Genomic DNA, 111,367 nt, shown 5'->3' on the forward strand with positions numbered 1-111,367 from the left:
TGTGTTGCGGCCGTTTCCCCGCCCCGTCTTCCTTCTCCTCCCGTGATCCTGTTGGTAGCGTGCCATCATGCGTGCTTATACAGCCGGGGACACTGACGTCCCGCTCCTGGAGGAAACCATTGGTGCGAACTTCGAGCGCGTGGCCGCGCAGTTTCCGCTCCATGACGCCCTGATCGAGGCCGCTCCGGTGCCCGGGGCTGATGCGCGCCGCTGGAGCTATACCAAAATGAACGACGACGTCGACCGGCTGGCGCGTGCGCTCCTCGCCTTGGGCATCAGCAAGGGGGAGCGGGTGGGCATCTGGAGCCCCAACTGCGCCGAGTGGACGCTGCTGCAGTACGCCACCGCCAAAGCGGGCGCCATCCTGGTCAACGTCAACCCCGCGTACCGCAGCCACGAACTCGAATTCGTGGTCAAGCAAAACGGCATGCGCACGCTGCTTGCGGCGCCCTCGGACAACAACAGCGACTACGTGGCCATGGCACGCCAGGCACTGCTTACCTGCCCGGACCTTCAGGAGCTCGTCTTCCTCCCGGACCACGGCCTGGACGGCTTGGAAGCCGGCAGCCCGCAAAGCCATGCGGAACTTACCTACGCCGAACTGCTCACCCGGGCGGACGGCGTCGGGCATTCCGTCCTGAAGGCCCGGATGGCCGAGCTTCACCCGCACGATCCCATCAACCTGCAGTACACCTCCGGCACCACGGGATTCCCCAAGGGAGCCACGCTCACGCACCACAACATCCTGAACAACGGCTACGCGATCGGGGAGCTGCTGGGCTACACCGAACGGGACCGGGTGGTCATCCCCGTGCCCTTCTACCACTGCTTCGGGATGGTGATCGGCAACCTCAACGCGCTCAGCCATGGTGCCGCCACCATTATCCCGGGCCGCGGCTTCTCGCCGGCCGCCGCGCTGGAGGCTGTGCAGGACTTCGCCGGGACCTCCCTGTACGGCGTCCCCACCATGTTCATCGCCGAGCTCGCGCTGCCCGACTTCGGCTCCTACGACCTGTCAACGCTCCGCACGGGGGTGATGGCAGGGTCGCTGTGCCCGATCGAGGTGATGAACCGGGTGATTTCGGAGATGAACATGGTGGACGTGGCCATCTGCTACGGCATGACCGAAACCTCGCCCGTGTCCACCATGACGCGCAAGGGGGACACGCTCCAGCAGCGCACCGGGACCGTGGGCACGACCATGCCGCAGCTGGAGAGCCGGATCGTGGACCCGGTCACCGGGGAGGAACTGGAGCGCGGGCAGATCGGTGAGCTCTGCACCCGTGGCTATGCCGTGATGGCTGGGTACTGGAACCAGCCGGACAAGACCGCCGAAGCAATCGATGCCGACGGGTGGATGCACACCGGCGACCTGGCCCGGATGGACGACGACGGATACGTGGTGGTGGAAGGCCGGATCAAGGACATGGTGGTCCGGGGCGGGGAGAACATCTACCCGCGCGAGATCGAGGAGTTCCTCTACACCCATCCCGACATCCAGGACGTGCAGGTGATCGGCGTTCCGGATCCCAGGTACGGAGAGGAGCTGATGGCCTGCATCATCCTCAAGCCGGGTGCCGGGACCTTGGACGCCGACTCACTAGCCGAGTTTTGCCGGGGGCGGCTGGCCCACTACAAGATCCCCCGCTACGTGGAGGTCCGCGAAAGCTTCCCCATGACGGTCTCGGGGAAGATCCGCAAGGTCCAGATGCGGGAGGAAGCGGTGGCCCGGCTGGGACTCTGACTATCCGGGCTGCGCCACCAGGTCGAACAGGACTTCGCCGTCGCAGATTGAGGTGATCCTGATGGTGTAGCCGTTCATTGCCGCTTCGGAGCCCAGCTCAAGATCATTGAAATAGACCGGAGTGGGGTCCGGGGCGTCGGCAGCCAGCGACAGGTTGGCAGTTGCAGGGGTGGCAGAGGCTCTGGTGCCAGCAAGCCCCACCGTCGGTGTGAACTCAACGCCCTGGCCGGAGTCGGGAAGCAGCGGCCAGGACCCGGGTATGGAGGGGACCACCCGGTAAGCGCCTGATCCAGTGCAGCTGGCAGTCATAGTGGGCTCCTTTGTGGGAACGAGCGGCGGATCGGTGGATGGACCGGGCGCGCAGGCGCCTGTGCCCAGTGCCAGGAGTGCGACAACGGCCAGACGGTGAAACCGGTGCACCGGCCCCATCAGCGCGCCACCGATGCATCCTGGTATTTGTCTTCGAATTCCTGCGGCGTGACGGTCAGGACCGGGTAGTGCGAACCCCAAGGGTTCTGCAGGAGAAGATTACCCTCCGGATCCAAACCCGTAACGAAGTAGGCGTGACTGGTGTGGTAACCATTCGGGGGACTCTCGGGCAGATCCACCAGGGTGGTCACCAAAGCGGGGCGTCCCTGCCTGGCAGCCTCCCACAAGTCGTCCGCGGCAGTAGTGCGGGTTATGTCCGGTCCCGCCAGGTACTGGAACACGTCCGGACCCCAGTTGCCCTCGATGGCCCTGTAGTTGCCTGGCTGCCATGCCTGGTCCGGGGGCGTCCCCTCCTTCGTGCCGTCGTTGCTGTCGTCCTCGGTGTAGACCTGGGCCAAGGCTTTCTCCACATACGCAGGCCAATTTCCGCCGAAACCCGCTTTGGCGCCCATCTGTGCGCCCTTGCTGTTCGCCGGCAGATCTGAGGTGACCGTTACCCACTGCTCATGTCCGTTCTTGTCAAACAGCAGGACGGAAACGGTCCCGTTGCCGTTGTCCGTCACGTGCTCCCGCGCCCAGCCGGTATCGGCATTGATCATGGCCCCAGCCGCGGCGAGGACCACGCAGTCCCCGTACTGGCCTTGCCTGATGTCATCCGCACTGGGGCGCTCGCCGATGACCGGGAAGCGGGGCTCCATCCACGATTTTGTGGTGCTTGGGTCCGCACCTTCAGGCCTGGCGGGGTCGCCCATTGCGGTTCCGTCGGGCTGGGCCCACGGGATGAGGTCTTTCAGTCTGTGCACCTGCTCCGTTGAGGCCTTGGACAACAGCTGGTCCAGCAGTTGCTGCCGTTCGAACGGGGTGGTTCCCTCCGAGTTGAACCATCCCTTGCCGTCGCCGGCGGCACCGGCGCCGAGTTGGCGGAGTTCGTCGTCGTTGAGCGATGCCAGCAGCTGGTCCAGCTGCGCGGGCTTGAGGGCAGCCAGCGCTTCACGCAGTCGGTTTACATCAGCATCATTGCCCGCGAGGAAGTTGCCGCCGGACGCAGCAGCACTGACCATGTTGCGGAGCCGGTGGAGTTCTTTGGGCGTCAGATCCGGCCGGCCACGTTCTGGGTGGCGCGGAACGGAATGGTCCGTCCGGTCCGGCAGGTTGCGTGCCGCCGGTCCACTTGCGGCATTGCCCGGAGATCCTGCCGGGCCCGCCGCGGCACTTCCGTGGCAACTGGCGCTGCTGGCCCGCTCCTGTGCATCTGCGTGGAGGGCCGCTGCCCTGCCCGCGTCCGCCAACGCCTGGATGACCTTGGCCAGCAAGGCACTGTGCGTCGACTCCCAATCACTCCGGAACCTCTCGGCGTCGGAGCCTTTCCACCGGCCGCCGGCGTCGCGCACCTCCCTTAAAAGAGTGGTCCTAGTGGACGTCAAGCGCGCGGAGGAGGCGGTCAGCGCCTTTCCCAACTCGCGAAGTTGGGCGACGTCCGCCCCATAAATGCCTGCCAATTGTCCCCCCAAACCAGTCCGGCTTCCAGCCTAAGCGAAAGGAGCTCCGCAGGGGATGGGGAGGACTTCCCGCTAGATCTCCGTGTGAAGCCGGGAAGGCCGGCGGGATACCCGCATCACCACAAGGGCAGCGAGCACTGCTGCTGCCAGCCCTGCTGCCGCCAGGAGCTGCCGGGAGGTGCCCGCCGGTGCCGCCAAGGCACGGAAAGCACCGCGGCGCGCCGGCCCCTGAGCCGTTGTTGTGACCTCGCCAGGGGAAAGCTCCCACTCGGACGGGGCCGGGAATATTCCGGGCGGGAGCTCCTTTTGCTGGAGCTGCCGATGTGAGGCGAGACGCTCCCGGACGTCCTCATTCGGGGCGGGGACAATCGCGTCTGCCGTCACCGCTGCCTCAAGGTCCACAATGTAGGGTTCGCCGTAGAACGCCGAGGAAGCCACCGATTCCACCCAGGTGGCCGGTGGTGTCTCCACTCCGTGCCGGGCAAAGGCAGCGGTCAGCATCTCCCGGATCTCGCCAAGGCTCCTGCCATCGGCTTCCCGGGTGACGTCGAAGATGGCCAGCTGGAGCCGTACTTTCTCATCCGCCATGTAGTTTCCGGCAGTGGGGTCCTGAAGGCCTGGGTCCAAGTTCGCCCGCTCCTCAGGGGCTGGGTTGGTGCTGTCTGGGTTGGTGCTCATGGGATCCCTTCCGTCATGGTGCAACCGTCCGCCCCGCCGGCGGCCTTTACAGGTGGCCGTACCCATTGCTGTGCAGGTCAAGCGTTTGGGTTCCATGGACCGTGCGCGGACCAGACACAAGTCAGTGCGCCCGGTGGTCCTGAATGGTCATCCGGGGGCCGAAGGTGGGCTTGCGGAAGCCGGTGCTCTGGATCATCCGGACCACGCGCTGCCGGTGCCCCCGCCAGGGTTCCAGCAGCCTGAGCATGCCGGCGTCGTCGGTCCTGCGTCCGGTGAGCGCCGCCCCCACGTAGGCCGCGAGGTGGTAGTCGCCCACCGAAATCGAGTCGGGGCAGCCGTGGGTGCGCTGCACCACCTCGGCGGCGGTCCACACCCCGATGCCCGGAATGACCTGCATCTTCTCCGCCGCCTGGGCGGCCGGCAGCGCAGCGAGGCGTTCGAGTGCGACGGCGGAGCGCAGCGCGCGCATGACGGTTGCCGACCGCTGGGGCCCCACCCCGGCCTTGTGCCACTCCCAACTGGGAACCTGCAGCCACTGCGCGGCCGTCGGTGCCACCACCAGGCCTGCCGGAGTGGACATTCCGGCAGGCGGAGCCGGCGTCCCGTAGCGGTGCACCAGGTACCGGTAGGCGCGCCGGGCCTCAATCACCGTCACTTTCTGCTCCAGGACGATCGGCACCAGCTGGTCCACCATGCGGCCGCTCGACGGAAGCCGGAGGGCTATGCTGCGCCGCCGTGCTTCCCGGACCATGCGGGGCAGCGTGGCATGGAAGGACGGGTCGTCGAATTCCCGCCAGTCGTCGTCGGCCCCCAACAGCCGGGGTGCTGCCTTCACGGCGGCTGCGGCGCCCGGGCCCCACGCCTGGATGTCCACCAAGGGGCCGCCTGCTTCGCCGCCCGCCGGGGTGAGGCGCATCGTTGCCGGACCGGCCGGCGTCGTAAACGCATTCCAGATGACGTCTCCCTGGATGCAGAAGGAAGGATCGCTGTTGCCGCGCAGGAGCGGCCCAAGGGTACGGGAAAGGCTGTAGGGTCCCTCCGGATACCACCGCAGGGACACGTCCGCCGCGGCTGCAAGCCGGGGAGGTGCCTCTGCGATCGTCATGCCTTCCATCGTCCCACGGACCACTGACAGCGGCGGGACCATAGGCCCTTCTACGCCCCGGGCCGCGGGATTACGATCACCGCACAGAAAAAGGAGGGCCACCATGGGCGGAGTAGTGCATTTTGAGATCCCCGCGGACGATCAGGCGCGGGCCAGGAAGTTCTACCAGGAGGCGCTGGGCTGGCGGATAGAGCCTGTACCCGGAATGGATTACAGCATGGTCATCACCACGGACATGGACGACGACGGCCAGCCGACAGCACCGGGCGGCATCAACGGCGGCATGATGGCCAGGGAGGGGCAGATCACCCACCCGGTCATCACCGTTGACGTTCCGGACATCAACTCCACGCTCAAGAGCGTGGAGGAGCTTGGCGGGTCTGTGGTGGTGCCCAGGAACGAGATTCCCGGCATGGGCTACACGGCCTACTTCAAGGATCCCGAGGGCAACGTGCTGGGTCTCTGGGAGAATCTTCCGGCCGAAGGCGAAAAACGCGAAGGCGCCTGAGGGCCCTTGGCTGCAGGTGGCGGCTCAGGGCATCCCGGAAACCAGCCACAGCGCCAGGACAGCCAGCGGAACGGTCAACGCCACGGCCACCAGCCCAGCCACGGCGAAGCCGCCCCACCTGATGGGGACGTTCAGCACACGGAGCCGCTCATGCCACAGCAGTGTGGCCAGCGAAGCCCAGGGAGTCACCAGCGGACCGAGGTTGACCCCGATGAGCAGGGCCGCAAGCCTGGCCGGCGATCCGGCCACCGGTTCCAGCGCCAGGTAGGCGGGCAGGTTGTTGGCGGCGTTGGCCGCACCGGCCCCCAGTCCGGCCAGCTGCAGGAGCGCCGGGAGGCTCTCGCCTGACCCGGCCACGCCCGCCAGCAGGGAGGTCAGGCCATGCGCGTGCAGGGCTTCCATGAGCATGAACAGGCCCACCGTCAGCATCAAGGGCCGCCAGGGGACCATGGACCACCGCAGGGCGGAGGGCCGCCGGCGCAGGAAGACCACCAGGAGGACGGCTGCCGCTGCCAGCGCCGGGTACTGGACCGGCACACCGGACACCAGCGCGGGCAACAGGACCAGGAGCGTGGCGGCTGCGGCCTTCAGCAGGGCGGGCTCGCGGACAGGGTGCGCGGGCTGCGGCCCGTAGGTCCCGTGCAGGTCCCGCCGGAACGCCAGCCACAAAAGCGCAAGCGGGACCAGCAGGCCAACCAGGGCAGGAGCCCACAGCAGCCCCGCGAAGCGCCACGGGCTCAGGCCCAGCCGGTCCTGCGCCAGGAGGTTGGTCAGGTTGGAGACGGGCAGCAGCAGCGAGGCGGTATTGGCCAGCCAGATGCTGGTCAGCGCGAACGGCAGCGGCGGAATCCGGGCGTGGACGGCCAGGAGGACGACCACGGGCGTCACCAGCACCGCCGTTGTGTCCAGGGACAGGAACACCGTGGACACCGTGGCCACCGCCACCACCAGCAGCCACAGCAGGAAAACCCGGCCCCGGCCCAGCGCAGCCAGCTTGTCCGTCACCACCCGGAACAGCCCTGCCTCGTCCGCCAGTTCGGTGACAAGGGACATTGCCAGCACGAACGCCAGGATGGGAATGGTGCGGGAAGCCAGTTCCCCGAATGCCGGAAAGGGGAGCACACCCCACGCCAGGGTGGCCACTCCTGCTGCCAGCGTGGCGCCGGGCAGCAGGTAGCTCCGGGCGGCCCTCAGCCATGCGAACTGCTTCACCGGCCTATCGTCGCATTCCCGGCAGGGAAGGGCGCGCAGGAAGCGGTAGCTTTGTACCTATGAAGTACGCCCAGTCCATCCTGGACCTCATCGGCAATACCCCGCTCATCAAACTCAACCACGTGACCGAAGGCATCAAAGCCACTGTCCTGGTCAAACTTGAGTACCTGAACCCGGGCGGATCCATCAAGGACCGCATTGCGGCGCAGATGATTGAGGACGCCGAACGCGAAGGCAAGCTGAAGCCCGGCGGCACCATTGTGGAGCCGACGTCCGGCAACACCGGGGTGGGCCTGGCCCTGGTGGCGCAGCAGAAGGGCTACAAGTGCGTCTTCGTGGTCCCGGACAAGGTGGGCGAGGACAAGCGTGCCGTGCTGCAGGCTTACGGCGCGGAAGTGGTGGTCACGCCCACATCGGTCCCGCCGGACAGCCCGCAAAGCTACTACGGTGTCTCGGACCGGATCACCCGGGAGACGCCGGGCGCCTACAAGCCGGACCAGTTCTCCAACCCGGCCGCGCCGGGCAGCCATTACAAGACCACCGGCCCGGAGATCTGGCGCGATACCGACGGCAAGGTCACCCATTGCGTCATCGGCGCGGGCACGGGCGGCACCATCACCGGCACCGGGCGGTACCTCAAGGAGGTCTCCGCGGACCGGCCGGAGTCCGACGGCGGGGTGGTCCGGATCATCGGGGCGGACCCCGCGGGCTCGGTCTACTCAGGCGGCACCGGGCGCCCCTACTTTGTGGAGGGCGTCGGCGAGGACATGTGGCCGGCGAACTACGACAAGACGGTCCCGGACGAAGTGATCGCCGTCAGCGACGCCGATTCCTTTGCCATGACCCGCCGGCTGGCGCGGGAAGAGGGACTGCTGGTGGGCGGCTCCTCGGGGATGGCCGTAGTAGCCGCACTGCAGGCGGCACGGGACCTGCCGGAAAGCGCCGTCGTCGTCGTGATCCTCCCTGACTCCGGCCGCGGCTACCTGGCCAAGATCTTCAACGACCAGTGGATGCGCTCCTACGGCTTCCTCTCCGGCGGCGAGGAAACCTCCGTGGGGGAGGTCATCAAGTCCAAGAACGGCGAACTGCCGGACCTCGTGCACATCCACCCCAACGAGTCCGTCCGCGACGTCATCAACATCATGAACGAGTTCGGCGTCAGCCACATCCCGGTCCTGTCCCAGGAACCGCCCGTGGTCATGGGCGAGGTCCTCGGCGCCGTGGACGAGCGCACCCTCACCGCCAAGCTGTTCCGCGGCGAAGCCAAGCTGACGGACAAGATCTCCGAGCACATGGGCCCCAAGCTGCCCGTCATCGGATCGCTGGAAACCATCTCCGCCGCCAGGGAACTGCTCTCGGACACGGACACCCTGATGGTCACGTTCGTGGGTGCACCCGTCGGCATCCTCACCCGGCACGACCTGCTGGCCTACCTCAGCAACTGATCTGCGTTACCCGCAAAGGAGCACTCATGCCTGCCTCTGAAAACCAAGGTTTCAACACCCGTGCCGTCCACGCCGGCCAGGACTTCGAGCCGCGCACCGGAGCCGTGGTGCCGCCGCTGCACTTCAGTTCCACCTACGCCCAGGACGGCATCGGCGGCCTGCGCAGCGGCTACGAGTACGGCCGCGGCGGCAACCCCACCAGGGACGCCCTGCAGGAACAACTCGCGGCGCTGGAACTGGGCACCCACGCCTACAGCTTCAGCTCCGGGCTTGCCGCTGAGGACGCCCTCATCCGCGCGCTGACCCGCCCCGGCGACCACATCGTACTGGGCAACGACGCCTACGGCGGCACCTACCGGCTGATCAGCCGGGTGCTGGGAGACTGGGGGATCGGCAACACCCCGGTGGACATGGCCAACCTGGACATGGTCCGCGACGCGGTGGCTGCACACAAGACCCGCTTCCTGTGGGTGGAAACGCCCTCCAATCCGCTGATGAAGATCACCGACATCGCAGCGCTCGCGGATATAGCGCACGACGCCGGCGCCCTCCTGGTGGTTGACAACACCTTTGCGTCCCCCTACCTACAGACCCCGCTCGCCCTGGGTGCCGACGTCGTGGTGCACTCCACCACCAAGTACATCGGCGGGCATTCCGACGTGGTGGGCGGCGCCGTCGTGGTTAACGACGCGGAGCTGGCGGAGAAGATCGGGTTCGTCCAGTTCGCCGTGGGGGCCGTGTCCGGCCCGATGGATGCCTTCCTCACCACCCGCGGGCTGAAGACCCTGGGCGTCCGCATGGACCGGCACAGCGAGAATGGCCAGGCGGTAGCGGAGTGGCTGCTGGAACGCCCGGAAGTGGAGGCTGTCCTGTATCCGGGCCTGCCAACCCACCCGGGCCACGAGCTCGCCAAAAGGCAGATGCGGAAGTTCGGCGGCATGGTCTCGGTGCAGTTCAAAGGCGGCGAGGCGGCGGCCCGGAAAGTGGCCGAGTCCACGTCCGTGTTCATCCTCGCGGAGTCGCTGGGCGGGATCGAGTCGCTCATGAACTACCCCTCCGAGATGACCCATGCGTCCGTGAAGGGCACCGAACTCGCCGTCCCGGTGAACCTGCTCCGGCTCTCGTGCGGCATCGAGGACGTGGAGGACCTGATCGCAGACCTGGACCAGGCGTTCTCCGCGATCCCGTAGGCACCCAGGAACCCTAGCTTTCTTGAAGAAAGTCAGCTAGGGTTCCCGGTATGCCTCTTCGATCTGACTGGTCCCAGCGCACGTGCAGCATCGCCCGCGGCCTGGACATCCTGGGCGACCCCTGGAGCATTCTGGTCCTGCGCGAGGTCTTCTTCGGGAACGGCCGCTTCGACGCCATGAAGGCCCGGCTGGAGGTGGCGGATTCCGTGCTTACCAAGCGCCTGGCAGGCCTGGTGGAATCCGGGCTGCTGGCGAAGAAGGCATACGACGACGGCGGCCGCACCCGCCAGGAGTACGTGCTCACTCCCATGGGTGAGGACGCGCTCCCGGTCCTGAACGCGGTCACCATCTGGTCTGAAAAGCACTTGCGCGCGCCCTCGGACCAGGCCCATCTTTCTGTCATCCACACCAGCTGCGGGAAACCCACCAGTTCGGCGGACACCTGCACTGAGTGCGGTGAACGGCTGACGGCAGCGAACACCAGCTGGCACAGCCGGTCCAGGTCCGAGCAACCCATCCGGTTGTCCACCGCGGCCGGGAAGGGAGCAGCCACGTGAGCACCGTGCCGGGGGAAGCGGCCGAAGTTCCGTCGGAGGCGGCCCTGCAGCCGCCGGAACCACGCCGGCGCCTGCATCCGGCCTGGATTGTCGCCGGCGTGGCATTCCTGGCCCTGGTGGGGGCGGCGGGATTCCGGGCAGCGCCAGGCGTCCTCATGGTCCCGCTGCAGCAGGAGTTCGGCTGGTCCACCACGGTCCTTTCGGGGGCCGTCAGCATCAACCTGGTCCTGTTCGGCCTCACGGCCCCGTTTGCCGCGGCCCTCATGGAACGCTTCGGCATCCGCGCCGTCACGGCAACGGCCCTGGTGTTGATCGGCATGGGCAGCGCACTGACGGTGCTCGTGAACCAGTCCTGGCAGATCCTGCTGACCTGGGGCCTGCTGATCGGGCTCGGCACCGGTTCCATGGCACTGGTCTTCGCCGCCACCATCGCCAACACCTGGTTCGCCAAAAGCCGGGGCCTGGTGATTGGCATCCTGACCGCCGGAAGCGCGGCCGGCCAGCTGGTCTTCCTGCCGTTCATCGCCCTCCTGGCGCAGGACCCCGGCTGGCGGCAGGCTTCCCTGCTGATCGCGGCCGGCGCGCTGGCCGTGGTCCCGCTGGTGTTGAAGTTCCTCAAAAACTCACCGGCCGACGTCGGGGTGCTGCCGTACGGCGCGGTGCCGGTTGAGGTTGAAGATCAAGGGCAGGTGGGTGCCAACGCCGCGGTTCCCGGAAACGGGCCCCGAGCCAACGCCGCCGTCCGGGCCCTCCAGGCACTCCGCCGCGCCAGCAGGGTCCGGACGTTCTGGGCGCTCGCAGCCGGTTTCGCCATCTGCGGCGCCACCACCAACGGACTGATCGGCACCCACTTCATCCCTTCCGCGCACGACCACGGCATGCCGGAAACCACCGCGGCGGGGCTGCTCGCCGTCGTCGGAATTTTCGACATCGCAGGAACCATCGCCTCAGGCTGGCTTACAGACCGCTTCAACCCCCGCGTCCTGCTGGCCGTCTACTATCAATTCCGCGGCATCGGCCTGCTGGTGCTCCCGCTGCTGCTGAATGCCGAGGTGCAGCCCAGCATGATCGTGTTCGTGGTGATCTACGGCCTGGACTGGGTGGCCACCGTTCCGCCCACCGCCGCCATCTGCCGCGAAACGTTCGGTGCTGACGGCAGCGTGGTCTTCGGGTGGGTCTTCGCAGCCCACCAGCTCGGTGCCGCCGCAGCAGCCATCGCCGCCGGGGCCCTGCGCGATGCCACCGGACACTACACCTATGCCTGGCTGGGAGCAGCGGCCATGTGCACCATCGCTGCCGTCATCAGTGCCACCATCCGGCGGCACCAAGCTATGCCTGAAGCGGAGCCGGCGGTGGCCTGAACCCGATTCCGCCGGTAACGGGCGCACCAGGCCACAGCTAGGCTGGTCCGATGGAATCCGTCGCACCCGTCCCTGCCCGCCCCGTTGCCCTGGTTACCGGCGTGGGGCGGCTTGCCAGCATCGGGGCCGGCATCGCCCGGCAGCTGGCCGCTGACGGCTGGGACCTGGTCCTGTCCTACTGGGCCGGCTACGATGCCCGCATGCCGTGGGGGAGCGAACCCGAGGACGTGGGCCGCCTTACCGCCGAGCTGGAAGCCATCGGCGCCAAGGTCCACGTCCTGTCAGCAGATCTCCAGGACGCCGGCGTTCCGGACCGGCTGGTGGTGGAGGCGCGTCAGCTGGCCGGACCGCTGCAGGGGCTGGTGCTCAGCCATGCGGAATCGGTGGATTCGGGCGTGCTGGACACCACGGTTGAGTCCTTTGACCGGCACTTCGCCGTGAACACACGCGCCAGCTGGCAGCTGATCGCCGCCTTCGCACGGCAGGCAACGGACGACGGCGGCGCGATCGTTGCGCTGACCAGTGACCACACAGCGTTCAACCTTCCGTACGGCGCCTCGAAAGGGGCCCTGGACCGGATCGTGATTGCCGCCGCGCGCGAACTGGGTCCGCAGGGCATCTCGGCGAACGTGCTGAACCCCGGCCCGGTGGATACCGGCTGGATGGACGACAGCATCCGCAAAGAGCTCACCGCCCAGCAGCCCACGGGCAGGCTGGGCACCCCCGCCGACGTCGCCGGGACCGTGGCCTTCCTGCTCTCGCCGGCGGGCCGCTGGGTGTCCGGCCAGCTGATCAAGGCCGACGGCGGCTTCTCAGCCTGACTGCCCCCCAACCGTTTCGCGCCGCCCATCCAACTGACTCGCAGTAGATGTCGTTATGGGCCGTGAAAACGCACCTACTGCGAGCTGGTTGGGGACGGCCTCAGTGGAAGGCGTCCAGGCCAGTGATGTGCCGGCCGAGGATCAGGGTGTGCACCTCGTCAGTGCCCTCGTAGGTCCGGACCGACTCCAGGTTGGCGGCGTGCCGCAGCGGTGAGTAATCCGTGGTGATGCCATTGCCGCCCAGGATGGACCGCGCCTCCCGCGCCACGGCAAGGGCCTCGCGGACGTTGTTCAGTTTGCCCAGCGAGATCTGTTCCGGCCGGATGGTCCCGGCGTCCTTCAGCCGGCCCAGGTGCAGCGCCAGCAGGGTGCCTTTCTGGATCTCCACCAGCATGTTCACCAGCTTTTCCTGCGTGAGCTGGTAGCCGGCCAGCGGCCTGCCGAACTGCAGCCGGTCCTGGGAGTATGCCAGCGCGGCCTCGTAGGAATCGCGGGCGGCGCCCATGGCGCCCCAGACGATGCCGTACCGCGCCTCGTTCAGGCAGGTGAACGGGCCGCGCAGCCCGCGCGCTCCCGGAAGCAGGGCCTCGGGGCCCAGCCGGACGTCGTCGAACACCACGTCGCACTGGATGGAGGCGCGCATGGACAGTTTCTGCCGGATGGGCGTGGCGGTCACGCCGGGGGTGCCCGCGGGCACCAGGAAGCCGTGCACGCCGTCGTCCGTCATGGCCCACACCACCATCACGCCCGCCACCGAGGCCAGTCCGATCCAGCGCTTGGCTCCGTTGAGCACCCAGCCGGCGTCATCTCCGCTGCCGTCCCGCTGCGCGAAGGTGGCCATGGAGGCCGGATCTGATCCGGCGGTCGGCTCGGTCAGGGCAAAGCATCCGATGACCTCGCCGGCGGCCATCCGCGGCAGCCATTCCTGCTTCTGCTCCTCGGAGCCCCAGGCATGGATGGCGGTCATGGCCAGCGAGCCCTGGACGGACACGAAGGTGCGGATGCCTGAGTCGCCGGCCTCCAGTTCCATCGCAGCAAGGCCGTACTCGACCGCGGACCGGCCCGGGCAGCCGTAGCCTTCCAGGTGCATCCCGAGGACCCCGAGCTCACCCAGCTCCGGGGCCAGTTCCAGGGGAAAGACCGCGTCCTCGTACCAGCGGCCAATCTCCGGTTTGATGCGCTGGTGGGTGAAGTCGCGGACCTTCTGCCGGAGGTCGAGTTCCTCTGCCGACAGCAGGGAATCGAGGTCCAGGACGTCGGACGGGCCGGCCGTCATGGCTTCACCTGGAAGTAGCCGCGGGTGGCGGGCAGGAAACGGCAGACGACGGCGAGCACCACGCCCAGCGCCAGCAGCACCACCCCGCTCACAAAGGCCCCACCGACGCCGAAGATCTGCGTATCACCGTACGCCGGGTCCCACATCTGCACCGCCGAGATGAAGAACGCGGCGGTCAGGAGCAGCGCCCCGGCCAGGGGCAGGATGCCGCGGAACCAGAGGTTCCGGGCTGACAGCCGGAGTGTTCCGCGGAAGTACCAGAAACACGCGAAACCGGTCAGGGCGTAGTAGAACGCGATGAACAGGCTGATGGCGCTGATGGAGTCCGCCAGCAGGTTCTCGCTCAGGAAACTCATGGCCACGTAATAGGCCGCCGACGCGCCGCCCATGACCTGGGTGGAGAAACCCGGGGTCTGGTTGCGCGGATGCACCTGTGCGAACCTGGCCGGCAGGGCGCCGTGAACCCCCATGGACAGGGTCCCGCGGGCGGTCGGCAGAATGGTGGTCTGCGTGGAGGACAGCACAGACGCCAGAACCGCGACGACGATCAGCCAGCCCCACGGGCCCAGCACCACGTCCTTCATGGCCAGGAACACGTCGTCCTGGTTGGCCTCGTTGCCAAGGCCGATCCCTTCCGAGCCCACGGTGGCGTACATCATCACCAGGAGCGCCACGGAAACGTAGATCGCCACCAGCACGAAGGCGGAGATCACGGCGCCGCGGCCGGGGGTCTTTGACGGGTCCTCGGTCTCCTCATTCACCGCCAGGCAGGTATCCCAGCCCCAGTAGATGAACAGGGCCAGGAGGGCGCCGTGCACCACCGCACCCGGATCAGCGAAGGCTCCGGCCGGGTTGAACCAGCCAAGATCGAAGGCCTGGCCCTCCGGGGCCCCGCCCACGATCCGCACCACGATGGCGAGCGCGAAGATGCCCAGCGCAATGTACTGGACATAGGTCAGCACGCGCTGGACGTGCTCGCCCAGCCGGATCCCGCGGTAGTTCACCAGCGTCATCAGGATGATGAACAACAGCCCCGTGCCGGTGACCAACAGCTTGTTCTCCGCGAGCGACCCGTCGCCCACCAGCAGCCAGAGATACTGCCCGGCCACCTGGGCGAGGTTGGCCAGGACCACGATTCCGGCAAGTGCCACGCCCCAGCCGCCCAGCCAGCCTGCCCAGGGGCCGAACGCCTGGCGGGACCAGGTGAAGGTGGTGCCGCAGTCCGGGATGGCGCTGTTGAGCTCGCGGAAGGCGTAGGCGATGAACAGGACCGGAACGAAGCCCAACAGCAGGATCAGGGGAGTGTAGTTGCCGTTGACCGCAACGATGAGGCCCAGGGTGGCGGCCAGCGAGTACACCGGCGCGGTGGAGGCCAGCCCCAGCATCACCGAATCGCCCAGGTCCAGGATTCCGGCCCGCAGACCTTTGGCGGGCACCGGGGTGCCGGTCCCGCCTCCGGGGCCTCCCGCCGTCGTCATCTCCGTGCTCATAGAACGATTCCTGTCTGGGTGGAGTTGGCCACTGCCGAAAGCGGCGCGGGCGCGTCGATGGTGTTGGGGACGAAGCGGCAGAAGTAGTCCGTGACCGGCCCGTCCGATTCCCGGATGCCGCAGCCCACGGATTCGCCGTCCACCACCCAGAGGCCCAGGACCGGGTGGTTGCCGTCGAAGTCCGGCAGCGGGTGGTACTGCTGGTAGCACCACCCCTCCCGGCCGTAGCCGCCGGGCTGCTCCAGGCTGATCCCGTCCGCGTGGATCCGGATGTTGTCGCCTTCGCGGCCGTGCAGGGGCTTGGCCACCCATTCCTTCAGCGGCCCGGGGTCAGTGAGGTAGGCAGGCAGCAGATTGGGGTGGTTGGGGTAGAGGTGCCACAAGGCGGCGAGCAGGGCCTTGTTGGAGAGCAGCATCTTCCAGGCCGGCTCCACCCAGCGCGGGTTGTGCGCCCGCTCCAGGAGGCGGGGGCCAAATTCCTCCTTCATCATCAGCTCCCAGGGGTAGAGCTTGAAGATGGTGCTGATCATGAAGTTGTCCAGGTCCACGAACCGGTTCAGGTTGGGGTCCCAGCCGATATCGGACATGTTGATGCCGATCGTGGTCCACCCGGCCTGGCTGGCGACGTCCCGCATGTAGGCGGCGGTCATCCAGTCCTCGCCGGATTCCTCCACCTCTGAATGCGCCACGTGCAGGGTGCTCATGCCGGTGCGGTACTGGAACTTCTTCCACTGCCGGATCAGGGCTTCGTGGATGCCGTTCCACTGGTCCTTCTCCGGAAAGACGTCCTGCAGCCAGAACCACTGGGCGACGGCGGCCTCGATCAGCCCGGTGGGCGTGTCAGCGTTGTATTCAAGCATCTTGGCCGGGCCGCCCTGCCCGTCGTAAATGAAGTCGAACCGGCCGTACACATCAACGTCACCGGCTTGCAGTGATTCGGCCGCCAGTTCCAGGGCCTGGGGGCCGATGCCGATGCTGCCCATGGCCCCGGTGGCCAGGAACTTGGCGGCCTCCAGGCACATCCGGTGCATGTCCTCGGCCACCGCTTCAAGGGTCTCCACCTCGTCCATGGTGAACTCGTAGTACGCGGATTCGTTCCAGTACTCGATTTGGCGCCCGTCATCCATCGTGGTGGTGGAGAAGACCAGGCCCTGCTCCTCGATCTTCTGCTTCCAGCCCGGACGGGGCTCAGACGGCATTCTCTTCATCCGTCAGCCCCCCGAAACCTTGCCGCCGCCACCGGAGCCGCTCTTGGCGCTTGAGCCGAAACCGCCGCGGCTGACCGTGCCGCCCTTGCTGCTGTAGCCCGTGGAGGCCTTGGCCCCGCTGGGAATGGTCCGCGTGTAGTTGGGCGCGGTGGACCGGTTCTGCCCCAGCGGCGGGACATAGGCGCCGCGGGAGAAGAAATACCACGCATAGATGCCGCCGCCCCTGCCCGCGGAGCTGTCGCAGCTGGTGTCCGACACGCGCTCGCCGGTTTCGTCGTTGAAGCAGACCTGGGCGTACTCGGGGTCGTCCCCGTTGCTTGCCACCACCGCCGTAATTGTTCCGGCCAGGAGTGCGGTGACGCCGAGGCCCACCACCACCGTCCGCCGCTGCGAACGCTTCTTCCGGGCGGCCGCCTCGTTGAGCTGCTTTTCCCGCTCGCGCGCGAACGGGTCTACAGGGGTGACGGGCTCATTGAGGAGTTCGGGGCGCAGGTCCGGCTTGGGGACCTGCCAGGGCGGCGGCTTGGCGGTGCTTCCGCCGCCGTCTGCCGGAGCCTTCTCCGGATCCTCTTTTGGGTCTTGCTGGTTCGAATCCACGGCGTCCCCTCAGTTTTTAACGCGATTTGGGCGCAGCGCTGCACCCCCAAATGCAAGTCTTAAAATCAGCGTAGCCGCTGCCGGTTCCGCCTGCGAGTAGGAACCCGCCCCGGCCGCAGGGGAGAACTGCCCATCACCGGCGGGCGCGGACGCCGTGCCGGAGAACCCTAGACTGATGCCATGGAATCAGGTTCTGTCCTCGCCGTCTGCCGCGTCTATCAGCTCCTCGGGGACCAAGGCAATATCGGCGTCACCGCAATCGACAAGCGCCCGGCGGACGGTCCCGTGAAGATCCATAAGCTGGGCCTGCGCGGAGACATCCAGGCCAACAGGGTGCACCACGGCGGGGAGGACCAGGCCGTCTACGCGTACTCCCAGGCCGACGCCGACTTCTGGGCAGGGGCTTTGGGGCGCGAGCTGCCGCCGGGCATCTTTGGGGAGAACCTGCGGGTGTCCGGCGTTGAGGCCACGCACGCAGTCATCGGGGAGCGCTGGAAGGTGGGGGCCGACGTCGAACTCGAAGTCACGTCCCCGCGCGTTCCCTGCGCAACATTCCAGCGCCGGATGAAGGAACCGCAGTGGGTGAAGCGCTTCACGGAGGAGGGCCGGGTGGGGGCTTACCTGCGTGTCATCCGCACCGGCAGCATCAAGGCGGGAGACTCCATCCAGCGGACCTTTGTGCCGAGCCACGGCATCACCATCGGCAGATGGTTCAGCGAGCCGGACGCGGAGGTGATCGAGGCCCTCCTCGGTGCAGAGGCCGACGGCGAGATCAGGCTGCAGGACGAATACCACACCAAGTTCAAGGTGCTGCTGCGGCGGCTGGGGCAGTAGCACCGCACGCTTTGGTGCCCTGCCGGTGGGCTCTGTGCGCAAGCTCACCGCCGCCGTCGGGCGTTCAATTGGCGGTCACCGGCGTCCGTGCCTTACACTTGAAATATCCCCCACTCCGGAAATCCCTTATTCCTGCCCAATTCTTGAGGCAGGACTGGCAAGTGTTGGGGCCCGCGCAAGCGATGCGGGCATTTTCATAGGGAGAGCCGGCTAAAGAAAACGCTGTACAGACTGCTGGGATAGCAGCCAAGAGATGCAGCGCGAAGTCCTGCCACGGGATTGCGAAAGCGCCGGACTTCTGTGACCGGCCGGTCAACGTTTGCCCGGCATCATCGGCACGCGTACTGCGGCTCCGCTCACCTCGGGTAGTGCCGCCTGGCCCCCTATGGATGAGGAATATCTCCCTATGCCCGAAAACCAGAACGAAACCCCCACCGAAGCAACCGCCGGCATCGAATTCACCGAGCCCGCTGCCCCCGCAGCAGAGGACGCCGGCGTAACCGCTGAAGCTCCGGCAGAAGCCCCCGCCGCCAAGGCTGAGGAATCCGAAGAAGCCCCCGCCCCCAAGGCTGAGGAAGCCGAAGAAGACGGCGTGCGCTTCGCCGACCTCGGCATCGACGGCCGCGTGCTGGCCGCCCTCCAGGATGTCGGGTACGAAAAGCCTTCCCCCATCCAGGCAGCAACCATCCCGCTGCTGCTTGAAGGCCGCGATGTCGTGGGCCTCGCCCAGACCGGCACCGGTAAGACTGCAGCATTCGCAGTACCGGCACTGTCCCGCCTGGCCGAGCTCCACGACCTCAACGGCCCGTCCCGCAAGACCCAGGCCCTGGTGCTGGCGCCCACCCGCGAGCTCGCGCTCCAGGTTGCCGAAGCCTTCACCTCCTACGCCAAGCACATCGACGACTTCACCGTGCTGCCCGTTTACGGTGGCTCCGCCTACGGTCCCCAGCTGGCCGGCCTGCGCCGCGGCGCCCAGGTTGTTGTTGGCACCCCCGGCCGCGTGATCGACCACATCTCCAAGGGATCCCTGGACCTGTCCGAACTCCAGTACCTGGTGCTGGACGAGGCCGACGAGATGCTGCGCATGGGCTTCGCCGAAGACGTGGAGCAGATCTTCCAGCAGACCCCCTCGGACCGCCAGGTTGCGCTGTTCTCCGCCACCATGCCGAGCCAGATCCGCCGGATGTCCAAGCAGTACCTGAACAACCCGGCCGAGATCTCCGTCAAGTCCAAGACCACCACCGGCGCCAACACCCGCCAGCGGTACCTGCAGGTCATGGGCCCGCACAAGCTCGATGCGCTGACCCGCATCCTCGAGGTTGAAGAGTTCGACGGCGTCATCGCCTTCGTGCGCACCAAGATGGCCACCGAGGACCTGGCTGACAAGCTGAAGTCCCGTGGTTTCCAGGCCGCCGCGATCAACGGCGACATTCCGCAGCAGCAGCGTGAGCGGACTGTCGACGCGCTGAAGGAAGGTCGCATCGACATCCTGGTGGCCACCGACGTCGCGGCCCGTGGCCTTGACGTGGAACGCATCAGCCACGTGGTCAACTACGACATCCCGCACGACACGGAGTCCTACGTCCACCGCATCGGCCGTACCGGCCGTGCAGGCCGTTCCGGTGACGCCATCCTGTTCATGACGCCGCGGGAGAAGTACCTGCTGCGTTCCATCGAGAAGGCTACGCGCCAGCCGGTGGAGCAGATGCACCTGCCGACGGCCGAGACCGTGAATACGCTGCGCCTTGGCAAGTTCGCCGAGAAGATCACGGAGACCCTGGCTTCCGAGGATGTGTCCGCATTCCGCGACCTCATCGCCTCCTACGAGGAAGAGCACAACGTCCCGGCCGCCGAGATCGCTGCCGCCCTTGCCGTGATGGCCCAGGGCGGGCAGCCGCTGCTGGTCAAGGAACTGCCTGCTGCTCCGGAATTCCAGAAGCGTGAGCGCTCCAAGGACGGCTTCGGTTCCCGTGGCCCGACCCGCACCCTGACCGAGGGCAACGCCACCTACCGGATCGCGGTGGGACGCCGCCAGCGCGTGATGCCCGGATCCATCGTTGGCGCCATTGCCAACGAGGGCGGCATCTCCTCGGCCCAGATCGGCGGCATCGACATCCGCTCGGACCACTCCCTGGTGGAGCTGCCCGCGGACCTGAGCCCCGAACAGCTGCGCGCCCTGTCCCGCACCCGGATCGGCGGCGAACTGATCCACCTCGAGCTGGACAACGGCCGCAAGCCGTCCGGCGGCGGCGAGCGTGGCGGTTACCAGGGCAACCGAGGCGGCGACCGCGGCGGTTACTCCGGTGGAGACCGTGGCGGCAACTTCAAGGGCAACGGCGGCTTCAAGAAGGAATTCCGGAAGAACGACGGCGAGCGCAGCTCCGCGGACCGCGGCGGCCGCACGTACAGCGAGCGTTCCGAGCGGTCCTTCAGCGGCCACGGTGACGGCGCCCGCAAGCCCCGTCAGGGCGGCGACAGCGGTCACCGTGACGTCAACCGCAAGGGCAAGTGGTAAAACCTTCCGTACGTTGAGCAATTGACGACGGCGATGGGCCGGCTTTCGAGCCGGCCCATCGGCATTTAATCCCCGGAGTTTTTGGGCAGCTGACGGGAGTTCCGGGGCGTCGAGGACGTGGTATCTGTCCAAAAACTCCGGAGGGGTGTGGGGATGGACACATTCGGTTCCCGAGGAGGTGGTGCGGGGCCCCTGGAAGGTGCTTGCCGCCGTCGGGCAGCATGCCTTCCGGGCCCCCTCCGGGCCCGGAAATCCGCGGAATATCGGGCCTTTTCCCGCCCGACGAATGCATGGCGCGTAGACCCAGCGGCGCCCCGGACACCGATTTGTTGGTGCGTAAATCTTCCGGTAGAGTATTTACTCGTTGCCCCCCTAGCTCAGTGGTAGAGCGCGTTCTTGGTAAGAACGAGGTCACCGGATCGATTCCGGTGGGGGGCTCTGAATGAGAGCCTGCGTCAAGGCGGTTTGACCGGCTTGACGCAGGTTTTTCTCATTCGTGGCGGTGTAGCTCAGTTGGTTAGAGCGCACGACTCATAATCGTGAGGTCGGGAGATCGAGCCTCCCCACCGCTACAGATACTGCAGGTCAGAGGCATGTTGCCTCTGACCTGCTTCTGTTTTAAGGCAGATACTGCGTCATGGGCCACCTGCGGCTTTGGCAGGCGTTCACGAGGTGCGCTCCTGCAACCCACGTTCACCGGTGATTCTGACGGCGGGACGGAAGCCGCGGATGATTAACCAGATGCCGAAGGTCAACTCGAAAAGGCCGCCGGGAACAGCCCCGACGAGGCCGGCACCTTTGAAGCCGGACAGTTCCAGCAGCGATCCTGAAGCAAAGATCGCGTACCCGATAAAGCCCCACACCGCGAGGAATCGTGGAGTCAGGCCGGAGCGGAAGAGCAGCGCGCAGAAGAACAGGCTGCCAATTCCGAGTCCGGCCATGGCGATGTTGTAGGCGATGAAATTGCCGTTAACCGCGGCGGCGCCACTCAGCAGCAGCAGGCAGCCAACGCCTACGGCCAGGCCAAGGCCCTCGAAGACCCTGGCGGCCAGATACCCGAGAGCCACAGCCTTGTTGTGCGGTTGCAGGATCGGGCGCATTAAGACGCCGATGCAGATGACGACTGCTGAATTGATGAGCATGAGCAATGCGCCCAGGACGAGGAAGCCTCGGGAGCCTTGGTCGGCAGACCCTGCAATCGTCGTAGCCATGGCGTTGCCGACTCCATATGTCAGGAAACCCGCAAGGAACAGCGTCCCGATGATCCAGGCTGTCGCCGGCAGGCCTCGCTCAGCCGGGGAACCCGGAGTGGTGTGGGCGTTGGTGGCCATGTCGTGCTCCTTCAAAGATGAGTTGGTCCAGCTGAGAAGTCGTTGCCGATCGATGCGTGGCCAGTGGACAGTGGCGTTGGCTTGAAGCCCTTGACGATCAGATAGATGCCCAGGGACAGTTCGAACACGGCGACGGGCAATGCGGCAAGAACGGCGATCGGGGACACCGCGCCGTAGGCGCCGAAGTAGATCGCGACGTCGGACGCCAGGAGCAGCGGGGCGCCGATGAATGCGATGATCGGCAGGATCCGGGGCACCAGGGCGGAACGGTAGAGCACGTAGCCCAGGAGCAGGTCGCAGGCCACCGGCATCAGGCTTTGGGAGAGCAGGAATGTCCAGTTGTACGTTGCCATAAGGCTATGACTGATTGTGACCAGTGAGGCGGAGTCCGTGCCGGCGGTGCCGGCAACGTCGTTCCGCAGGGTGAGGATCGTTAGCAGGCTGACGACGCCGACGAAGATGAGGCAGGTTTCCACAAGTCGGGCGGCCACGAACCCCAGGGCTGCGGTTTGGCTGACCCGCTTGGCCACCGGGTACAGCACTACGGCAGTGCTGATGCCGGCCAGGCCGACGATGACCTCGGACAGGGCTCCCCACTGCACCCCGGCGGCACTGCCGGCGCCCATGACGAAGGCGCCGGCGTCATCCTTCACCGCTTTGTAGAGCGCGAGGGTGGGGATGGAGACAAACGTGAGCACGTAGAGTATGCCGGCGGCCAGCGAGATCCGCCTCATCGGGTGCATCCGGCGCTGCCGGGCGGGTCCTCCGACCGGCGGGTTGATATTGGTGTTGGCCGTCATGACGTACTCCTTTTAGGTCGTCGGCAGCGGATTCGGCCCGATCAGGATGGGGGAGTCTGCGGTGGGTGGTGGTTCGCTGCCGCCCATATCCAGCCGGAGCGGCGGGTATTGGTCGGTCATCAGCGCTGCGGAGGCGGTCACGCGGAACACCCAGCGGTTCATGCCCATGAGGAGGTCGAACACTCCACGGGGGTAGCGGCCGGCGAACAGCAGGACGAGACCGGCGATGCAGACCAACAGGCCGATCAGTCCACTGCCGTAGGCCCAGGCGTTGCCATCACGTACCTGGTTATAGCCGCCGAAGGCGGCCCCGGTGAACACACCGATGATCAGGTAATGCGGGAGCGCGAGCAGCCACCATTTCACCAGCACCAGTCCGCGTGAAAGCGACTCCGGGTAATCAACCGACAGCCGTGCCGGATAGCCCGGGTCGTCGGCCAGCGTGAACGGCGGATAGTCGTCGGTGCCCAGTGCGCTGTAGGAGTAGAAGCTGACCCGCCACGTCCAGCGCAGCACGCCTACGTTGAAGTCAAAAATCGACCGTGGATAGCGTCCGGTGAACAGGATCGCGAAAAACGCCACCACCGACAGCACCAGGAAAGCGATCCACAGGAAGAACAAAACAATGATGTGAGGGATGATCAGCAGCCATTTGACGAGCCACAGCCAGCGGCTCAGGTGCGGGGATCGCCCGCCGTCGAGAACGAGCGGGTATGAAGCTGGTTGAGCCATGAGAAGTCCTTCCTTGAGCTGTAAACCCTCGCCCTAACGGGGTCGTCGGCGTTACAGCGGCGGGCGGGGTCTCTCTGATTCGGCCAGGTCCGCGAGTCTGTCGGCGGTAGGAGATTCTGCGCCGATACCGGCAACGGTAGGCCGTTACACCAGACAGGTCAATGGGGACATGTCATTAGGGACAGCTATGATGGGACCATGGCTGAATGGGGCTTCCTGACTAACCACCTGCATGCGCTCTACTGCGTCGCACGCCACCCCGGAATCCGGATCCGTGAGATCGCCGAAAGCGTGGGGGTCCAGGAGCGGGCGGCGCACCGTCTCGTTTCGGATCTGGTCGAGGGCGGCTACCTGACCCGCCGTCGGGTTGGGAGCCGCAACTTCTATGAGCTGCATCCCAACCAGCCGATCCGACGGGAGGGCCTGGATGAGGTTGCGGTTGGTGAGATTCTCGACGTCCTCCTTCGGCGGGGGTGAGCCGTTCGCATTCGGCTCCTGCCGTCCTTCAGAAGCAGGCCGACGCAGCACCCGGCCGTCACGGCGGCACTTGAATGAAAGAGGAGCGCCGGCCCGCCAGACCGCATGGAGCCGGGGGCTTTCCTGTTCCCCGCATCCGCAGTAGCTTGGCAGCAATTGGCGTTGGGGGATTCGGTGGACTTTTTGACAGCGGTGATGGAGCCGTTCCGGTGGCTGGTGTCTGCCATCATGGTGGCGTTCCACGACGGCCTGGCCGCAGCAGGCATGCCGGCAGCCGGCGGCTGGACCTGGACGTTGTCCATCATCGGGCTGGTGCTGGTCATCCGTGCAGCCTTGATCCCGGTGTTCCTGGCCCAGGTCCGGACCCAGCGAAGAATGCGGCTCCTGCAACCGGACCTGAAGGAGCTCCAGGAAAGGTACAAGGGCAGGACGGACCCGGCCTCGCGGCAGGCCCTGGCCCAGGAACAGATGGCCCTGTACAAAAAGCACGGCACCAACCCGTTCTCGGCGTGCCTGCCACTGCTGATCCAGGCGCCGTTCTTCCTGGCCCTTTTCCAGGTTCTGTCCGGAATCTCCAACGCCGCGCGGCAGAACGAAGGCATCGGAGCGATGGGCCACGACCAGGTGGTCCAGTTCGACTCGTCCAGCATTTTCGGGGCACCGCTGTCCGCCTCCCTGCTGCACGGCGGAGGCGACCCGACCGCCGTGGCCGTGCTCGCCGTCGTCATGATCCTGCTGATGACCGGCTGCCAGTTCCTCACCCAGAAACTTGCGGCCTTCCGGACCATGAAAGGCCAGGAAACCGACAGTCCCTTGCTGCGCCAGCAGAAGATCCTCCTGTATGTCCTGCCCCTGGTCTTCGGTGCGGGCGGCATCTTTTTTCCCATCGGCGTCCTGGTCTACTGGACGGTTTCGAACCTCTGGACCCTGGGCCAACAATTCCTGGTATCCCGGGAGCCTATGCGGGCCTGACCCCCAGCGGCAGAATGGGCCCATGGCGCAGCTGATCTACTCCGCAATCATGTCCCTCGACGGCTACACGGCAGACGCGGACGGCCACTTCGACTGGTCAGCACCGGACGAGGAAGTCCACGCCTTCATCAACGACCTGGAGCGGGACGTGGGCACCTACCTTCTGGGGCGCCGGATGTATGAGGTGATGTCCGTCTGGGAAACCATGGGCACGTCCGAAGACCACCCGGTGATCCAGGACTATGCCCGTATCTGGCAGGGCGCGGACAAGGTGGTGTACTCGACGTCGCTGGACACCGCCGCCACGCCCCGGACCCGGCTGGAACGGGACTTCCTCCCGGAGGCGGTGCGGGAGCTGAAGACCGCCACGGACAGGAACATCAGCATCGGTGGCCCCACCCTCGCGGCGCACGCCCTCAAAGCCGGCCTGGTGGACGAGTGCCAGCTGTTCATCACACCGGTGGCCGTCGGCGGCGGACTGCGCTTCCTGCCGGACGGGCTGCACGCGCGGCTCGAGCTGCTGGAGGAGCGCCGGTTCGGCAACGGCGTGGTGTACCTGCAGTACGGATGTCTGGCCTAGAAGGCAGAATGGGTGCATGACACGCATCGCCATCATTGGCGGCCACGGGAAAGTGGCCCTCCTCCTGTCCGAACTCCTCACCAGCGAGGGCCACTCCGTCACCTCCTTCATCCGCAATCCGGAACACGCCGAAGACGTCGCTGCCACCGGGGCCACGCCGTCGGTCCTGGACGTGGAGAATTCCACGACGGCGGCCATCGCCGAGGCCCTCGCCGGGCAGGACGCCGTGGTCTGGTCCGCCGGCGCGGGCGGCGGCAACCCCGAGCGCACCTACGCCGTGGACCGGGACGCCGCCATCCGCTCCATGGATGCCGCAGCCCAGGCAGGAGTGGACCGGTACGTCATGGTGTCCTACTTCGGCGCCGGCAAGGACCACGGGGTACCGGAAAGCAACAGCTTCTTCGCGTACGCCGAGGCCAAGGCTGCCGCGGACGAGTACCTGCGCGGCACGGACCTGGCATGGACCATCCTCGGCCCCGGCGCTTTGACGGACAAGCCCGGAAGCGGGCTGATCGACGTCGATCCCTCGCCGGAAGGGGAACGGGACACATCGCGTGCCAACACGGCCATCGTGGCAGCGGCGGTGCTGGACCTGCCCCAAACTGCGGGCCGGACCATCGAGTTCCGCGACGGCAGCCTCCCGGTGGCGGCGGCACTGGAACCGCGCCCGTAGCGGCGGGTGGGGAAGAGGCGTATGGATCAGCTCGCCCTTATCGTCGGACTGCTGCTGGCCACAGTGGTGGCCGTGGGACTGGGGGACAGGCTGCGGCTGCCGTACCCGGTCCTGATGCTCCTCCTGGCGGTGGCCTTGGCGTTCATCCCGGGCTTCCCCGACCTGGAGATTGAACCCGAGCTGATCCTGCCCATCTTCCTGCCGCCGCTGCTGTTTGCCACCGCCCAGCGGAGCTCGTGGGCCGTGTTCCGGGTCCGGTGGCGGACGCTGATCATGATGGCCGTGGCACTGGTGGTCATCAGCACGGCCGCCGTGGCCGGGGCAGCATGGCTGATGATTCCCGGGATCGGGGTGCCCGCGGCCATCGCCCTCGGTGCCATGGTGGCGCCGCCGGATCCTGTGGCCGTGGAATCCGTAGCGGGCCGTGTCCACATGCCCCGCCGCCTGATCACGGTCCTCCAGAGCGAGGGGCTGTTCAATGACGCCGCCGCCATCGTCATCTTCCAGGCAGCCGTGGCCGCCGCCGTGGGTGGCACCAAGGTGGAGCCCGACGTCGTCCTGCAGTTCCTGATGGGCGCGGCACTTGCCGTCCTGGTGGGCATCGCAATGGGCTGGCTGATCGCCCTGGTCACCCGGCTGGTCACGTCCATGGTGGCCCGGAGCGCGGTGACGCTGGTGGTGCCTTTCGCCGCCTACATCCTCGCCGAGGAGGTGCATGCATCCGGCGTCATTGCCGTGGTGGTCACCGCCCTTGAGATGCAGCGCCACGCCCGCCCGCAGGACGCGGCCGAACGCGTCACGAGGACTGCTTTCTGGGATGTTGTGGAGCTGCTGGTCACCGGGCTGGCGTTCGGCCTGGTGGGGCTGGAAATCCGCCACGTCGTCAGGGACGAAGGGACGGAAATCGTCGGCATGATCGGGGTGGCCGTTGTGGTCTGCGTCCTGGTCTTCGCGGTCCGGTTCCTGTGGCTGGGCGTCCTTGCCCTGGGTGCCCGGAACCGCAGGAATCTCCTGCAGCCCACATCCCTGAAGGAAGTCCTCATCCTGACGTGGTGCGGCATGCGCGGGCTGGCCACCCTGGCATTGGCCCTGGCCCTGCCGCTCACCCTTGCAGACGGCACGCCGTTCCCCGGCAGGGATTACCTGCTGGTGATTGCCTGCGCGGTGCTGCTTGCCACGCTGGTCCTGCCCGGCCTGACGCTGCCGTGGCTGATGCGTGTCCTGAAGGCTTCCGAGGACGGATCGGAAGAACGCGACGCCGTCCGGCTGCTCGCCACGCGGGCGCAGGGCGCCGCCGTTGCAGCGCTCAAGCAGCACGACCTGATGGCGGACCTGCCGCCGGAAAAAGTGGCGCTGGTCAAGGACCGGATGCGGCGCCTCCACGCAGAACTCACGGACGGCAGCCTGCAGAACGAACCATTGGCGGAAAAGCGCCAGCGGGGACGCGAGCTTGCCATCGCCGTCCAGACCATTGCCCTCGACGCGGCCCGGCAGGAAGTGGTGGCGGCCCGCAATGAGCCCGACATGGATCCCGAGGTGGCGGACCGGGTACTGCGGCAGCTGGACCTGCGCACCATGGTCATGCCGGAGTGACGGGGGTTATGCGGGAGTGACGGACGCAGCCAACTCCAGGTCCAGGGAGTTCCTCTCCACGTAGTCCAGGGCGCAGCGGATGGCCCCTACGGTCACGATGGAGTCGCCCAGCGGGGAGACAGCCACGCGCGCGGGGGTGGCAGTGAATTCCCTCAGGCGCTCGCTGATGGGCGTGAGGAGTACGCCCGCGGAATCAGCCACGCCGCCGCCGATCACCACCAGTTCGGGGTTAAGCATGGTGGCCACGGTCCCCACCACGCGTGCCATCCTGTCTGCCAGCCGGTCCAGGATGCCGAGTGCCACAGCGTCCCCCTGGGCCGCGGCGGCGAAGACCTGCTCGGCCTCCACCCGCCCGGGCGGGAGGGAGCGGAGGGTGGTTGGCGTTGGGGTGGCCAGTGCTTCGGCGGCCCAGGTACGGGCCAGGTGGGCGATGCCGTAGGTGTCGCCCACGCCATCCACCAGGTCCAGGTACGCAAGCTCCCCGGCGCTGCCGCGGGCCCCGTGCACCAGCCGGCCGCCCTCCACGATGCCCGAACCCAGCCGTTCGCTGGCGAGGATCACCACGACGTCGTCAACGCCGGCCGCTGCCCCCTGCCAGCGGTCACCCAGGGCCGCAAGGTTGGCGTCGTTTTCGAGCAGCACCGTCCATCCCCGGGTTTCCTTGAGCGCCGGCCGCAGTCCCAGGTCGAACAGGCCCCAGAACTTCTGCGTGGCCACCACGTCCCCGTGCCGGTCCACGGGTGCGGCAACTCCGGCGCAGACGGCCAGCACCTGTCCGGGTTCGGTTCCCGCCGAGCGCAGTGCCGCCCCAGCCACGTCGTCGATAAAAGCGATGCGCTCCCGGGAGCCGACCTCCCCGGCCTGGAAGGGGCGGCTGGACCGTCCCAAGGTCTTGCCCCGGAGGTCGGAAACCACCACGGTGACCTTGGCGTAGCCGATGTCCATGCCCAGCACCACGCCGGCCCGCTCGTTGAGCTCGAACCGGCGGGCAGGGCGGCCCTTCCGGTACCCGCCGAACTCGCGCTGGTTTTCCCGCTCCAGGATCCAGCCCCGCCGGACCAGGTCCTCGCAGACGGCGATGGTGGTGGCGCGGGTCAGACCGGTTGCAGCCATGACGTCCGTGACTGTCACAGCCGCCGAGGCACGCATGAACTCCAGGACAGCGCCGGCACTGACCCGCCGCAGCAATTGGGGAGTCGCCGGAACCAGTTCAGGCATCCTGTTGACCTTCCTGTACGAAGCACCAGATAATACTCGGGGAAGTAAATTTAGATTCAATATAAATATACCCGTACAGAAGAAAAGGACCGTTCCTTGTCCACCACCGCCACTCTGGCAACCCTGTCCGACTCCGCCCGCCTGGCCGATCCCAACTGGTGGCGCCAGGCCTCCGTGTACCAGATTTATCCCCGCAGCTTCGCGGACTCCAACGGCGACGGCATCGGCGACCTGAAAGGCATCACTGCCAAGGTTCCGTACCTGAAGTCGCTGGCGATCGACGCCGTCTGGCTGAGCCCGTTCTACCCCTCCGCGCTCGCCGACGGCGGTTACGACGTGGACGACTACCGCGACGTCGATCCCAAGCTCGGCACGCTGGCCGACTTCGACGAAATGGCCAAGGCCCTGCACGACGCCGGCATCAAACTGATTGCCGACATCGTCCCCAACCACTCCTCCAACCGGCACAAGTGGTTCCAGGAAGCGCTGGCCTCGCCGAAGGGCTCGCCCGCCCGGGACCGCTACATCTTCCGGGACGGCAAGGGCCCAAACGGTGAGTTCCCGCCGTCGGACTGGGACTCGGTGTTTGGCGGACCCGCCTGGGAGCGCATCACCGAACCGGACGGCACCCCCGGCCAGTGGTACATGCACATCTTCGCGAAGGAGCAGCCGGACCTTAACTGGTCCAACCGGGAAATCCGGGATGACTTCCTCAAGACCCTGCGCTTCTGGTCCGACCGCGGCGTGGACGGCTTCCGCGTGGACGTGGCGCACGCCCTCACCAAGGACCTCACCGAGCCGTTGCTCTCCAAGCTGGAACTGAGCGCCGCCAACACCGGCGTGGACGGCTTCGACGACGGCACGCACCCGTTCTGGGACCGCGACGAAGTCCACGAGGTCTACGCCGAATGGCGTGAAGTCTTCAACGAATACAACCCGCCGCGCACCGCCGTCGCCGAAGCCTGGGTCCACGCCACCCGTCGTGCCCGCTACGCCAGCCCGCAGGGCCTCGGCCAGGCGTTCAATTTCGACCTGCTGCAGGCCGACTTCGATGCCGCCGAGTACAAGGAGATCATTACCCGCAACCTCGCCGAGGCCGCTGCCACCGGCGCCTCCTCCACGTGGGTGTTTTCCAACCACGACGTCGTGCGGCACGCCACCCGCTACGGCCTGCCCCAGATTGCCAAGGAAAAGGCCGGCGCCAAGGGCCAGGACGGCAAGGACTGGCTGCTCGCCGGCGGCCCCAAGGACCAGCTGGACGTTGAACTGGGCGAGCGCCGCGCGCGGGCCGCTACCCTCTTGATGCTGGCCGTTCCCGGATCCGCGTACCTGTACCAGGGCGAGGAACTGGGCCTTCAGGAAGTGGCAGAGATTCCCGAATCGGAGCGGCAGGATCCGTCCTTCTTCCGCAACAAGGGCGTGGAGATCGGCCGCGACGGCTGCCGGGTGCCGCTGCCCTGGAAGGTGGAAGGCACCTCCTTCGGGTTCGGCGACGGCGGCTCGCACCTGCCGCAGCCGGACTGGTTCAGCAAGTACGCCGTCGAGGCCCAGGACGGCACCGACGGTTCCACCCTGGAGCTCTACCGCAAGGCCCTGAAGCTCCGCCGGGAGCTGCTGACGGACGAGGACCTCGAGTGGGCCGGGAATGACAACCCGGACGTCCTGCACTTCAAGCGGCCCAACGGCTGGCAGTCCGTGACCAACTTCGGGGACACCGCCGTCGACCTTCCCGCCGGCGAGGTGCTGGTCACCAGCGCACCGCTCGTGGACGGCAAACTGCCGGCCAACACCACCGCGTGGCTGCGCTGATGTGCGTGTCCCGCGGAAGCGGGCGGGCCTGATGCAGGAAGTCATTTACGGATGCATGGGACTGGGCGGCAGCTGGTCTGATGAGCCACATGGCAGCCACCATGTGGACCAGGCCGCTGCTGCCGTCCAGGCCGCCCTGGACGCAGGGATCACCCTGTTCGACCATGCGGACATCTACCGGAGCGGCAAGTCGGAGGCCGTGTTTGGTGAGGTGCTGGCCGCCACTCCCGGCCTGCGGGAGCGGATCCGCCTGCAAACCAAGTGCGGCATCCGGCTGAACGAACGCGGCCTGCAGACCCACTACGACCTGAGCCGGGACGCCATTCTGGAGCGGGTCAACGGCAGCCTGGAGCGGCTCCGGACGGACTATGTGGACATCCTCCTGCTGCACCGCCCGGATCCCCTCGCGGATCCGGCGGAGGTGGCATCCGCCGTCGGGCAGCTCATGGCCGAAGGCAAGGTCCGGCAACTGGGTGTGTCCAACATGTCCGCGGCGCAGATCGAGGTGCTGCAGGACCGGCTGGAAACTCCGGTGGTGGCCAACCAGCTGGAGATGAGCCTGCTTAAGCGGGCGTGGCTGGAAAGCCAGGTCCTGGTCAACCACCCGGAGCACCTGGACTACAGCTTCCCGCACGGGACTTTGGAGTACTGCACCCGCAACAGCATCACGCTGCAGGCGTACGGTTCCCTGGCCAAGGGCGTGTACACCGGTGCCGAACCGGACAGTCCCTCCTCAGCCGAAGCGGCAACTGCCGTGCTCGTCGCGGAGCTTGCGGCGGAATATGGCACCTCGGGCGAGGCCGTCCTGCTGGGCTGGCTCATGAAGCACCCGGCCGGGATCGCACCGGTGATCGGGACGGTCAACCCGGACCGTATCCGGGCATGCGCCGACGCCGCCCGGGTGGCGCAGGTCCTCACCCGCGCCGACTGGTACAAACTCTGGGTCACGGCACGCGGGAGCAACATCCCGTAACCCGCCCAAGCGGGCAGCAGCAAGTGCCAAAACGGCGCTTGCTGCTGCCTGCTTTCACCGGGGAACTCACCGGGGAACCAGTCACATGCCGTTTAGTTCGTATTGATCCTCACAAGCGGGCCGTTTTCTTCGCCGTGCCGGTCGCCGGGCGGATACTGTAGAAAGCATGACGTCTACCATCGCCGCCGAAACCGTTAGGCCGGAACGCAATATCCCCGCAGAGATCGCCCGCTCCTGGCTGCTGGTCAATGCCATGAAGCCGGAGCTTTTCGACCAGTCGGCTGTCTCCCGCGCTGACTCGGTCATCCTGGATATTGAAGATGCGGTGGACCCCTCCCAGAAGGACCAGGCCCGCGGCAACGTGATCGACTGGCTGACTGCCGGCGGCAAGGCCTGGGTCCGGATCAACGACGCCACCAGCCCGTTCTGGGCCGATGACCTCGCGGGCCTGCGCGGCACCCCGGGCCTGCTGGGCGTCATGCTCGCCAAGACCGAATCCGCTGACCAGGTCACTGAGAGCTTCCACCGCATGGACGGCAAGACCCCGGTCATCCCGCTGGTGGAATCGGCCCTCGGCATCGAGGAAGCCAACCACATCGCCAAGGCCCAGGGCGCGTTCCGCCTGGCCTTCGGCTCCGGTGACTTCCGCCGCGACACCGGCATGGCCGCCACCCCGGAGGCCATGGCCTACCCGCGCGCCAAGCTCGTGGTCGCCAGCCGCGTGGGCAACCTGCCCGGCCCCATCGACGGCCCCACGGTCGGCACCAACCACCCCATCCTTCGCGAGCAGACCGGCATCACCGTGATGATGGGCATGACCGGCAAGCTGTGCCTGGCCATCGACCAGACCCCGGTCATCAACGAGGTCATCAGCCCCACCCCGTCGGACGTCGCCTGGGCCACCGACTTCATGAACGACTTCGAAGCCAACGGCCGCGTCATCCGTGACGGCTCCGACCTGCCCCGCCTGGGCCGCGCCGAGAAGATCATGAAGCTCGCCGTAGCCTTTGGGGTGCAGCCCGCGCTGTAGCACCCACCCACCACTTCAGGAGACCCCGTGACCGATACCCGCTATCTGGTCCACGGGGTCTTTTGGGATGGGCCGCCGGGTTCCACAACAGCGGGTTCCACAACAGCGGCGGCTTCCAAGGCAGTGGACGACGGCGGCGGGCCGGTTTTGCGCCTCCAGTCACCGGAGGGGGACTTCCGGCAGCTCAGCCTGGGCCCCGGCGGTCGCCTCGGCTTCGAGGTGGTGGAGCCAGGCAGGTTTTGCCTGGGGCACGTCCAGGTCCAGTCGGCACGCTCGCGCAGCCACATCCTCTGCGCCTCGGGTTCCCCGGCTGCGCGCGGAAAGCAGTGCGAGCGGTGCTTTGTGCTGGACGAGTCCCGGCTGATGCATGACTTCCACCGCGGCGGCCGGGTCACGCCGGGTCTGCGCGACTACCTGATGCAGGAACACTGGCTGTACGTGGCCACGTTCGCCGGCGGCGCCACCAAGGTGGGAACGGCCTCCGGCCCGCGGAAGTGGAACCGGCTCGCGGAGCAGGGAGCGGCCTCGGCGGCTTATGTTGCCCGGGCGCAGGATGGCCGTGTGGTGCGGATCCTCGAGGACCTGGTGACGGCCGACGTCGGGCTGACGCAGCAGGTGCGCTCCGCGGCCAAGGCGGAGGCGCTGCTGCAGCCGCTTCGGGCCAGGGACCTGCATGGCACCAATGCCCGCGCGGCCGGCGAGGTACGCGCCCTCCTGGCGCGCACCGCAGTTGACGGCTTCGAAATTGTGGAGGAGCAGTGGGCCCGGCCCGGGCAGGCTGGGGCCCTTTACGGCAGCGCCCAGCGCCATGCCTACCCGCACGCTCTGGACCATGGCCGGCACGGCTTCGACATCACCGCACTGAGCGGGGCAAACGCACTGGCCCGGCTGGATGGTTCTGATGCCGCGTTCGTGGTGAATCTCTCGCAACTGGCCGCCCGGACCATCGTCCTGGGCGGGTACGCCTCCCAGGTGCCGGCCGTGCAGGAAGCGCTGTTCTGACTCCCATGTCCCGTTCCGGCCGCCCCGGTAGACTTGGACGGTGCTGAACGAATTCTGGGCCACCGCGCCGACCCGCTACAAAGTCCTGGTTTTCGGCGCGATGGGACTGATCGCCATCGGCATCATCCTCAACATCATCGGCAACACCGGCGGCAATCAAGGGTTGGCCATGGCTTCCCTGCCGCTGATCGGGCTGGGCCTGGTCCTGCATATCGCCGGCATGGTGGTCCGCGGCCAGGCCATCCGGAAGAACCTCCGCCGGTAGCGGCCCCGTCACGGTTGCGGCGGGCCTTTTCTGCCCGCCAACATGCGGGCGATAGGCTGGAATCCATGACTATCAATCCGGATCTGCAGGGCCGAAGCTACCCTGCCGCAGAGGTGTACGACGTCGGCCGAGAGAAAATCCGCGAGTTCGCGCGCGCCGTGAAAGCCACCCACCCTGCGCACTTCGACCTCGAAGCGGCCACGGCATTGGGCCACCGCGACCTGGTAGCGCCGCCCACCTTCGCCATCATCATCGCCCAGCGGGCCGACGCCCAGCTCATCGAGGACCCGGAAGCCGGAATCGACTTCTCCCGCGTGGTCCACGCGGACCAGCGCTTCACCCACCACCGGCCCATCATTGCCGGGGACCGCCTCGTCGCGGAACTGCACGTCGACGGCGTCCGGGCCATGGGCGGCGGCGCCATGATCACCACCCGCTCGGAAATCTTCGCCCTCGGTTCCGGTGATTCCCGCGAACCCGTCACCACCACCACATCATCCATCCTGGTCCGCGGAGAGGGACAGTAACCATGAGCCCCAGCTTCAACGAACTCAGCGCCGGCCAGGAAATCGGCAGCCGCACCATCGAGGTCACCCGCACGGACCTGGTCAAGTACGCAGGTGCATCCGGTGACTTCAACCCCATCCACTGGAACGAGGCCTTCGCCACCAGCGTGGAACTGCCCGGCGTCATCGCGCACGGCATGTTCACCATGGGGTCAGCCGTCCAGCTGGTGACCGACTGGGCAGGGGACCCCGCCGCCGTCGTTGATTTCCAGACCCGCTTCACCAAGCCCGTCCTGGTCACCGACACCACCGGCACCGCCGAACCCGGCGCCACCATTGAGGTCAGCGGCACCATCGGAAAGCTCGACGCCGACGCCGGCACCGCCCGCGTTGACCTCACCGTTGTCTCCGCCGGTCAAAAGGTCCTGATGAAGGCACAGGCCCTCGTCAAGCTGTCCTGAGGCCCGCTTGGTGATCACGGGCTGCAACCTTTGACCTCCGCCCCTAAAACCGGGGCTGCCGCCGCCCAGGTCACCCATTGGCGGAACGCCGTCGTGGTGGCCTACGGGGCCAGCGGACTGGCCTTCGCCTCCTGGGTGTCCCGGCTGCCCGCCATCCGGGATGCGCTGGACCTCAGCCCGGGCAACATCGGCGTCATCCTGCTGTGCATGACGCTGGGCTCGTTCGCGTCCGTCTCGGCCTCAGGGCTCATCGTGCTGCGGCTGGGGTCCAAACAGACCATCCGCACCGGCAGCATCATGGTGGGCGCCGGCCTGCTGGCCGCCGGTTTTGGCACAACCGTGCTGGCAAGCCCGGTGGCAACCGCGATCGGCCTGGCCATCATCGGCCTGGGGACCGGGAGCTGGAACACTGCGTCCAATGTGGAAGGCGCGGCCGTGGAGCGCGCGGTGGGCCGGCACATCATGCCCCGGCTTCACGGGGCGTTCAGCCTGGGCACGGTGGCAGGGGCAGGCCTGGGTGCCGCTGCGGCGGCAGCGTCCCTCCCGGTGTTCTGGCACCTTGCGGCGGCCGGAACGGTGGTCGCCGTATCGGTCGCGACGGCGGCGTCCTGGTTCCGCGCCGACGTTACCTCGGTGGCGGGGGACCGCACCTACTCCCCGGACAACTTCGAAGACCCCACAACAGGTCCGGTTCCCGTGATCCATGCCGGAAGCACGGCGGAGGCACCGCTGGACAACAAGCGCAAGATCGCCCAGGCGTGGCGGGACCGCCGAACGCTGCTGCTGGGCGTCCTGGTGCTGGGCCTGGCCCTGGCAGAGGGCGCGGCGGGGGACTGGGTGGCCCTTGCCCTGGCGGACGGCCACGGGCAGAGCGATGCCGCCGGGGCAGCCGGGTATGGGCTTTTCGTGACGTTCATGACCATCGGCAGGTTCGCCGGGACGCTGCTGCTGGACCGTTTCGGGCGGGTTCCCGTCATGCGCTGGTGCGCTGGGATGGCCGTCGTTGGGCTGGGCATCTTCGTCTTCGCCCCGGCGCCGTGGCTCGCCTACGTGGGCCTGGCCGTCTGGGGCCTGGGCGCGTCCCTGGGCTTCCCGGTGGGCATGTCCGCCGCGGCCGACGATCCTGCCAAGGCCGCGGCACGGGTATCCGTGGTGTCCACCATCGGCTACGGTGCATTCCTGTGCGGGCCGCCGCTGCTGGGCCTGCTGGCCGAACACGTGGGCATCCTGCACTCGCTCCTTGCCGTGATGGTGATGCTGGCCGTGAGCTTCGTGCTGTCCCCGGTGGCACGGAAGGCCGACTAGGTTTCCCTAGTATTGTTGACGGGTGACTCCCACGCTGCTTTCCTCCATGACCACCTCCGCCGTCGGCGGCCCCGCCGGCGCCTATGTCGAGGCGCGTACCGAGGCCGACATCATCGACGCTGTCCGCTCGGCAGACGCCGCGGGGGAACAGGTCCTCATCATCAGCGGCGGCTCCAATCTCCTGGTGTCCGACGACGGGTTCCCCGGAACCGTCATCAGGATCGCCTCCGAGGGGTTCACGGTCAACGCCGAGGACTCATGCGGCGGGGTGGCGGTGGTGGTGCAGGCCGGCCACAACTGGGACAAACTCGTGGAACACGCCGTCCGCCACGCGTGGTCCGGAATCGAAGCATTGTCGGGGATTCCCGGCTCAACGGGTGCCACCCCGGTCCAGAACGTCGGTGCCTACGGTTCGGAGGTCTCCCAGACCATCGCTACGGTGCGTACGTGGGACCGCGAACGCAACGCCGTGCGGACCTTCACCAACTCCGAGCTGAAGTTCGGTTACCGGGACTCCATCCTCAAACAGACCACCGTCAACGGCTCACCCCGGTACGTGGTCCTCACCGTGGAATTCCAGTTGCCGCTGGGGCGGATGAGCGCTCCCATCCGGTATGCGGAGCTGGCCCGTTCCCTCGGCGTGGAGGTGGGCAAGCGCGCTTATGCCAATGATGTCCGACGGGAAGTGCTTCGGCTGCGGGCCTCCAAGGGCATGGTGTGGGACGCAGCCGACCGCGATACCTACTCCACCGGGTCCTTCTTCACCAATCCCATCGTCCCGGCGGGCGTGGCGGACACGCTGCCGGAAACGGCGCCCCGCTACCCGGCGGGCCAGGACGGGCTGGTGAAACTCTCCGCAGCGTGGCTCATCGACCAGGCAGGCTTCGGCAAAGGCTTCGGACTCGAGCCGGAAGGTGTGGCGGGCGGCCGGGCGTCACTGTCCACCAAACACACCCTGGCCATCACCAACCGCGGCTCCGCCAGCGCTGCGGACATGGTGGCCGTGGCACGCGAGGTGCGTTCCGGCGTCGAACGCCGCTTTGGCATCCAGCTGCACCCGGAGCCGCTGTTGATCGGTCTCGAGCTGTAAGCATCCACGCGCGGTGTCACGCGGCCTAGGATGGGGCGCATGGCTGCATTTGGCTCCCTGCGCCACCGCAGGATGATCGGAAGGCTCCGGCTCGCGTCGCAGCAGCTCTCCGGGGACGGTGCCACCTCAGTGCCTGACCTGGTCCGATGGATGACGGCAATGCAGGCGCAGGACCTGCCGGCAGCACTGTGGGCAGTCGGGGTTCGAGTGCCCGGCGCGGGGATCGCCGATGTGCGCGCTGCCATCGATTCCGGGACTGTGGTCCGGTCCTGGCCGATGCGGGGAACCCTCCATTTCGTGGCTCCCGAGGACCTGCGCTGGATGCTGGACCTCACCGCCGGGCGGCTCCACCGGAGCATCGCCGGCCGGCACCGGCAGCTGGAGATCACCTGGGCGGACGTGGAGAAAGCGCGGGACCTGGCGCTGGACCGCATCCTGGCCGACGGTCCCATCAGCCGTTCGGGGCTGTTCAGGGTTTTCGACGCCGGCGGCCAGCCAACGCAGGGCCAGCGCGGCATCCATCTTCTCGGATCACTGTGCCGGCACGGCTGGCTGGTGCTGGGACCGCTTTCCGGGAACCAGCAGCTGGTCGCGGCTTTCGATGAGTGGATCCCCACGTCCCGCATCATCGAGCGCGAGGAGGCAGTCGCTGAGTTCCTGCTCCGTTACTTCCGGAGCCACGGACCGGCCACCCTCCGGGACTTTGCCTGGTGGACGCAGCTTCCGCTGACCGAGGTACGCGCCGCGCTCCGGCACGTCCAGGACCAGCTGGTGGAGCTCGAGTTCGATGGCACCGGCTACTGGCTCTCACCGGATGTGGCGTCCCTCCTGGACTCCGGGGTCCCCGGTGGCCGTTCACTTCACCTGCTGCCCGGATTCGATGAGTTCGTCCTCGGCTACACGGACCGGGCGCCCGTCCTGTCGCCGGAGCATTCGGACCTGATCGTCCCGGGCGGAAACGGCGTCTTCAAGAAGACGATGGTCGCCGCAGGGAGGGTGATCGGCACCTGGGCGCTGCAGGGCACGGGGCCGCGTGCCGCCGTCGTACCCGAACTTTTCGACGAAGCCGCGCCGCTGGGTCCGGCAGCGCAGGCCGCCCTCGCCAAGGCCGCCCGGCGCTACATGACATTCCTGGCAACCTGACCCGGCCTGCCCCACGGCGCATAACCGGCCCTTACCCGCATAACCGGTGTGGGGCCGCGCCGGTTGAGCGGGCCATGGCCGGTCGTACGAGGGCGTTGTCCACATGCGAGATGTTCCTGCTGACGAACAACGGGGCCAACCAGGATTCTGGAACAGTGAAACCGAACAGTGTGCGCTCCCTGGTGGACCGCCGGTGGCCGGAAATGTCCGTGGCTTCGACTCAACAGCTGGCCGCGGCAGGCCTGGACGAGCGCCTGTTGACGGCCGGGGTCCGTGGCGGCGTGCTGCTCCGGCTCCGTCGCGGCGCATACGTCCGGGACGCTGAATGGAGCACCCTGAAGCCGTGGGACCGGGACCGCCTCTCGATCATGGCTCATTACGAGTCCACCGGGGGCCTGTTGCGGTACAGCCATGGGAGTGCTGCCAGGCTGCACGACCTTCGCGTCTGGAAAACGGGGCCCCTGGTGCATGTCACCACCGGCTACGCCAACTCCCCGGCAAGCGCGGGTCAGGACGTCCGGACCCACCGGCTGCCTCTCGATGACGCCGAGCGGGTCTCCCTGTGGACCCCGGACGGCCGGGAGATCCTGACCACCAGTCTTGAACGGACCGTACTGGACTGCGCCCGGATCCTGCCCCTGGAACAAGCTGCGGTTATCGGAGACCACGCGGTAAGGAAGGGCAGCTCGGTGGCCGCCATGCAGCAGTTGCTCGAAGACAGTCCCACGAAACGCGGCAGCAGGAGGGCGGCAGATCTCCTGGCAGTGCTGGACGGCCGGTCTGAGTCAGCGGGTGAAACACGAACCAGGCTGCTGCTCCATGCGTTCGGCCTGCACCGCTTCATTCCGCAGGTTGACATTCCCACCCCTGAGGGCCTTTTCCGCGCAGACTTCGCTGACCCCGCACGCCGCGTCCTCATCGAGTTCGACGGCCGGGCCAAATACACCGACTACCGTCCCGCCGAAGACGCGCTCCTGGCCGAGCGACGCCGGGAGAACGCGTTGCAGGAGCTGGGCTGGGCGGTCTTTCGGACCGAGTGGAAGCATCTGGACCGGCCGGGGGAATTGCGGCAGCGGCTGGTGGCGTTCCTCGCGCGGCAGCCCGGAATGCAAAAGCGGCCCTCACCCGCTCAAACGGTGCGGGGCAGCACCGCTTATGCGGGTAAGGGCCGCTCGTAATGCGGCGGCAGGACTACAGGTTGCCGGTGGCGATGTTGAGCATGCGGCGCAACGGCTCGGCGGCGCCCCAGAGGAGCTGATCGCCAACGGTGAAGGCGCTGATGTACTGCGGGCCCATTTCCATCTTGCGGATGCGGCCCACGGGGATGTCCAGCGTGCCGGAGGCGGCCACGGGGGTCAGCTCGGCCATGGACGCTTCCCTGGTGTTCGGAACCACCTTGGCCCACTGGTTGTCCTCGTCGAGCAGCTTCTCGATTTCGGCGACGGACAGGTCCTCGCGGAGCTTGAGGGTGAGGGCCTGGGAGTGCGAGCGCATGGCGCCGATGCGGACGCAGAGGCCGTCCATGATCACCCGGTTTTCCTCCGACGTGCCCAGGATCTTGTTGGTCTCCACCCCGGCCTTCCACTCTTCCTTGGACTGTCCGTTGCCCAGGTCGGCGTCGATCCAGGGGATCAGGGAGCCGGCCAGGGGAACGCCGAACTGGGTGGCATCAATCGCGGTGCGCTGGTGGGCCAGGACCTTCCGGTCGATGTCCAGGATGGCCGACGCCGGGTCGTCCAGTTCCGTGCTGACCTCGGCGTTGAGCGTGCCGAACTGGCTGAGCAGTTCACGCATGTGCCGGGCGCCGCCGCCGGAGGCTGCCTGGTAGGTCATGGAGGTGCCCCACTCCACCAGCCCGTTCTTGAACAGGCCGCCGAGGCCCATGAGCATGCAGGAGACGGTGCAGTTTCCGCCGATAAAGTCCTTGGTGCCGTTGACCAGGCCCTTGTCGATGACGTCGCGGTTGATGGGGTCCAGCACGATGATCGAGTCCTCGTTCATGCGCAGGGTGGAGGCGGCATCGATCCACAGACCATCCCAGCCGCGGCTGCGCAGCTCGCCGTGGACCTGCTTGGTGTAATCGCCGCCCTGCGCGGTGACGATAATCGGCAGCTTGGCCAGCGTGTCGACGTCGAACGCGTTCTCAAGCTTGCCGGCGCCTTCAGCGAAGGAAGGCGCGGCACCTCCCGCGTTGGAGGTGGAGAAGAACACCGGGTTGATGTTGGCGAAGTCGCCCTCGTCCTGCATGCGCTGCATGAGGACGGAACCGACCATGCCGCGCCATCCGACCAGGCCGACGGAAGGGGTAGCTGCTGTAGTCATTGGTCCAGTTTAGACTTCGGAACCGGCAGGGCGCAGTCGGTTACGTCACGCCGGAAAGGCTGGACGGGTACGACGGCGGTACCCACCTTGGTGCTATTCGACGGGCCGCGGGAGGTTCCTGGTCCTGCGCAGCTTTTCGGCTTTGCGCTCCTTGAAGAAGCCGGCCCAGGCTGCAGAGAAGGGAAACAAGGTTGCGGGAAACACCCACCATATGCTGCCGATGATTTCCCACTGGTCCGTGACTGCTATTTGGACCACGCCATAGACAAGGCCTCCCACACATGCTGAGAGGAGAACGGCCAGGAACAGGATCCCGGCCGAGGAATTGGCAGGTTTGATAATTCCCAAACCGTCGTCTTTTCGGACGCCGTACTCGTCATCCGTGTATGCGACCACCTCGCCGTTCGCAGCCACGCGATGCAGAACACGTTCGTTTGGCGGCTGGTAGGGTACGTAGCCCGGTTCCTGCGGCACCCTACGGCTACGCCTGGCCATGCTGGTCCTGGTCGCAGTCAGGCTGACGGGCGCTGGGCTCGGGGATTCCCCGTTCCGCGCGTAGGCGTCTGGCCGTCGAAGCCACCCTCGCCCTCCGAAGGGCGTAGAGGGCGCCAGACGCTCCGGCCAGGGTGAGGAACAGGGAACTCCACATCGGGTCTTCACCCCTGCTGGTCAGGCCGGTCACGAGCAGGATGAAGAAAACCGCGACGGCAGCGAAAACAACCGCCAATACCAGGAAGCCGGCGGCAGACCGTACCTGTGCCTGCGAGCTCGCCGTGACTCTACCGGGTTCTTCCCGTCGATAGCCATGGAGTTCCCCGGTCGCCGTGAGATGGAGGATCCGCTCGTCATTTTTGCAGCGCGAACCCTCGTGCGCGTCCTTGCGGTCACTGGGAGACATGTCCTGCTCCTGGTTCGGGTGCATGCCGTTCTTTGCGGAGCTTTTTGGCGCGATACTCGTCCCTTGACATGCCGAAGGTGTACCAGGCTCCGAAACCACCCAGCATGATAGGAAACAATGCACCCCACTCGGGGTGCTCGCCATGCCTGAACGAGCCAAGGAACAGCACCGAAGAGCCGAGAAATACAAGCCCCAAAAAGGCGGACACAATTCCCATCCCCCACCATGTCCGGACCTGCGCTTGGCCCCTGCCAGGGGAGAACCCAATCTCGTCGGCGGGGTAGCTGTGCAACGCTCCGGTGTCAGTCTTACGCAGCACCCGCTTTTCACCCCGGGCGAGCGCCGCCTTGTGCTCGGCGTACACGTCATCGTTCTGCCGCTCCCGGTCATCCTTGTGAATCAAGGCCAACTCCGATATTCAGACGGACACGGTGATGGCAGCGCCGGGCGCCGGCAGTGGGGCGCGGGCTTTATGGCGCTTCACCCGGAAAAGGATGGGTGCTCTCCGGGAAGTTGTCCCGTGTGACCGGTATGGAACCGGGGTGGGCCGTGTACCAGGCGCGCGCCTGGTCGTCCGTGACAACAACAGAGGGAGGGGGTAACCCCCGTTCCCGGCGAAGCCTGCGCGCCCGCAGTTCTCCCCGAAGAGATCGCATGGTGAGAAGCCACCCGCCGGTGCAGAGCACGGTAAAGATCAGGGAGAACAGGATCGCCCCAAGGTGCATGCCGACGACTCCCATGATGAGGAGGACCGGGGCCAATAGCGCTGGGATCGTCAGGAACGCAACCAGCAATGACATGCTGGCGATGCTGCGTGCTGTGTAATTGCCGAACGGCTGGGCACCGCCCACGCCCCATTCAGCTTCGGTGTAGGCGAAGATTTGGCGGTCCGCGTCTTGAGCAAAGAAATACGTGCGGTCGCTTCTTACTTTTCCAGTCGTCTTACTCTCCATCGCCATCCCGTCGAGCCGTGGCGCGCACTTCCTTAAGGACGTGAAGCAAGGCCGTTTCATCCTCCGCCGCTGTTTGATCGCCTACGACGCCTTCTGCAACTGTGGCCCACACCCAGTGTTCGTTATCCCGTTTGACGACAAGTTCGGCGCTTCCTGCAGGTCCTTCAGTTCGGATACGTACCCCACCATTCGGGTGTTCCCGGAGATGCTCGCTTATCAAGTACGTTTCAGCGTTTTCCGCCGTAACACCTGAATCCTGTGGCACAGCGAACCACGTCAGCATAGTCCGCGGTTGAAACAGCAGCCTTGTTTTATCGGATTCGAAATGCAGTACGGTGTCACCCAGCTCGCTGGACTTAAGGAGATCCAGCTGAGTCCATTGCACGGCATGGGCCAAGGTGTAGGCGACAACATCCACACGGGAATCGAAGGTAACCACCGCATCCGACGCCACTTTAGCGAGCCCGCGTGCAATCAGGGATGATAGTCCAGCCCGGACGAGTCCAGCGTCTCTGGATTCATCGAGGAGTCTGAGCCGTTCTGCGCTGGTCAGCGACCCTGGTGTCTTCTGGAGTTGCAGAAGGTAGGCCATGTCTGCAATGCCGAATCCCAGGGAATAGTCTTCGGCATCCTTTACTTCCGTCATTGTTGCTTTCCTCTCGTTGCGGCCACTCACCAGCCGAAGAAGTTTTTCACGTCATCGGTGGCGTTCTTGGCGCTGTCCTCGAAGAAGTTGCCGAGACCGTCGAAGGTGTCGTCGATGGCATCCCTGGCACCCGGGATCAGCTCTACTGCTGCCCAGGCCCCACTGATTACCATGCAGGAGACGCCAATCGGCGGAGGTGCGAAGGACAAGGCCCCCAATACTGCCTTTGTCCCGGACCGTAATGCATCGCCGGTTTCGCCTTCTTGAATGGCATTCACTGTATCGAGCCCGTCCAGTCCAACGCCCACGACACCCAGCGCATGGCCTGCGGAATTGAGCCCGAACTTAGCGAACTTCCCAATTTCGGCCCCGTCCATCCCGCGGGTCATTTGAGCAAAATCGCCAAACTTTCCGCTTAGAAGATCCGGTGACCCTGAAAAGAAACCCCGCAGCGGATCTTGTCGCTCCGCCGCATCCCAGAGCGCTTTCTTCCAGATCTTGCCGGGAGCGTCAGCTACCTCGTCCCCGTAGACATTTGCGAACTGCGTAATGTCGCGTAGGCCAAGTGGAACGGTCTTCAGACCCAGGACGCCGTTGTAGGCATCCCATCCGCTGCGGAATGGCGAATCACCGTTCGATATCCACTCCGGGCCCCAGGGAACAAACGCAGATGACGGAACAGCAACTGATAGGCCAGGCCTTCCGCCGGACCCGCCCGCACCCGCGGTACTGGCCTTCTCTTGCTCGTCGGCGTTCTTCAGCAGCAGCTTTGATTCCTGCTGGAGACGCGAGACCGTCTGCTGCAGGAGGGCCCGGTGGTTGCTGTTCCAGTCGGACCGGAAGCGCGAGGCATCCTGGCCCTTCCAGGCCGGATTGTTGTTAATCTGGCTGCTCAGCTGCGTTGACTGCTGCTGCAGCAGGTCCGCGGTCCTGCTGAACTGCTGCGCGAGGGTACGCAGTTGCTCGACGTCGGCGCCCCACAAAGTTCCTGCCATCAGTATTCCCCCCAATATTCAGCAGCCGCCCAGAGTGCTGCAGGCCCAGCCTAAGGCAAGGCCACAGCTCCCGCGATGGGGTGCCCTCCCCATGCGACCAAAGCCGGCTAACCCCGGTCTGATTCCTCCAGCACGGCAGCCTTCCGGGCGCGCAGCGCAAAGAAAGCGCCGAACGCGAAGACCTGCGTCACCACCACCAGCACAATCGCGCCGGCGATCTTGTTCCCGCCCAGGATCATGGTCAACCCCACGATCGCGGACAGGAGCGCCAGCAGGGGCAGCAGCATGTAGCCCAGGACAAACAGGGTTTCGGGTTTCTTCAGCATGTTCCTAGCCCTCGATCCGTGACCATTTGGTGAATCGGTAGCGCGTGCCGTTGGCGGCGGTCAGCCAGCCGTCCGGCGGGACGGAGGCGGACGCCTCCCAACTGGGGCCAAGCTCGGGAGCGAAGGTGTCGCCGTCGGCCTTCAGATCGATGGTGGTGACCACCGCGACATTGGCGAGATCCGTGGACTGGCGGAAGACCTCACCACCGCCCAGGATCCAGACCGTTTCGCCGCCGTCGACAAACTGCGACTCAAGGAGCGCGTCGTCCAGGGAGGGAACCACGACGGCGCCCTCCGCCTCAGGCGTGCCGGCCCAGCTTTTCTGCCGGGTAATCACGATGTTCGTGCGCCCGGGCAAGGGGCGGTACTTGTCCGGGAAGGACAACCAGGTCTTGCGTCCCATGATGACCGGGTGCCCGGTGGTGAGGCGGGTGAAGTGCTTCAGGTCCTCGGGCAGGTGCCAGGGCATGTCCCCGTCCTTGCCAATGACGCCGTCGGACGTCTGCGCCCACACCAGGCCCACGCCGGTGACGGAGGCAGCCAGTTCCTCCGTGAAGGACTGGGGATCGGTGAAGTTTTCGGTGCTCATACGGCGATCGGTGCCTTGATGGTGGGGTGGTGCTTGTAGCCAACCACTTCGAAGTCTTCCAGCGTGTAGTCGAAAATGGACTCCGGCTTGCGGTTGATCCTCAGCTGCGGGTACTCGTAGGGCTCACGCTCCAGCTGCTTGAGGACCTGGTCCATATGGTTCTCGTAAATGTGCACATCCCCGCCGGTCCAGACGAACTCACCCGGCTCAAGCCCCACCTGCTGGGCAATCATGCAGGTCAGCAGCGCGTAGGAGGCGATGTTGAACGGGACGCCCAGGAACATGTCCGCGGAGCGCTGGTAGAGCTGGCACGAGAGCTTCCCCTCTGCCACGTAGAACTGGAAGAACGCGTGGCACGGCGGCAGCGCCATGTCGTTGAGCTCGGAAACATTCCAGGCGGAGACGAGGTGCCGGCGCGAGTCCGGGTTGGACTTGAGGTTCTCCACCACTTCGGCGATCTGGTCGATGTGGCCGCCCTCGGGCGTTGGCCAGCTCCGCCACTGCACGCCGTATACCGGGCCCAGATCGCCGTCCTCGTCCGCCCATTCGTTCCAGATGGTGACACCCTGGTCCTGCATCCACTTGATGTTGGTTTCGCCGCGCAGGAACCACAGGAGTTCCACCGCCACGGACTTGAAGTGGACCCGCTTGGTGGTGATCAGCGGGAAGCTCTTTGAAAGGTCGAAGCGCATCTGGCGCCCGAAAACGCTGGTGGTTCCGGTGCCCGTGCGGTCCGATTTGTGCGTGCCGGAGGCCAGGACATCGCGCAGGAGGTCTTCATAAGGCGTTGGGATGCTCACGCCCCAAGTCTACTTTGAATGCCTGTTGACTCGCGGAGGGCCGGGCCTAGTCGTCGAACGGCTTGAACTGCTCCACCGCGACCACCCGTTTCTTCCCGCCTTGGGCCACGTGGCACACCACCACTTCGCCGGGGGACAGATACGGTTCCTTCGCGGGCAGCAGCTTCGCGAGGTGTGATGGCATGTGCTCCGCCAGCTTCCTGAGCACGGTCGGCAGCGCGGGGCGGTGCGTGCAGACAACCACAGGCCGCTGCTTATCGAAGAGGGATTCGATGACGGCCGCGGTCTTCTTGGGGCTGCGCTGGTGCTTGTGCTCGGTCAGGCCTTCCGCCAGTTTCACCTTGGCGCCCGTGGCCCGTGCGTAGGGGGCAACGGTGGCAACGCAGCGCAGCCACGGGCTGGTGACCACCCGCAGCGGCTTCCATGCCTGCAGCAGCCGGCCCACGGCCTGCGCCTGCCGGGTTCCGGTCGCCGCCAGCGGACGCTCACCCTCCGCCTTGGTCCAGGACGAGCGGGGCTTGGCTTTGGCATGGCGGAGCACCAGCAGCGGCCACGTGTCCAGCGTCCCCAGTTCGTGCGCGTCCCGCAGGTATTCAAGTGGCACGACGTCGGAGGGGTTGGACAACAGGCGGGCCGCCTTTTCGGGCGCGCACCACATGACGCTGTCCACCTCCTTGCCGTCCGGAACCAGGGTGTCGCCGTTGACCTTGACGGCCCAGTAGTGGACCTTCTTGAGGCCGGAGGCCACGTGGTAGTGGATGGGAGGCAGGGGGATGCCCAGCGGCGCCCGGAGGCCGATCTCCTCCCACACCTCACGGACGGCGCATTCGGGGACCGTCTCGCCGGCGTCGATCTTTCCTTTGGGCCAGGACCAGTCGTCATAGCGGGGCCGGTGGATCAGCAGGACCTCGAGGCGGTCCTTGCCGGCCCGCCAGGGGATGGCACCGGCCGCAATTACGGCTACGGGTTCCCCCGGGTGGTCAGTCTGGTCGGCTACGAGTGCATCGCTCGACAACGCGGCTGCCTATCGCCGGCTCAGGCTGCGTTGACGCGGCCGGGAGGCCAAGAGCCAGGACTGGACGTCTTCAAGCGGCTTGCCGTCCTCGGACAGGTGGTGCCGCGTCCAGCGGCCCTCGTTGTCCAGGTGCCAGCTGGATGTTCCGGGGGCCATGTAGCGCTGCAGGAGGTCTAGGACGTAGGTGATGTCGTCCGCACTGGTCAACTGGACCAGTGCCTCCACCCTGCGGTCCAGGTTGCGGTGCATCATGTCGGCCGAGCCGATGTACACCACGGGATCCCCGCCGTTGGCAAAGGCGAACACCCGCGAGTGCTCCAGGAACCGGCCCAGGATCGAGCGGACGGTGATGTTGTCGCTCAGGCCGGGAACGCCGGGGCGCAGCGAGCAGATGCCGCGGACCACCACATCAACCTTGACCCCTGCCTGCGAGGCGCGGTACAGCGAATCGATGATGGCCTCGTCCACCATCGAGTTCACCTTGATCTGCACCTGGCCGGGTACGCCTGCGCGGGCGTTGCGGATCTCGGTCTCGATCCGGTCGATCAGCCCCGACCGGACGGAACGGGGCGCCACCAGAAGCCGCTTGAAGGTGGACTTGGGCGCGTAGCCGGAGAGCTGGTTGAACAGCTTGGACAGGTCTTCACCCACCTGTTCATTCGCCGTCAGCAGGCCCAGGTCCTCGTAGTAACGGGCCGTACGCGGGTGGTAGTTGCCGGTGCCGATGTGGCAGTAGCGGCGAAGCCCGTCCACTTCCTGGCGGACCACTAGCGAGAGCTTGCAGTGCGTCTTCAGGCCAACGATTCCGTACACCACGTGCACGCCGGCCTGCTCCAGTTTGCGGGCCCAGGAGATGTTGGCCTGCTCATCGAACCGCGCCTTGATCTCCACCAGGGCCAGGACCTGCTTGCCGGACTCGGCGGCGTCGATCAGGGCGTCGACAATCGGGGAGTCGCCGGAGGTCCGGTACAGGGTCTGCTTGATGGCCTGCACCTTCGGGTCCGCCGCTGCCTGTTCCAGGAACGCCTGCACAGAGGTGGAGAACGAATCGTACGGGTGGTGCAGCAGGATGTCGCGGCGGCGCATGGCGGCAAACACGTTCGCCGCCTTGGAGGTCTCGGACTCGTTCAGGTACCGCGAGGTGTGCGGGACGTGCTTGGGGTAGTGCAGGTCCGCCCGGTCGATCGCGGCGATCACTGACAGGCCCCGGAGGTCCAGCGGCGCCGGCACCGAGTACACCTCGGACTCCTCCACGCCCAGCTCGCGGATCAGCAGCGCCCTGATGTTGGGGTTGATGTCGTGGGTGACTTCCAGCCTGACCGGCGGGCCGAAGCGGCGGCGCAGGAGTTCCTTCTCCAGGGCCTGCAGGAGGTTCTCGGCGTCGTCCTCTTCCACCTCCACGTCCTCGTTGCGCGTGACGCGGAAAGTGTGGTGCTCCAGGACCTCCATGCCCGCGAAGAGCTTGTCCAGGTGGACGGCGATGACTTCTTCAAGCGCGATGAACCGGGCCACGCGGCCGGGTACCGCTCCGGCGCGGGGACCGTCGATGGAGATCAGGCGGGGCAGCTGGTCCGGAACCTTGACGCGTGCGAAGAGTTCCTTGTCGCTGACCGGGTTCCGGACCACCACGGCAAGGTTCAGTGACAGGCCCGAGATGTAGGGGAACGGGTGGGCAGGGTCGACCGCCAGGGGGGTGAGGATGGGGAAGACTTTTTCCGCGAACATGACGCTGAGCTGCTGTTTGGCGGCGTCGTCCAGTTCGTCCCAGTGCATGAGGTGGATGTGCTCGTAGGCCAGGGCCGGGCGGATCTGATCGGCGTAGACCTCGGCGTGGCGTTCCTGGAGCCGGTGGGCTTCCTCGCTGATCCGCTCCAGCACCTCGACGGGGCTCAGGCCGGCGGGGGAGGGGACTGCGAGCCCGGTGGCGATGCGGCGCTTGAGGCCGGCCACGCGCACCATGAAGAACTCGTCCAGGTTGGAGGCGAAAATGGAGAGGAAGCTGACGCGCTCCAGCAGGTGCAGGGTGGGGTCCTCGGCCAGTTCCAGTACCCGCGAGTTAAAGGCGAGCCAGCTGAGTTCGCGGTCCAGGAACCGGTCCGGCCGGATGTCGCCCTCCGGCTGCAGGTTTGGAGCGAATTCCGGGATGTCGATGCGGTCCTGGGTGGCCCTGGACGCCGGCACCTCGGAGGAACCGAAGCGTGCCCGGACGGGCACCGCAACATCCTGGGACGTAGCTGTTCCGGAGGGTTCCGGGTTCATGGCTTCTCCTTTAGCTGGCGCTTTGGTGCCGGCGCTTCCGCCCCGCGCGGTTCCCTTTCAACCTTACAAGCATTCACCTGCGCCACGGCCCTTGTTTACACGGCGCGGGGCAGCGTTGTGGCCGCTCTGTTCACCCTGCCGCCGGGCCATACATGACGTCCATATCCCAGCGCGTAAAGCCGAGCCGCCGGTACAGGGCCACGGCTGCGGCATTGTCGGCGTCCACATAGAGCATGACCCCGTTCAACCCGGAGTCGCGGAGGTGCCTGATGCCCGCGATGGTCATTGCCTTGCCCAGGCCCATGCCCTGGGCTTCCGGCGCCACGCCCACCACATACACCTCGCCGATCGCCGGGTGCGAGCCGTGCCGGGGGTGGACCTTGGTCCAGTGGTAGCCCAGCAGGCGGCCGTCCCGGTCCTCGGCCAGGAAGAACCCGGCCGGATCGAACCAGTCCTCCGCCATGCGTGCCTCAAGGTCGGCCCGGGTGAGGTTCCCCTGTTCCGGATGGTGGGCGAAAGCCGCCCTGTTGGCGGCCAGCCAGGCGTCCTCGTCCTTGCCCGGCACAAAGGTGCGGATAGTTATCCCGTCCGGGACGCCGGCGTCGGGCAGGTCCGTGCCCGCCGTCGTCATCCTCATCTTCCACAGCTCGCGCACCGGCGCGTACCCGTAGCGCGCCGCAAGGTCGGCAGCTGCCTCGTGGTTGCCGTGGGACCAGGCGTTCAGTCCGTCGAAGCCCCGGACTTCCTTGAGCGCGCCCACCAGCCGGTCCGCCACTCCCTGGTTCCGGTAGGAGGGGTGGACGGCGATTTCCAGGACGCCGCTCCCGTCCGGGTCCTCAACCACGACGGCGAAGCCCGCCAGATCCTGTCCGGTCGCCGGATCGGAATCCTCGTCGGGCGCATAAAGGGCCAGCGTCAGCAGTGTGTGCTCCGCGGAGTTCCCGGCGCGCATGGTGACCAGGGTCTGCTCGGAAATGGAAGGATTTCCGTCCGATTCCTCGGCCGCGGCCAGGAGGTCGCGGCAGTCTTTCAGGAGCTGCTGGTCAACCCCGTCCCGGACGACATGGACGGGCCACTTCTGCGGATGCGCTGGAGTCATGAGCCAAGGCTATACGCCGATGGCGCGCCGGGGCTCAGGCCTCGGTAAGTTCGTCTTCCTGCTGCCGGACCAGGGTGAGGCGGTAGCCGACGTTCCTGACCGTGCTGATCAGGTTCTCGTGGTCCGCGCCGAGTTTGGCCCGCAGGCGCCGGACGTGGACGTCCACGGTGCGGGTGCCGCCGTAATAGTCGTAGCCCCAAACCTCGGTGAGCAGCTGCTGCCGGGTGAACACGCGGCCGGGGTGCTGCGCCAGGTACTTCAGGAGCTCGAACTCCTTGAAGGTCAGGTTCAGCGGCGCGCCGTTAACCCGTGCGGTGTAGCTTGCCTCGTCGATGATGACGCCGGCGGCACGGATCTCGCTGGGGGCGTCTTCCTTTTCGGGTACCGCCCGGGCGACGGACAGCCGGATGCGGGCCTCCACTTCGGCGGGGCCGGCGGAATCGAGGACGATGTCGTCAACAGCCCAGGCCGAGGAGACTGCGGCCATGCCGCCTTCGGTCAGGATCAGGACAAGAGGTGCGCTGAGTCCGGTGGCTTTAAGCAGCTGCGTGAGTGATCGGGCACCCACCAGGTCCTTGCGGGCATCCAGCAGGACGATGTCGCAGGGGTCCGTTTCGAGGAGTGCCGTGGGTTCAGCGGGGAGGATATGCACCCGGTGATTCAGCAGTTCGAGGGCAGGCAGGATGTCCACCGAAGAACCGGTGCTGTTGGTCAGTAACAGGATGTGCGACATTGTTCCTCCAAGGGCCGTCCGCGCATCATTGAGCGACTGAACCGGATTCTCACCGGCCGGTACTGGCTCCTGCACGAGGTTCCGGGCCGTCAGCACGCCGCCGGCCAGCCACCTCAGCAGGGAGCGCAGCTGAACCTTGAGTATACCCGGCGGCTCCCTCCAGACCACAGATTCGGACCGCGGACGTGGACGTTTTGCGACATATCCGGTTCATATAAGGCAGGATTGAACCAGGGCGGACCAGCCCTGCCATGAGGGGGCGGACCAGCCTCCCAGCCGACGCCAGGATGGGAAAACAGCGCAGTGAGTGCACCGACGAAGCACAGGCCGGGCCCCGTATGACGGCGGAACTGCAGGCACCCGTGCGTTCGCTTGGTTCCTGGACCATCGGCGTCATCGGGATCGCCGGTCTCACTGCCATCATCGCCGGAGTGTATGCCTCTCCCGAGTCACTCGTCGCCGTCGGCGTCCTTATTGCCGCGGCGGTGGGCATCGGATGGCCGCACTTCCTGCGTATCCCGGCCAAGAAGACCCTCGCCGCCGTCATCGCCCTGCCAGGTGCAGGCGCTGCAGTCGCGGCCGGATTAGCGCCGGCCCCGGGATACCTCGACTGGACGCCGGCCCTCGTTGCCTTGGGAATGATGGCCGTCTTCGTGGTGCAGCTGGTCCGCGGCACCGGACAGGCCCAGCGGCTGGAATCCACCCTGGGGTCCTGCGCCGGCGTCCTGCTGTCCTGCCTCGGCGCCGGCTGGATTGCGGGCGCCCGGTTCAACGGCGTCCGGGAGATGCTGCTGGTGGCGGCGATCAGTGCGGCAGTAGCCTTGCTCGCCGGCCTTATCCGCTGGCCGGACAGCATCGTGGCGCCGCTCGGGGTTGTCCTCGCCGGCCTGGCCGGGCCGCTTGCAGGGCTGGTCCTGTCGGACATTGCCGTCCTGCCGGCCGCCGTCTTCGGGGTGGTGGTGGGCGCGGTCCTGGCAAGCTTCCGCAGGCTGGCCACGGTCCGCGGCGCCCCGCTCAATGTTCCTGCCGCGCTGAGCATGGGCCTCGCGCCGGTTTCGGCTGTGGGATCCCTCGCATACTTCATAGACAAACTACTCATCTACTAACGGGTTAGGATGGCACCATGTCCGTACTTGCTTTTGAAATCTTCTTCCTTGTCCTGCTCGGCATCGCGAGCCTGTCCATGGCCTGGTTTGCCGGTTTCGTGGTCTACCGCCTCTTCAAGGGCCAGAAGTAGCCACCCCTTTTCCGGAGCCAGCCGTATCTCGAGGTAATAGCAGTGCCCATTGAGATTCCTACAGATCTGACCCCCGAACTCGTCCCCCTTTCCTGGCTCATTGGTGAGTGGGAGGGCCGCGGCCGGCTGGGCAGCGGCGACGAGGATTCAGAACACTTCCTGCAGCACGTCTCCTTCACCCACAACGGCCTCCCGTACCTCCAGTACCGGGCCGAAAGCTGGTTGACCGACGACGACGGCACGCGCCTGCGGCCGCTCACCGTTGAGACGGGCTTCTGGGCGCTGGAGCGCAAGCAGCTTGATGCCGACGGCGGTCCCGGCCTGGTGCCGGCAGACATTGTGCCGGTGCTGAAGAGCGCCGACGAGGTGGAGGCGCTGCGCAACAAGGACGGCGGCTTCGACATATCGGTGTCCATCGCCCACCCCGGCGGCATCACGGAGCTGTACTACGGCCAGATCAAGGGCCCGCAGATCCAGTTGTCCACCGACATGGTGATGCGCGGCAGCCACTCCAAGGACTACAGCGCAGCCACCCGGATCTTTGGCCTCGTGGACGGCAACCTTTTGTGGCGCTGGGACGTCGCAACAGGAGGAGAGGGCGGCAACGGCCTGGAAGCCCACGCCTCCGCGTTCCTGCACAGAGTCTCCTGACCGGGAAAGGCCCCATCCATGGAAGACGGCACGGAACAAGCAGGCAAGCCCGGCGGCTACCGCGGACTCAAAGCCGTCTTCTTCAACGGCACCCTCAAGAAATCGCCCCAGACATCCAACACCGATGGGCTGATCGCCATCAGCCGCGGCATCATGGAAAAACAGGGCGTCAGCACCAAAGTGATCCGTACCGTGGACCACGACATCGCCAGCGGTGTCTACCCCGACATGACCCAGCACGGTTGGGCCACCGACGAATGGCCGGACCTCTATCCTGCCGTCCGGAAGGCCGACATCGTGGTGGTGGCGGGCCCCATCTGGCTTGGTGACAACTCGTCGCAGACCAGGAAACTCATCGAGCGCCTCTACGCCCATTCCGGCGAACTGAACAGCAACGGCCAGTGGGCGTTCTATCCCAAGGTGGGCGGCTGCCTGATCACCGGCAACGAGGACGGCATCAAGCACTGTTCCATGAACATCCTTTACAGCCTGCAGCACATCGGTTTCAGCATCCCGCCGCAGGCCGACGCCGGCTGGATCGGGCCGGTCGGCCCCGGCCCGAGCTACCTGGATGAGGGCTCCGGCGGCCCGGAGACCGACTTCACCAACCGAAACACCACCTTCATGACCTGGAACCTCCTGCACCTCGCAAAGATCCTGAAGGATGCGGGTGGCTACCCGGCCTACGGCAATCTGCCCAACGAATGGGACGCCGGAACCCATTTCGATTTCGAAAACCCGGAATACCGATAGCCTGCGAGGACTTCTACTTCATATGAGTACGCCCAGCCCTTTGTTGTCGCGCCCCGGCGCCGTCGAGGCCACCGGCCCTGACACCGGAGTCGCCGCCCACTACGGCGAGCCGCTGCGCGAGCAGCGCGCACTCGCCGCCGGAACCGCCGTCGTCGATCTTTCCCACCGCGGTGTGGTTACCGTCACCGGGCCGGACCGGCTGGGCTGGCTCAATACCCTGTCCTCGCAGCAGGTGGCGGCCCTGCAGCCGGGGGAGTCCAGCGAGCTCCTGCTCCTGAGCGTCCAGGGCCGCATCGACTTCGACGCCCGGGTGATTGACGACGGCGCGACCACCTGGCTGATCGTCGAGGCCGCCGAGGCAGCGCCGCTGGCTGAGTACCTCAACCGGATGAAGTTCATGCTGCGGGTGGAGATCGCCGACGTCTCCGCTGACTGGGCGGTCGTGGGCAGCACCCAGGCTGTACCCGAATGGTCCGGCCGCCTTGCCTGGCAGGACCCGTGGCCGCACGTAACCGCCGGCGGATACTCCTACGCCACCGTCTCCGAGGAGAACCACCCGGGGCTTGCCCGTCCCTGGTTCGAGTACCTCATCCCCGCCGCCGAACTGGAGGAAGCTGTCTCCGGGCGCGCGCTGGCCGGTGTGCTGGCCGCCGAAGCCCTGCGCATCGCCGCCTGGCGCCCCCGGATCGGTGCCGAGACGGATGACAAGACCATCCCGCACGAACTCGACCTGCTGCGCACCGCCGTGCACCTGGCCAAGGGCTGCTACAAAGGCCAGGAAACCGTCGCCCGCGTCCACAACCTGGGGCACCCGCCGCGCCGGCTTGTCTTCCTGCAGCTGGACGGTTCCCAGCACACGCTGCCGGCGGCCGGAAGTCCGGTCATGGCGGGGGAGCGCAAGGTGGGCACGATGACCTCGGTGGCCCAGCACTACGAGATGGGGCCCGTGGCCCTGGCAGTCATAAAGCGTTCCGTGGCGCCCGATGAGATACTGACGGTCCTGGACGGCGACGAGCCGTACCCTGCCGCCCAGGAACTCATCGTCGCCCCTGATGCCGGCCAGGTAGTGGGGCGCCAGACCGGATTCCTGAAGGGGCCACGCTGATGACTGAGCGCGCCGGGACCACGCCTGCGGGCGAGGGGATGGAGGCAGCGGAAGGGTACGACGACGACACGCTGGCTTTGGCGCAGACGCTCTTCCAGGCGGCGCGTGAAGGAAGCGACGCGCTGCTGGGTGCCTACCTTGACGCCGGGGTTCCCGCCACCCTGACCAACGCGGCGGGTGATTCCCTGCTCATGCTGGCCGCCTATCACGGGCACGCCGGCACCGTTCAGCTGCTCCTGCAGCACGGTGCCGACGCCAACACCGCCAATCACCGGGGCCAGACCCCGCTCGCCGGAGCGGCATTCAAGGGCTACACGGACGTGGCCCGCGTCCTGCTGGATTCCGGAGCGGATCCGGACGCCGGTGCGCCGACCGCGCGCGCTGCGGCGCAGATGTTCGCCCGCGCGGAAATCCTGGACCTCCTCCGCTAGCCTCACCCGGGTTCCGCCCGGCTCTTCAGTGAAAACTTCAGAAGGATGACCGGATGGAAAACGTAGAGAAGCCCTGGCCGGCGCTGTGGTCCCTGGTGATCGGGTTCTTCATGATCCTGATCGACAGCACCATTGTGTCCGTGGCGAATCCCCGGATCATGGAGGGACTGAACGCCGATATCAACTCGGTGATCTGGGTGACCAGCGCCTACCTGCTGGCCTATGCCGTGCCGCTGCTCATCACAGGCCGGCTTGGAGACAGGTTCGGGCCAAAGAAGCTGTACCTGCTGGGCCTGGTGGTGTTTACCCTTTCCTCCCTGTGGTGCGGCTTTGCCCAGAACGTGGAGACCCTCATCGCAGCACGCGTGCTGCAGGGCCTCGGTGCGGCGGTCATGACGCCACAGACCATGGCGGTCATCACCCGCATCTTCCCGCCCGACCGCCGCGGGGCTGCGATGGCCATCTGGGGCGCCACCGCCGGAATGGCAACCCTCGTGGGCCCGATCCTGGGCGGGGTCCTGGTGGACGGTCTCGGCTGGGAGTGGATCTTCTTCATTAACGTGCCCATCGGCGTCGTTGGCTTCATCCTGGCCGTGCGGAACGTCCCGGCACTGACCACCCACCCGCACCGGTTCGATATCCCCGGCGTACTGTTGAGCGCTGTCGGGCTCTTCCTGCTGGTCTTCGGCATCCAGGAAGGCGAAACCTACAACTGGGGCACCATCACCGGGCCCATCAGTGTGTGGGGCCTGATCATCGCCGGGCTCGTTGTCCTCGCGGCTTTCGTGGCGTGGCAGCGGTTCAATAAGGGCGAACCGCTGCTGCCCCTGGGACTGTTCCGCGACCGGAACTTCTCTCTGGCCAACCTGGGAATCACCATGGTGGGGTTCACCGTGACTTCATTCGGCCTGCCCCTGATCTTCTACTACCAGCTGGTCCGCGGCCTGACGCCCACCCAGTCGGCACTCCTGATGGTCCCCATGGCGCTGATCTCGGGCGGCATGGCACCCGTGGTTGGCAAGATCGTGGACCGGGTCAACCCGAAGTACCTGGCCGCTGCCGGCCTGACGCTGATGGCCGTCGCCTTGGTCTGGAACGGCCTGCTGATGCAGCCGGATACGCCCATCCTGTTGTTCCTGCTTCCCAGCGCCGTCCTGGGCTTCGCCAACGCCGGCATCTGGGCCCCGCTGAGCACCACCGCCACCCGGAACCTCCCGCCGCGCCAGGCCGGCGCGGGCTCCGGCGTCTACAACACCACCCGCCAGTTCGGGGCCGTGCTGGGCAGTGCAGCCATCGCTGTTCTCATCCAGTCGCGGCTGGCCGCCGAACTCCCGTCCGGCCCGGCGGCATCAGCGGGTGGGGGCATGGGCATGGGCGGTACCCTTCCCGAGTTCCTGCATGCAGGGTTTTCGACGGCGATGGCCCAGTCGATCCTCCTGCCCGCCGCAGTGGTGTTGGCGGGAGCGGCCGTGGTCCTGTTCTTTGCCAAGCCCCAGCCGGTCCAGGACTGGGGCGCAGCGGATGGCGCGGGTGCGTCAGCGAAGGTGGACGCTGGTCTGGATTCCGCCGGCTGAGAGGCCCAGTTTCCGGGCGAGCGCCAGGCAGCCGGTGTTGCTGACGTCCGCGCGCCACTGCAGCGTCAGCCCGGCCGCCAGCGCTTCGTGCCCCGCGATGGAGCCGGCCAGGGAACCCAGGCCGCGCCGGCGCCACTCGGGATCCACCAGGACACCCATGTTGGCCAGCAGGCCCTCCCATTCCCCGTAGGCCCCGCATGCAAGGGGCACGCGCCTTCCGTCCTGCTCGTGCACAATCGTGTAGCGGTTCTCGAGGTCGGAGAGGGCCACTTCGTTGACATCGTCCGGCGGGCAGCGGCCCTCCAGCTCAATCGCCTCCGGGTTCCCGTGTGAGACCGTCAGTTCCCCGGAGGGCTGCTGGAGCGGCAGGTCGTCGGCGAAGAACAGGGCCGCCGCACCCAGCCCGTGGCCGCCCTGGTCGCGGGTCAGTTTCAGGAGCGTGACGTGCTGGGCCATCTCCTCGTCAGGGATATCCGTGGCGGCATCGATGACGCTCTGCGGGCCCACCAGTGCGGAACTTCCGAACAGGCGGACGAACTCGACGCTCCTGGCTGATTCGTCCGCGCGGACAATCCGCGCCCCGGAAGCCAGGGCGTCTCCGAATGCGTCGTCGTCAAGTCCCAGCCGGCGCGCCCACGCCAGCTGGATGATGGCCGCTGAGCCGGGATCGAGTGTCATGGTCCCAGCCTAGGGCGGGCCACTGACTTAGCCGAACAGGACCGCGGCTTCGTCGTAGCGGTTTTGCGGGACGGTCTTCAGCTGGCCCAGGGCCTCCTCGAAGGCGACGTGGCGGATGTCCGTGCCTTTGAGTGCCACCATGGTGCCCCAGTAGCCTTCCACCACGGAATCGATCGCGGCCATGCCCAGCCGGGTGGCCAGCACCCGGTCGAAGGCCGAGGGGACGCCGCCGCGCTGGATGTGGCCCAGGATGGTGGCGCGGGTTTCGATGCCGGTCCGGGCCTCCAGTTCGGGGGCCAGCTGGTCGGCGATGCCGCCCAGGCGGGGACGCCCGAAGGTGTCCAGGCCGCGCTCGGAGTGGGGGCTTTCCATGTGCTCGGGCACGAAGCCTTCGGCGACCACCACCAGGGGCGCACGGCCGCGGTGGTGGGCTTCCTTGACCCATTCGGTGATCTGTTCGATGCTGACCTTTTGCTCCGGGATGAGGATGGCGTGCGCGCCCGCGGCCATGCCTGCGTGCAGGGCGATCCAGCCCACGTGCCGTCCCATCACTTCGGCGATCATGCACCGGTGGTGGGATTCGCCGGTGGTGCGGAGGCGGTCGATGGCTTCCGTGGCGATCTGCACGGCGGTGTCGAAGCCGAAGGTGTAGTCGGTGGCGTCGAGGTCATTGTCCACCGTCTTGGGGACACCCACGATCTTGAGTCCGGCGTCCGTCAGGCGCTTTGCCGCAGCAAGCGTTCCCTCACCGCCAATGGCGATGATCGCGTCGATGCCCAGACGGTCCATGTGGGCCTTGATGGTTTCGGGACCGCCACCGTTTTCGAACGGGTTGGTGCGGGACGTGCCCAGGATGGTACCGCCCTGCTTGGCGATGCCGCGGACCATGGTGCGGGGGATGTCGATGATGTCGCCCTCCACCACGCCGCGCCAGCCGTCGCGGAATCCGACGAATTCCTGGCCGTGGATGGCGATGCCCTTCAGCACAGCGCCACGGATCACGGCGTTCAATCCGGGGCAGTCGCCACCGCTGGTGAGGATTCCAATTTTCATGTTCGGCTCAAATCCTGGAGAGAAGGTTTACAGGCAGAGCGCCACGCTGAGCTCACCTAGAAGTGTAGTGGGGTGTGTGGGGTACGACACAAACCGGTTACATGGGGTGCGCCCGCGCAGGGAAGGTCCCGGGCATGGACAGGCCCCTGCTTTCGTGGATCAGGCGCGAAAGCAGGGGCCGTGGTCCCGTACAAGCCGGGATGCGGTGCCGTGGTAGTCAGGGCCGGTTGAGCGACCGGCGGTCCAGGAACGTCTGGAGCGGGATCTCGTTGCGCTGGTCCGGGAGGATTACCCAGGCCAGGAGGTAGAAGATCACGGCAGGCCCGGGGAGCAGGCAGAACAGCAGGAAGGCGATGCGGACAAAGGCCACGTCGACGTTGAGCTTGGCAGCGATACCGCCCAGCACCCCGCCTACCCAGCGCTCCGGGCCGCGCTTCAGGCCGAAGCCCCTGACAATGCTGAAGAACTTATCCATGGTTCAAGACTTCCCTGTAGTTGATTCGTTGTCACGTTTACGGGCGGAGAGCAGGCCGCCTGCCACCAGGGCCACACCCGCGCCGATCATGAGGCCGATCAGGACGTACGTGCCGTTGAGGGTCACGATGCCCAGCTGCGCCACGATGATCAGCGCGGCCAGCGCCAGGACGATCAGTCCCCACACCACCGTTCCCACCCTGGCAGGTGCCGGTCCGGCTGTGTCCTGGCCCGCCGTCGTCGGAATATTGCTGCTGTCCATCTCAGTTGCCTTCCTGGATAGTGACGTTGCTGAAGGTGCCATCGATCCGCACCACCAGGTGGTTGCCGGGCTTGTCCGTGTTGTAGCTGCTTTCACGGGTGGTGGTGCCGCCGCGCTGGCCGCTTGACTCGTTCAGGTTTCCCATGGTCATGTCCGCCTTGATATCGACGGGCACGTTCTGCGGGATAACCACGGTCACGTTGCTGGCGGTGATGTCCAGGGGAACCACGACGTCGGAAGCCAGGGTGGCGGTTGGTGTCAGGTCCGTGAGGTCCACAGTTCCCCGGCCGGCGGTGATGTCGATGCCGCCGCGCGCCTCCTCGATGCTGGCCGGGTTCCAGTCCACCTGCTGGAAACGCATCCGGCCGTCGTCCAGGGTGTTGTAGATGCCGCCGGTGACCAGCGCGATCACCGCAAAGAGGCTCAGGACGCCGGAGGTCCGGCCGCGGAAGCCCGCCACCAGGATGCCCAGGCCCAGGACCGCGGCCGCGCTGGCCCACACAATCGCGTTGGCCGAGCCGCCCAGGTTTATGATGTTCGCAGCATCCAGCGCCTTGAGTCCGCCGCCCACCAGCAGTGCTGACCCTGTTGCGATGGCGACGGCGGGAGCGCCGGGACCGGATGGCCGGGGCTTTGGCGGCTGCGGGGGAACCCACGGTGCGGGGTAGCTGCTTCCACCGGGCACCCCGCTTCCTGGCCCGCCCTGACCCGGGCCGCCGGGGGTGCCGGGGGCACCACCGCCGGGAATGCCGTAACCGCCGTGGCCATAGGTGCCGGTACCGGTTCCGCTGGTGGGTCCATTGCCGTACGGGGGCGCTGCAGGGAATCCGGCGGATGAGCCGGAAGCCGTGCCTGCCGTGAACGGTGCGGTCTGTTCCGTACGGGAGCGCCCCATCGGGTATACAGCACCGGGGGTGGCCGCCCCGTGGGCGGCCACCGTTGGTTGGGCCTTGTTGCGCTGGGAGAGGTAGTAGATCAGGTAGACCGCGCCGCCCACCCAGAAGACGGTCCAGAGCAAGCCGCTTAGCCCGTTATGGCTCCAGCCCCAGAAGCCTCCGCCCAGGCCGGTGAGTCCAAGGACCGTGGCGATGAGGGAACCCGTCATGCCGCTGGACCAGCGGCCCGCGCCGGCTTCCTGGACATGGATCCTGCCGTCGGGTTCCGGAAGGAAGGCCCATGCCAGGCCGTAGAGCAGCACGCCAATGCCGGCCAGGAGGGTCAGGACGATAAAGACGCCGCGGATGATGATGGGGTCCACGCCGAGACGGTGGGCGATGCCGCTGCAGACGCCGCCGATCCACCGGTCGTTGCCCCGGTAAATGCGCTGGCTGCGGACCCAGCCGAAGAAGTCGGTGGAAGGAACCGGGGTGGTGGAGCTGCCCTGGAATGCGTAGCCCTGGGGCGGATCGGCCGGACCTGCGCCCGGATCAGCCGGGTCAGCTGCCGGACCTGCGCTCGGGCCCGCCGCAGGCTCGGGTGGCGTTGAGGAAGGGGACGGCAGCGGCTCGGTGGGCCGCTCGCTGTCCGGACCGGGAACGGGCCCGGCTGGGTGTTCGTCGTCGGGGGAAGGGGTCTGCGAGTTCATACCTCGATCCTCCCGTCCATGCCCGTTGCCGCTCTACTGGGGGAAACCCTGAACCGTCCCTGAGCTGTCCCCGGTTAGCGGCCGGACGCGGTCCGGGCAACCCTGATCCGTGTTTGGATTGATCCATGACAACCCTCCCGGTGCGCCCGCCCCTGGCACGGAGCAGCGACCGTGTCATTGCCGGAGTGTGCTCCGGCCTGGCCGCGCACATGGGCTGGCCGGTAAAGAACGTCCGGCTGGGCATGGTCCTTGCCTCGTTCGCAGGAGGGGCGGGCCTGGTCTTTTACGCATGGCTTTGGATCATGGTGCCCACCGCGGACGAGGCGGCGCGCCGCAACGCCCGCCGGCCGGCGTCGCCCATTGCTCCAGCGGTAAGCCAGCCAACCCTGGGCCCGCCGATGCAGGGCCAGCCGGCCCAGGGAACGCCGTCCGACGGCGGAACATCCGCAGGTGCCGGTGGATCCGTTGCCGCAGGCGCGCCGGCCGGTCCGCCCTGGTTCCGGGTGCACGGGATGCGGTACGGGAAGGAAATCCTGCTCGGTAGCGGTCTCCTGCTGGTGGCCGGCATCATGATCGCCCAGCTGCTGGGAGTGGACGTGTCCCTCGGGACGCTGATTCCTGCTGCGGCGGTGCTGGGCGGTGCCTCGATCGCCTGGATGCAGCTGGACGAGACCCGGCGCGCAGGGCTGGTGGACAAGACCAAGGCGGACCAGGCCGGCGGGTGGGGCCGGCTTGCTGCAGGCTTGGCCCTGGTGGTGGCCGGGGTCCTGGTGATGGTGTCCGGCTCGGGCTCGTGGGAACAGACGTGGCTGGCGTTGCTGGCTTCCGTGGCCGTCCTGGGCGGCGTGGTGCTGGTCCTGCTGCCGTGGGCGCTGAAGTTCTGGCGGGACCTGGAAGCCGAACGCGCCGGTAGGATCCGCGAGACGGAACGGGCGGAGATCGCTGCCCACCTCCACGACTCCGTGCTGCAGACGCTCGCCCTGATCCAGCGGCGCGCCGGCAACGAGCACGACGTCGTCCGCCTTGCCCGTGCCCAGGAACGCGAGCTGCGCGGCTGGCTGTTCCAAGACCCCGGCCGCGAAAGCGGACAGCTTTCAGACCGGATCAAGGCCGTCGCCGCCGAGGTGGAAGACCTGCTCGGCAACGCCGTGGAAGTAGTCACCGTTGGTGATGCCGCCATGACAGAGGCGCACGAAGCCCTGGTCCAGGCAAGCCGGGAGGCCATGCTCAACGCCTCACGGCACGGCGGCGGAACCGTCTCGGTCTACCTTGAAGCATCCGACGGGAAGGCCGAGATTTTCATCAAGGACAGAGGGCCCGGTTTCCAGCTGGGGGATGTGCCGGCGGACCGGCTCGGCGTCAGGGAATCAATAATCGGCAGGATGAAACGGCACGGCGGCTCGGCGGTAATCCTCAGCACGGGGGACGGTACCGAGATCCGGCTGAGGCTGCCGACTGCAGCAGAACATGCGGAAGGAAAATCATGAACACAACCAAGGCGGCAGGTGCCGGAGGCGCCCGGCCGGCCAATTCCGTGCGGGTGGTCATTGTGGACGACCACGCGATCTTCCGGTCCGGGCTGAAAGCGGACCTCGACGCCGGCATCCACGTGGTGGGCGAGGCCGCCACTGTTGAACAGGCCATCGCCGTGATCGCCCAGCAGCGACCCGACGTCGTCCTCCTGGATGTGCACCTGCCCGGCGGGCTGGGTGGGGGTGGCCGGGAAGTGATCGCCGGCTCCGCCGCGCTCCTGTCCACTACCCGATTCCTCGCCCTGAGCGTCTCCGACGCGGCGGAGGACGTGGTGGCCGTCATCCGCGCCGGTGCCCGGGGCTACGTCACCAAAACCATCTCCGGCCCCGAGATTACCGACGCCGTGTTCCGGGTGGCAGGCGGTGACGCGGTCTTCTCGCCACGCCTTGCCGGGTTCGTCCTGGACGCCTTCGGCACCGCTCCCGCCGATATTGCCGATGACGAGCTGGACAAGCTCTCCGCCCGGGAACTCGAGGTCATGCGCCTCATTGCCCGGGGCTACAGCTACAAGGAAGTGGCCAAGGAGCTCTTCATCAGCATCAAGACGGTGGAAACCCACGTGTCAGCGGTGCTGCGCAAGCTCCAGCTCTCCAGCCGGCACGAACTGACCAAGTGGGCCGCGGAGCGCCGCCTCCTCTAAAACAGAGATGCTCCATCACTTTTGGTCCCTAAACACTGCCGTTAGGGACCAAAAGTGATGGAGCATCGGTGGTTTGGGGCGTCCTACTGGGCCTTGCCCAGGAAGTCCTGCAGGCGCTGGACGCCCGTGGCGAGGTCGTCATCGCCAAGCGCGTAGGAGAGGCGCACGAAGCCGGACGGACCGAATGCCTCGCCGGGAACCACCGCCACCTCGACCTCGTCGAGGATCAAGGCGGCCAGCTCGGCGGAGGTCTGCGGCGTGGCGGTGCCGGACGCCGTCGGGAATTCCTTGCCCAGCAGCGCGCGGACGTCCGCGTAGACGTAGAAGGCGCCCTTCGGCGTGGGGCATTCCACCCCTTCGATCGCGTTCAGGCCGGCGACGATGGCCTTGCGCCGGCGGTCGAATGCCACCTTCATCTCGTCCACGGCGGTCAGCGGGCCGGACACCGCGGCGAGGGCAGCGATCTGCATGATATTCGAGACGTTGGAGGTGGCGTGCGACTGCAGGTTGGTGGCCGCCTTGATGACGTCGGCAGGCCCGATCATCCAGCCCACGCGCCAGCCGGTCATGGCGTACGTCTTGGCAACGCCGTTGAGGATGACCACCTTGTCGCCCAGCTCGGGGGCCGCGGTGGCGATCGACGTGAACGGCACGCCGTCGTAGGTCAGGTGCTCATAGATCTCATCCGTGACCACCCACAGGCCCTTGGCCGCGGCCCACTTGCCGATCTCCGCCACCTGCTCAGGGGAGTAGACAGCACCCGTGGGGTTCGACGGCGAGACGAACAGCAGGATCTTGGTGCGGTCCGTCACGGCTGCTTCGAGCTGTTCAACGGTCACCAGGTAGTCCTGTTCGGGCCCGGCGAAAACCTCCACGGGGACGCCGCCGGCGAGCCGGATGGCCTCCGGGTACGTGGTCCAGAACGGAGTGGGCACAATGACCTCGTCGCCCGGATCCACCAGGGTGGCGAAGGTGTTGTACACGGCCTGCTTGCCGCCGTTGGTGACCAGCACCTGCGAGGGGTCCACCGCGTAGCCGGAATCGCGCAGGGTCTTCTCTGCGATGGCCTTCTTCAGCTCGGGCAGGCCGCCGGCGGGGGAGTAGCGGTGGTACTTGGGCTGGCCCGCAGCCTCGATTGCCGCCTGGACAATGTAGTCAGGGGTGGGGAAGTCGGGTTCGCCCGCGCCGAAGCCAATAACCGGCCGGCCAGCTGCCTTCAGCGCCTTGGCCTTGGCATCGACGGCCAGGGTTGCGGATTCGGCAATTGCGGAAATGCGTTGGGAAACGCGGGCGGCAGACATGGCAGGTCCGTTCTTCGCTTGCAGCCGGCAGGCTGGAATGTGGGATTCGACGAGTTCTACTCTATGCTGTTCACCGGACCCTCCGGGGTGCCGGTTTTGATTTATGACTGCCCCGCGCAGTACGTTTCAGGCCGGTCTTCGGGTGGGCCGGGGCGGGCTGGTTTTACGTAGGCGAGGTTCTTGCGTAGACTGGTTCACCGGTGTTGAAACACGGATGATGACGTGCGCCCCAGTTCAAACTGGTGTTGGGTCGTCAAAGAGTGGCATTCACTCCATAGGGTAGTGGCGCAATTGGTAGCGCAGCGGTCTCCAAAACCGCAGGTTGCAGGTTCGAGTCCTGTCTGCCCTGCGCAAGCTGCTCCGGGCGAAAGCCCGGGGCAGGCGCAGCAACCATGGTTCTGATCAGGGCCGGGTAATCCACCATTGCAAAGATGAGCGAGGACCAGGTGACCGAAACAGCTGCCAGCAGCTCCAAGGGCCGCCCAGCTAAGAAGGAAGCCAAGGCAAACTTCTTCGCCCGCATTGCACTCTTTGTCCGCCAGATCATCGGCGAACTTAAGAAGGTTGTAGCCCCCACCCGCAAGGAATTGATCAATTACACGCTCGTGGTGCTGGTGTTCGTGGCCATCATGATGGTCATCGTCAGCCTGCTGGACATTGGTTTCGGAACCGCTGTCAGCTGGATCTTCGGCGGCACCGGCCCCAAGGACAGCTAAGGCTGCACAATCCGCAGGCCGCGTGTTTCGCCCGGGAAACCGGAGGGAAGCGCCGGTGTGCGGGATTGAGCCATTTAAATAGGCATGTTAGGCAATGAGGAAGCAGGAGACCAAGTGTCTGAGCAGGAGCTCGAGGTAACCGAGACTGGGCTGGAAGAATCCCCGGACGTCACGGCAGAAGCCGGTGAAGAGTCCGAGGTTGAGTCCTCCACGCCCGAATTCGACGACGCCACCTCCGATATTGCAGAAGCTGCCGAAGGCAACGCTTCAGACGCTGACGGGGACGATGAGCCCGCCGACGCCCTTGCAGCCGCGGCAGCAACTGCAGCCGTTGACCCGGCAGAGGAGTTCAAGGCCAAGCTGCGCCGCCAGGAAGGTGACTGGTACGTCATCCACTCCTACGCCGGGTACGAAAACCGCGTGAAGGCCAACCTTGAAACCCGCATCCAGACCCTGGACATGGAAGATTACATCTTCGAAATCCAGGTGCCCATGGAAGAAGTCGTGGAGATCAAGAACGCCCAGCGCAAGGTCATCAACCGCGTGCGCATTCCCGGCTACGTGCTTGTCCGCATGGACCTGACCGACGCCTCCTGGGGCGCCGTCCGCCACACCCCCGGTGTCACCGGCTTCGTGGGCAACGCCCACAACCCGGTCCCGCTGCGCCTGGACGAGGTCTTCTCCATGCTCGCTCCGGTCTTCGAAGAAGAGCAGGCCGAGAAGGGCAAGCCGGTCAACAAGCAGCACCAGGCCCCGGTGGACGTTGACTTCGAAGTTGGCGAGTCTGTCATCGTCAAGGAAGGCCCGTTCGAAACCCTTCCTGCCACCATCTCCGAGATCAAGGTCGAATCCCAGACCCTCGTGGTGCTGGTTTCCATCTTCGAGCGCGAAACGCCTGTCACCCTGGCGTTCAACCAGGTCACCAAGATCTGACAAGCCAAAGAATTCGTCCCGGCGCTGCCCGCTTAGCAGCACCGGAACGGCCGGCCGCCTCGCCATGGCGGCCAAAAACCTGAGGCACGCTCCTGTGCCCCAGGACGTTATTGAGAGAAGGACCCTACATTGGCTCCCAAGAAGAAGGTCACCGGCCTCATCAAGCTGCAGATCCAGGCAGGTGCCGCCAACCCGGCCCCGCCGATCGGTCCTGCGCTTGGCCAGCACGGTGTCAACATCATGGAATTCTGCAAGGCGTACAACGCTGCGACGGAAGCCCAGCGCGGAAACGTCATCCCCGTGGAAATCACGGTCTACGAGGACCGTTCCTTCACGTTCATCACCAAGACCCCGCCGGCTGCAGAGCTCATCAAGAAGGCTGCAGGCGTTGCCAAGGGTTCAGCTACCCCGCACACCGTCAAGGTTGCCAAGCTGACCCAGGCCCAGGTCAACGAGATCGCCTCCACCAAGATGGAAGACCTCAACGCCACCAGCCTCGAAGGCGCAGCCAAGATCATCGCCGGCACCGCCCGTTCCATGGGCATCACCGTCGAAGGCTAACTCCCTTCGCTGTCCAGCGTCAGGGTAGTTGACGACGACGGGCGGCACCGCCGGGAACTCCGGCACCAAACACATTGAAATGTTGGTCATCCGGGCCGGATAACGAACCGGATCACCGACTGTGGCAGGGCCCAGCGCGGTCCGCAGACCACAACTGCACAAGGAGAAATAAGCAGCATGGCAAAGCGCAGCAAAGCATATGAGGCAGCAGCCGCCAAGATCGACGCGGAGAAGCACTACGCACCGTTCGAGGCAGTAACGCTGGCCAAGGACACCAACCCGTCCAAGTTCGACGCCACCGTTGAGGTCGCCTTCCGCCTCGGCGTTGACCCCCGCAAGGCTGACCAGATGATCCGCGGCACCGTCAACCTGCCTCACGGCACCGGTAAGACCGCCCGCGTCCTGGTCTTCGCCACGGGCGACAAGGCTGAGGCAGCAATCGCAGCCGGCGCCGACTTCGTTGGTTCCGACGACCTGATCGAAAGGATCCAGGGCGGCTGGACCGACTTCGACGCCGCCGTCGCCACCCCTGACCTCATGGGCAAGGTTGGCCGCCTCGGTAAGGTCCTGGGTCCGCGTAACCTGATGCCGAACCCGAAGACCGGCACCGTGACGGCAGACGTCGCCAAGGCTGTCAACGACATCAAGGGTGGCAAGATCGACTTCCGCGTCGACAAGCACTCCAACCTGCACTTCATCATCGGCAAGGTGTCCTTCGACGCCGTCAAGCTGGCTGAGAACTACGCAGCAGCACTGGAAGAGGTGCTTCGCCTGAAGCCGTCCGCTTCCAAGGGCCGCTACATCCAGAAGGCCACTGTTGCCACCACGTTCGGCCCGGGCATCTCCGTTGACCCCAACGTCACCAAGGTGCTCACCGACGTGTAGTCATTGTTGAGGGACTGAGGTTCCTGCTCCGGATCGATTCCGGAGCAACCGAAGACCGCCCCGGCGCCTAGGCGCCGGGGCGGTCTTCTTTCTTGCCCCATTTACTTTGCCTAAGCTGGCTGCATGGACCGGTTTGAGCCGACTGAACCCGCGCCAATCCCGCCGCCCGGGGCTTTGGTGATTGCCGCCGTCGCCGTTCCTCCATCGCCCCGCGAGGGAGCAGGCTTCCAGGACTTCAACGACTGCCAGGCGATGCGGACGACGCAGGAGTTGGATACATGGGGCGACCTTGACCACGGCTACACCTTTGCTGAGGAAGTTGAACACTGGCGCGGCACCGAGTACGAGGCCCGACACCTCTTCCTGGCCAGGCTCGGCCCGGTTCCGGTAGGCATGTGTTCGGTGACTCTGCCCCTGCGGGAGAACACCACCACCGCCGGGATCAACGTCCTGGTGGCACCTGCTTTCCGCCGGCGCGGGCTGGGGCGCCAACTCCTTGCCTACGCCGAGGGTGTGGCGCGGGAAGACAGCCGTGCTTTTTTGGATGGCTACTTCGAACTTCCCGCCAAGCTGGTGGAGTGTGCCGGCGGACCACTTGTGCGGGCGAAATCGGGGGCCGGGGCCCTGCCGGCAGGAGACCCCTCCACCGCTTTCGCCGTGGCCGGCGGCTACGAGCTGGAGCAGGTGGAGACCTCAAGCCGGCTTGTCCTGCCCGTCCCGCCGGACCTGTTGGCGGAATTGGAAGCGGCCGCCTCAGCAAAGGCACGCAATTACACCGTAGTGATGTGGGCCGATGCCTGCCCGGAGGAACTGCTGGACAGTTACGCCGCGCTCAATGCGCGGATGAGCGTTGATGCCCCTACTGCCGGGATGAACTGGGAAGGCGAGGTCTGGGACGCTGCCAGAGTCCGGCAGAACGAGGAAACACTCGGGCGCAGCGGCGTCCAGGCCGTTGCAGCCGCTGCCATGTGGGAGGACACCCGGGAACTGGTGGCCTATACGGTACTGAACTGGCGCCCTGGGATCCCGCACTCGATCCTGCAGCAGGACACCTTGGTGAGGTCAGAACACCGCGGCCGGCGCCTCGGCACGCTCATCAAAGTAGCAAACCTGCGGCAGGCGCAAGGCCGATGGCCGGCGGCCCGATCGGTCCTGACATGGAATGCCAACGAAAACCAACATATGCTGGCCATAAATACCGCCCTTGGATTCAAGCCTGCAGGTTATGAAGGTGAGTGGCAGAAACGGCTGGGATGATGCCCGAATGGCAATAGACGTAAAGATCGAGCAGCTATGGATCCCCGACTCATTGGACACCCCCGACGCAGCGGACTTCCTCGCCGCCGTCGAAGTGGGCCGCAAGGTGCGGATGCAGACGTGGGGCAGCGACGATCTGGCCTATGGTCCTCTGGAGAAGCTGCTTGAGTTCGCGGACCCGTACGAGCGCCAGCTGATCCTCGTGGCCAAGGTGGAAGGCGCCATCGTGGGAACGGTTGATATTGCACTGCCCCTGACCGACCACCTGGACCTCGCCGAGCTCACCCTGGACATCCTGCCCGAGTTCCAGCGGCAGGGCGTGGGACGGCGGCTGCTGGAGGCGGCCGAACAGCTGGCCAGGGGAGAAGGCCGCACCATGATCCTGGTGGACACCAACCACCCCGGCGCTTCACTGCATGAGTTCGAACGGGCCCAGCTGGTCCCCGGCACCGGCCAGGGGTTCGTGCCCCTTGAGAGCCGCGAAGTGGAGTTCGCGCAGAAGACCGGTTACACGCTGCAGCACATCGAGCAGTTCAGCTCCTGCCTCCTGCCCCTGGATACCAAGCTGGTGGCTGACCTCCAGGCCGAAGCCGAGGAAGCGAACAACGGCAGGTACCGGCTGCACCACTGGACCGACCGCTGCCCGGAACAATGGCTGGAGGCCGTGGCCGTCCTGGAAAACCAGGCAGGGGCCGACATCGATCCGTCCCTGGACGCGCCCATTGAGCAGGACATGGTGTTCGACGCCGGCATCCTGCGTGAAGCGGAAGACGTCGCCATCGCGCAGGGACGGAGAACGGTGGTCACCGCCGTCGAGCACATCGCCACGGGATCCCTGGTGGGACTGACCACGATCACCGTGCTGGCGCACCGGGCCGACGTCGTGTTCCAGGACGATACCCTGGTGCTGCAGGAACACCGCGGCAACAAACTCGGCCTGCTGATCAAGGTGGCCAACATGGAGCGGCTCAGCGAGCAGTTCCCGGATGCGCGCATTATCTACACCTGGAATGCACCGGAAAACCGGTACCTCCTGACGGTCAACAGGCAGCTCGGATTCCAGATCGCCGGCGTGACCGGGATCTGGCAGAAAGAACTCACCACGCTGCATACCAGCACCAGTTAACCGTCCGATTTGGCGGACGGGCAAAGCCTCGCGTAAGCTGGGAGTACCAAAGACCGTCGGTTGTTGGAAATCCACTCCCCTGAACATGGCTCAACTCTGTAGTTGTGCGCTGGGGACCACAGTGGCTTTCCGGACGAAGGACCCTCAACGCAGGGCGGCCGGCGCAGGTGAACGAAGCAAAGCTCCACGGTACAGCCGTGTTGAGCCAAGCCCCGTGCATCTGCGCGGGGCGTTTTTAGTTTTAGCTCTCTTGAGCGGGGACCGTCGAATACCGGCACTATCCCCGGAAGGAGGGTTATGGCAACGCCTACCAAGGTTTCAGCAGTAGCTGAGATCACTAACGATTTCAAGGAATCGAACGCCGCTGTCCTGACCGAATACCGCGGGCTCACCGTTGCACAGCTCAAGCAGCTGCGTGTTTCTCTCGGCCAGGACACCAAGTTCGCGGTCGTCAAGAACACCCTGACCGCCATTGCAGCCAAGGAAGCCGGAGTCGAAGCATTCGACGGCCAGCTTGCCGGCCCCACTGCAATCGCGTTCATCAAGGGTGACGCAGTTGCCGCTGCCAAGAGCCTGACGGATTTTGCCAAGGCCAACAAGCAGCTGGTCATCAAGACCGGTTACTTTGAGGGCAAGGCGCTGGACGCCACCGAGGTTGCCGCACTGGCTGCCCTCGAGTCCCGCGAGCTGCAGCTCGCCAAGGTTGCAGGTGTCCTCAAGGCACCCGCCGCCGCAGCTGCACGCATCATCGACGCACTGCGCCTCAAGCTTGAAGAAGAGAACGGTGCACCGGCAGCTGCCGAAGCGCCCGCCGCTGAAGAAGCCCCTGCCGCTGAAGCTGAAGCTGCCGCTGAAGCTCCGGCTGCCGAAGAGAACTAATTCTCTTACCCCCACCAGACTCCGGTGCCAGCCCGGCCGCGCGCCGTTCGGACACCACAACAGGAAGGACGCCTACCATGGCGAAGCTCAGCAACGAAGAGCTCATTGAAGCTTTCAAGGAACTGACCATCATCGAGCTCTCCGAGTTCGTTAAGCTCTTCGAAGAGACCTTCGAAGTTACCGCCGCTGCTGTTGCAGTTGCTGGCCCCGCCGGCGCTGCTGCTGAAGAGGTTGAAGAGAAGACTGACTTCGACGTCGTCCTCGAAGCTGCCGGTGACAAGAAGATCGCAGTCATCAAGGAAGTTCGCGCAATCACCTCCCTCGGCCTCAAGGAAGCCAAGGACCTGGTTGACAGCGCACCGAAGGCTGTTCTCGAAGGCGCCACCAAGGAAGCTGCCGAGAAGGCCAAGGAGCAGCTCGAGGCTGCAGGCGCTACCGTTACCCTCAAGTAACAACGCCTTTTCCTTCGGAAACCCCGTCCACTTCGGTGGGCGGGGTTTCCTGCTTTAAACGGGGTTCCTGCTTTTAGATCGGCGTTTCCTGCTCTGGATGGTGTTTCCTGTTTTAGAAGGTGCTACTGCCTTGGACGGGGTCGCTGATGTCCGCTACGACGGCGCCCAGGGCTGAGGTCAGGGCATCGGCGTCGATGAACGCGCTGTAGCCGTGGGCGCCGGCTCCCATGGAGATCCGGCGTCCGGTGATGGTGGCGTCGGCATAGACCGGCCAGGCGGTGGTGCTTCCCAACGGCGTGATGGTGCCCCGCTCATAACCGGTCGCCTCCAGTGCGGTCCCGGCGGGCGGGAGGGACAGCTTGTTGACGCCCAGCAGGGAACGGAGTTTGGGCCACGAGATCTGCCGGTCGCCCGGGATCAGCGCGAACAGGAAGGTGCCATCCTTGTGCTTGACCACCAGGGACTTGACGATGTCCGCCGGACTGATGCCCAGGATGCCTGCAGCTTCTTCGAGGCTCTTCGCAGCGGGGCGTTCCACCACATCAACCTGCAAGCCCCGGGCCGCGGCGTCGGCCAGGAACCGTTCATGTCCGACGCCGTCCGTACCGTTGCCGGATGCGCCCCCCATCAGTCGCGGTACAGCAGGAGTGCTTCGCCCTGCCCGCCGCCGCCGCAGAGGGATACGGCAGCCTTGCCCGTTCCGCGCCGTTTCAGCTCATGCGCGGCGTGGGCAGCCAGCCGCGCTCCCGAGGCCCCGATCGGATGCCCCAGGGCGATGGCACCGCCGTGGATGTTGCACTTCTCCAGGGGGTAGTCCAGGTCCTTGAGGGACTGCACGGCCACGGAACCGAAGGCCTCGTTGATCTCAATGAAGTCAAGGTCGGCGGCGTTCCAGCCGGCCTTGCCGAGGGCGTTCATGATGGCGTTTGAGGGCTGGGAATGCAGGGAGTTGTCAGGGCCCGCCACCTGCCCCGGCTTTCCCACCACCGCCAGGTACTCCAGCCCGTGCTCCTCCGCATAGCCGCGGGACGAGAGCACCAGGGCGGCGGCGCCGTCGGACAGGGGGGAGGAGTTGCCGGCCGTAATGGTGCCGTCGGTTACGAACGCTGCCCGCAGGCCGGCCAGTGACTCCACCGAGGTATTGGGGCGGACGCCTTCGTCGGTATCCACCACCAGGGGCTCGCCTTTGCGCTGCTTGACGCTGATGGGTGCGATCTCGCCGTCGAACGTTCCGTTCTTTGCCGCCAGCGCGGCGCGCTGGTGGGACTGGGCTGCAACGTTGTCCTGTGAGGCGCGGTCGATGCCCAAAGTGAGGTTCCTGGTCTCGGTGGACAGGCCCATGGACTGCCCGTCGAAGGCGTCGGTCAGTCCGTCATGGGCGGCGGCGTCCAGTGCCTGGATGGACCCGTACGTCCACCCCTGACGGGAGCCGGGGAGCAGGTGCGGCGCCCGGCTCATCGATTCCTGTCCGCCGGCCACCACCACCGCGGCCTCGCCGCCGCGGATCATCCGGGCTGCGTCAATCACGGAAGTGAGGCCGGAAAGGCACACCTTGTTTACCGTCACCGACGGGACGTTCCACCCGATGCCGGCGCCGATTGCGCTCTGCCGCGCGGGATTCTGCCCGGCGCCTGCCTGGAGCACCTGGCCCATGATCACGGCCTCGACGTCGCCGGCGTCGACACCGCTTGATTCCAGCGCGGCCTTGATGGCGTGGGCGCCAAGATCCACTGCTGTGAGACTGGACAGCTGACCGTTGATCCGGCCCTGCGGAGTCCGCGCTGCCCCAAGGATGACAACGTCATTGCTGTCAGGAGAGTTGCCCATGGTAATCACTTTCAATCCGGTTCCGATGTAAACCACCAAGGCTATCGTGAGCCTGGTCACCCAACTATTCAAACGCTGGAACCGCTATGTGCATTCCTGGCGGCGCATCCTGCTTTCCCTACCGGCTCGGCGGCGCGAACTGGCACATCAGCGGCAGGGGAGAGGTCACCACCGCCGCGTTGTGCACGACGGCGGCTGCTTGCGTAGGGTGGACGGCGAGGCTTTGCAGGGGGACGCGCTTTGCAGGGGGACACAGGGTCCGGAGCCGGGACGGAGCGGGATCGTGAAGAAGACACTTACGGCGGTGGCAATCGCCGCCATGGCCGCACTCGCCGGCAGTGCGCTGGCCGGCTGCTCGGTGTCCACACCGGCCCCGGCCGAATCCGTCAAGCCCACGGCATCTCCGGGGCAGACCCGGGACGGGGCCCGCAGCAGCCCCGCTGCCAGCGAAAGCACGGGAAGCCAGGGCGCCGGGGCAACCGGGACCCGGGAAGCCTGCGAACTCTTCAACAAGCTGGTGGCGGACTATGCCGCTGTTGCGCCCACCGACCCCAAGGGCTATGAGGACGTGTACCTGAAGGCCCAGGACGCCAAAGACGGTGTCTCCGGTGATCTTCAGGGCCTCTTTGCTTCGCTGGGCCTGCTGGCCATCGACCACTCATCGGCGGCTGAATCGGGCGGCAAACCGGCACAGGAGTCCCAGGACGCGGTCCGGGACGCCGTCTTCGCGAATTCCCCAGCCTGCACGGCGGAGGGCGTGACCCTCCGGCTCTAGCATCCCGGCGGCGGCTGCGGGCGGGCGTCACATCAGGTGCTTGCAATCCGGCCGGATGTGGGGTAGACAGGTGGGTTGTTTTGCCGTATCGTAGATATTTGCGTCTTCCCTGTTTACCTTCAGCCTTCATATAGCGGTGGGCTTTGCCTGGCAGCTGGCATTCAACGTGCCGTAACAACGGTCACAGTATAGTCAGTCCAGGTCCCGGGTCATATAGCGGAACCGGATGGTAGCGCTGCGGAGTCACTCCGCAGGGTGCACAGCGGGGGAGATCTGAAAACGCCTGAAGGTCTGTGGAAGGATCCCTCTTGGTCGCCTCGAGCACCTCTAATAACGAAACCGCTAACACTGCCGACAGCACTGATGGTGCCACTCGCCGGCTCTCATTCGCAAAGATTCACGAACCTCTTGACGTTCCGAATCTGCTTGCCCTGCAGACGGACAGCTTTGACTGGCTGGTCGGCAATGAGCGCTGGCAGGCACGCGTGGCAAAGGCTGTCGAAGAAAACGATCTCAGCGTCGCCACCACGTCCGGCCTGTCGGACATCTTCGAAGAAATCTCCCCGATCGAGGACTTCCAGGGCACCATGTCCCTGAGCTTCTCCGATCCGGAGTTCGCTGATCCCAAGTACACGATGGCCGAGTGCAAGGACCGGGATGCAACGTACTCGGCTCCGCTGTACGTCAAGGCCGAGTTCATGAACAACAACACGGGCGAAATCAAGCAGCAGACCGTGTTCATGGGTGACTTCCCGCTGATGACCGAGAAGGGCACCTTCGTCGTCAACGGCACCGAGCGTGTCGTCGTCTCCCAGCTGGTCCGTTCGCCGGGCGCCTACTTTGAGCGTGCCGCTGACAAGACCAGCGATAAGGACATCTTCACTGCGAAGATCATCCCCTCCCGCGGTGCCTGGTTCGAGCTCGAGATTGATAAGCGCGACCAGGTCGGTGTCCGCCTCGACCGCAAGCGCAAGCAGTCCGTCACCGTCCTGCTGAAGGCCCTTGGCTGGACCGAAGGCCAGATCCTCGAAGAGTTCGGCCAGTACGACTCCATGCGGGCAACCCTGGAGAAGGACGCCACCGAAACCCGCGAAGACGCCCTGCTGGATATCTACCGCAAGCTGCGTCCGGGCGAGCCGCCCACCGTCGAGGCTGCCCAGTCGCTGCTGGACAACCTGTACTTCAACTCCAAGCGCTACGATCTGGCCAAGGTTGGCCGCTACAAGATCAACCGCAAGCTTGGCATCGACCGCTCCCTTGGCGACAAGGAAGCTTCCGTCCTGCACGTTGAAGACATCGTGGCCATGATCAAGTTCCTCGTCGCGCTGCACGCCGGCGAGAAGACCATCAAGGGCACCCGCGATGGCCAGGAAGTGGACCTCCGCGTCGAGATCGACGACATCGACCACTTCGGCAACCGCCGCATCCGCGCCGTCGGCGAGCTCATCGAGAACCAGGTCCGAACCGGCCTGTCCCGTATGGAGCGCGTTGTCCGCGAGCGTATGACCACCCAGGACGTCGAGGCCATTACGCCGCAGACCCTGATCAACATCCGCCCCGTGGTTGCAGCGATCAAGGAGTTCTTCGGAACGTCCCAGCTGTCGCAGTTCATGGACCAGAACAACCCGCTCTCGGGCCTGACCCACAAGCGCCGCCTGTCGGCCCTTGGCCCCGGTGGTTTGTCCCGTGACCGCGCCGGCATGGAAGTCCGTGACGTGCACCCGTCCCACTACGGACGTATGTGCCCCATCGAAACCCCTGAAGGCCCGAACATCGGCCTGATCGGTTCGCTGGCATCCTACGGGCGCATCAACCCGTTCGGCTTCATCGAGACCCCGTATCGCCTGGTCAAGGACGGCGTCGTTTCCGACGACGTCCAGTACCTGACGGCCGACGACGAGGCTGAGGTGCTGATCGCCCAGGCTAACGCGCCGCTGGACGAGAACAACAGGTTCGCCGAGGACACCGTCCTGGTCCGTGCCCGTGGTGGTGGCGGCGAGCCCGTCCTGGTTCCGGCCGGGGACGTTGAGTTCATGGACGTCTCCCCGCGCCAGATGGTGTCCGTGGCTACCGCCCTGATCCCGTTCCTGGAGCACGACGACGCCAACCGCGCACTCATGGGTGCCAACATGCAGCGCCAGGCTGTGCCGCTGGTCCGTTCCGAGGCTCCGTTCGTGGGCACCGGCATGGAGCGCGCCGCCGCCGTCGACGCCGGTGACGTTGTCATCGCGAAGAAGGCCGGTGTGGTCACCGAGGTTTCCGCCGAGCTCGTCATCATGCTCAACGACGACGGCACTGAGACCAACTACCGCATCAACAAGTTCGCCCGCTCCAACCAGGGCAACTGCTACAACCACCGCGTCCTGGTGAACGAAGGCCAGCGCCTGGAAGTTGGCGGCATCATCGCCGACGGCCCGGCAACGGACCAGGGTGAACTCGCACTGGGCAAGAACCTGCTTGTGGCATTCATGTCCTGGGAAGGTCACAACTTCGAGGACGCCATCATCCTCTCGCAGCGCATTGTTGCCGAGGACGTTCTTTCCTCCATCCACATCGAGGAGCACGAGATCGATGCCCGCGACACCAAGCTTGGTGCCGAGGAAATCACCCGTGACATCCCCAACGTGTCCGAGGAAGTCCTGGCAGGCCTGGACGAGCGCGGCATCATCCACATCGGTGCCGAGGTTGAAGCAGGGGACATCCTGGTCGGAAAGGTCACCCCGAAGGGTGAAACCGAACTGACCCCGGAAGAGCGCCTGCTGCGCGCCATCTTCGGTGAGAAGTCCCGCGAAGTCCGCGACACCTCCCTGAAGGTGCCCCACGGCGAGTCCGGCACCGTCATCGGCGTGCGCGTCTTCGACCGCGACAACGACGACGAGCTGCCCCCGGGCGTCAACCAGCTGGTCCGCGTCTACGTGGCCGCCAAGCGCAAGATCACCGACGGCGACAAGCTCGCCGGCCGCCACGGCAACAAGGGTGTTATCTCCAAGATCCTCCCCATTGAGGACATGCCCTTCCTTGCCGACGGCACGCCCGTTGACATCGTCCTGAACCCGCTGGGTGTTCCCGGCCGTATGAACGTGGGCCAGGTGCTCGAAACGCACCTCGGCTGGGTTGCCAAGACCGGCTGGAAGATCGAGGGCGAGCCCGAGTGGGTCAAGCAGCTGCCGAACCTGCCGCGCGAGAGTGGTCCCACCACTGTTGCCACGCCGGTGTTCGACGGTGCCCGCGAAGAGGAAATCACGGGCCTGCTGGACTCCACCAACGTGACCCGCGATGGTGACCGCCTGATCAACTCCTCGGGCAAGACCCGCCTGTTTGACGGCCGCTCCGGCGAACCGTTCCCGGATCCGATCTCGGTCGGCTACATGTACATCCTGAAGCTCCACCACCTGGTGGACGACAAGATCCACGCACGCTCCACCGGCCCGTACTCCATGATCACGCAGCAGCCGCTGGGTGGTAAGGCACAGTTCGGTGGCCAGCGTTTCGGTGAAATGGAAGTGTGGGCGCTCGAAGCTTACGGCGCCGCCTACACGCTCCAGGAACTCCTCACGATCAAGTCTGACGACATCCACGGTCGTGTGAAGGTCTACGAAGCGATCGTCAAGGGCGAGAACATCCCCGAGCCGGGCGTTCCCGAATCCTTCAAGGTCTTGATCAAGGAAATGCAGTCGCTGTGCCTGAACGTGGAAGTTCTTTCCACGGACGGAACCACAATTGAAATGCGTGACTCTGATGACGCAGTCTTCACGGCTGCGGAAGAACTGGGCATCGATCTGTCTCGCGCAGAGCCCAGCTCTGTAGAAGAGGTCTAGCAGGTGCACGTACGACGGCGGGTGCCCACCCGCCGTCGTACGCCACCTCCCTCATTCCGCACCCAAGACTTCAGAATTTAGAGAACAAGAGAGAACAGGGACCATATGTCCAGCGAATCCTCCTTCGGCCTCATGCAGATCGGCCTCGCCACCGCGGAAGACATCCGCGGCTGGTCTTACGGCGAGGTTAAGAAGCCGGAAACCATCAACTACCGCACGCTCAAGCCTGAGAAGGACGGCCTCTTCTGCGAGAAGATCTTCGGCCCGTCCCGGGACTGGGAATGCTACTGCGGTAAGTACAAGCGCGTGCGCTTCAAGGGCATCATCTGTGAGCGTTGTGGCGTTGAGGTCACCCGCGCAAAGGTCCGCCGCGAGCGCATGGGCCACATCGAACTGGCCGCACCCGTCACGCACATCTGGTACTTCAAGGGCGTTCCCTCCCGCCTGGGCTACCTCCTTGACCTGGCACCGAAGGACCTCGAAAAGGTCATCTACTTCGCCGCCTACATGATCACCAGCGTTGACGAAGCCGCCCGCCACGAGGAACTGCCCAACCTGCAGGTTGAGCACGACATCGAGAAGAAGCAGCTGATCGACAACCGCGACTCCGACATCGCGGCGATCGCCCGCGACCTCGAAGGCGAGATTGCCCGCCTTGAGGGCGAAGGCGCAAAGGCTGCCGACAAGAAGAAGGCACGCGACTCCGCCGACCGCCAGATGGCCAACGTGCGCAAGCGCGCCGACGCGGACATCGAACGCCTCGAACAGGTCTGGGACCGCTTCAAGAACCTCAAGGTCGCAGACCTCGAAGGTGACGAAGGACTGTACCGCGAGCTGCGCGACCGCTACGGCATGTACTTCGAAGGTTCCATGGGTGCCGAAGCCATTAAGAAGCGCCTTGAAACCTTCGACATGCAGGCCGAGTCGGACCTGCTGCGCGACATCATCGCCAACGGCAAGGGCCAGCGCAAGACCCGTGCCCTCAAGCGCCTGAAGGTGGTCAACGCGTTCCTGACCACCAACAACAGCCCGCTTGGCATGGTCCTCGACGCCGTTCCGGTGATCCCGCCGGAACTGCGCCCCATGGTCCAGCTGGACGGTGGCCGCTTCGCGACCTCCGACCTCAACGACCTGTACCGCCGCGTGATCAACCGCAACAACCGCCTCAAGCGCCTGCTTGACCTGGGTGCTCCGGAGATCATCGTCAACAACGAGAAGCGCATGCTTCAGGAAGCTGTTGACAGCCTCTTCGACAACGGCCGCCGCGGCCGTCCCGTCACAGGACCCGGCAACCGCCCCCTGAAGTCCCTGAGCGACATGCTCAAGGGCAAGCAGGGCCGCTTCCGCCAGAACCTCCTCGGCAAGCGCGTCGACTACTCCGGCCGTTCGGTCATCGTCGTCGGCCCGCAGCTGAAGCTGCACCAGTGCGGCCTGCCCAAGCAGATGGCCCTGGAGCTCTTCAAGCCGTTCGTGATGAAGCGCCTGGTTGACCTCAACCACGCCCAGAACATCAAGTCGGCAAAGCGCATGGTCGAGCGTTACCGTCCGCAGGTCTGGGACGTGCTGGAAGAGATCATCACCGAACACCCGGTGCTGCTCAACCGTGCACCTACCCTGCACCGCCTGGGCATCCAGGCCTTCGAGCCGCAGCTCGTTGAAGGCAAGGCAATCCAGCTGCACCCGCTGGTTTGTGGCGCCTTCAACGCCGACTTCGACGGTGACCAGATGGCAGTGCACCTGCCGCTGAGCCCCGAGGCGCAGGCTGAAGCCCGCATCCTGATGCTGTCCTCGAACAACATCCTGAAGCCCTCCGACGGACGCCCGGTTACCCTGCCTTCGCAGGATATGATCATCGGCCTCTACCACTTGACCACCAAGCGCAAGGGGTCAGCCGGCGAAGGCCGCATCTTCGGCTCGGTTGCGGAAGCCATCATGGCGTTCGATGCCCGCGAGCTGCACCTGAACTCGCAGGTCAAGATCCGTCTCGAAGGCTTCGTGCCCTACGCCGGCTGGGAAGCTCCGGAAGGCTGGGAGCCGGGTCAGCCCGCTCTCGTCGAGACCTCCCTGGGCCAGGTCCTCTTCAACGAGACCCTGCCCGAGGACTACCCGTGGGTTGAGGCTGTTGCCGACAAGGGCGAACTGTCCCGCATCGTCAACGACCTCGCCGAGCGCTACCCGAAGGTTGTCACCGCGGCGACGCTGGACAACCTGAAGGATGCCGGTTTCTACTGGGCCACCCGGTCAGGCGTCACCGTCGCCATCTCCGACATCGAGGTTCCGGCTGCAAAGCCGCAGATCCTCGCAGGTTACGAGGAGCGGGCCGCCAAGATCCAGGGCCAGTACGACAAGGGCCTGATCGACGACGACGAGCGTCGCCAGGAACTCATCGAGATCTGGAACAAGGCAACCAACGAAATCGCCCAGGCAATGCGTGACAGCCTGTCGCCGATGAACACCATCAACCGCATGGTGTCCTCCGGTGCTCGTGGTAACTGGATGCAGGTCCGCCAGATCGCGGGTATCCGTGGCCTGGTGGCCAACCCGAAGGGTGAAATCATCCCGCGTCCCATCAAGTCCTCCTACCGCGAGGGCCTGTCGGTGCTGGAATACTTCATCGCCACGCACGGCGCCCGTAAGGGTCTGGCTGACACCGCGCTGCGTACCGCCAACTCGGGTTACCTGACCCGTCGCCTGGTGGACGTCTCGCAGGACGTCATCGTCCGCGAAGAGGACTGCGGCACCGAGCGTGGCCTGGTCACGCCCATCGCCGTCGCCGATTCCAACGGTGAGCTGGTCCTGGACGAGAACGTCGAGAACAGCGCCTACGCACGGACGCTTGCGGTCGACGTCGTGGACTCCGAGGGCAACGTCCTCGCAGCCGCCGGCACCGACTGCGGCGACGTGGTGATCGCCGAGCTCTTCAAGGCAGGCATTACCGAGGTCAAGGTCCGCTCCGTACTCACCTGTGAGTCCAGCGTCGGCACCTGCGCCCTGTGCTACGGCCGTTCGCTGGCCACCGGCAAGACCGTGGACATCGGCGAGGCCGTGGGCATCATCGCCGCACAGTCCATCGGTGAGCCCGGTACCCAGCTGACCATGCGTACGTTCCACACCGGTGGTGCAGTCTCCGCCAGTGGTGGCGACGACATCACCCAGGGTCTGCCCCGTATCCAGGAGCTCTTCGAAGCCCGTACTCCGAAGGGTGTCGCCCCGATTGCTGAAGCAGCCGGCCGCATCACCATCGAAGAGTCCGAGCGCCAGATGCGCCTGGTCATCACTCCTGATGACGGAACGGAAGAGATCGCTTACCCGGTCCTGCGCCGTTCACGCCTGCTGATCGAAGACGGCGACCACGTCTCCGTTGGCCAGAAGCTGATCAACGGCCCCGTGGACCCCAAGCAGGTCCTGCGCATCATGGGTCCGCGTGCGGCACAGAAGTTCCTGGTGGACGAGGTCCAGGGCGTGTACCGCAGCCAGGGCATCGGTATCCACGACAAGCACGTCGAGGTTATCGTCCGCCAGATGCTGCGCCGCGTCACGGTCATCGAGTCCGGCGAATCGGACCTGCTGCCCGGCGAGCTCGCCGAGCGCAGCCGCTTCGAGGACGCCAACCGCCGTGTTGTGTCCGAGGGTAAGACTCCGGCTTCCGGACGTCCTGAACTCATGGGCATTACCAAGGCGTCGCTGGCCACCGAGTCCTGGCTGTCCGCAGCTTCCTTCCAGGAGACCACCCGCGTCCTGACGCAGGCGGCCATGGAAGGCAAGAGCGATCCGCTGCTGGGCCTGAAGGAAAACGTCATCATCGGTAAGCTGATCCCGGCCGGCACGGGCCTCCCGCGCTACACCGAGGTCACCGTCGAGCCCACTGAGGAAGCAAAGGCCAACCTGTTCACCGGCCCCAGCGCGTTCAGTGACTTCTCGTACGACACCCTGGGCGGTGACGGAGCTCCCGAGTTCCACGCCATCCCGCTGGATGACTACGACCTGGGTAACGACTTCCGGTAACGGACAGGGCGGGCCCCTATGTGTCGCGTTCGGCGCCACGTAGGGACCTGCCGCCCTGTCCTTGGCAAGGCCCCGTTTCCCCTCCGCCTGAAGTTTTGGCGAAGGCGAGGCGGGGCCTTTCGCATACACCCAATTAAGCCGCAGGATCAAGCCGTGCTAGACTTTTAGTAATTGTTTGTGTGGCAGTGGATGAAGGCCGCCGCAGCATCATTTTGGTTTTGTTCTCATGATGTTGGGTGTGAGCTTGTTTCCGGGTTGCGGGCTAGGTGCGCAACGAATGCCACGCTTTTGCACGCCCACGTTCGATTCAAGACGTCGAGGCTGCAGGAACAACGCCAAATCGGTGCAGTGACGGTTGACGCCGCGATGCGCCGGTAGAGATCAAACCAACGGAGAACACGAGAGTGCCTACGATTAACCAGCTGGTCCGCAAGGGCCGCACGCCGAAGGTCAAAAAGACCAAGGCTCCCGCCCTGAACGGCAGCCCCATGCGCCGCGGTGTCTGCACCCGCGTTTACACCACCACTCCGAAGAAGCCGAACTCGGCTCTGCGTAAGGTGGCACGTGTGCGCCTCAACGGCGGCGTGGAAGTTACTGCCTACATCCCCGGTGTTGGTCACAACCTGCAGGAGCACTCGATTGTGCTCGTTCGCGGTGGTCGTGTGAAGGACCTTCCGGGTGTCCGCTACAAGATCGTCCGTGGCGCCCTTGATACCCAGGGTGTAAAGAACCGTAAGCAGGCCCGCAGCCGCTACGGCGCAAAGATGGAGAAGAAGTAATATGCCTCGCAAGGGTCCGGCCCCCAAGCGGCCGCTCGTTTCGGATCCGGTCTACGGTTCCCCGCTGGTAACCCAGCTCATCAACAAGGTACTCGTTGACGGCAAGAAGTCCACGGCAGAGCGCATCGTGTACGGTGCACTCGAAGGTGCACGCGCCAAGTCCGGCGGCGACCCCGTTGCAGCCCTGAAGAAGGCCATGGACAACGTCAAGCCTTCGCTTGAGGTTCGCTCCCGCCGTGTCGGTGGCGCCACCTACCAGGTTCCGGTTGAGGTCAAGCCGGGCCGCTCCACCGCACTCGCCCTGCGCTGGCTGGTTGGCTACTCCAAGGCCCGCCGTGAGAAGACGATGACCGAACGCCTCCAGAACGAAATCCTGGATGCCTCCAATGGTCTCGGTGCCGCTGTGAAGCGTCGCGAAGACACCCACAAGATGGCCGAGTCCAACAAGGCCTTCGCACACTACCGCTGGTAATACTCCCCGGGCGCCGCCGGCTCAACCGAGTCGGCGGCGAACGCGTAGTCCATCCCAAAAGGAGACCCCGTGGCACAGGACGTGCTTACCGACCTTAGTAAGGTCCGCAACATCGGCATCATGGCCCATATTGATGCCGGCAAGACCACCACAACCGAGCGCATCCTGTTCTACACGGGTGTGAACCACAAGATCGGCGAAACGCACGACGGCGCTTCGACGACTGACTGGATGGAACAGGAAAAGGAACGCGGCATCACCATCACGTCTGCCGCCGTGACCTGCTTCTGGGAAAACAACCAGATCAACATCATCGACACCCCCGGCCACGTTGACTTCACGGTTGAGGTTGAGCGCTCCCTGCGCGTCCTCGACGGTGCCGTCGCCGTCTTCGACGGCAAGGAAGGCGTTGAGCCGCAGTCTGAGACCGTTTGGCGCCAGGCTGACAAGTACAACGTTCCGCGCATCTGCTTCGTCAACAAGATGGACAAGCTCGGTGCCGACTTCTACTTCACCGTAGACACCATCATCAGCCGCCTCGGTGCCAAGCCGCTGGTCATGCAGCTGCCCATCGGTGCCGAGAACGACTTCATCGGCGTCGTGGACCTGCTCTACATGCGCGCACTGGTGTGGCCCGGCGATGCCAAGGGTGACGTCACCATGGGTGCGAAGTACGAGATCCGCGAGATCCCGGCCGACCTCCAGGAGAAGGCTGAAGAGTACCGCGCGAACCTCGTTGAGACCGTCGCCGAGTCCTCTGAAGAACTCATGGACAAGTACCTTGAGGGCGAAGAGATCTCGGTCGACGAGCTCAAGGCCGGCATCCGCAAGATGACGATCAACTCCGAGCTGTACCCGATCTTCTGCGGTTCCGCCTTCAAGAACCGTGGCGTCCAGCCCATGCTCGATGCAGTTGTGGACTACCTGCCGAACCCCCTCGACGTCCCCCCGATGGTCGGCCACGACCCCCGCGACGAAGAGAAGGAACTGACCCGCAAGCCTTCTTCTGAAGAGCCGTTCTCCGCACTGGCCTTCAAGATTGCTGCGCACCCCTTCTTCGGCCAGCTCACCTTCATCCGCGTGTACTCCGGTCACGTTGAAGCAGGCGCACAGGTGGTCAACTCCACCAAGGGCAAGAAGGAGCGCATCGGCAAGCTGTTCCAGATGCACGCCAACAAGGAAATGCCTGTTGAAGGCGCTACCGCCGGCCACATCTATGCAGCCATCGGTCTGAAGGACACCACCACGGGTGACACCCTGTGTGACTCCGCCAACCAGATCGTCCTCGAGTCCATGAGCTTCCCGGAGCCCGTGATCTCGGTTGCCATCGAGCCGAACACCAAGGGTGACCAGGAGAAGCTCTCCACGGCCATCCAGAAGCTCTCCGCTGAGGACCCCACCTTCCAGGTGTCCCTCAACGAAGACACCGGCCAGACCATCATCGCCGGCATGGGCGAACTCCACCTGGACATCCTGGTGGACCGCATGCGCCGCGAGTTCAAGGTCGAAGCCAACGTGGGCAAGCCGCAGGTTGCTTACCGCGAAACCATCAAGCGGGCTGTAGAGCGTCACGACTACACGCACAAGAAGCAGACCGGTGGTTCGGGCCAGTTCGCAAAGATCCAGATTGCGATCGAGCCGCTGGACACCGCTGAAGGCGAGCTGTACGAGTTCGAGAACAAGGTCACTGGTGGCCGCGTTCCCCGCGAGTACATCCCGTCGGTTGACGCCGGTATCCAGGATGCACTGAACGACGGTGTCCTGGCCGGTTACCCGGTTGTCGGCATCAAGGCCACGCTGATTGACGGCGCGTACCACGATGTTGACTCCTCGGAAATGGCGTTCAAGATCGCCGGCCGGATGGCTTTCAAGGAAGCCGCCCGCAAGGCGAACCCTGTCCTGCTTGAACCGCTGATGGACGTCGAGGTCCGCACCCCTGAGGAATACATGGGTGAAGTGATCGGCGACCTGAACTCCCGCCGTGGCCAGATGCAGTCCATGGAGGATGCACAGGGCGTCAAGGTGATCCGCGCGCACGTTCCGCTGTCCGGCATGTTCGGCTACATCGGTGACCTGCGTTCGAAGACCCAGGGCCGTGCTGTGTACTCCATGACGTTCAACAGCTACGCCGAGGTCCCGAAGGCTGTTGCCGACGAGATCATCCAGAAGTCCCGCGGCGAGTAGTCCTCCCGGACTTTCTAAGCGAACACCTCGGTTGAGCTGACCCCCAGCGGACAGCGAAGCCGGTGCAGGTGGCCGGGCCGGCCGGATTTATCCGGCGAACCGGTTTCCGGCCCCTGCACGAACAGGCTCAGGGGATTAGTATTAGTTCCTGAATCTGCGATTTCACCAATCCAAAGCCCCCCAAGTAGACTTACCTGAGTTTCTGCCGCGACAAGCGCGGCTGAAGGGTATGTCATTTGAAAACGTTCTAGGAGGAACCTGTGGCAAAGGCAAAGTTCGAGCGGACTAAGCCGCACGTCAACATCGGCACCATTGGTCACGTTGACCACGGTAAGACGACGCTGACGGCCGCCATTTCCAAGGTGCTGTACGACAAGTACCCGACTCTCAACGAGAAGCGTGACTTCGCGTCGATCGACTCTGCACCCGAAGAGCGTCAGCGCGGCATCACCATCAACATCTCCCACGTTGAGTACCAGACCGAGAAGCGTCACTACGCACACGTTGACGCCCCCGGCCACGCTGACTACATCAAGAACATGATCACCGGTGCTGCCCAGATGGACGGCGCAATCCTCGTGGTTGCTGCTACTGACGGCCCGATGGCACAGACCCGCGAGCACGTTCTGCTTGCCCGCCAGGTTGGTGTTCCCTACCTGCTGGTCGCGCTGAACAAGGCTGACATGGTTGACGACGAGGAACTCCTCGACCTCGTCGAAATGGAAGTTCGTGAGCTCCTGAGCTCGCAGGGCTTCGATGGCGACGAAGCACCGGTTGTTCGCGTTTCCGGCCTGAAGGCCCTGGAAGGCGACCCCGAGTGGGTCAAGTCCGTTGAGGAACTCATGGAGGCCGTGGACAACTCGGTTCCGGACCCCGTACGTGACCGTGACAAGCCGTTCCTGATGCCGATCGAAGACGTCTTCACCATCACCGGCCGTGGCACCGTTGTTACGGGCCGCGCCGAGCGTGGAACCCTCGCCATCAACTCCGAGGTCGAGATCGTCGGCATCCGCCCGGTCCAGAAGACCACGGTTACCGGTATCGAGATGTTCCACAAGCAGCTCGACGAAGCATGGGCCGGCGAGAACTGTGGCCTCCTGCTCCGCGGTCTGAAGCGTGACGATGTCGAGCGTGGCCAGGTTGTCGTCAAGCCGGGTTCCATCACCCCGCACACCGACTTCGAGGCCAACGTCTACATCCTCTCCAAGGACGAAGGCGGACGTCACAACCCGTTCTACTCCAACTACCGCCCGCAGTTCTACTTCCGTACCACGGACGTAACCGGCGTTATCACCCTGCCCGAGGGCACGGAAATGGTTATGCCTGGCGACAACACTGAGATGACCGTTGCGCTCATCCAGCCGATCGCTATGGAAGAGGGCCTCGGCTTCGCAATCCGCGAAGGCGGCCGCACCGTTGGTTCGGGACGCGTTACCAAGATCATCAAGTAATACTTGCTGAACTGAAGGACAGCCCCGCTGCATTCGCAGCGGGGCTGTCCTTTTTCGTTAATGCACCACTGATACTGTTGCAGCACTGAAAGGAGTTCATTATGGGATGGCTTATTTTCCTGATCATCGCGGTTGTCGTGGTAGGCGGGGTGATCTGGGTGAGAAGGAACTTCCGGCACGAGATTGACCGGGCCAAGCGAATCAACAGGGCCAAGAAGAACCAGTAGCGGGCAGCCGCCGGGCCTTCTAGAAGGCCTGCCTTACTCCTACTTTTCGGTATACCTAAATTCGCGGTATCCTCGTCGTATTGACGCCCGCAACGACGAGGACACGTGATGGCTGCTTCAACGATGACGGCGAAATCCGCCAACACCAGGGTCTGGTCCCGCCTGCTGCTGCTCGGGCCGGCATTCGTAGCGGCCATCGCCTACGTGGACCCGGGCAATGTTGCCGCGAACCTCACCGCCGGTGCCAGTTTCGGGTACCTCCTGGTGTGGGTTCTTGTGGCTGCCAATGGCATGGCAGTACTCATCCAGTACCAGTCAGCCAAACTGGGGCTCGCCACCGGCATGAGTCTGCCGGAAATACTCGGCGAGCGCCTGGGCAACCGGCGCCGCCGTGCCTACTGGGTGCAGGCGGAGATCGTTGCCGGGGCCACGGACATGGCCGAAGTCATCGGTGGGGCCGTGGCTCTCAACCTGCTGTTCGGCCTGCCCCTGCTGACGGGCGGAGTCATTATCGGCCTGGCTTCCATGCTGCTGCTGACCCTGCAGTCGCACCGCAGCCAAAAGTCCTTCGAGCTCGCAATCCTCATTTTGCTCGGCGTGATCGCCGTCGGGTTCGTCTCGGGCCTGTTCGTTGCTCCGCCGGACGCCGGCGGCGCCCTGGCCGGACTGGTGCCCCGGTTCGAGGGGACCGACACGGTCCTGCTCGCAGCCAGCATGCTCGGGGCCACCGTCATGCCGCACGCCATCTACCTGCATTCCGCCCTTGCCCGCGACCGCCACGGCTTCTCGGAAGATCCGGCAGTCAGGACGCGGCTGATCCGGGCCACGCGCGTGGATGTCGCCGGCGCCTTGTTGCTTGCCGGCGTCGTCAATATCGCCATGCTGCTGCTGGCGGCTTCCAGCCTTCGCGGCGTGGAGGGGACCGACACCATTGCCGGTGCCCACGCTGCGGTGACGTCCGCGCTCGGGCCGGTTATCGGCGTCGTGTTCGCTGTGGGCCTCCTGGCCTCGGGCCTGGCGTCCACGTCGGTGGGATGCTATGCGGGAGCCACCATCATGGGCGGCCTGTTGAAGGTGCGGATCCCACTCCTGGTCCGCCGGACTGTCACCCTGATTCCCGCGCTGGTGGTCCTGGGCGCCGGCATCGAACCCACGCTGGCTTTGGTCCTGAGCCAGGTCCTCCTGAGTTTTGGCATTCCGTTCGCGCTGATTCCTTTGATCCGGCTCACCGGCAGCCGCAAGGTGATGGGCATCCACACCGACTCCACGCCGCTGCGGATCGCCGGATGGACCAGTGCCACACTGATCGTGGGCCTGAACTGCGTCCTGATCTTCCTTACGGTGCTGGGTCACGGCTGAGCCGCCGCGTCCCGGTGCGCTAGTCCCGCCCGTTGCCCCGCGCCCGGGAAAGCGCCTGCAACCAATAAAAAGACCTCTTGGGTGTCCGCTCCAGTGTCTCGAAGTCCACGTGAACCAGGCCAAAACGCTGCGAGTAGCCTGCGGCCCACTCAAAGTTGTCCATCAGGGTCCACACGTAGTAGCCCCGGAGGTCCACACCCTCCGCTTTGCCGCCCGGAGCGGTGGCGTCAAGGGCTGCCTCCAGATGTGCGGCCAGGTACTCCACCCGGTCGGCGTCCTCCAGTGTGCCGGCAATACGGTCGGGTTCAGGGAAGCTGGCGCCCCCTTCGGTGATGTATACCGGTGGGAGGGCCTGTCCGTACCGGTCCCGCATCTCCTGGAGCAGGATGCCCAGGTGGTCGGGTGCCACTGGCCAGCCGAATCCGGTGCTGTCGTACTCCGGGTAGCCCACCTCGTGGAAGGGCAGCTTGGCGACTTCCTTGTGCATGTCCGCAGGCATCGGGGTAATGCCCGGCCCCAGGGCAACCTTGACAGGGAAGTAATAGTTGAGCCCGTAGAAATCCAGCGGCTGGTGGATGGTCCGGAGGTCGGCGTCGGAGATTTTTCCGATGGACCGCAGCCAGGGCTTCGCGTACAGCGGCAGTGAGGGGTACCGTCCCAACAGGACGGGGTCCGCGTAGATCCTGTTCGCCAGCAGGTCGTAGAGATTAGCCACCAGCCGGTCGCCGATCTTCCGGGTGGCAGGCCGGACGGGCGAGTGGAGGTTGGTCAGTCCGATGCCGCCCACAACTCCGGCCGCGCGCAACGCCTGCACGCCGAGCCCATGTGCCAGGAGTTGGTGGTGGATGGCGGGAAGGGCGTCAAACATCAGCCGGCGGCCGGGTGCGTGCACCCCCAGGGCGTATCCGTTCAGGGTGACCGAGACGGGTTCGTTGAGGGTGACCCACTGCGCCACGCGGTCCCCGAACCGCTCCCCGGCGGCGCTGGCATACTCGCCAAACCGTTCGGCGGTCTCCCGGTTCAGCCAGCCGCCGCGGTGTTCCAGGGGCAACGGGGTGTCCCAGTGGTAGAGGGTGGCCATGGGGGAGATGCCGGCGTCAAGGAGCTGGTCGATCAGGCGGTCGTAGAAGTCCAGGCCCTCGGCATTGAAGTCGCCCCGGCCGTCCGGCTGGATGCGCGGCCAGGAGAGTGAGAACCGGTACGAGTCGACGCCGAGTTCCTTGAGCAGCGCCACATCTTCCGGCAGCCGGTTGTAGTGGTCGCATGCCACGGCGGGGGAGTGGCCGTCCTGGATGGCTCCAGGCTTCTCGGCGAAGGCATCCCACCCCGATGGGCCGCGGCCCCCGGCTTTGAGTGCGCCTTCGATCTGGAACGCCGCCGCTGCGACGCCAAGGGTGAACGACGGCGGCACGCGTCCGGCCAGTTCCGTCACCGATTCAGTGCCTTCCATGGTCATGCCCCTATCATCCTGTGCGTTCCTGTCTGCTGCAATGCCCCTGGGGGACCGGAACGGGGCCGATTCGCATCTACCCCAGTTTTCCGGCATACTAGATGAGTTGTTCAAGCGCTTCTTCGCGTCCCGATCCGGATAATGCCGGGTGCAGGGTCCAAGCTGAAGACCAAACATAACCCACCCCCAAGGAACTGCGGATTTATATGCGCGCCCAGCGCGACACGCCCGACCGCGGGGGTCGGTTACGCCGGCAAGGTGAGGAACCCGGATTCATCCGGATTCAGTTTGTGCGGCGGATGGTGGTTACGACCTCAAATGCTTCGGCAGCCATACAACGAGTAAGTGAACAGGGCAGCCCTAAACGGGGGAAGCACAGACTGAAAGAGAGTCAGGCGACATGGCGGGACAAAAAATCCGCATCCGGCTGAAGTCATACGACCACGAGGTCATTGACGTTTCAGCACGGAAGATCGTTGAGACGGTCACGCGCGCAGGCGCAACGGTAGTCGGCCCCGTGCCGCTGCCTACGGAGAAGAACGTGTACTGCGTGATCCGCTCTCCGCACAAGTACAAGGACAGCCGCGAGCACTTTGAAATGCGCACGCACAAGCGTCTTATCGACATCATCGATCCCACGCCGAAGGCTGTTGACTCGCTCATGCGTCTCGACCTGCCGGCTGACGTGAACATCGAAATCAAGCTGTAGGGAGGTGCTGAGAAACTATGACCGCAACCCGTAACGTAAAGGGCCTGCTGGGCACGAAGCTCGGCATGACCCAGGTCTGGGACGAGAACAACAAGCTCATCCCCGTCACTGTGGTCCAGGCAGACTCGAACGTCATCACCCAGCTGCGCAACGCTGAGACCGATGGCTACGTCGCCGTTCAGATCGGCTACGGCCAGATCGATCCCCGCAAGGTCACCAAGCCGCTGGCTGGTCACTTTGAAAAGGCAGGCGTCACGCCTCGCCGCCACGTCGTCGAACTCCGTACCGCAGATGCTGCCGAGTACGAGCTGGGCCAGGAGCTCTCCGTAGAGCTCTTCGAAGCCGGCCAGAAGATCGACGTCATCGGCACCACCAAGGGTAAGGGCTTCGCCGGTGTTATGAAGCGTCACGGCTTCCACGGCGTTGGCGCTTCCCACGGTGCACACAAGAACCACCGTAAGCCCGGTTCAATCGGTGGCGCATCCACCCCGAGCCGCGTCTTCAAGGGCATGAAAATGGCCGGCCGCATGGGCGCCGTTCGTCACACCACGCTGAACCTCACGGTTCACGGGGTTGACGTCGAGAAGTCGCTGCTCCTGATCAAGGGCGCCGTTCCCGGTGCCCGCGGCCAGGTCGTCTTCGTACGTACCGCCGTGAAGGGAGCCTAGTTCAATGGCTAACACTGTCCAGGTCGACCTGCCTGCAGAGATCTTCGACGTTCAGACCAACGTGCCGCTGCTGCACCAGGTCGTCGTTGCCCAGCTCGCTGCTGCCCGCCAGGGAACCCACAAGACCAAGACCCGCGCTGAAGTTTCCGGTGCAGGCCGCAAGCCGTTCAAGCAGAAGGGCACCGGCCGCGCCCGTCAGGGTTCAATCCGTGCTCCTCACATGACCGGTGGTGGCGTTGTCCACGGTCCCACCCCGCGTGACTACAGCCAGCGGACCCCCAAGAAGATGATTGCTGCTGCACTCCGCGGCGCACTGTCTGACCGGGCCCGCAACGGTCGCATCCACGTTGTCGCAGAACTGGTTGAAGGCACCAAGCCCTCCGCCAAGGCCGCACTGGCAACGCTCCGCGGTGTTTCCGACCGCAAGAACCTGCTGGTCGTCATCGAGCGCGATAACGACGTTGCTGCACTCTCCGTGCGCAACCTCACCGGCGTTCACGTTCTGTACGTAGACCAGCTGAACACCTACGACGTTCTCGTTTCTGATGACGTTGTCTTCACCAAGGCTGCCTACGATGCATTCGTTGCCGCTAAGGCAGCTAAGAACGAGGAGGATGCCAAGTGAGTGCAGCCACCATCAAGGATCCCCGCGACGTCGTGCTTGCACCCGTCGTGTCGGAAAAGAGCTACGGCCTGATCGACGAGGGCAAGTACACCTTCCTGGTGGACCCCCGTTCGAACAAGACCGAGATCAAGCTGGCCGTGGAGAAGATCTTCTCCGTCAAGGTCGAATCGATCAACACCATCAACCGTGCCGGTAAGCGCAAGCGCACCAAATTCGGATGGGGTACCCGCAAGAACACCAAGCGTGCGATTGTCACCCTCAAAGAAGGCACCATCGACATCTTCGGCGGTCCGCTCGCGTAGCGGAGACCACTTTAACGAGGAAATAAATTATGGGAATCCGTAAGTACAAGCCGACTACCCCGGGCCGTCGTGGCTCGAGCGTAGCGGACTTCATCGAAATTACGCGGTCGACGCCGGAAAAGTCGTTGGTACGTCCGCTGCCCAAAAAGGGCGGCCGTAACAACACCGGTAAGATCACCACCCGTCACAAGGGTGGGGGACACAAGCGCCAGTACCGCCTGATCGACTTCCGTCGCCACGACAAGGACGGCGTCAACGCCCGCGTTGCCGAAATCGAGTACGATCCGAACCGCACGGCTCGCATCGCCCTCCTGCACTACGTTGATGGCACCAAGCGTTACATCATCGCACCCAACAAGCTCTCCCAGGGTGACGTTGTTGAGGCAGGTGCCGGTGCTGACATCAAGCCCGGTAACAACCTGCCCCTGCTCAACATCCCGGTGGGTACCGTCATCCACGCAGTGGAGCTGCGTCCGGGCGGCGGCGCCAAGATGGGCCGCTCCGCCGGCGCATCCATCCAGCTTGTTGCCAAGGAAGGCCGCTTCGCCCAGCTGCGTCTGCCTTCCGGTGAAATCCGCAACGTTGACGTGCGCTGCCGCGCAACCGTCGGCGAGGTGGGCAACGCCGAGCAGTCGAACATCAACTGGGGCAAGGCCGGCCGTATGCGGTGGAAGGGCGTTCGCCCGACCGTCCGTGGTGTCGCCATGAACCCGGTTGACCACCCGCACGGTGGTGGCGAGGGTAAGACGTCCGGTGGACGTAACCCCGTCAACCCGAACGGTAAGCGTGAAGGCCGCACCCGCCGCCCCAACAAAGAGAGCGACAAGCTTATTGTGCGTCGCCGTCGTACTGGCAAGAACAAGCGATAGGAGCCTGGACACATGCCACGCAGCCTGAAAAAAGGTCCTTTCGTTGACCAGCACCTCTTTGTGAAGGTAGCCAGGGAAAACGAAAAGGGCACCAAGAACGTCATCAAGACCTGGTCCCGCCGTTCGATGATCATCCCCGACATGCTCGGGCACACGATCGCCGTACACGACGGACGCAAGCACATCCCGGTGTTTGTTACTGAGTCGATGGTCGGGCACAAGCTCGGCGAATTCGCTCCCACGCGGACATTCCGCGGCCATGTCAAGGACGACCGTAAGGGCAAGCGCCGCTAGGCGCCTGCGTTTACGTCAAAGACGAGAGAAGGAAAGCAATGGAAGCCAAGGCAATTGCGCGCCACATCCGCGTAACGCCTATGAAGGCCCGGCGCGTCGTCAACCTTGTTCGTGGATTGCAAGCGAATGAGGCTCTGGCAATTCTGAAGTTTGCCCCGCAGGCAGCTTCGGAGCCGGTATTCAAGGTAGTTCAGTCGGCAATCTCCAACGCCCGGGTCCTCGCGGACCGCGACGGCGTGGCGTTTGACGAAGGCGACCTCATCATCAGCGAAGCGTTTGTTGATGAAGGCCCGACCATGAAGCGGTTCCAGCCGCGTGCCCAGGGTCGTGCATTTCAGATCAAGAAGCGCACCAGCCACATCACCGTGGTAGTCGCTACCCCGGAGAAAGAGGAGGCTCGCTAAGTGGGACAGAAAGTAAACCCGCACGGGTTCCGACTCGGCATCACCACCGATCACGTATCGCACTGGTTCGCTGACAGCACCAAGGCCGGCCAGCGGTACAAGGACTTCGTTCGCGAAGACATCCGCATCCGCCAGCTCATGTCCACGGGCATGGAGCGCGCCGGTATCGCCAAGGTCGAGATCGAGCGCACCCGTGACCGTGTCCGCGTGGACATCCACACGGCCCGTCCCGGCATTGTCATCGGCCGCCGTGGAGCAGAAGCAGACCGCATCCGCGGCGAGCTCGAAAAGCTCACCGGCAAGCAGGTCCAGCTGAACATCCTCGAGGTCAAGAACCCCGAGATGGAAGCCCAGCTTGTGGCCCAGGGCGTTGCAGAGCAGCTGACTTCCCGCGTGGCTTTCCGCCGCGCGATGAAGAAGGCCATGCAGTCCGCACAGCGTGCAGGTGCCAAGGGCATCCGTATCGCCTGCTCGGGCCGCCTGGGTGGCGCTGAAATGTCCCGCTCGGAGTTCTACCGCGAAGGCCGTGTGCCCCTGCACACCCTCCGCGCGAACATCGACTACGGCTTCTACGAAGCCAAGACCACCTTCGGCCGCATTGGCGTGAAGGTCTGGATCTACAAGGGTGACGTCACCGCCAAGGAACTGGCCGCACAGGCCGCCGCGGCACCGTCCCGCGGCCGCTCCGGCGACCGTCCGGGCCGCCCGGGTGGCGCTGACCGCGGTGACCGCGGTGACCGCGGTGACCGCCGTCGTCGCAACGACCGCCCCGCAGCCGACGCAGCTCCTGCTGCCGAGGCACCGGCAGTTGAAGCAGCACCTGCTGCTGTAGAAGGAGGACAGGCTTAAATGCTTATCCCACGTCGAGTCAAGCACCGTAAGCAGCACCACCCGGGTCGTTCCGGCGCTGCCACGGGCGGCACCGAGGTCTCGTTCGGTGAGTGGGGTATCCAGGCTCTAAGCCCGGCATACGTCACCAACCGTCAGATCGAATCTGCCCGTATCGCGATGACCCGCCACATCAAGCGTGGCGGCAAGGTCTGGATCAACATTTACCCGGACCGTCCCCTGACCAAGAAGCCGGCCGAAACCCGCATGGGTTCCGGTAAGGGTTCACCGGAATGGTGGGTCGCCAACGTCAAGCCGGGCCGGGTTCTTTTCGAACTCTCCGGTGTCAATGAAGAGGTAGCTCGCGAGGCCCTGCGCCTGGCAATCCACAAGCTGCCGTTGAAGGCACGCATTGTGCGTCGCGAAGGTGGTGAGTAGAAATGGCAGTAGGATCCAAGGATCTGGCTCCCGCACAGCTGGACGGTTTCGACAACGAGCGTCTCGTTGAAGAACTCCGCAAGGCCAAGGAAGAGCTGTTCAACCTGCGTTTCCAGTCCGCCACCGGACAGCTGGAGAACCACGGTCGCCTGCGTGCAGTAAAGAAGGACATTGCCCGCATCTACACCGTTCTCCGCGAACGCGAGCTGGGCATTCGTGCCGAGGTTGCCGCACCGGTTGTGGAAGCCAAGGAAGAAAAGAAGTCCAAGAAGGCTGCAACCAAGAAGGCCGACAAGGCTGAAACGGTTGAGACCGAGGAGGATGCCAAGTGAGTGAAAAGGACGAGAACGTGACGGAAACTGCTACCGCCGCCAAGGCTGGGCAGCGCGGTTACCGCAAGACGCGTCGCGGCTACGTGGTCTCCGACAAGATGGAAAAAACCATCGTTGTCGAGGTTGAAGACCGCGTGAAGCACGCCCTGTACGGCAAGGTCATCCGCCGTACCTCCAAGGTCAAGGCACACGACGAAGAGAACACCGCCGGCATCGGCGACCTCGTAGTCATCGCCGAGACCCGTCCGCTGTCCGCCACCAAGAACTGGCGGCTCGTGGAAATCCTCGAGAAGGCCAAGTAGCACCTGCTGCTTAGCTGGAAGCCCCTGCTCCCTTCCGGGAGCGGGGGCTTCCTCGTTTAAGGGATGAACCCCGGTTGCCGGCTGCGTCACGGGGAGCAGGCTTTCAAAGCAGCGGACGACGGCGGCGCCTGGGCTGGCGGGGGAGCGGCACCTCTGGTGGGCCGAAAGGCTGCCCTGCGTGACGCCGTCGTCCGTCTTGCGGGGCAGCGGACGGTGGTGATATGGGGACTGGCGGGAAACGTGCTAGGATATTGAGTTTGTATGGCGCCCTCCGCGCGCCATCATCAACCTCGTAAACAAGCGTGCCACAGCATAGTGCCCCTGTGCGCCCGGGATCCGTCCCGGGACCGGATGGGAGCAACTGCTTCGGGCACGGGCGTTTAGGCCTGGTCTGGCAAAATCCAGGCAGGTCAAGAGACACCCCGATCAACCGTTCCGCAAGGCTCATTCCGTAGGAAGATTTTCGGTCTGAGAACCGGCGCGACGCAAGGAGTAAATAGTGATTCAGCAGGAGTCGCGACTCAAGGTCGCCGACAACACGGGTGCTAAGGAAATCCTTACCATTCGCGTTCTCGGTGGATCCGGCCGTCGCTACGCAGGCATCGGTGACGTCATTGTCGCCACCGTCAAGGATGCAATCCCGGGCGGCAACGTAAAGAAGGGCGATGTGGTCAAGGCCGTCATCGTCCGTACCAAGAAGGAACGCCGCCGTGCGGATGGTTCCTACATCAAGTTTGACGAGAACGCAGCTGTGATCCTGAAGAACGACGGTGACCCCCGCGGCACCCGTATCTTCGGACCGGTTGGTCGTGAACTGCGTGACAAGAAGTTCATGAAGATCGTTTCTCTGGCTCCGGAGGTGCTCTAGTCCATGGCTGCAAAGATCAAGAAGGGTGACCTGGTTCAGGTCATCACTGGCGCCAAGGCTGAGCGCGGCGGCGACCGCGGCAAGCAGGGCAAGGTCCTGCGCGTGTTCACCGACACCAACCGCGTGCTGGTTGAGGGTATCAACCGCGTCACCAAGCACACCCGGGTTGGACAGTCGCAGCGCGGCACCAAGACCGGCGGCATCGAGGTCGTAGAGGCCCCGATCCACATTTCCAACGTGGCCCTGGTTGACCCGTCGACCAAGAAGCCGACCCGTGTGGGCTTCCGCCTCGACACCGTGGAGAAGAACGGCGTCCAGAAGACCGTCCGTATCCGCGTGTCCAAGAGCTCCGGGAAGGACATCTAATGACTGAGACTCTCGAGACTCCGGCAACGAAGATCGTTCCTCGTCTGAAGACCAAGTACGCCGAATCCATCAAGGCAGCGCTCCAGGATGAATTCAAGTACCAGAACGTGAACCAGGTACCCCGCCTGGTGAAGGTTGTTGTGAACATGGGTGTTGGAGATGCCGCCAAGGACTCCAAGCTGATTGACGGCGCTGTCCGCGACCTCACCCAGATCACCGGCCAGAAGCCGCAGGTTACCAAGGCCCGCAAGTCGATCGCACAGTTCAAGCTGCGCGAAGGCATGCCCATCGGTGCACACGCAACCCTGCGTGGCGACCGTATGTGGGAATTCGTGGACCGCCTGGTCTCCCTGGCACTGCCCCGTATCCGCGACTTCCGCGGACTCAGCGGCAAGCAGTTCGATGGCAACGGCAACTACACCTTCGGTCTGACCGAACAGGTTATGTTCCACGAAATCGACCAGGACAAGATCGACCGCGTCCGCGGTATGGACATCACGGTTGTGACCACTGCCAAGACCGATGACGAAGGCCGCGCGCTGCTCAAGGCGCTTGGTTTCCCGTTCAAAACCGAAGCTTAATTAACTACGTAAAAGGTCCGGCCGCTCCGCTCCGTCAAGGACGGAACGGCGGAAACCGTTATGAGGAAGGGCATGAGCCCACATGACAATGACAGATCCTGTCGCAGATATGCTTACGCGACTGCGTAACGCAAACTCGGCATACCACGATTCCGTGTCTATGCCTTACAGCAAGCTCAAGGCACGTGTTGCCGACATCCTCAAGGCCGAAGGTTTCATCGCCGGCTGGAAGGAAGAGGACGCTGAGGTTGGCAAGAAGCTGACCCTCGATCTCAAGTTCGGACCGAACCGCGAGCGTTCCATCGCCGGTGTACGCCGCATCTCCAAGCCGGGTCTCCGCGTTTACGCGAAGTCCACCAACCTGCCTCACGTGCTCGGTGGCCTGGGTATCGCAATCCTGTCCACCTCTTCCGGCCTCCTGACTGACAAGCAGGCCGGCAAGAAGGGCGTGGGCGGCGAAGTCCTCGCGTACGTCTGGTAACGGGAAAGGAAGAGAATAATGTCACGTATTGGACGTCTCCCCATCACCGTTCCTGCCGGCGTTGAGGTCAAGGTTGACGGCTCTGTCGTCAGCGTCAAGGGTTCCAAGGGAGAGCTGGCCCACACTGTGGCCAGCCCGATCGAGGTTGCCCTGGACGAGAACACCCTGACCGTCAGCCGCCCGAACGACGAGCGCGCCTCCCGTTCGCTCCACGGCCTGACCCGCACCCTGATCGCCAACATGATCCAGGGCGTTACCGCAGGCTACGAGAAGAAGCTTGAAATCGTCGGTACCGGTTACCGCGTTCAGGCCAAGGGATCTGACCTTGAGTTCGCTCTCGGCTACAGCCACCCGGTCAGCGTTTCAGCTCCGGCCGGCATCACCTTTGCAGTAGAGGGACCGACCAAGCTCTCTGTCTCAGGTATCAATAAGCAGCAGGTCGGCGAAGTTGCTGCCAACATTCGCAAGCTGCGGAAGCCCGACCCGTACAAGGGCAAGGGCATCCGTTACGCCGGCGAAGTCATCCGCCGCAAGGTCGGAAAGGCTGGTAAGTAACCATGGCCATCTCCATTAACAAGAAGCGTACGAACAAAAGCAAGGCCGCTGCCCGCAGCCGCCGCCAGCTTCGTATCCGCAAGCGCATTTCCGGTACGGCTGCCCGCCCCCGCCTGGTGGTCAACCGCTCCGCACGCCACGTATTTGTCCAGGTTGTCGATGACACCATTGGCCAGACCGTAGCAAGCGCGTCCACTCTGGAAGCTGACCTTCGTGCATTCGACGGTGACAAGACTGCCAAGGCCAAGCGCGTTGGCGAGCTCGTTGCCGAACGTGCCAAGGCTGCCGGCGTCGAGGCTGTCGTGTTCGACCGTGGTGGTAACAAGTACCACGGCCGGATTGCCGCCGTCGCTGACGGTGCACGCGAAGGTGGGCTGTCACTGTGACCGAAGCAAACAAGGAAAAGGACACTGTGTCTGCAGATCAGAAGGCGCCCGAAGCCGCAGCTGCTGAGACCACTGCCCCCGCTGCCGAGGACCGCCGTGGTGGCGCCCGTCGCGGCGAGCGTGGCGACCGCGGCCAGGGCCGTGGCGACCGCGGTGGCCGTGGCGGCCGCGACGGTGGCCGTGAAGCCGAGAAGAACCAGTTCGTAGAGCGCGTTGTCACCATCAACCGCGTTTCCAAGGTCGTCAAGGGTGGTCGTCGCTTCAGCTTCACCGCACTGGTCGTCGTTGGTGACGGTAACGGCATGGTCGGCGTGGGCTACGGCAAGGCCAAGGAAGTTCCCGCTGCTATCGCAAAGGGCGTTGAAGAGGCCAAGAAGTCCTTCTTCCGCGTTCCCCGCGTTGGCAGCACCATCCCGCACCGCGTTCAGGGTGAGGCCGCCGCAGGCGTTGTTATGCTGCGTCCGGCTTCCGCCGGTACCGGTGTTATCGCCGGTGGCCCGGTCCGTGCGGTACTGGAGTGCGTGGGTATCCACGACATCCTCTCCAAGTCGCTCGGTTCCTCCAACGCCATCAACATCGTTCACGCGACCGTTGATGCCCTGAAGCGCCTCGAAGAGCCGGCAGCAGTGGCAGCACGCCGCGGCCTGCCCCTCGACGAGATCGCTCCGCCGGCACTGGTGAAGGCCCTCCTCGCCCCGAAGGCAGGTGTCTAGTCATGGCTAAGAACCTGATCCCCTCCGACGCTCAGTTGGAGATCACTCAGATCAAGTCCGCCATTGGCGGCAAGCAGAACCAGCGCGACACCCTTCGGTCCCTCGGCCTGAAGCGGATCGGACACACCGTTGTCCGCACCGCCGATGCCGTGACCGTTGGAATGCTCAACACGGTTCCGCACCTGGTAAAGGTAGAGGAGGCGAAGTAAATGGCAGAGAACACTGCTGATAAGGCACAGGCTGCTGAGAAGCAGAACGCCCTGAAGGTTCACCACCTGCGTCCCGCCCCGGGTGCCAAGACCGCCAAGACCCGTGTTGGTCGTGGTGAGGCATCCAAGGGTAAGACCGCTGGCCGTGGTACCAAGGGTACGGCTGCCCGCTACCAGGTGAAGGCTGGCTTTGCCGGCGGCCAGCTGCCGCTGCACATGCGCCTGCCGAAGCTGCGTGGCTTCAAGAACCCGTTCCGGGTTGAGTTCCAGGTTGTAAACCTGGACAAGCTCAGCGAGCTGTTCCCGGAAGGTGGCGCAGTCACCGTGGAGAACCTGGTCGAAAAGGGTGCCGTTCGCAAGAACCAGCCCGTCAAGGTGCTGGGCACCGGCGACATCACCGTCAAGGTTGACGTCACCGCCCACGCATTCTCGGCCAGTGCCGCCGAAAAGATTGCTGCAGCAGGCGGAAGCACCACCGCCCTCTAAGGGACGGCGCCAGCTGTTGAACTCCCGGTATCCGTGGGCTTCGGCCCCGGATGCCGGGAGTTTTTCACATCCGCCGGGCGAATTTTTCCTGCCTTCCGGCGCATGCGCGCGGGGGCGGATTGTTCGCACGGCACATCGAACCGTTAGACTCGGTTGTCGGGATTTATCAAGTTCCGTCACTCACTCTTATTGACACCACAGGAGGACGCTTGCTTAGCGCATTTGGCCGGGCCTTTCGCACGCCTGATCTGCGACGCAAGTTGTTGTTCACGCTGGGAATCATCACCATATTCCGCTTGGGTGCTTTCATTCCCTCGCCCGGTGTGAACTACCAGAATGTCCAGCAATGCTTGCAGAACGGTCAGACCGCTGGCGGGCTGTACCAGCTCGTCAACCTCTTCAGCGGCGGTGCGCTGCTCCAGGTGTCCATCTTCGCCCTGGGCATCATGCCCTACATCACAGCCAGCATCATCGTTCAACTGCTCCGGGTGGTCATTCCCCGGTTCCAGGAGCTCTACGAAGAGGGCGCGTCGGGCCAGTCCAAGCTGACCCAGTACACCCGATACCTCACCATCGCGCTGGGCCTGCTCAACGCCACCACCCTGGTGTCCCTGGCCCGCTCCGGGCAGCTGCTTCCCGGCTGCCAGTTGCCGATCATCCCGGATTCCAGCATTATCACCACCATCCTGATCATCATCACGCTGACGGCCGGCACCGGCCTGATCATGTGGATGGGCGAGCTCGTCACGGAGAAGGGCGTGGGCAACGGCATGTCGCTGCTCATCTTCACCTCCATTGCGGCCCAGTTCCCCACCTCGCTGGGTGCCATCTGGACCTCGCAGGGCCCCGGAACCTTCTTCCTTGTCCTGGCCGTGGGCCTGCTCACCGTCGCGCTGGTGGTCTTCGTGGAACAGTCGCAGCGGCGCGTTCCGGTCCAGTACGCCAAGCGGATGATCGGCCGGCGCACCGTGGGCGGCACCAGCACCTACATTCCCATCAAGGTGAACATGGCCGGCGTCATTCCGGTGATCTTCGCTTCCTCCATGCTCTACATTCCCGGGCTGATCGCACAGTTCAACCAGCCCCGGAACGGCGAGCCCTTGCAGCCGTGGGTTGAATGGATCAACAACAACCTGACCCGCGGTGACCACCCGATCTACATGGCGGTTTACTTCCTCCTGATCGTGTTCTTCACCTACTTCTACGTCGCGATTACCTTCAACCCTGAAGAAGTCTCAGACAACATGAAGAAGTACGGCGGCTTCATTCCAGGTATCCGCGCCGGCCGGCCGACCGCTGATTACCTGCAGTACGTGCTCTCACGGATCACCCTGCCCGGCGCCCTCTACCTGGGCTTCGTGGCGCTGATCCCGCTGGTGGCGCTGGTACTGATCAACGCAAACCAGAACTTCCCGTTCGGTGGCACCTCGATCCTGATCATGGTGGGCGTTGGGTTGGAGACCGTAAAGCAAATTGATGCGCAGCTACAACAACGTCACTACGAAGGGCTTTTGCGATGACGAGAATGCTGATTATTGGACCTCCCGGTTCCGGAAAAGGAACGCAGGCGGAGCGGATCTCAGAACGCCTCGGCGTGGTCGCCATCTCTACCGGCGACATCTTCCGTGCCAACGTGAAGGGTGAGACCCCGCTCGGCCTCGAGGCCAAGAAGTACATGGACAACGGAGACTTCGTTCCGGACAGCGTGACCAACAAGATGGTCCGCGACCGGCTGGGCGAGTCCGACGTCGAGAACGGCTTCCTGCTGGACGGCTACCCGCGCACCACCGCGCAGGTGGACTACCTTGACGAGATCCTCGCCGACGGCGACGAGAAGCTCGACGTGGTCCTGCAGCTGACCGCCGACGATGAGGAGCTGGTGCACCGCCTTCTGGGCCGGGCCAAGGACACGGGCCGGAGCGACGACAATGAAGCCGTCATCCGCCACCGCCTGGACCTGTACCACGAGCAGACCGAAGCCGTGGTGGCGAAGTACGCCGAGCGCGGCATCCTCACCCAGGTTGACGGGATCGGTCCCATCGACGAAGTAACCAACCGCGTGATGCAGGCTATCAAGGCCGCACAGGCAGCCTAACCAAGGCCACCGGTTTATCGAGGCTCCTCCCGGCATCCGGGAGGAGCCTCAGCCATTTGAAAGGACACACCATGGCCTTCGGCCAGCCCCGCATCGAATTCAAGAACAACGCCCAGATGCGCACCATGCACGAGGCCGGCCTGGTCCTCAGCCGTGCACTGGATGCCGCCGTTGCCGCCGCGGTGCCGGGGGTCACCACCAAGCACCTGGATGACGTTTTCGCCGCCGTCCTCAACGAGGCGGGCGCCAAGTCCAACTTCCTTGGCTACCACGGCTTCCCGGCCACCATCTGCACGTCCGTTAATGAGGAAGTAGTGCATGGCATCCCCGGCAGCCGCGTCCTGCAGGACGGCGACATCATCTCCATCGACGGCGGGGCAATCGTCAACGGCTGGCACTCGGACTCGGCACGCACCGTGATCGTGGGAACCGCGGACCCCGAAGACCAGCGGCTCTCCGACGTCACCCAGGCCGCCCTGTGGCGGGGGATCGCGGCGCTGGCCACCGGCACGCACGTGGGGGACATCGGTGCCGCCATCGACGACTACGTCTCTTCCGTCCCGGGCAAGCCGCTGGGCATCCTTGAGGACTACGTGGGCCACGGCATCGGCTCCGAGATGCACATGGCACCTGACGTCCTGAACTACCGCATCAACCACCGCGGCCCCAGGATCAAGCCTGGCCTGTGCCTGGCCATTGAGCCCATGCTGGTCCGGGGCAGCATTGACACTGCAGTCCTGGAAGACGACTGGACCGTGGTCACCACCGACGGCAAGCGGTCCTGCCAGTGGGAGCACTCCGTGGCCGTACACGAAAAAGGCATCTGGGTGCTGTCAGCGCCCGACGGCGGCGCGGAGCACCTGGTGCCCCTCGGCGTCACCCCCGTGCCGATTCCGTAATCGACGCGCAACTTCAGCTGCGACGCAGAAAATCCCTGCCGACCCCCGAATGCGGGTGTCGGCAGGGATTTTGCGTGGCGCCAGCGAATGTGCGCGTCGCCAGGTGCTAGGACTTCAGCTTCGGCTTCACGTCCCGTTCGTAGATTGACTGCAGCGTGCTCTTCAGGTCCGTCATGGTGGACTTGACGTCGCCCTGCTGGGTGAGGATCTTCGCGGCGGCCTTTGCCATTTCCTGGTCGGCGCCCGGCAGGAACACGCGGGCGTTGTCCTGGACCTTGGTCACTGCGAGCTGGTCCATGGCGATTTTGATCTGTGGCGTCTTGGCCAGCACCGCTGCCATGTCCGCCGACTTGCGCGTGGGCATGTAGCCGGTGGCGGCAGAGAACTCGGCGCTGCTTTCCGGCTGGGTCACGAAGTTCAGGAACATCCCGGCGGCGAGTTGTTCCTCCTTGGAGATTCCGCTGGGGATGCCCAGGCCCGCGCCGCCCGTGGGGCACACGTTGGACTCCGCCTTGGGCCCGCCCGGCAGGAAACCGACGCCCACGTTGAACTTGGCGGACTTCAGGATCCCCAGCAGCGAGCCGGTGGAGGCGATGGTGGCGGAGGTCAGGCCGGCGGAGAAGTCGTCGGCCGCTTCCTTGGATGAAACACCGGCCCACTTGTCCTTGTAGATCGAATCCTGGGCCCACTGCAGCGCCGCCACGGAATCGGTGGAGTCGCACGTGATGTCCCATTCCTTGGACCAGCCACCGCCCCAGCCCCACAGCATGTTCTGCAGTGTCCAGCCCGCGTACCCGGCGAGGGCGGGGTAGATATAGGCGTACTGGGCGCCGGAGCTTGCCTTCAGCTTGGGGGCCCACTCACGGAATTCGTCCCAGGTCTTGGGTGCCCGGTCGGGAAGTCCGGCCGCTGCGAAGTGGTCCTTGTTGTAGTAGAACAGCGGCGTGGACCGGCCGTACGGCAGAGCCCACTGCTTGCCGTCGTACTTGTAGTCATTGACCAGCGACTGCTGGAAGTCGTCCATCTTCATGTCCAGCTGCTTGGTCAGGCCGTCCACGGGAATGATGCTGCCATTGGTGTAGTAGCGGAACCACCAGACATCGGACAGGACCACCACGCCCGGCAGGCCCGACTTCGCTGCCTGCGCCGTCTGGAACTTCTGGGCGATCTCTTCGTAGTTCGCTCCGGCGGTGACCAGGTTGACTGTTATGTCCGGATTCTTGGCGTGGAATTTGTCGATGAGGCTCTTCTCCACGTCCTGGGACTGGCCGGGGTGGCTGGACCAGAAGTCGATCTTGGCCGCCGGCTTCACGCCGTTGAAGTCGATCTCGGCCGCCTGGGAGGTAGCCTGACCGCCGCCGGTTGTTGATGGTCCGCCGCATGCGGCCAGGGCAGCGGCGGAGGCGGTTGCCCCTGCCAGGCCCAGGAAATGCCTCCGGTCCAGGTGAAGTGTCATGACAGTTCCTTTCGGTTGTTGCCTTTGGAAGGGTTGAAGTACGACGGCGGCCGGCGGCTTAGCCGGTCACGCTGCCTTGGGTAAGGCCCGCCACGATGTAGCGCTGCAGGGCCGCGAAGATGATGAGGATCGGGACGATCACCAGGACCGCACCTGCCATGAGGACGCCCCAGCCTGCAGCGTTGCTCTCATTGTTCTGCAGCAGGGTGAGCCCCACCGGCAGGGTCATGGTTTCCGGCCGGTCCGTGATGATGAGCGGCCAGATGTAGTCATTCCACTCAGTCACGATCGTCACCAGGGCCACCGTGGCGATGGACGGAACCGAGACGGGGACTACGATCTGCCACAGCCGGCGCCAGTGGCCGGCGCCGTCCATCTCGGCCGATTCCAGGATTGAGGCGGGGAGCGTTCGGAAGTGCTGGCGCAGCAGGAACGTGCCGAACGCGGTGCCAAGGCCGGGGAGGATGATGCCCCACAGCGTGTTCTTTCCGCCGATGCCGGCGATCAGGATGAAGTTGGGCAGGATCGATACCTGTGGGGGCACCATGAGGGCCACCAGGATCAGCAGGAAGATGAAGTTCCGGAACGGGAAGCGGACAAAGACCAGGGCATACGCGGTCAGGATTGCGAGCAGCACCTTGATGGTGGCCCCTGCCAGCGTGACGATGGTGCTGTTCAGGAAGAACTGCCCGAACGGGACGGTGGTCATGGCGGTCCGGTAGTTCTCCAGGTTCAGGCTTTCCGGAAGGATCTTCAGGTCCGTGGTGACGATTTCCCCGGACTGCTTGAAGGAGCTGAGGACCATCCACAGCAGGGGGAGGAACACCACCAGCGTGGCCACGAGCAGGGGCAGGTAGCCGCCCACCACCGTCTGGATGAGGTTGCGGCGCGACAAAGGGCGGTCATGGTGACGGCCTGGGTCCGGTGCTGCAACAGGGGAAGCCGTGGGGTCTGGGCTGACCGGTGAAAGCGACGTCATGAGTAGTGCACCTTTCGTTCCACGAACCGCAGCTGCAGGACGGTGATCACCAGGAGGATGGCAAACAGGACCACGGAGATGGCGGCTGAGTAGCCGGCCCGGTTGTAGGCGCCGAAGGCCTGGAGGTACGCCTCGTAGATCAGGGTGCTGGTGCCGGTGCCCAGCGGCGTCATGATCCGGATCAGGTCGAACGCCTGCAGCGAACTGAGCATGGTGGTGATCAGGAGGAAGAACGTGGTGGGGGACAGCAGTGGCAGCGAGATGCTTACGAAGCGTTTGAACCCGTTGGCGCCGTCAAGCGAGGCCGCTTCCATGACGTCCTGCGGAAGGGACTGGAGCCCGGCGAGGTACACCACGGCGCAGTAGCCCAGGTTCTTCCAGACGTAGACCAGGATCACCATGACCAGCGACAGCTGGGGATCGTTGATCCACTGCGGGCTCTGCTGCCCGAGGCCGCGGAGCAGCCAGGCAAGGACGCCGTAGCCGGGGTCGAAAATGAACAGCCATACCAGGCCCACGCCGACGCCGGAGAGCACATAGGGGGCAAAGACTGCGGAACGGGCGAACGTGGTCCCACGGACCTTCGCGTTCAGGGCCAGCGCCACCAGCAGTCCCAGCACCATGGAGCCGCCCACCGTCACCACCGTGAACACCGCCGTGGTTCCCAGGACTTTGGGCGCATCGTTGCTGCCAAAGAACGTGACGTAGTTGGTGAGGCCAACCACGGTGGCGGTGGGGGAACCAAGGGTCCAGTCCAGCGTGGAGTAATACATGTTGCTGAACAACGGGCGGTAGGTAAAGACGGCGATCAGCACCAGGTTGGGCAGCGCCATGGCAAGGAAAACGAAGAAGTCCCGGCGGGTCCTTGCTGTCCAACGACGCTTTGGAACTTTTGCGGACCGCCCCGGAGGCCTGTTGGGTTTGGCGGAGGGGTGCGGGGCGAGTTGACGGGTCATGCGTATCTCTCCCGGGTTGGGAGCCTGCTCGTGGCCGGCCCTGGCTTGATCTAGGGACTACTACACCAGACCGTCAGGGGGCTGAAACCCGCATATGCCCTTGTCAGGGGGCTGTTATCCAAGGCTTCGTCGCCCGTTAACGCTGTGTTGCATGCAGTCTCGCACAAAGTTTGCCGCTGCGGCAGGGGCGCGCCCTTTGAGGGGAGAATAGGGGCATGGGAACCATTACCGACATCCCGGGCATCCGTGTGGGCCACATTCACAAGGTCAGCGCGGGCTGGCTGACCGGGGTGACGGTGGTCCTTCCGCCTCCGGGCACCGTGGGCTCCGTGGATGTCCAGGGCGGGGGACCGGCCACCCACGAAACAGACGCGCTTGACCCCACCACCCTGGTAAGCACCGTGGACGCCGTGGTGCTCACCGGCGGCAGCGCCTATGGGCTCGCGTCCGCGGCAGGCGCCCAGCGCTGGTGCGAGGAACACGGCCGCGGTTTCGCCGTTCCCGGGGGCGTGGTCCCCATCGTGCCCGCTGCCGCCATCTTCGACCTGGGCCGCGGCGGCGACTTTTCCGCGCGTCCGACGCCGGACATGGGCTATGCGGCAACGGCCGCCGCAGCAGCACAAAAGGAAGGGCACGACGTCGGACGCGGCAACGTAGGTGCCGGCACCGGAGCAGTCATCGGCCGCACATACAAAGGCGGGGTAGGGACGGCCTCGGTCAGTCTGGAGAGCGGCGTTGTTGTTGGTGCCATTGCAGTCGTGAATGCTCTGGGTTTGCCGGATGCTGCCAGTGGGCAGATCCCGAAACCCTCCGCTCGCTCGCTCGTGCCTCGTTTAGACGCGAGCTTCCGGGCTCCGGGATCTGCCCACTTGGACGTACCTCCCTTCAACACAACCCTTGTCGTTGTGGCCACCAACGCCGTTCTCGATGCTGCTGAATGCAAGCGGACTGCTTCTGCCTCGCATGCCGGGATTGCCCGGGCGCTGAATCCATCGCACACTCTGGCCGACGGCGACACTGTTTTTTGTTTGGCGACTGGTGCCATGCCCCTGGATCGCTCGGACGAAGCTGCCCGGCAGGCCAGCCTTATTACCCTGCAGAGTGCGGCAGCCGACGTCGTCCGTTTGGCGGTCCTGGACGGTGTGGCCAGCGCGGAAGCCGTCCGCACTCCAGCCGGTGCATATGGTGCGTACCGCACCCCGTAGGCTACTATGACCGATTTAACTTTTACCGGCCAACAGGGTAGTGTTGTTTGTTGGTTGTCTGGACTGCCACGCCCTTTTGGGCCTGGGATGACAACCGATCCAACAAAAACGTTCGTGGTCATGCCCGGTGCAATCCGGCGGGACTGCGGCAACAACAGTTAGCGGAGGGTATGGCCAAGAAGGACGGGGTCATTGAGATCGAAGGCGTTGTGACTGAGGCGCTGCCTAACGCGATGTTTCGCGTTGAGCTCACCAACAAGCACATCGTACTGGCACACATCTCTGGAAAGATGCGTCAGCACTACATCAGGATTCTCCCTGAGGACCGCGTAGTGGTGGAGCTGAGCCCGTACGACCTCACCCGTGGTCGTATCGTCTACCGCTACAAGTAAATCGCTGGGCGGCCTCAGTGCGAACTGAATGCCGCTTCAGTGGACCAACTGCCACACGCAAAGGAATGCCATGAAGGTCAAGCCGAGCGTCAAGCAGATCTGCGAAAAGTGCAAAGTGATCCGCCGTAATGGCCGGGTCATGGTGATCTGCGAGAACCCGCGCCACAAGCAGCGCCAGGGCTAATTTCCTTCTTTCGAGGGAAATCCTGGGTTGCTAACCCACGCAAGTAAATAAAGGCAGCACAAGCTGATCTGGAACATTGAGCTCGAAAGAGTCCGGACAGCTAACCCCCGGTCGGAGGCTGGGGCCGCACGGAACGTGCGGGTGTACTGCCTACGACCTCCGGTTTATCAAGGAGTACTGCCACTATGGCTCGTCTCGCTGGCGTAGACATTCCCCGCGAAAAGCGGCTGGAAATTGCGCTTACTTACATCTACGGCGTGGGCAAGACCCGTGCACACGAAACCCTGGCTGCCACGGGCATCAGCGCTGACGTTCGCGTCAAGGACCTGACTGACGCCCAGCTGGTTGAGCTGCGTGACTACATCGAAGGCAACTACAAGGTTGAGGGTGACCTTCGCCGCGAAGTAGCAGCCGATATCCGCCGCAAGGTTGAAATCGGAAGCTACGAAGGTATCCGCCATCGCAAGGGCCTGCCAGTACGCGGACAGCGTACGAAGACGAACGCGCGTACCCGCAAGGGCCCGAAGCGCACCGTTGCAGGCAAGAAGAAGGCCCGTTAAATCCCTCGGGATTAACCGGCTCCCCAATAACTTTCTGTAGGAGAAATAATGCCCCCGAAGACTCGTGGCGCGGTTCGCAAGCCGCGTAAGAAGGACAAGAAGAATATCGCGCTTGGCCAGGCGCACATCAAGAGCACGTTTAACAACACCATCGTTTCCATTACGGATCCGAACGGCGCTGTTATCTCCTGGGCTTCCTCCGGTGAGGTTGGCTTCAAGGGCTCGCGCAAGTCCACCCCGTTCGCTGCCCAGATGGCTGCAGAAGCCGCTGCCAAGCGTGCGCAGGAGCACGGCATGCGCAAGGTAGACGTTTTCGTCAAGGGACCGGGTTCCGGACGCGAGACCGCAATCCGTTCGCTGCAGGCCGCAGGCCTCGAGGTTGGCTCCATCCAGGACGTCACCCCCGCAGCGCACAACGGCTGCCGCCCGCCGAAGCGCCGCCGCGTCTAATTCTTTTCCGCAGCAGGAGCTTGCCCGGACCAGCGATGGTCCGGGCAAGCCCAGCGCGTTAAGTCTTCAGACCGAATTTCCACCACCTGTGTTGCGTCATATAGCGGATGCTCGCCGAAAGGAAACCTAAGTGCTCATTGCACAGCGCCCCACCCTCTCCGAAGAGGTAGTCTCCGAAAACCGTTCGCGTTTCATCATCGAACCGCTGGAACCGGGTTTCGGCTACACCCTCGGAAACTCCCTCCGCCGTACCCTGCTCTCCTCCATCCCCGGTGCTGCTGTAACCAGCATCCGGATCGATGGCGTGCTGCACGAGTTCACCACGGTTCCGGGTGTCAAGGAAGATGTCACTGAGATCATCCTGAACATCAAGAGCCTGTCGGTTTCCTCCGAGCACGACGAGCCTGTCGTGGCTTACCTGCGCAAGCAGGGCCCCGGAGTCGTCACCGCCGCGGACATCGCTCCGCCGGCCGGCGTCGAATTCCACAATCCGGATCTGCACATCGCCACGCTGAACTCGAAGGGCAAGTTCGAACTCGAACTGACCATCGAGCGCGGCCGCGGCTACGTTTCGGCAGCTCAGAACAAGTCCGGCGACGCAGAGATCGGCCGTATCCCGGTCGACTCCATCTACTCGCCGGTGCTGAAGGTTACTTTCCGCGTGGAAGCAACCCGTGTTGAGCAGCGCACCGACTTCGACAAGCTGATTGTCGACGTCGAGACCAAGCAGGCCATCGCCCCGCGCGATGCCGTTGCTTCCGCAGGCACCACCCTGGTGGAGCTCTTCGGTCTGGCACGTGAGCTGAACACCGCAGCTGAAGGTATCGAGATCGGCCCGTCGCCCACCGACGCTGCCCTGGCAGCCGACATGGCACTGCCGATCGAGGATCTGGACCTCACCGTCCGTTCCTACAACTGCCTCAAGCGTGAGGGCATCCACACCGTGGGTGAACTCGTTGCCCGCTCCGAGGCTGACCTGATGGACATCCGCAACTTCGGTGCCAAGTCCATTGACGAGGTCAAGGCAAAGCTGGTTGAACTGGGCCTGTCCCTCAAGGACTCGCCTCCCGGTTTTGACCTCGCAGCACGCGCCGCAGCAATCGAAGAGGACGACGCCGCCTTCGGCGACGACGAACTCTAAACCAGACCTTGGCCGGCGGGCTGCACCACGGTGTGCCGCCCACGGCTTCCACATGAGGAGAAACAATTATGCCTACCCCCACTAAGGGTCCGCGCCTCGGAGGCGGCCCGGCTCACGAGCGCCTCATGCTCGCGAACCTGGCAGCATCCCTGTTCGAGCACAAGCGGATCACCACCACGGTGACCAAGGCCAAGCGCCTGAAGCCGTACGCAGAGCGCCTGGTGACTTTCGCCAAGCGCGGCGACCTCGCTTCCCGCCGCCGCGTTCTCGGCCTGATCAGCAACAAGGGCATCGTCCACGAGCTGTTCACCGACATCGCGCAGGCTGTGGAGAACCGCGACGGCGGCTACACCCGCATCACCAAGATCGGCAACCGCAAGGGCGACAACGCTCCCATGGCTGTCATCGAACTGGTCCTCGAGCCGGTTTCCGCCAAGCAGGCCGTCGTAGCCGAGGCTACTTCCGCTGCCAAGCGTGACGCCGACAAGAAGGAAGCTGCTGCTGCGGCTCCCGTCGCTGAAGAAGCTCCTGAGGCTGAGGTTGTTGAGACCGAAGCTGCCGAGGCACCTGCTGCTGAGGAAGCTGCAACCGAAGCGGCTCCGGCCGCTGAGGAAGCTCCCGAAGCTCCTGTTGCCGAGGAGAAGGACGCGAAGTAATTCGCTGATTCCCTTCGCATAGACTTAGGTCTGTGAACCACCAAAAACCCGCGGCCCCCGTTCCAGGGGGCGGCGGGTTTTTGCGTATCCGGCTTGATCTTTCGTACGACGGCGGGCCGTTCAGCGGGTGGGCACTGCAGCCGGGACGGCGCACCGTCCAGGGCGTCCTGGAGGAAGCGCTCGAGCTCCTGGTCCGCCGCCCGGTCCGGGTCACTGTGGCCGGACGGACCGACGCGGGCGTCCACGCCCGCGGCCAGGTGGTCCACCTGGACCTCAGTGAAGGCGAGTGGCTGGGACTGCCGCGCGGGCACGAGCTGGATCCCGCCGTCGCCATGCTGCGCCGGCTCCGCGGGGCACTGAGCCGGGGCCTGGGCGACCTGACCGGGGCCGTGGAGGTGCACGCCGTTTCGCTGGCGCCCCCCGGCTTCGACGCGCGGTTCTCCGCCCTCTGGCGGCGCTACAGCTACCGGATCGCTGACGG

The 111,367-nt window shown here is 65.1% G+C and carries 120 protein-coding genes and 3 tRNA genes (1 of these 123 running past the window's edge); 84 read left to right on the forward strand and 39 right to left on the reverse strand.

The window, feature by feature from the left end; all coding sequences use genetic code 11:
• Positions 1-67 precede the first annotated feature (67 nt).
• Positions 68-1,744: an AMP-binding protein gene (locus QFZ57_RS10280; protein ID WP_306900011.1), complete on the forward strand. Its 1,677-nt coding sequence runs from the start codon at positions 68-70 to the stop codon at positions 1,742-1,744.
• Here QFZ57_RS10280 and QFZ57_RS10285 read toward each other — a convergent pair whose 3' ends face one another.
• From QFZ57_RS10285 to QFZ57_RS10300, 4 genes are all read right to left on the reverse strand, one after another.
• Complete coding sequence (locus tag QFZ57_RS10285; RefSeq protein ID WP_306630336.1) at positions 1,745-2,053, reverse strand: hypothetical protein; 309 nt, start codon at positions 2,051-2,053, stop codon at positions 1,745-1,747. It lies immediately after the preceding gene.
• 119 nt (positions 2,054-2,172) lie between these two features.
• Positions 2,173-3,564 carry a C2 family cysteine protease gene (locus tag QFZ57_RS10290; protein ID WP_306900013.1) on the reverse strand — a complete coding sequence of 464 codons (1,392 nt, stop codon included), beginning with the start codon at positions 3,562-3,564 and terminating at the stop codon, positions 2,173-2,175.
• A gap of 180 nt (positions 3,565-3,744) precedes the next feature.
• Positions 3,745-4,350, reverse strand: coding sequence for a hypothetical protein (locus tag QFZ57_RS10295; protein WP_306900015.1), 606 nt, complete (start codon positions 4,348-4,350; stop codon positions 3,745-3,747).
• Between the two features lie 121 nt (positions 4,351-4,471).
• Positions 4,472-5,455: a DNA-3-methyladenine glycosylase family protein gene (locus QFZ57_RS10300; protein ID WP_306900017.1), complete on the reverse strand. Its 984-nt coding sequence runs from the start codon at positions 5,453-5,455 to the stop codon at positions 4,472-4,474.
• Between the two features lie 103 nt (positions 5,456-5,558).
• Between QFZ57_RS10300 and QFZ57_RS10305 the strand changes: the two genes are divergently transcribed.
• Complete coding sequence (locus QFZ57_RS10305; protein WP_306900018.1) at positions 5,559-5,963, forward strand: VOC family protein; 405 nt, start codon at positions 5,559-5,561, stop codon at positions 5,961-5,963.
• 24 nt (positions 5,964-5,987) lie between these two features.
• Here QFZ57_RS10305 and QFZ57_RS10310 read toward each other — a convergent pair whose 3' ends face one another.
• Complete coding sequence (locus tag QFZ57_RS10310) at positions 5,988-7,175, reverse strand: SLC13 family permease (protein WP_306900020.1); 1,188 nt, start codon at positions 7,173-7,175, stop codon at positions 5,988-5,990.
• A gap of 59 nt (positions 7,176-7,234) precedes the next feature.
• Here QFZ57_RS10310 and QFZ57_RS10315 point away from each other — a divergent pair, with 59 nt between their 5' ends.
• From QFZ57_RS10315 to QFZ57_RS10335, 5 genes are read left to right on the forward strand one after another with little or no spacing between them, the layout of a single operon-like run.
• Positions 7,235-8,620 carry a cystathionine beta-synthase gene (locus QFZ57_RS10315; protein ID WP_306630344.1) on the forward strand — a complete coding sequence of 462 codons (1,386 nt, stop codon included), beginning with the start codon at positions 7,235-7,237 and terminating at the stop codon, positions 8,618-8,620.
• A 26-nt stretch (positions 8,621-8,646) separates the two neighbouring features.
• Positions 8,647-9,810: a cystathionine gamma-synthase gene (locus tag QFZ57_RS10320; RefSeq protein ID WP_306630345.1), complete on the forward strand. Its 1,164-nt coding sequence runs from the start codon at positions 8,647-8,649 to the stop codon at positions 9,808-9,810.
• Between the two features lie 50 nt (positions 9,811-9,860).
• Entirely contained in the window at positions 9,861-10,367 is a 507-nt protein-coding gene (locus QFZ57_RS10325) for a winged helix-turn-helix transcriptional regulator (protein ID WP_306900024.1), read from the forward strand.
• Entirely contained in the window at positions 10,364-11,728 is a 1,365-nt protein-coding gene (locus tag QFZ57_RS10330) for an MFS transporter (protein WP_373461230.1), read from the forward strand. Before QFZ57_RS10325 ends, QFZ57_RS10330 begins: the two co-directional genes overlap by 4 nt.
• Before the next feature lie 50 nt (positions 11,729-11,778).
• Positions 11,779-12,549, forward strand: a complete 771-nt coding sequence (locus QFZ57_RS10335) for an SDR family oxidoreductase (protein ID WP_306900026.1) — start codon at positions 11,779-11,781, stop codon at positions 12,547-12,549.
• 100 nt (positions 12,550-12,649) lie between these two features.
• Here QFZ57_RS10335 and QFZ57_RS10340 read toward each other — a convergent pair whose 3' ends face one another.
• From QFZ57_RS10340 to QFZ57_RS10355, 4 genes are read right to left on the reverse strand one after another with little or no spacing between them, the layout of a single operon-like run.
• On the reverse strand, positions 12,650-13,825 hold the full coding sequence (locus QFZ57_RS10340; protein WP_306900028.1) for an acyl-CoA dehydrogenase family protein: 1,176 nt from the start codon (positions 13,823-13,825) through the stop codon (positions 12,650-12,652).
• The gene (locus QFZ57_RS10345) at positions 13,822-15,315 is read right to left on the reverse strand and encodes an APC family permease (protein ID WP_306900030.1); all 1,494 of its coding nucleotides are present in this window, start codon (positions 15,313-15,315) and stop codon (positions 13,822-13,824) included. The genes QFZ57_RS10340 and QFZ57_RS10345 overlap by 4 nt, the downstream gene beginning before the upstream one ends.
• A complete protein-coding gene (locus tag QFZ57_RS10350; protein WP_306900033.1) occupies positions 15,312-16,523 on the reverse strand; it encodes a glutathionylspermidine synthase family protein in 1,212 nt (403 codons plus the stop codon). The genes QFZ57_RS10345 and QFZ57_RS10350 overlap by 4 nt, the downstream gene beginning before the upstream one ends.
• A 3-nt stretch (positions 16,524-16,526) precedes the next feature.
• Positions 16,527-17,120, reverse strand: coding sequence for a Tat pathway signal protein (locus QFZ57_RS10355; protein ID WP_306630351.1), 594 nt, complete (start codon positions 17,118-17,120; stop codon positions 16,527-16,529).
• A gap of 180 nt (positions 17,121-17,300) precedes the next feature.
• Here QFZ57_RS10355 and QFZ57_RS10360 point away from each other — a divergent pair, with 180 nt between their 5' ends.
• The 4 genes from QFZ57_RS10360 to QFZ57_RS10375 all read left to right on the forward strand — a co-directional run bounded on the left by QFZ57_RS10360 (position 17,301) and on the right by QFZ57_RS10375 (position 21,041).
• Positions 17,301-17,954, forward strand: a complete 654-nt coding sequence (locus QFZ57_RS10360) for an MOSC domain-containing protein (protein ID WP_306900035.1) — start codon at positions 17,301-17,303, stop codon at positions 17,952-17,954.
• 406 nt (positions 17,955-18,360) lie between these two features.
• Positions 18,361-20,469: a DEAD/DEAH box helicase gene (locus QFZ57_RS10365; protein WP_306900038.1), complete on the forward strand. Its 2,109-nt coding sequence runs from the start codon at positions 18,361-18,363 to the stop codon at positions 20,467-20,469.
• Between the two features lie 366 nt (positions 20,470-20,835).
• Positions 20,836-20,907 (forward strand) — tRNA-Thr (locus QFZ57_RS10370).
• Positions 20,908-20,967: 60 nt separating this feature from the next.
• Positions 20,968-21,041 (forward strand) — tRNA-Met (locus QFZ57_RS10375).
• 93 nt (positions 21,042-21,134) lie between these two features.
• Here the strand turns inward: QFZ57_RS10375 and QFZ57_RS10380 are convergent.
• Genes QFZ57_RS10380 through QFZ57_RS10390 form a run of 3 tightly spaced genes read right to left on the reverse strand, consistent with a single transcriptional unit; the run spans position 21,135 to position 23,332 of the window.
• Positions 21,135-21,800 carry a DUF4386 domain-containing protein gene (locus QFZ57_RS10380; protein ID WP_306900040.1) on the reverse strand — a complete coding sequence of 222 codons (666 nt, stop codon included), beginning with the start codon at positions 21,798-21,800 and terminating at the stop codon, positions 21,135-21,137.
• An 11-nt stretch (positions 21,801-21,811) separates the two neighbouring features.
• A complete protein-coding gene (locus QFZ57_RS10385) occupies positions 21,812-22,600 on the reverse strand; it encodes a DUF4386 domain-containing protein (protein ID WP_306900042.1) in 789 nt (262 codons plus the stop codon).
• Positions 22,601-22,612: 12 nt separating this feature from the next.
• A complete protein-coding gene (locus QFZ57_RS10390; protein ID WP_306900044.1) occupies positions 22,613-23,332 on the reverse strand; it encodes a DUF4389 domain-containing protein in 720 nt (239 codons plus the stop codon).
• A 198-nt stretch (positions 23,333-23,530) separates the two neighbouring features.
• On the opposite strand from QFZ57_RS10390, the gene QFZ57_RS10395 reads away from it, so the two are divergent.
• From QFZ57_RS10395 to QFZ57_RS10415, 5 genes are all read left to right on the forward strand, one after another.
• Complete coding sequence (locus QFZ57_RS10395; protein WP_306900045.1) at positions 23,531-23,809, forward strand: helix-turn-helix transcriptional regulator; 279 nt, start codon at positions 23,531-23,533, stop codon at positions 23,807-23,809.
• A gap of 174 nt (positions 23,810-23,983) precedes the next feature.
• Positions 23,984-24,781, forward strand: a complete 798-nt coding sequence (gene yidC / locus QFZ57_RS10400; protein ID WP_306900047.1) for a membrane protein insertase YidC — start codon at positions 23,984-23,986, stop codon at positions 24,779-24,781.
• Between the two features lie 22 nt (positions 24,782-24,803).
• On the forward strand, positions 24,804-25,361 hold the full coding sequence (locus QFZ57_RS10405; protein WP_306900049.1) for a dihydrofolate reductase family protein: 558 nt from the start codon (positions 24,804-24,806) through the stop codon (positions 25,359-25,361).
• Positions 25,362-25,377: 16 nt separating this feature from the next.
• Positions 25,378-26,034, forward strand: a complete 657-nt coding sequence (locus QFZ57_RS10410; RefSeq protein ID WP_306630374.1) for an NAD(P)H-binding protein — start codon at positions 25,378-25,380, stop codon at positions 26,032-26,034.
• 21 nt (positions 26,035-26,055) lie between these two features.
• On the forward strand, positions 26,056-27,627 hold the full coding sequence (locus tag QFZ57_RS10415) for a Na+/H+ antiporter (RefSeq protein ID WP_306900053.1): 1,572 nt from the start codon (positions 26,056-26,058) through the stop codon (positions 27,625-27,627).
• Positions 27,628-27,633: 6 nt separating this feature from the next.
• Here the strand turns inward: QFZ57_RS10415 and QFZ57_RS10420 are convergent, their stop codons facing one another.
• On the reverse strand, positions 27,634-28,845 hold the full coding sequence (locus QFZ57_RS10420; RefSeq protein WP_306900056.1) for an ROK family transcriptional regulator: 1,212 nt from the start codon (positions 28,843-28,845) through the stop codon (positions 27,634-27,636).
• A 96-nt stretch (positions 28,846-28,941) separates the two neighbouring features.
• Between QFZ57_RS10420 and QFZ57_RS10425 the strand changes: the two genes are divergently transcribed.
• The 11 genes from QFZ57_RS10425 (at position 28,942) to QFZ57_RS10475 (ending at position 39,607) form a co-directional block, all read left to right on the forward strand.
• Complete coding sequence (locus tag QFZ57_RS10425) at positions 28,942-30,654, forward strand: glycoside hydrolase family 13 protein (protein ID WP_306900058.1); 1,713 nt, start codon at positions 28,942-28,944, stop codon at positions 30,652-30,654.
• A gap of 31 nt (positions 30,655-30,685) precedes the next feature.
• The gene (locus tag QFZ57_RS10430) at positions 30,686-31,627 is read left to right on the forward strand and encodes an aldo/keto reductase (RefSeq protein WP_306900059.1); all 942 of its coding nucleotides are present in this window, start codon (positions 30,686-30,688) and stop codon (positions 31,625-31,627) included.
• 166 nt (positions 31,628-31,793) lie between these two features.
• Positions 31,794-32,657 (forward strand): HpcH/HpaI aldolase/citrate lyase family protein, encoded by an 864-nt coding sequence (locus tag QFZ57_RS10435; protein ID WP_306630379.1) that lies wholly within the window; start codon positions 31,794-31,796, stop codon positions 32,655-32,657.
• 27 nt (positions 32,658-32,684) lie between these two features.
• A complete protein-coding gene (locus tag QFZ57_RS10440; RefSeq protein WP_306900063.1) occupies positions 32,685-33,659 on the forward strand; it encodes a DUF2797 domain-containing protein in 975 nt (324 codons plus the stop codon).
• 40 nt (positions 33,660-33,699) lie between these two features.
• Positions 33,700-33,924 (forward strand): DUF3188 domain-containing protein, encoded by a 225-nt coding sequence (locus QFZ57_RS10445; RefSeq protein WP_306630381.1) that lies wholly within the window; start codon positions 33,700-33,702, stop codon positions 33,922-33,924.
• A gap of 65 nt (positions 33,925-33,989) precedes the next feature.
• Complete coding sequence (locus QFZ57_RS10450; RefSeq protein WP_306900066.1) at positions 33,990-34,451, forward strand: FAS1-like dehydratase domain-containing protein; 462 nt, start codon at positions 33,990-33,992, stop codon at positions 34,449-34,451.
• A gap of 2 nt (positions 34,452-34,453) precedes the next feature.
• Positions 34,454-34,891: a MaoC family dehydratase gene (locus QFZ57_RS10455; RefSeq protein WP_306630383.1), complete on the forward strand. Its 438-nt coding sequence runs from the start codon at positions 34,454-34,456 to the stop codon at positions 34,889-34,891.
• A gap of 30 nt (positions 34,892-34,921) precedes the next feature.
• Positions 34,922-36,196: an MFS transporter gene (locus QFZ57_RS10460; RefSeq protein ID WP_306900069.1), complete on the forward strand. Its 1,275-nt coding sequence runs from the start codon at positions 34,922-34,924 to the stop codon at positions 36,194-36,196.
• Between the two features lie 22 nt (positions 36,197-36,218).
• Positions 36,219-37,286, forward strand: a complete 1,068-nt coding sequence (locus QFZ57_RS10465; protein ID WP_306900070.1) for a UDP-N-acetylmuramate dehydrogenase — start codon at positions 36,219-36,221, stop codon at positions 37,284-37,286.
• Between the two features lie 39 nt (positions 37,287-37,325).
• The gene (locus tag QFZ57_RS10470) at positions 37,326-38,429 is read left to right on the forward strand and encodes a winged helix DNA-binding domain-containing protein (RefSeq protein WP_306900072.1); all 1,104 of its coding nucleotides are present in this window, start codon (positions 37,326-37,328) and stop codon (positions 38,427-38,429) included.
• A gap of 155 nt (positions 38,430-38,584) precedes the next feature.
• Positions 38,585-39,607 (forward strand): type IV toxin-antitoxin system AbiEi family antitoxin domain-containing protein, encoded by a 1,023-nt coding sequence (locus tag QFZ57_RS10475; RefSeq protein ID WP_306900073.1) that lies wholly within the window; start codon positions 38,585-38,587, stop codon positions 39,605-39,607.
• Between the two features lie 13 nt (positions 39,608-39,620).
• On the opposite strand, the gene asd is transcribed toward QFZ57_RS10475, so the two are convergent.
• From asd to QFZ57_RS10545, 14 genes are all read right to left on the reverse strand, one after another.
• Positions 39,621-40,751 carry an aspartate-semialdehyde dehydrogenase gene (asd, locus tag QFZ57_RS10480; protein WP_306630388.1) on the reverse strand — a complete coding sequence of 377 codons (1,131 nt, stop codon included), beginning with the start codon at positions 40,749-40,751 and terminating at the stop codon, positions 39,621-39,623.
• A gap of 93 nt (positions 40,752-40,844) precedes the next feature.
• Positions 40,845-41,165, reverse strand: coding sequence for a hypothetical protein (locus tag QFZ57_RS10485; RefSeq protein ID WP_306630389.1), 321 nt, complete (start codon positions 41,163-41,165; stop codon positions 40,845-40,847).
• 67 nt (positions 41,166-41,232) lie between these two features.
• Positions 41,233-41,649 (reverse strand): hypothetical protein, encoded by a 417-nt coding sequence (locus tag QFZ57_RS10490; protein ID WP_306630390.1) that lies wholly within the window; start codon positions 41,647-41,649, stop codon positions 41,233-41,235.
• On the reverse strand, positions 41,636-42,052 hold the full coding sequence (locus QFZ57_RS10495; RefSeq protein WP_306630391.1) for a hypothetical protein: 417 nt from the start codon (positions 42,050-42,052) through the stop codon (positions 41,636-41,638). Before QFZ57_RS10495 ends, QFZ57_RS10490 begins: the two co-directional genes overlap by 14 nt.
• A gap of 67 nt (positions 42,053-42,119) precedes the next feature.
• Positions 42,120-42,608: a hypothetical protein gene (locus tag QFZ57_RS10500; protein ID WP_306630392.1), complete on the reverse strand. Its 489-nt coding sequence runs from the start codon at positions 42,606-42,608 to the stop codon at positions 42,120-42,122.
• Entirely contained in the window at positions 42,592-43,248 is a 657-nt protein-coding gene (locus tag QFZ57_RS10505; RefSeq protein WP_306630393.1) for a hypothetical protein, read from the reverse strand. The genes QFZ57_RS10500 and QFZ57_RS10505 overlap by 17 nt, the downstream gene beginning before the upstream one ends.
• Before the next feature lie 26 nt (positions 43,249-43,274).
• Positions 43,275-44,243, reverse strand: a complete 969-nt coding sequence (locus tag QFZ57_RS10510) for a hypothetical protein (RefSeq protein ID WP_306630394.1) — start codon at positions 44,241-44,243, stop codon at positions 43,275-43,277.
• Between the two features lie 107 nt (positions 44,244-44,350).
• Positions 44,351-44,569 carry an NF038396 family protein gene (locus tag QFZ57_RS10515; protein WP_108600216.1) on the reverse strand — a complete coding sequence of 73 codons (219 nt, stop codon included), beginning with the start codon at positions 44,567-44,569 and terminating at the stop codon, positions 44,351-44,353.
• Positions 44,570-44,573: 4 nt separating this feature from the next.
• Positions 44,574-45,158, reverse strand: coding sequence for a dihydrofolate reductase (locus tag QFZ57_RS10520; protein ID WP_306630395.1), 585 nt, complete (start codon positions 45,156-45,158; stop codon positions 44,574-44,576).
• Positions 45,155-45,958 carry a thymidylate synthase gene (locus QFZ57_RS10525; protein WP_306630396.1) on the reverse strand — a complete coding sequence of 268 codons (804 nt, stop codon included), beginning with the start codon at positions 45,956-45,958 and terminating at the stop codon, positions 45,155-45,157. Before QFZ57_RS10525 ends, QFZ57_RS10520 begins: the two co-directional genes overlap by 4 nt.
• A 46-nt stretch (positions 45,959-46,004) precedes the next feature.
• Positions 46,005-46,973, reverse strand: a complete 969-nt coding sequence (locus tag QFZ57_RS10530) for an NUDIX hydrolase (RefSeq protein ID WP_306630397.1) — start codon at positions 46,971-46,973, stop codon at positions 46,005-46,007.
• A gap of 9 nt (positions 46,974-46,982) precedes the next feature.
• Positions 46,983-49,232 carry an RNA degradosome polyphosphate kinase gene (locus tag QFZ57_RS10535; protein WP_306630398.1) on the reverse strand — a complete coding sequence of 750 codons (2,250 nt, stop codon included), beginning with the start codon at positions 49,230-49,232 and terminating at the stop codon, positions 46,983-46,985.
• Between the two features lie 130 nt (positions 49,233-49,362).
• A complete protein-coding gene (gene mshD, locus QFZ57_RS10540) occupies positions 49,363-50,331 on the reverse strand; it encodes a mycothiol synthase (RefSeq protein WP_306900083.1) in 969 nt (322 codons plus the stop codon).
• Positions 50,332-50,365: 34 nt separating this feature from the next.
• Positions 50,366-51,064: a winged helix-turn-helix transcriptional regulator gene (locus QFZ57_RS10545; protein WP_306630400.1), complete on the reverse strand. Its 699-nt coding sequence runs from the start codon at positions 51,062-51,064 to the stop codon at positions 50,366-50,368.
• A gap of 338 nt (positions 51,065-51,402) precedes the next feature.
• Here QFZ57_RS10545 and QFZ57_RS10550 point away from each other — a divergent pair, with 338 nt between their 5' ends.
• The 6 genes from QFZ57_RS10550 to QFZ57_RS10575 all read left to right on the forward strand — a co-directional run bounded on the left by QFZ57_RS10550 (position 51,403) and on the right by QFZ57_RS10575 (position 56,815).
• The gene (locus tag QFZ57_RS10550; protein WP_306900087.1) at positions 51,403-52,170 is read left to right on the forward strand and encodes a permease; all 768 of its coding nucleotides are present in this window, start codon (positions 51,403-51,405) and stop codon (positions 52,168-52,170) included.
• A gap of 173 nt (positions 52,171-52,343) precedes the next feature.
• Complete coding sequence (locus QFZ57_RS10555; protein WP_306900088.1) at positions 52,344-52,952, forward strand: FABP family protein; 609 nt, start codon at positions 52,344-52,346, stop codon at positions 52,950-52,952.
• A gap of 18 nt (positions 52,953-52,970) precedes the next feature.
• Positions 52,971-53,705 carry a flavodoxin family protein gene (locus tag QFZ57_RS10560; RefSeq protein ID WP_306900090.1) on the forward strand — a complete coding sequence of 245 codons (735 nt, stop codon included), beginning with the start codon at positions 52,971-52,973 and terminating at the stop codon, positions 53,703-53,705.
• Positions 53,706-53,727: 22 nt separating this feature from the next.
• Positions 53,728-54,810 (forward strand): CAF17-like 4Fe-4S cluster assembly/insertion protein YgfZ, encoded by a 1,083-nt coding sequence (gene ygfZ, locus QFZ57_RS10565; RefSeq protein ID WP_306900092.1) that lies wholly within the window; start codon positions 53,728-53,730, stop codon positions 54,808-54,810.
• Positions 54,810-55,241 (forward strand): ankyrin repeat domain-containing protein, encoded by a 432-nt coding sequence (locus tag QFZ57_RS10570; protein WP_373461231.1) that lies wholly within the window; start codon positions 54,810-54,812, stop codon positions 55,239-55,241. Before ygfZ ends, QFZ57_RS10570 begins: the two co-directional genes overlap by 1 nt.
• Before the next feature lie 53 nt (positions 55,242-55,294).
• Positions 55,295-56,815, forward strand: a complete 1,521-nt coding sequence (locus tag QFZ57_RS10575) for a DHA2 family efflux MFS transporter permease subunit (protein ID WP_306900094.1) — start codon at positions 55,295-55,297, stop codon at positions 56,813-56,815.
• Here QFZ57_RS10575 and QFZ57_RS10580 read toward each other — a convergent pair.
• From QFZ57_RS10580 to QFZ57_RS10600, 5 genes are all read right to left on the reverse strand, one after another.
• Complete coding sequence (locus tag QFZ57_RS10580; protein WP_306630407.1) at positions 56,777-57,493, reverse strand: GNAT family N-acetyltransferase; 717 nt, start codon at positions 57,491-57,493, stop codon at positions 56,777-56,779. The two genes, QFZ57_RS10575 and QFZ57_RS10580, sit on opposite strands and share 39 nt — an antisense overlap.
• 27 nt (positions 57,494-57,520) lie before the next feature.
• On the reverse strand, positions 57,521-58,546 hold the full coding sequence (locus QFZ57_RS10585; RefSeq protein ID WP_306630408.1) for an ATP-dependent 6-phosphofructokinase: 1,026 nt from the start codon (positions 58,544-58,546) through the stop codon (positions 57,521-57,523).
• 217 nt (positions 58,547-58,763) lie between these two features.
• Positions 58,764-59,021 carry a PspC domain-containing protein gene (locus QFZ57_RS10590; RefSeq protein WP_306630409.1) on the reverse strand — a complete coding sequence of 86 codons (258 nt, stop codon included), beginning with the start codon at positions 59,019-59,021 and terminating at the stop codon, positions 58,764-58,766.
• A gap of 3 nt (positions 59,022-59,024) precedes the next feature.
• A complete protein-coding gene (locus QFZ57_RS10595; RefSeq protein WP_306630410.1) occupies positions 59,025-59,282 on the reverse strand; it encodes a hypothetical protein in 258 nt (85 codons plus the stop codon).
• Between the two features lies 1 nt (position 59,283).
• Positions 59,284-60,867, reverse strand: a complete 1,584-nt coding sequence (locus tag QFZ57_RS10600; protein ID WP_306900098.1) for a PspC domain-containing protein — start codon at positions 60,865-60,867, stop codon at positions 59,284-59,286.
• A gap of 125 nt (positions 60,868-60,992) precedes the next feature.
• Between QFZ57_RS10600 and QFZ57_RS10605 the strand changes: the two genes are divergently transcribed.
• On the forward strand, positions 60,993-62,354 hold the full coding sequence (locus QFZ57_RS10605) for an ATP-binding protein (protein WP_306900100.1): 1,362 nt from the start codon (positions 60,993-60,995) through the stop codon (positions 62,352-62,354).
• Positions 62,351-63,040: a LuxR C-terminal-related transcriptional regulator gene (locus QFZ57_RS10610; protein WP_306900102.1), complete on the forward strand. Its 690-nt coding sequence runs from the start codon at positions 62,351-62,353 to the stop codon at positions 63,038-63,040. The genes QFZ57_RS10605 and QFZ57_RS10610 overlap by 4 nt, the downstream gene beginning before the upstream one ends.
• A gap of 83 nt (positions 63,041-63,123) precedes the next feature.
• Here the strand turns inward: QFZ57_RS10610 and QFZ57_RS10615 are convergent, their stop codons facing one another.
• Positions 63,124-64,341: a pyridoxal phosphate-dependent aminotransferase gene (locus QFZ57_RS10615; protein ID WP_306900103.1), complete on the reverse strand. Its 1,218-nt coding sequence runs from the start codon at positions 64,339-64,341 to the stop codon at positions 63,124-63,126.
• A gap of 276 nt (positions 64,342-64,617) precedes the next feature.
• Here QFZ57_RS10615 and QFZ57_RS10620 point away from each other — a divergent pair.
• The 9 genes from QFZ57_RS10620 (at position 64,618) to rplL (ending at position 71,150) form a co-directional block, all read left to right on the forward strand.
• Positions 64,618-64,690: transfer RNA gene (locus tag QFZ57_RS10620), tRNA-Trp, on the forward strand.
• Positions 64,691-64,772: 82 nt separating this feature from the next.
• Positions 64,773-65,057 carry a preprotein translocase subunit SecE gene (secE, locus tag QFZ57_RS10625; RefSeq protein WP_056388913.1) on the forward strand — a complete coding sequence of 95 codons (285 nt, stop codon included), beginning with the start codon at positions 64,773-64,775 and terminating at the stop codon, positions 65,055-65,057.
• Between the two features lie 114 nt (positions 65,058-65,171).
• Complete coding sequence (gene nusG, locus QFZ57_RS10630) at positions 65,172-65,990, forward strand: transcription termination/antitermination protein NusG (protein WP_306900106.1); 819 nt, start codon at positions 65,172-65,174, stop codon at positions 65,988-65,990.
• 129 nt (positions 65,991-66,119) lie between these two features.
• Positions 66,120-66,551, forward strand: a complete 432-nt coding sequence (gene rplK, locus QFZ57_RS10635; RefSeq protein WP_003803853.1) for a 50S ribosomal protein L11 — start codon at positions 66,120-66,122, stop codon at positions 66,549-66,551.
• Positions 66,552-66,728: 177 nt separating this feature from the next.
• The gene (gene rplA, locus QFZ57_RS10640) at positions 66,729-67,436 is read left to right on the forward strand and encodes a 50S ribosomal protein L1 (RefSeq protein WP_306900110.1); all 708 of its coding nucleotides are present in this window, start codon (positions 66,729-66,731) and stop codon (positions 67,434-67,436) included.
• A 123-nt stretch (positions 67,437-67,559) separates the two neighbouring features.
• Positions 67,560-68,693 carry a GNAT family N-acetyltransferase gene (locus QFZ57_RS10645; protein ID WP_306900113.1) on the forward strand — a complete coding sequence of 378 codons (1,134 nt, stop codon included), beginning with the start codon at positions 67,560-67,562 and terminating at the stop codon, positions 68,691-68,693.
• Positions 68,694-68,700: 7 nt separating this feature from the next.
• A complete protein-coding gene (locus QFZ57_RS10650) occupies positions 68,701-69,819 on the forward strand; it encodes a GNAT family N-acetyltransferase (RefSeq protein ID WP_306900115.1) in 1,119 nt (372 codons plus the stop codon).
• Positions 69,820-70,116: 297 nt separating this feature from the next.
• Complete coding sequence (rplJ, locus tag QFZ57_RS10655; RefSeq protein ID WP_018769122.1) at positions 70,117-70,698, forward strand: 50S ribosomal protein L10; 582 nt, start codon at positions 70,117-70,119, stop codon at positions 70,696-70,698.
• 77 nt (positions 70,699-70,775) lie between these two features.
• The gene (gene rplL, locus QFZ57_RS10660) at positions 70,776-71,150 is read left to right on the forward strand and encodes a 50S ribosomal protein L7/L12 (protein ID WP_139029946.1); all 375 of its coding nucleotides are present in this window, start codon (positions 70,776-70,778) and stop codon (positions 71,148-71,150) included.
• A 112-nt stretch (positions 71,151-71,262) separates the two neighbouring features.
• Here rplL and QFZ57_RS10665 read toward each other — a convergent pair whose 3' ends face one another.
• Together QFZ57_RS10665 and QFZ57_RS10670 are read right to left on the reverse strand one after the other, a co-directional pair.
• Complete coding sequence (locus QFZ57_RS10665; protein ID WP_306900121.1) at positions 71,263-71,778, reverse strand: aminoacyl-tRNA deacylase; 516 nt, start codon at positions 71,776-71,778, stop codon at positions 71,263-71,265.
• On the reverse strand, positions 71,778-72,977 hold the full coding sequence (locus tag QFZ57_RS10670; RefSeq protein ID WP_306900123.1) for an acetyl-CoA C-acetyltransferase: 1,200 nt from the start codon (positions 72,975-72,977) through the stop codon (positions 71,778-71,780). The genes QFZ57_RS10665 and QFZ57_RS10670 overlap by 1 nt, the downstream gene beginning before the upstream one ends.
• 283 nt (positions 72,978-73,260) lie before the next feature.
• Between QFZ57_RS10670 and QFZ57_RS10675 the strand changes: the two genes are divergently transcribed.
• The 9 genes from QFZ57_RS10675 (at position 73,261) to QFZ57_RS10715 (ending at position 88,047) form a co-directional block, all read left to right on the forward strand.
• The gene (locus QFZ57_RS10675; RefSeq protein WP_306900124.1) at positions 73,261-73,752 is read left to right on the forward strand and encodes a hypothetical protein; all 492 of its coding nucleotides are present in this window, start codon (positions 73,261-73,263) and stop codon (positions 73,750-73,752) included.
• 308 nt (positions 73,753-74,060) lie between these two features.
• A complete protein-coding gene (gene rpoB, locus QFZ57_RS10680) occupies positions 74,061-77,570 on the forward strand; it encodes a DNA-directed RNA polymerase subunit beta (protein WP_306630422.1) in 3,510 nt (1,169 codons plus the stop codon).
• A 105-nt stretch (positions 77,571-77,675) separates the two neighbouring features.
• Complete coding sequence (locus QFZ57_RS10685; protein ID WP_306900127.1) at positions 77,676-81,575, forward strand: DNA-directed RNA polymerase subunit beta'; 3,900 nt, start codon at positions 77,676-77,678, stop codon at positions 81,573-81,575.
• Positions 81,576-81,979: 404 nt separating this feature from the next.
• Complete coding sequence (gene rpsL / locus QFZ57_RS10690) at positions 81,980-82,354, forward strand: 30S ribosomal protein S12 (protein ID WP_011692814.1); 375 nt, start codon at positions 81,980-81,982, stop codon at positions 82,352-82,354.
• Between the two features lies 1 nt (position 82,355).
• Positions 82,356-82,826 carry a 30S ribosomal protein S7 gene (gene rpsG, locus QFZ57_RS10695; RefSeq protein ID WP_003803829.1) on the forward strand — a complete coding sequence of 157 codons (471 nt, stop codon included), beginning with the start codon at positions 82,356-82,358 and terminating at the stop codon, positions 82,824-82,826.
• Between the two features lie 69 nt (positions 82,827-82,895).
• A complete protein-coding gene (gene fusA, locus QFZ57_RS10700) occupies positions 82,896-85,010 on the forward strand; it encodes an elongation factor G (protein WP_306630424.1) in 2,115 nt (704 codons plus the stop codon).
• 260 nt (positions 85,011-85,270) lie between these two features.
• The gene (gene tuf / locus QFZ57_RS10705) at positions 85,271-86,461 is read left to right on the forward strand and encodes an elongation factor Tu (RefSeq protein ID WP_305941806.1); all 1,191 of its coding nucleotides are present in this window, start codon (positions 85,271-85,273) and stop codon (positions 86,459-86,461) included.
• A gap of 101 nt (positions 86,462-86,562) precedes the next feature.
• Positions 86,563-86,688 carry a hypothetical protein gene (locus QFZ57_RS10710; RefSeq protein ID WP_306900132.1) on the forward strand — a complete coding sequence of 42 codons (126 nt, stop codon included), beginning with the start codon at positions 86,563-86,565 and terminating at the stop codon, positions 86,686-86,688.
• A gap of 108 nt (positions 86,689-86,796) precedes the next feature.
• The gene (locus QFZ57_RS10715; RefSeq protein WP_306900134.1) at positions 86,797-88,047 is read left to right on the forward strand and encodes an Nramp family divalent metal transporter; all 1,251 of its coding nucleotides are present in this window, start codon (positions 86,797-86,799) and stop codon (positions 88,045-88,047) included.
• A gap of 19 nt (positions 88,048-88,066) precedes the next feature.
• On the opposite strand, the gene QFZ57_RS10720 is transcribed toward QFZ57_RS10715, so the two are convergent.
• Entirely contained in the window at positions 88,067-89,503 is a 1,437-nt protein-coding gene (locus QFZ57_RS10720; protein WP_306900136.1) for a GH1 family beta-glucosidase, read from the reverse strand.
• 394 nt (positions 89,504-89,897) lie between these two features.
• Between QFZ57_RS10720 and rpsJ the strand changes: the two genes are divergently transcribed.
• The 23 genes from rpsJ to map all read left to right on the forward strand — a co-directional run bounded on the left by rpsJ (position 89,898) and on the right by map (position 102,907).
• A complete protein-coding gene (rpsJ, locus tag QFZ57_RS10725) occupies positions 89,898-90,206 on the forward strand; it encodes a 30S ribosomal protein S10 (protein ID WP_003803825.1) in 309 nt (102 codons plus the stop codon).
• Between the two features lie 17 nt (positions 90,207-90,223).
• The gene (gene rplC / locus QFZ57_RS10730; protein WP_306630428.1) at positions 90,224-90,874 is read left to right on the forward strand and encodes a 50S ribosomal protein L3; all 651 of its coding nucleotides are present in this window, start codon (positions 90,224-90,226) and stop codon (positions 90,872-90,874) included.
• 4 nt (positions 90,875-90,878) lie between these two features.
• Positions 90,879-91,499 carry a 50S ribosomal protein L4 gene (rplD, locus tag QFZ57_RS10735; protein WP_306630429.1) on the forward strand — a complete coding sequence of 207 codons (621 nt, stop codon included), beginning with the start codon at positions 90,879-90,881 and terminating at the stop codon, positions 91,497-91,499.
• Positions 91,496-91,801, forward strand: coding sequence for a 50S ribosomal protein L23 (rplW, locus tag QFZ57_RS10740; RefSeq protein WP_011692807.1), 306 nt, complete (start codon positions 91,496-91,498; stop codon positions 91,799-91,801). Before rplD ends, rplW begins: the two co-directional genes overlap by 4 nt.
• A 29-nt stretch (positions 91,802-91,830) precedes the next feature.
• Positions 91,831-92,670 (forward strand): 50S ribosomal protein L2, encoded by an 840-nt coding sequence (rplB, locus tag QFZ57_RS10745; RefSeq protein WP_026264302.1) that lies wholly within the window; start codon positions 91,831-91,833, stop codon positions 92,668-92,670.
• A gap of 12 nt (positions 92,671-92,682) precedes the next feature.
• Positions 92,683-92,964: a 30S ribosomal protein S19 gene (gene rpsS, locus QFZ57_RS10750; protein WP_003803803.1), complete on the forward strand. Its 282-nt coding sequence runs from the start codon at positions 92,683-92,685 to the stop codon at positions 92,962-92,964.
• 38 nt (positions 92,965-93,002) lie between these two features.
• A complete protein-coding gene (rplV, locus tag QFZ57_RS10755; RefSeq protein WP_009358304.1) occupies positions 93,003-93,368 on the forward strand; it encodes a 50S ribosomal protein L22 in 366 nt (121 codons plus the stop codon).
• On the forward strand, positions 93,369-94,217 hold the full coding sequence (rpsC, locus tag QFZ57_RS10760) for a 30S ribosomal protein S3 (protein ID WP_306900142.1): 849 nt from the start codon (positions 93,369-93,371) through the stop codon (positions 94,215-94,217).
• Complete coding sequence (gene rplP, locus QFZ57_RS10765) at positions 94,218-94,634, forward strand: 50S ribosomal protein L16 (protein ID WP_015937848.1); 417 nt, start codon at positions 94,218-94,220, stop codon at positions 94,632-94,634. It abuts the gene before it with no gap.
• Positions 94,635-94,636: 2 nt separating this feature from the next.
• Positions 94,637-94,966, forward strand: a complete 330-nt coding sequence (gene rpmC, locus QFZ57_RS10770) for a 50S ribosomal protein L29 (protein ID WP_163161897.1) — start codon at positions 94,637-94,639, stop codon at positions 94,964-94,966.
• On the forward strand, positions 94,963-95,268 hold the full coding sequence (gene rpsQ / locus QFZ57_RS10775) for a 30S ribosomal protein S17 (RefSeq protein WP_306630431.1): 306 nt from the start codon (positions 94,963-94,965) through the stop codon (positions 95,266-95,268). Before rpmC ends, rpsQ begins: the two co-directional genes overlap by 4 nt.
• A gap of 499 nt (positions 95,269-95,767) precedes the next feature.
• Complete coding sequence (gene rplN / locus QFZ57_RS10780; protein WP_003803789.1) at positions 95,768-96,136, forward strand: 50S ribosomal protein L14; 369 nt, start codon at positions 95,768-95,770, stop codon at positions 96,134-96,136.
• Between the two features lie 3 nt (positions 96,137-96,139).
• Positions 96,140-96,502, forward strand: a complete 363-nt coding sequence (rplX, locus tag QFZ57_RS10785) for a 50S ribosomal protein L24 (RefSeq protein ID WP_142032009.1) — start codon at positions 96,140-96,142, stop codon at positions 96,500-96,502.
• Complete coding sequence (gene rplE / locus QFZ57_RS10790; RefSeq protein WP_306630432.1) at positions 96,502-97,083, forward strand: 50S ribosomal protein L5; 582 nt, start codon at positions 96,502-96,504, stop codon at positions 97,081-97,083. Before rplX ends, rplE begins: the two co-directional genes overlap by 1 nt.
• An 82-nt stretch (positions 97,084-97,165) precedes the next feature.
• Entirely contained in the window at positions 97,166-97,564 is a 399-nt protein-coding gene (rpsH, locus tag QFZ57_RS10795; RefSeq protein ID WP_015937843.1) for a 30S ribosomal protein S8, read from the forward strand.
• 18 nt (positions 97,565-97,582) lie between these two features.
• Positions 97,583-98,119: a 50S ribosomal protein L6 gene (gene rplF, locus QFZ57_RS10800; RefSeq protein ID WP_306630433.1), complete on the forward strand. Its 537-nt coding sequence runs from the start codon at positions 97,583-97,585 to the stop codon at positions 98,117-98,119.
• A gap of 2 nt (positions 98,120-98,121) precedes the next feature.
• Positions 98,122-98,505 (forward strand): 50S ribosomal protein L18, encoded by a 384-nt coding sequence (gene rplR, locus QFZ57_RS10805; protein ID WP_306630434.1) that lies wholly within the window; start codon positions 98,122-98,124, stop codon positions 98,503-98,505.
• Positions 98,502-99,218, forward strand: a complete 717-nt coding sequence (gene rpsE, locus QFZ57_RS10810; protein WP_306630435.1) for a 30S ribosomal protein S5 — start codon at positions 98,502-98,504, stop codon at positions 99,216-99,218. Before rplR ends, rpsE begins: the two co-directional genes overlap by 4 nt.
• A 2-nt stretch (positions 99,219-99,220) precedes the next feature.
• Positions 99,221-99,427 (forward strand): 50S ribosomal protein L30, encoded by a 207-nt coding sequence (gene rpmD, locus QFZ57_RS10815; protein WP_056626615.1) that lies wholly within the window; start codon positions 99,221-99,223, stop codon positions 99,425-99,427.
• Positions 99,428-99,913, forward strand: coding sequence for a 50S ribosomal protein L15 (gene rplO / locus QFZ57_RS10820; RefSeq protein WP_056334273.1), 486 nt, complete (start codon positions 99,428-99,430; stop codon positions 99,911-99,913).
• A gap of 209 nt (positions 99,914-100,122) precedes the next feature.
• On the forward strand, positions 100,123-101,433 hold the full coding sequence (gene secY, locus QFZ57_RS10825) for a preprotein translocase subunit SecY (RefSeq protein ID WP_306630437.1): 1,311 nt from the start codon (positions 100,123-100,125) through the stop codon (positions 101,431-101,433).
• Positions 101,434-101,438: 5 nt separating this feature from the next.
• Positions 101,439-102,008: an adenylate kinase gene (locus tag QFZ57_RS10830; protein ID WP_306630438.1), complete on the forward strand. Its 570-nt coding sequence runs from the start codon at positions 101,439-101,441 to the stop codon at positions 102,006-102,008.
• Positions 102,009-102,079: 71 nt separating this feature from the next.
• Entirely contained in the window at positions 102,080-102,907 is an 828-nt protein-coding gene (gene map, locus QFZ57_RS10835; RefSeq protein WP_306900151.1) for a type I methionyl aminopeptidase, read from the forward strand.
• Between the two features lie 106 nt (positions 102,908-103,013).
• Here the strand turns inward: map and QFZ57_RS10840 are convergent, their stop codons facing one another.
• From QFZ57_RS10840 to QFZ57_RS10850, 3 genes are read right to left on the reverse strand one after another with little or no spacing between them, the layout of a single operon-like run.
• The gene (locus QFZ57_RS10840; protein WP_306900153.1) at positions 103,014-104,363 is read right to left on the reverse strand and encodes an ABC transporter substrate-binding protein; all 1,350 of its coding nucleotides are present in this window, start codon (positions 104,361-104,363) and stop codon (positions 103,014-103,016) included.
• A gap of 58 nt (positions 104,364-104,421) precedes the next feature.
• Entirely contained in the window at positions 104,422-105,342 is a 921-nt protein-coding gene (locus QFZ57_RS10845) for a carbohydrate ABC transporter permease (protein ID WP_306900155.1), read from the reverse strand.
• Positions 105,339-106,298 carry a carbohydrate ABC transporter permease gene (locus QFZ57_RS10850; RefSeq protein WP_306900157.1) on the reverse strand — a complete coding sequence of 320 codons (960 nt, stop codon included), beginning with the start codon at positions 106,296-106,298 and terminating at the stop codon, positions 105,339-105,341. The genes QFZ57_RS10845 and QFZ57_RS10850 overlap by 4 nt, the downstream gene beginning before the upstream one ends.
• A 215-nt stretch (positions 106,299-106,513) precedes the next feature.
• On the opposite strand from QFZ57_RS10850, the gene QFZ57_RS10855 reads away from it, so the two are divergent.
• The 8 genes from QFZ57_RS10855 to QFZ57_RS10890 form a co-directional block, all read left to right on the forward strand.
• Positions 106,514-107,503 carry a P1 family peptidase gene (locus QFZ57_RS10855; RefSeq protein WP_306900159.1) on the forward strand — a complete coding sequence of 330 codons (990 nt, stop codon included), beginning with the start codon at positions 106,514-106,516 and terminating at the stop codon, positions 107,501-107,503.
• A 170-nt stretch (positions 107,504-107,673) separates the two neighbouring features.
• Positions 107,674-107,895: a translation initiation factor IF-1 gene (gene infA, locus QFZ57_RS10860; protein ID WP_009358723.1), complete on the forward strand. Its 222-nt coding sequence runs from the start codon at positions 107,674-107,676 to the stop codon at positions 107,893-107,895.
• Between the two features lie 70 nt (positions 107,896-107,965).
• A complete protein-coding gene (rpmJ, locus tag QFZ57_RS10865; protein ID WP_009358722.1) occupies positions 107,966-108,079 on the forward strand; it encodes a 50S ribosomal protein L36 in 114 nt (37 codons plus the stop codon).
• Positions 108,080-108,264: 185 nt separating this feature from the next.
• Positions 108,265-108,639: a 30S ribosomal protein S13 gene (gene rpsM / locus QFZ57_RS10870; RefSeq protein ID WP_028275004.1), complete on the forward strand. Its 375-nt coding sequence runs from the start codon at positions 108,265-108,267 to the stop codon at positions 108,637-108,639.
• Positions 108,640-108,687: 48 nt separating this feature from the next.
• The gene (rpsK, locus tag QFZ57_RS10875) at positions 108,688-109,089 is read left to right on the forward strand and encodes a 30S ribosomal protein S11 (protein ID WP_018769149.1); all 402 of its coding nucleotides are present in this window, start codon (positions 108,688-108,690) and stop codon (positions 109,087-109,089) included.
• 130 nt (positions 109,090-109,219) lie between these two features.
• Positions 109,220-110,230 carry a DNA-directed RNA polymerase subunit alpha gene (locus tag QFZ57_RS10880; RefSeq protein ID WP_013601812.1) on the forward strand — a complete coding sequence of 337 codons (1,011 nt, stop codon included), beginning with the start codon at positions 109,220-109,222 and terminating at the stop codon, positions 110,228-110,230.
• 68 nt (positions 110,231-110,298) lie between these two features.
• Complete coding sequence (gene rplQ, locus QFZ57_RS10885) at positions 110,299-110,886, forward strand: 50S ribosomal protein L17 (RefSeq protein WP_306900165.1); 588 nt, start codon at positions 110,299-110,301, stop codon at positions 110,884-110,886.
• Between the two features lie 32 nt (positions 110,887-110,918).
• On the forward strand, positions 110,919-111,367 hold the beginning of the coding sequence (locus QFZ57_RS10890) for a tRNA pseudouridine synthase A (RefSeq protein WP_306900166.1). It continues 457 nt past the right edge of the window; the window shows 449 of its 906 coding nt (coding positions 1-449); it begins with the start codon at positions 110,919-110,921; its stop codon lies off the right edge, out of view.

Source organism: Arthrobacter sp. B1I2 (assembly GCF_030816485.1).
Taxonomy (GTDB): Bacteria; Actinomycetota; Actinomycetes; order Actinomycetales; family Micrococcaceae; genus Arthrobacter.

Excerpts from the sequence above, each read along its gene's own strand:
- QFZ57_RS10280 (WP_306900011.1), top strand. The coding sequence starts at position 68 with ATGCGTGCTTATACAGCCGGGGACACTGACGTCCCGCTCCTGGAGGAA.
- QFZ57_RS10285 (WP_306630336.1), bottom strand. The coding sequence starts at position 2,053 with ATGACTGCCAGCTGCACTGGATCAGGCGCTTACCGGGTGGTCCCCTCC.
- QFZ57_RS10295 (WP_306900015.1), bottom strand. The coding sequence starts at position 4,350 with ATGAGCACCAACCCAGACAGCACCAACCCAGCCCCTGAGGAGCGGGCG.
- QFZ57_RS10300 (WP_306900017.1), bottom strand. The coding sequence starts at position 5,455 with ATGACGATCGCAGAGGCACCTCCCCGGCTTGCAGCCGCGGCGGACGTG.
- QFZ57_RS10305 (WP_306900018.1), top strand. The coding sequence starts at position 5,559 with ATGGGCGGAGTAGTGCATTTTGAGATCCCCGCGGACGATCAGGCGCGG.
- QFZ57_RS10315 (WP_306630344.1), top strand. The coding sequence starts at position 7,235 with ATGAAGTACGCCCAGTCCATCCTGGACCTCATCGGCAATACCCCGCTC.
- QFZ57_RS10320 (WP_306630345.1), top strand. The coding sequence starts at position 8,647 with ATGCCTGCCTCTGAAAACCAAGGTTTCAACACCCGTGCCGTCCACGCC.
- QFZ57_RS10325 (WP_306900024.1), top strand. The coding sequence starts at position 9,861 with ATGCCTCTTCGATCTGACTGGTCCCAGCGCACGTGCAGCATCGCCCGC.
- QFZ57_RS10335 (WP_306900026.1), top strand. The coding sequence starts at position 11,779 with ATGGAATCCGTCGCACCCGTCCCTGCCCGCCCCGTTGCCCTGGTTACC.
- QFZ57_RS10340 (WP_306900028.1), bottom strand. The coding sequence starts at position 13,825 with ATGACGGCCGGCCCGTCCGACGTCCTGGACCTCGATTCCCTGCTGTCG.
- QFZ57_RS10345 (WP_306900030.1), bottom strand. The coding sequence starts at position 15,315 with ATGAGCACGGAGATGACGACGGCGGGAGGCCCCGGAGGCGGGACCGGC.
- QFZ57_RS10350 (WP_306900033.1), bottom strand. The coding sequence starts at position 16,523 with ATGAAGAGAATGCCGTCTGAGCCCCGTCCGGGCTGGAAGCAGAAGATC.
- QFZ57_RS10360 (WP_306900035.1), top strand. The coding sequence starts at position 17,301 with ATGGAATCAGGTTCTGTCCTCGCCGTCTGCCGCGTCTATCAGCTCCTC.
- QFZ57_RS10365 (WP_306900038.1), top strand. The coding sequence starts at position 18,361 with ATGCCCGAAAACCAGAACGAAACCCCCACCGAAGCAACCGCCGGCATC.
- QFZ57_RS10380 (WP_306900040.1), bottom strand. The coding sequence starts at position 21,800 with ATGGCCACCAACGCCCACACCACTCCGGGTTCCCCGGCTGAGCGAGGC.
- QFZ57_RS10385 (WP_306900042.1), bottom strand. The coding sequence starts at position 22,600 with ATGACGGCCAACACCAATATCAACCCGCCGGTCGGAGGACCCGCCCGG.
- QFZ57_RS10390 (WP_306900044.1), bottom strand. The coding sequence starts at position 23,332 with ATGGCTCAACCAGCTTCATACCCGCTCGTTCTCGACGGCGGGCGATCC.
- QFZ57_RS10395 (WP_306900045.1), top strand. The coding sequence starts at position 23,531 with ATGGCTGAATGGGGCTTCCTGACTAACCACCTGCATGCGCTCTACTGC.
- QFZ57_RS10405 (WP_306900049.1), top strand. The coding sequence starts at position 24,804 with ATGGCGCAGCTGATCTACTCCGCAATCATGTCCCTCGACGGCTACACG.
- QFZ57_RS10410 (WP_306630374.1), top strand. The coding sequence starts at position 25,378 with ATGACACGCATCGCCATCATTGGCGGCCACGGGAAAGTGGCCCTCCTC.
- QFZ57_RS10415 (WP_306900053.1), top strand. The coding sequence starts at position 26,056 with ATGGATCAGCTCGCCCTTATCGTCGGACTGCTGCTGGCCACAGTGGTG.
- QFZ57_RS10420 (WP_306900056.1), bottom strand. The coding sequence starts at position 28,845 with ATGCCTGAACTGGTTCCGGCGACTCCCCAATTGCTGCGGCGGGTCAGT.
- QFZ57_RS10430 (WP_306900059.1), top strand. The coding sequence starts at position 30,686 with ATGCAGGAAGTCATTTACGGATGCATGGGACTGGGCGGCAGCTGGTCT.
- QFZ57_RS10435 (WP_306630379.1), top strand. The coding sequence starts at position 31,794 with ATGACGTCTACCATCGCCGCCGAAACCGTTAGGCCGGAACGCAATATC.
- QFZ57_RS10450 (WP_306900066.1), top strand. The coding sequence starts at position 33,990 with ATGACTATCAATCCGGATCTGCAGGGCCGAAGCTACCCTGCCGCAGAG.
- QFZ57_RS10455 (WP_306630383.1), top strand. The coding sequence starts at position 34,454 with ATGAGCCCCAGCTTCAACGAACTCAGCGCCGGCCAGGAAATCGGCAGC.
- QFZ57_RS10470 (WP_306900072.1), top strand. The coding sequence starts at position 37,326 with ATGGCTGCATTTGGCTCCCTGCGCCACCGCAGGATGATCGGAAGGCTC.
- asd (WP_306630388.1), bottom strand. The coding sequence starts at position 40,751 with ATGACTACAGCAGCTACCCCTTCCGTCGGCCTGGTCGGATGGCGCGGC.
- QFZ57_RS10490 (WP_306630390.1), bottom strand. The coding sequence starts at position 41,649 with ATGTCTCCCAGTGACCGCAAGGACGCGCACGAGGGTTCGCGCTGCAAA.
- QFZ57_RS10500 (WP_306630392.1), bottom strand. The coding sequence starts at position 42,608 with ATGGCGATGGAGAGTAAGACGACTGGAAAAGTAAGAAGCGACCGCACG.
- QFZ57_RS10505 (WP_306630393.1), bottom strand. The coding sequence starts at position 43,248 with ATGACGGAAGTAAAGGATGCCGAAGACTATTCCCTGGGATTCGGCATT.
- QFZ57_RS10510 (WP_306630394.1), bottom strand. The coding sequence starts at position 44,243 with ATGGCAGGAACTTTGTGGGGCGCCGACGTCGAGCAACTGCGTACCCTC.
- QFZ57_RS10515 (WP_108600216.1), bottom strand. The coding sequence starts at position 44,569 with ATGCTGAAGAAACCCGAAACCCTGTTTGTCCTGGGCTACATGCTGCTG.
- QFZ57_RS10520 (WP_306630395.1), bottom strand. The coding sequence starts at position 45,158 with ATGAGCACCGAAAACTTCACCGATCCCCAGTCCTTCACGGAGGAACTG.
- QFZ57_RS10535 (WP_306630398.1), bottom strand. The coding sequence starts at position 49,232 with ATGAACCCGGAACCCTCCGGAACAGCTACGTCCCAGGATGTTGCGGTG.
- mshD (WP_306900083.1), bottom strand. The coding sequence starts at position 50,331 with ATGACTCCAGCGCATCCGCAGAAGTGGCCCGTCCATGTCGTCCGGGAC.
- QFZ57_RS10545 (WP_306630400.1), bottom strand. The coding sequence starts at position 51,064 with ATGTCGCACATCCTGTTACTGACCAACAGCACCGGTTCTTCGGTGGAC.
- QFZ57_RS10550 (WP_306900087.1), top strand. The coding sequence starts at position 51,403 with ATGACGGCGGAACTGCAGGCACCCGTGCGTTCGCTTGGTTCCTGGACC.
- QFZ57_RS10560 (WP_306900090.1), top strand. The coding sequence starts at position 52,971 with ATGGAAGACGGCACGGAACAAGCAGGCAAGCCCGGCGGCTACCGCGGA.
- ygfZ (WP_306900092.1), top strand. The coding sequence starts at position 53,728 with ATGAGTACGCCCAGCCCTTTGTTGTCGCGCCCCGGCGCCGTCGAGGCC.
- QFZ57_RS10570 (WP_373461231.1), top strand. The coding sequence starts at position 54,810 with ATGACTGAGCGCGCCGGGACCACGCCTGCGGGCGAGGGGATGGAGGCA.
- QFZ57_RS10575 (WP_306900094.1), top strand. The coding sequence starts at position 55,295 with ATGGAAAACGTAGAGAAGCCCTGGCCGGCGCTGTGGTCCCTGGTGATC.
- QFZ57_RS10580 (WP_306630407.1), bottom strand. The coding sequence starts at position 57,493 with ATGACACTCGATCCCGGCTCAGCGGCCATCATCCAGCTGGCGTGGGCG.
- QFZ57_RS10585 (WP_306630408.1), bottom strand. The coding sequence starts at position 58,546 with ATGAAAATTGGAATCCTCACCAGCGGTGGCGACTGCCCCGGATTGAAC.
- QFZ57_RS10590 (WP_306630409.1), bottom strand. The coding sequence starts at position 59,021 with ATGGATAAGTTCTTCAGCATTGTCAGGGGCTTCGGCCTGAAGCGCGGC.
- QFZ57_RS10595 (WP_306630410.1), bottom strand. The coding sequence starts at position 59,282 with ATGGACAGCAGCAATATTCCGACGACGGCGGGCCAGGACACAGCCGGA.
- QFZ57_RS10600 (WP_306900098.1), bottom strand. The coding sequence starts at position 60,867 with ATGAACTCGCAGACCCCTTCCCCCGACGACGAACACCCAGCCGGGCCC.
- QFZ57_RS10605 (WP_306900100.1), top strand. The coding sequence starts at position 60,993 with ATGACAACCCTCCCGGTGCGCCCGCCCCTGGCACGGAGCAGCGACCGT.
- QFZ57_RS10610 (WP_306900102.1), top strand. The coding sequence starts at position 62,351 with ATGAACACAACCAAGGCGGCAGGTGCCGGAGGCGCCCGGCCGGCCAAT.
- QFZ57_RS10615 (WP_306900103.1), bottom strand. The coding sequence starts at position 64,341 with ATGTCTGCCGCCCGCGTTTCCCAACGCATTTCCGCAATTGCCGAATCC.
- secE (WP_056388913.1), top strand. The coding sequence starts at position 64,773 with ATGAGCGAGGACCAGGTGACCGAAACAGCTGCCAGCAGCTCCAAGGGC.
- rplA (WP_306900110.1), top strand. The coding sequence starts at position 66,729 with ATGGCAAAGCGCAGCAAAGCATATGAGGCAGCAGCCGCCAAGATCGAC.
- QFZ57_RS10645 (WP_306900113.1), top strand. The coding sequence starts at position 67,560 with ATGGACCGGTTTGAGCCGACTGAACCCGCGCCAATCCCGCCGCCCGGG.
- QFZ57_RS10650 (WP_306900115.1), top strand. The coding sequence starts at position 68,701 with ATGGCAATAGACGTAAAGATCGAGCAGCTATGGATCCCCGACTCATTG.
- rplJ (WP_018769122.1), top strand. The coding sequence starts at position 70,117 with ATGGCAACGCCTACCAAGGTTTCAGCAGTAGCTGAGATCACTAACGAT.
- rplL (WP_139029946.1), top strand. The coding sequence starts at position 70,776 with ATGGCGAAGCTCAGCAACGAAGAGCTCATTGAAGCTTTCAAGGAACTG.
- QFZ57_RS10665 (WP_306900121.1), bottom strand. The coding sequence starts at position 71,778 with ATGGGGGGCGCATCCGGCAACGGTACGGACGGCGTCGGACATGAACGG.
- QFZ57_RS10670 (WP_306900123.1), bottom strand. The coding sequence starts at position 72,977 with ATGGGCAACTCTCCTGACAGCAATGACGTTGTCATCCTTGGGGCAGCG.
- QFZ57_RS10685 (WP_306900127.1), top strand. The coding sequence starts at position 77,676 with ATGTCCAGCGAATCCTCCTTCGGCCTCATGCAGATCGGCCTCGCCACC.
- rpsG (WP_003803829.1), top strand. The coding sequence starts at position 82,356 with ATGCCTCGCAAGGGTCCGGCCCCCAAGCGGCCGCTCGTTTCGGATCCG.
- QFZ57_RS10710 (WP_306900132.1), top strand. The coding sequence starts at position 86,563 with ATGGGATGGCTTATTTTCCTGATCATCGCGGTTGTCGTGGTAGGCGGG.
- QFZ57_RS10715 (WP_306900134.1), top strand. The coding sequence starts at position 86,797 with ATGGCTGCTTCAACGATGACGGCGAAATCCGCCAACACCAGGGTCTGG.
- QFZ57_RS10720 (WP_306900136.1), bottom strand. The coding sequence starts at position 89,503 with ATGACCATGGAAGGCACTGAATCGGTGACGGAACTGGCCGGACGCGTG.
- rpsJ (WP_003803825.1), top strand. The coding sequence starts at position 89,898 with ATGGCGGGACAAAAAATCCGCATCCGGCTGAAGTCATACGACCACGAG.
- rplC (WP_306630428.1), top strand. The coding sequence starts at position 90,224 with ATGACCGCAACCCGTAACGTAAAGGGCCTGCTGGGCACGAAGCTCGGC.
- rplD (WP_306630429.1), top strand. The coding sequence starts at position 90,879 with ATGGCTAACACTGTCCAGGTCGACCTGCCTGCAGAGATCTTCGACGTT.
- rplB (WP_026264302.1), top strand. The coding sequence starts at position 91,831 with ATGGGAATCCGTAAGTACAAGCCGACTACCCCGGGCCGTCGTGGCTCG.
- rpsS (WP_003803803.1), top strand. The coding sequence starts at position 92,683 with ATGCCACGCAGCCTGAAAAAAGGTCCTTTCGTTGACCAGCACCTCTTT.
- rplV (WP_009358304.1), top strand. The coding sequence starts at position 93,003 with ATGGAAGCCAAGGCAATTGCGCGCCACATCCGCGTAACGCCTATGAAG.
- rplP (WP_015937848.1), top strand. The coding sequence starts at position 94,218 with ATGCTTATCCCACGTCGAGTCAAGCACCGTAAGCAGCACCACCCGGGT.
- rpmC (WP_163161897.1), top strand. The coding sequence starts at position 94,637 with ATGGCAGTAGGATCCAAGGATCTGGCTCCCGCACAGCTGGACGGTTTC.
- rplX (WP_142032009.1), top strand. The coding sequence starts at position 96,140 with ATGGCTGCAAAGATCAAGAAGGGTGACCTGGTTCAGGTCATCACTGGC.
- rplE (WP_306630432.1), top strand. The coding sequence starts at position 96,502 with ATGACTGAGACTCTCGAGACTCCGGCAACGAAGATCGTTCCTCGTCTG.
- rpsH (WP_015937843.1), top strand. The coding sequence starts at position 97,166 with ATGACAATGACAGATCCTGTCGCAGATATGCTTACGCGACTGCGTAAC.
- rplF (WP_306630433.1), top strand. The coding sequence starts at position 97,583 with ATGTCACGTATTGGACGTCTCCCCATCACCGTTCCTGCCGGCGTTGAG.
- rplR (WP_306630434.1), top strand. The coding sequence starts at position 98,122 with ATGGCCATCTCCATTAACAAGAAGCGTACGAACAAAAGCAAGGCCGCT.
- rpmD (WP_056626615.1), top strand. The coding sequence starts at position 99,221 with ATGGCTAAGAACCTGATCCCCTCCGACGCTCAGTTGGAGATCACTCAG.
- rplO (WP_056334273.1), top strand. The coding sequence starts at position 99,428 with ATGGCAGAGAACACTGCTGATAAGGCACAGGCTGCTGAGAAGCAGAAC.
- QFZ57_RS10830 (WP_306630438.1), top strand. The coding sequence starts at position 101,439 with ATGCTGATTATTGGACCTCCCGGTTCCGGAAAAGGAACGCAGGCGGAG.
- map (WP_306900151.1), top strand. The coding sequence starts at position 102,080 with ATGGCCTTCGGCCAGCCCCGCATCGAATTCAAGAACAACGCCCAGATG.
- QFZ57_RS10840 (WP_306900153.1), bottom strand. The coding sequence starts at position 104,363 with ATGACACTTCACCTGGACCGGAGGCATTTCCTGGGCCTGGCAGGGGCA.
- QFZ57_RS10845 (WP_306900155.1), bottom strand. The coding sequence starts at position 105,342 with ATGACGTCGCTTTCACCGGTCAGCCCAGACCCCACGGCTTCCCCTGTT.
- QFZ57_RS10850 (WP_306900157.1), bottom strand. The coding sequence starts at position 106,298 with ATGACCCGTCAACTCGCCCCGCACCCCTCCGCCAAACCCAACAGGCCT.
- QFZ57_RS10855 (WP_306900159.1), top strand. The coding sequence starts at position 106,514 with ATGGGAACCATTACCGACATCCCGGGCATCCGTGTGGGCCACATTCAC.
- infA (WP_009358723.1), top strand. The coding sequence starts at position 107,674 with ATGGCCAAGAAGGACGGGGTCATTGAGATCGAAGGCGTTGTGACTGAG.
- rpmJ (WP_009358722.1), top strand. The coding sequence starts at position 107,966 with ATGAAGGTCAAGCCGAGCGTCAAGCAGATCTGCGAAAAGTGCAAAGTG.
- rpsM (WP_028275004.1), top strand. The coding sequence starts at position 108,265 with ATGGCTCGTCTCGCTGGCGTAGACATTCCCCGCGAAAAGCGGCTGGAA.
- rpsK (WP_018769149.1), top strand. The coding sequence starts at position 108,688 with ATGCCCCCGAAGACTCGTGGCGCGGTTCGCAAGCCGCGTAAGAAGGAC.
- rplQ (WP_306900165.1), top strand. The coding sequence starts at position 110,299 with ATGCCTACCCCCACTAAGGGTCCGCGCCTCGGAGGCGGCCCGGCTCAC.